Annotated in this window: 100 protein-coding genes and 9 tRNA genes (2 of these 109 only partly in view); 69 read left to right on the top strand and 40 right to left on the bottom strand. The window is 72.3% G+C overall.

What is annotated here, in order from left to right; genetic code table 11:
- Nucleotides 1–617 carry the 3' portion of a DUF6515 family protein gene (locus tag AACH11_RS03625; protein ID WP_341372832.1) on the top strand. It extends 538 nt beyond the left edge of the window, so 617 of the gene's 1,155 nt are visible here — the last part of the coding sequence; its start codon lies beyond the left edge, outside the window; the stop codon is at nt 615–617.
- A 143-nt stretch (nt 618–760) separates the two neighbouring features.
- On the opposite strand, the gene AACH11_RS03620 is transcribed toward AACH11_RS03625, so the two are convergent.
- Entirely contained in the window at nt 761–2,332 is a 1,572-nt protein-coding gene (locus AACH11_RS03620) for a helicase HerA-like domain-containing protein (RefSeq protein ID WP_341372831.1), read from the bottom strand.
- A gap of 205 nt (nt 2,333–2,537) precedes the next feature.
- Between AACH11_RS03620 and AACH11_RS03615 the strand changes: the two genes are divergently transcribed.
- The 8 genes from AACH11_RS03615 to rng all read left to right on the top strand — a co-directional run bounded on the left by AACH11_RS03615 (nt 2,538) and on the right by rng (nt 10,309).
- A complete protein-coding gene (locus AACH11_RS03615; protein WP_341372830.1) occupies nt 2,538–3,266 on the top strand; it encodes a YebC/PmpR family DNA-binding transcriptional regulator in 729 nt (242 codons plus the stop codon).
- Nucleotides 3,263–4,564 (top strand): phosphoribosylamine--glycine ligase, encoded by a 1,302-nt coding sequence (gene purD / locus AACH11_RS03610; protein WP_341372829.1) that lies wholly within the window; start codon nt 3,263–3,265, stop codon nt 4,562–4,564. The genes AACH11_RS03615 and purD overlap by 4 nt, the downstream gene beginning before the upstream one ends.
- A gap of 126 nt (nt 4,565–4,690) precedes the next feature.
- Nucleotides 4,691–5,635: an oxygen-dependent coproporphyrinogen oxidase gene (gene hemF, locus AACH11_RS03605; RefSeq protein WP_341372828.1), complete on the top strand. Its 945-nt coding sequence runs from the start codon at nt 4,691–4,693 to the stop codon at nt 5,633–5,635.
- Nucleotides 5,632–6,327: a nicotinate (nicotinamide) nucleotide adenylyltransferase gene (nadD, locus tag AACH11_RS03600; RefSeq protein WP_341372827.1), complete on the top strand. Its 696-nt coding sequence runs from the start codon at nt 5,632–5,634 to the stop codon at nt 6,325–6,327. The genes hemF and nadD overlap by 4 nt, the downstream gene beginning before the upstream one ends.
- The gene (gene rsfS / locus AACH11_RS03595; protein WP_341372826.1) at nt 6,328–7,332 is read left to right on the top strand and encodes a ribosome silencing factor; all 1,005 of its coding nucleotides are present in this window, start codon (nt 6,328–6,330) and stop codon (nt 7,330–7,332) included.
- A gap of 194 nt (nt 7,333–7,526) precedes the next feature.
- Complete coding sequence (rlmH, locus tag AACH11_RS03590) at nt 7,527–7,997, top strand: 23S rRNA (pseudouridine(1915)-N(3))-methyltransferase RlmH (protein ID WP_341372825.1); 471 nt, start codon at nt 7,527–7,529, stop codon at nt 7,995–7,997.
- Nucleotides 7,998–8,116: 119 nt separating this feature from the next.
- Nucleotides 8,117–8,722, top strand: coding sequence for a Maf family protein (locus tag AACH11_RS03585; protein WP_341372824.1), 606 nt, complete (start codon nt 8,117–8,119; stop codon nt 8,720–8,722).
- Between the two features lie 105 nt (nt 8,723–8,827).
- Complete coding sequence (gene rng, locus AACH11_RS03580; RefSeq protein ID WP_341372823.1) at nt 8,828–10,309, top strand: ribonuclease G; 1,482 nt, start codon at nt 8,828–8,830, stop codon at nt 10,307–10,309.
- Nucleotides 10,310–10,348: 39 nt separating this feature from the next.
- Here rng and AACH11_RS03575 read toward each other — a convergent pair whose 3' ends face one another.
- From AACH11_RS03575 to AACH11_RS03565, 3 genes are all read right to left on the bottom strand, one after another.
- Nucleotides 10,349–14,101 (bottom strand): ATP-binding protein, encoded by a 3,753-nt coding sequence (locus AACH11_RS03575; protein ID WP_341372822.1) that lies wholly within the window; start codon nt 14,099–14,101, stop codon nt 10,349–10,351.
- Between the two features lie 11 nt (nt 14,102–14,112).
- Nucleotides 14,113–15,375, bottom strand: a complete 1,263-nt coding sequence (locus AACH11_RS03570; RefSeq protein WP_341372821.1) for a metallophosphoesterase family protein — start codon at nt 15,373–15,375, stop codon at nt 14,113–14,115.
- Nucleotides 15,376–15,496: 121 nt separating this feature from the next.
- On the bottom strand, nt 15,497–16,993 hold the full coding sequence (locus AACH11_RS03565; RefSeq protein ID WP_341372820.1) for an esterase-like activity of phytase family protein: 1,497 nt from the start codon (nt 16,991–16,993) through the stop codon (nt 15,497–15,499).
- Nucleotides 16,994–17,159: 166 nt separating this feature from the next.
- Between AACH11_RS03565 and AACH11_RS03560 the strand changes: the two genes are divergently transcribed.
- The 3 genes from AACH11_RS03560 to AACH11_RS03550 all read left to right on the top strand — a co-directional run bounded on the left by AACH11_RS03560 (nt 17,160) and on the right by AACH11_RS03550 (nt 23,387).
- On the top strand, nt 17,160–18,494 hold the full coding sequence (locus tag AACH11_RS03560) for an efflux RND transporter periplasmic adaptor subunit (RefSeq protein WP_341372819.1): 1,335 nt from the start codon (nt 17,160–17,162) through the stop codon (nt 18,492–18,494).
- Between the two features lies 1 nt (nt 18,495).
- On the top strand, nt 18,496–21,687 hold the full coding sequence (locus AACH11_RS03555; RefSeq protein WP_341372818.1) for an efflux RND transporter permease subunit: 3,192 nt from the start codon (nt 18,496–18,498) through the stop codon (nt 21,685–21,687).
- A gap of 74 nt (nt 21,688–21,761) precedes the next feature.
- Entirely contained in the window at nt 21,762–23,387 is a 1,626-nt protein-coding gene (locus AACH11_RS03550) for an efflux transporter outer membrane subunit (protein ID WP_341372817.1), read from the top strand.
- Here the strand turns inward: AACH11_RS03550 and AACH11_RS03545 are convergent.
- Entirely contained in the window at nt 23,374–24,108 is a 735-nt protein-coding gene (locus AACH11_RS03545; protein WP_341372816.1) for a siderophore-interacting protein, read from the bottom strand. The two genes, AACH11_RS03550 and AACH11_RS03545, sit on opposite strands and share 14 nt — an antisense overlap.
- A 54-nt stretch (nt 24,109–24,162) precedes the next feature.
- Here AACH11_RS03545 and AACH11_RS03540 point away from each other — a divergent pair, with 54 nt between their 5' ends.
- The 3 genes from AACH11_RS03540 to AACH11_RS03530 all read left to right on the top strand — a co-directional run bounded on the left by AACH11_RS03540 (nt 24,163) and on the right by AACH11_RS03530 (nt 25,642).
- Nucleotides 24,163–24,765 (top strand): MarR family winged helix-turn-helix transcriptional regulator, encoded by a 603-nt coding sequence (locus tag AACH11_RS03540; protein WP_341372815.1) that lies wholly within the window; start codon nt 24,163–24,165, stop codon nt 24,763–24,765.
- A 210-nt stretch (nt 24,766–24,975) separates the two neighbouring features.
- The gene (gene rraA, locus AACH11_RS03535; RefSeq protein ID WP_341372814.1) at nt 24,976–25,509 is read left to right on the top strand and encodes a ribonuclease E activity regulator RraA; all 534 of its coding nucleotides are present in this window, start codon (nt 24,976–24,978) and stop codon (nt 25,507–25,509) included.
- Between the two features lie 56 nt (nt 25,510–25,565).
- Nucleotides 25,566–25,642 (top strand) — tRNA-Pro (locus tag AACH11_RS03530).
- A gap of 72 nt (nt 25,643–25,714) precedes the next feature.
- Here the strand turns inward: AACH11_RS03530 and AACH11_RS03525 are convergent.
- The 9 genes from AACH11_RS03525 to AACH11_RS03485 form a co-directional block, all read right to left on the bottom strand.
- Nucleotides 25,715–27,763, bottom strand: coding sequence for an AAA family ATPase (locus AACH11_RS03525; protein ID WP_341372813.1), 2,049 nt, complete (start codon nt 27,761–27,763; stop codon nt 25,715–25,717).
- An 8-nt stretch (nt 27,764–27,771) separates the two neighbouring features.
- A complete protein-coding gene (locus tag AACH11_RS03520; protein WP_341372812.1) occupies nt 27,772–28,815 on the bottom strand; it encodes a recombinase RecT in 1,044 nt (347 codons plus the stop codon).
- Between the two features lie 17 nt (nt 28,816–28,832).
- On the bottom strand, nt 28,833–29,642 hold the full coding sequence (locus AACH11_RS03515; RefSeq protein WP_341372811.1) for a RecB family exonuclease: 810 nt from the start codon (nt 29,640–29,642) through the stop codon (nt 28,833–28,835).
- Nucleotides 29,643–29,862: 220 nt separating this feature from the next.
- A complete protein-coding gene (locus AACH11_RS03510) occupies nt 29,863–30,198 on the bottom strand; it encodes a hypothetical protein (protein ID WP_341372810.1) in 336 nt (111 codons plus the stop codon).
- Complete coding sequence (locus AACH11_RS03505) at nt 30,195–30,605, bottom strand: hypothetical protein (protein WP_341372809.1); 411 nt, start codon at nt 30,603–30,605, stop codon at nt 30,195–30,197. The genes AACH11_RS03510 and AACH11_RS03505 overlap by 4 nt, the downstream gene beginning before the upstream one ends.
- A gap of 267 nt (nt 30,606–30,872) precedes the next feature.
- On the bottom strand, nt 30,873–31,127 hold the full coding sequence (locus AACH11_RS03500; protein ID WP_341372808.1) for a hypothetical protein: 255 nt from the start codon (nt 31,125–31,127) through the stop codon (nt 30,873–30,875).
- Between the two features lie 6 nt (nt 31,128–31,133).
- Complete coding sequence (locus tag AACH11_RS03495) at nt 31,134–31,262, bottom strand: YHYH domain-containing protein (RefSeq protein ID WP_341372807.1); 129 nt, start codon at nt 31,260–31,262, stop codon at nt 31,134–31,136.
- Nucleotides 31,263–31,492: 230 nt separating this feature from the next.
- Nucleotides 31,493–31,867 carry a hypothetical protein gene (locus AACH11_RS03490; RefSeq protein ID WP_341372806.1) on the bottom strand — a complete coding sequence of 125 codons (375 nt, stop codon included), beginning with the start codon at nt 31,865–31,867 and terminating at the stop codon, nt 31,493–31,495.
- 838 nt (nt 31,868–32,705) lie between these two features.
- Complete coding sequence (locus AACH11_RS03485) at nt 32,706–33,128, bottom strand: helix-turn-helix domain-containing protein (RefSeq protein ID WP_341372805.1); 423 nt, start codon at nt 33,126–33,128, stop codon at nt 32,706–32,708.
- Between the two features lie 104 nt (nt 33,129–33,232).
- Between AACH11_RS03485 and AACH11_RS03480 the strand changes: the two genes are divergently transcribed.
- Nucleotides 33,233–33,502, top strand: coding sequence for a transcriptional regulator (locus tag AACH11_RS03480; RefSeq protein WP_341372804.1), 270 nt, complete (start codon nt 33,233–33,235; stop codon nt 33,500–33,502).
- Nucleotides 33,503–33,615: 113 nt separating this feature from the next.
- On the opposite strand, the gene AACH11_RS03475 is transcribed toward AACH11_RS03480, so the two are convergent.
- Nucleotides 33,616–33,867, bottom strand: a complete 252-nt coding sequence (locus AACH11_RS03475; protein WP_341372803.1) for a hypothetical protein — start codon at nt 33,865–33,867, stop codon at nt 33,616–33,618.
- Nucleotides 33,868–33,964: 97 nt separating this feature from the next.
- On the opposite strand from AACH11_RS03475, the gene AACH11_RS03470 reads away from it, so the two are divergent.
- From AACH11_RS03470 to AACH11_RS03365, 22 genes are all read left to right on the top strand, one after another.
- A complete protein-coding gene (locus AACH11_RS03470; protein WP_341372802.1) occupies nt 33,965–34,651 on the top strand; it encodes a hypothetical protein in 687 nt (228 codons plus the stop codon).
- A complete protein-coding gene (locus tag AACH11_RS03465) occupies nt 34,651–34,851 on the top strand; it encodes a hypothetical protein (protein WP_341372801.1) in 201 nt (66 codons plus the stop codon). Before AACH11_RS03470 ends, AACH11_RS03465 begins: the two co-directional genes overlap by 1 nt.
- Nucleotides 34,848–35,600 (top strand): SU10 major capsid protein, encoded by a 753-nt coding sequence (locus AACH11_RS03460; RefSeq protein WP_341372800.1) that lies wholly within the window; start codon nt 34,848–34,850, stop codon nt 35,598–35,600. Before AACH11_RS03465 ends, AACH11_RS03460 begins: the two co-directional genes overlap by 4 nt.
- Before the next feature lie 26 nt (nt 35,601–35,626).
- Complete coding sequence (locus tag AACH11_RS03455) at nt 35,627–35,914, top strand: hypothetical protein (RefSeq protein ID WP_341372799.1); 288 nt, start codon at nt 35,627–35,629, stop codon at nt 35,912–35,914.
- Entirely contained in the window at nt 35,914–36,201 is a 288-nt protein-coding gene (locus AACH11_RS03450) for a hypothetical protein (RefSeq protein ID WP_341372798.1), read from the top strand. Before AACH11_RS03455 ends, AACH11_RS03450 begins: the two co-directional genes overlap by 1 nt.
- Nucleotides 36,201–37,739, top strand: a complete 1,539-nt coding sequence (locus tag AACH11_RS03445) for an SGNH/GDSL hydrolase family protein (protein ID WP_341372797.1) — start codon at nt 36,201–36,203, stop codon at nt 37,737–37,739. Before AACH11_RS03450 ends, AACH11_RS03445 begins: the two co-directional genes overlap by 1 nt.
- 13 nt (nt 37,740–37,752) lie before the next feature.
- A complete protein-coding gene (locus tag AACH11_RS03440) occupies nt 37,753–38,298 on the top strand; it encodes a hypothetical protein (RefSeq protein WP_341372796.1) in 546 nt (181 codons plus the stop codon).
- On the top strand, nt 38,295–38,918 hold the full coding sequence (locus tag AACH11_RS03435; protein WP_341372795.1) for a phage adaptor protein: 624 nt from the start codon (nt 38,295–38,297) through the stop codon (nt 38,916–38,918). Before AACH11_RS03440 ends, AACH11_RS03435 begins: the two co-directional genes overlap by 4 nt.
- Nucleotides 38,918–40,369, top strand: a complete 1,452-nt coding sequence (locus AACH11_RS03430) for a hypothetical protein (RefSeq protein WP_341372794.1) — start codon at nt 38,918–38,920, stop codon at nt 40,367–40,369. Before AACH11_RS03435 ends, AACH11_RS03430 begins: the two co-directional genes overlap by 1 nt.
- Before the next feature lie 5 nt (nt 40,370–40,374).
- On the top strand, nt 40,375–40,722 hold the full coding sequence (locus tag AACH11_RS03425; RefSeq protein WP_341372793.1) for a hypothetical protein: 348 nt from the start codon (nt 40,375–40,377) through the stop codon (nt 40,720–40,722).
- A gap of 2 nt (nt 40,723–40,724) precedes the next feature.
- On the top strand, nt 40,725–41,666 hold the full coding sequence (locus tag AACH11_RS03420) for a hypothetical protein (protein WP_341372792.1): 942 nt from the start codon (nt 40,725–40,727) through the stop codon (nt 41,664–41,666).
- Between the two features lie 3 nt (nt 41,667–41,669).
- A complete protein-coding gene (locus tag AACH11_RS03415; RefSeq protein ID WP_341372791.1) occupies nt 41,670–42,917 on the top strand; it encodes a CFI-box-CTERM domain-containing protein in 1,248 nt (415 codons plus the stop codon).
- A 26-nt stretch (nt 42,918–42,943) separates the two neighbouring features.
- A complete protein-coding gene (locus AACH11_RS03410; protein WP_341372790.1) occupies nt 42,944–44,203 on the top strand; it encodes a hypothetical protein in 1,260 nt (419 codons plus the stop codon).
- A 4-nt stretch (nt 44,204–44,207) separates the two neighbouring features.
- The gene (locus AACH11_RS03405) at nt 44,208–46,655 is read left to right on the top strand and encodes a ubiquitin family protein (protein WP_341372789.1); all 2,448 of its coding nucleotides are present in this window, start codon (nt 44,208–44,210) and stop codon (nt 46,653–46,655) included.
- Between the two features lie 176 nt (nt 46,656–46,831).
- Nucleotides 46,832–47,764 carry a hypothetical protein gene (locus AACH11_RS03400; protein ID WP_341372788.1) on the top strand — a complete coding sequence of 311 codons (933 nt, stop codon included), beginning with the start codon at nt 46,832–46,834 and terminating at the stop codon, nt 47,762–47,764.
- A gap of 7 nt (nt 47,765–47,771) precedes the next feature.
- Nucleotides 47,772–48,047, top strand: coding sequence for a hypothetical protein (locus tag AACH11_RS03395; protein WP_341372787.1), 276 nt, complete (start codon nt 47,772–47,774; stop codon nt 48,045–48,047).
- Nucleotides 48,044–48,415: a hypothetical protein gene (locus tag AACH11_RS03390; protein WP_341372786.1), complete on the top strand. Its 372-nt coding sequence runs from the start codon at nt 48,044–48,046 to the stop codon at nt 48,413–48,415. Before AACH11_RS03395 ends, AACH11_RS03390 begins: the two co-directional genes overlap by 4 nt.
- A complete protein-coding gene (locus AACH11_RS03385; protein WP_341372785.1) occupies nt 48,412–48,693 on the top strand; it encodes a hypothetical protein in 282 nt (93 codons plus the stop codon). The genes AACH11_RS03390 and AACH11_RS03385 overlap by 4 nt, the downstream gene beginning before the upstream one ends.
- On the top strand, nt 48,690–49,091 hold the full coding sequence (locus AACH11_RS03380) for a hypothetical protein (RefSeq protein WP_341372784.1): 402 nt from the start codon (nt 48,690–48,692) through the stop codon (nt 49,089–49,091). Before AACH11_RS03385 ends, AACH11_RS03380 begins: the two co-directional genes overlap by 4 nt.
- Nucleotides 49,092–49,093: 2 nt before the next feature.
- Nucleotides 49,094–49,561, top strand: coding sequence for a D-Ala-D-Ala carboxypeptidase family metallohydrolase (locus AACH11_RS03375; protein ID WP_341372783.1), 468 nt, complete (start codon nt 49,094–49,096; stop codon nt 49,559–49,561).
- Nucleotides 49,562–49,599: 38 nt separating this feature from the next.
- A complete protein-coding gene (locus AACH11_RS03370) occupies nt 49,600–50,010 on the top strand; it encodes a hypothetical protein (protein ID WP_341372782.1) in 411 nt (136 codons plus the stop codon).
- On the top strand, nt 50,000–50,179 hold the full coding sequence (locus AACH11_RS03365) for a hypothetical protein (RefSeq protein ID WP_341372781.1): 180 nt from the start codon (nt 50,000–50,002) through the stop codon (nt 50,177–50,179). Before AACH11_RS03370 ends, AACH11_RS03365 begins: the two co-directional genes overlap by 11 nt.
- Before the next feature lie 309 nt (nt 50,180–50,488).
- Here the strand turns inward: AACH11_RS03365 and AACH11_RS03360 are convergent, their stop codons facing one another.
- Entirely contained in the window at nt 50,489–51,034 is a 546-nt protein-coding gene (locus AACH11_RS03360) for an NUDIX hydrolase (RefSeq protein WP_341372780.1), read from the bottom strand.
- A 193-nt stretch (nt 51,035–51,227) separates the two neighbouring features.
- On the opposite strand from AACH11_RS03360, the gene AACH11_RS03355 reads away from it, so the two are divergent.
- The 3 genes from AACH11_RS03355 (at nt 51,228) to pgeF (ending at nt 53,479) form a co-directional block, all read left to right on the top strand.
- Nucleotides 51,228–51,938 (top strand): fumarylacetoacetate hydrolase family protein, encoded by a 711-nt coding sequence (locus AACH11_RS03355; protein ID WP_341372779.1) that lies wholly within the window; start codon nt 51,228–51,230, stop codon nt 51,936–51,938.
- A gap of 66 nt (nt 51,939–52,004) precedes the next feature.
- On the top strand, nt 52,005–52,640 hold the full coding sequence (gene maiA / locus AACH11_RS03350; RefSeq protein WP_341372778.1) for a maleylacetoacetate isomerase: 636 nt from the start codon (nt 52,005–52,007) through the stop codon (nt 52,638–52,640).
- Complete coding sequence (pgeF, locus tag AACH11_RS03345) at nt 52,640–53,479, top strand: peptidoglycan editing factor PgeF (protein ID WP_341372777.1); 840 nt, start codon at nt 52,640–52,642, stop codon at nt 53,477–53,479. Before maiA ends, pgeF begins: the two co-directional genes overlap by 1 nt.
- 201 nt (nt 53,480–53,680) lie before the next feature.
- Here pgeF and AACH11_RS03340 read toward each other — a convergent pair whose 3' ends face one another.
- Complete coding sequence (locus AACH11_RS03340; RefSeq protein WP_423228685.1) at nt 53,681–53,971, bottom strand: hypothetical protein; 291 nt, start codon at nt 53,969–53,971, stop codon at nt 53,681–53,683.
- 242 nt (nt 53,972–54,213) lie between these two features.
- On the opposite strand from AACH11_RS03340, the gene phaC reads away from it, so the two are divergent.
- The 4 genes from phaC to AACH11_RS03320 all read left to right on the top strand — a co-directional run bounded on the left by phaC (nt 54,214) and on the right by AACH11_RS03320 (nt 58,898).
- Nucleotides 54,214–55,851, top strand: coding sequence for a class I poly(R)-hydroxyalkanoic acid synthase (gene phaC, locus AACH11_RS03335; protein ID WP_341372990.1), 1,638 nt, complete (start codon nt 54,214–54,216; stop codon nt 55,849–55,851).
- Nucleotides 55,852–56,124: 273 nt separating this feature from the next.
- Nucleotides 56,125–57,303: an acetyl-CoA C-acetyltransferase gene (locus AACH11_RS03330; protein ID WP_341372776.1), complete on the top strand. Its 1,179-nt coding sequence runs from the start codon at nt 56,125–56,127 to the stop codon at nt 57,301–57,303.
- A gap of 104 nt (nt 57,304–57,407) precedes the next feature.
- The gene (phbB, locus tag AACH11_RS03325; RefSeq protein WP_341372775.1) at nt 57,408–58,145 is read left to right on the top strand and encodes an acetoacetyl-CoA reductase; all 738 of its coding nucleotides are present in this window, start codon (nt 57,408–57,410) and stop codon (nt 58,143–58,145) included.
- A gap of 246 nt (nt 58,146–58,391) precedes the next feature.
- Nucleotides 58,392–58,898: a hypothetical protein gene (locus AACH11_RS03320; RefSeq protein WP_341372774.1), complete on the top strand. Its 507-nt coding sequence runs from the start codon at nt 58,392–58,394 to the stop codon at nt 58,896–58,898.
- 303 nt (nt 58,899–59,201) lie between these two features.
- Here the strand turns inward: AACH11_RS03320 and AACH11_RS03315 are convergent, their stop codons facing one another.
- Complete coding sequence (locus AACH11_RS03315; RefSeq protein ID WP_341372773.1) at nt 59,202–59,456, bottom strand: DUF6538 domain-containing protein; 255 nt, start codon at nt 59,454–59,456, stop codon at nt 59,202–59,204.
- Between the two features lie 150 nt (nt 59,457–59,606).
- Nucleotides 59,607–59,682 (bottom strand) — tRNA-Ala (locus AACH11_RS03310).
- A 435-nt stretch (nt 59,683–60,117) separates the two neighbouring features.
- On the opposite strand from AACH11_RS03310, the gene AACH11_RS03305 reads away from it, so the two are divergent.
- Complete coding sequence (locus tag AACH11_RS03305) at nt 60,118–60,990, top strand: alpha/beta hydrolase (RefSeq protein WP_341372772.1); 873 nt, start codon at nt 60,118–60,120, stop codon at nt 60,988–60,990.
- Nucleotides 60,991–61,043: 53 nt separating this feature from the next.
- Here AACH11_RS03305 and AACH11_RS03300 read toward each other — a convergent pair whose 3' ends face one another.
- Together AACH11_RS03300 and AACH11_RS03295 are read right to left on the bottom strand one after the other, a co-directional pair.
- Entirely contained in the window at nt 61,044–61,883 is an 840-nt protein-coding gene (locus AACH11_RS03300) for a pseudouridine synthase (protein ID WP_341372771.1), read from the bottom strand.
- A gap of 7 nt (nt 61,884–61,890) precedes the next feature.
- Entirely contained in the window at nt 61,891–62,340 is a 450-nt protein-coding gene (locus tag AACH11_RS03295) for a YchJ family protein (protein WP_341372770.1), read from the bottom strand.
- Nucleotides 62,341–62,480: 140 nt separating this feature from the next.
- Between AACH11_RS03295 and tolB the strand changes: the two genes are divergently transcribed.
- The 9 genes from tolB (at nt 62,481) to AACH11_RS03250 (ending at nt 68,251) form a co-directional block, all read left to right on the top strand.
- On the top strand, nt 62,481–63,809 hold the full coding sequence (gene tolB, locus AACH11_RS03290) for a Tol-Pal system beta propeller repeat protein TolB (RefSeq protein ID WP_423228691.1): 1,329 nt from the start codon (nt 62,481–62,483) through the stop codon (nt 63,807–63,809).
- Between the two features lie 91 nt (nt 63,810–63,900).
- A complete protein-coding gene (locus AACH11_RS03285; protein ID WP_341372768.1) occupies nt 63,901–64,602 on the top strand; it encodes an OmpA family protein in 702 nt (233 codons plus the stop codon).
- Between the two features lie 71 nt (nt 64,603–64,673).
- The gene (gene ybgF, locus AACH11_RS03280; RefSeq protein WP_341372767.1) at nt 64,674–65,534 is read left to right on the top strand and encodes a tol-pal system protein YbgF; all 861 of its coding nucleotides are present in this window, start codon (nt 64,674–64,676) and stop codon (nt 65,532–65,534) included.
- A complete protein-coding gene (locus AACH11_RS03275; RefSeq protein ID WP_423228684.1) occupies nt 65,534–66,340 on the top strand; it encodes a tRNA threonylcarbamoyladenosine dehydratase in 807 nt (268 codons plus the stop codon). Before ybgF ends, AACH11_RS03275 begins: the two co-directional genes overlap by 1 nt.
- A 75-nt stretch (nt 66,341–66,415) precedes the next feature.
- Nucleotides 66,416–66,491 (top strand) — tRNA-Lys (locus AACH11_RS03270).
- Nucleotides 66,492–66,532: 41 nt separating this feature from the next.
- A tRNA-Lys gene (locus AACH11_RS03265) sits at nt 66,533–66,608 on the top strand.
- Nucleotides 66,609–66,666: 58 nt separating this feature from the next.
- Nucleotides 66,667–66,742 (top strand) — tRNA-Lys (locus AACH11_RS03260).
- A gap of 59 nt (nt 66,743–66,801) precedes the next feature.
- Nucleotides 66,802–66,877, top strand: a tRNA-Lys gene (locus AACH11_RS03255).
- A 249-nt stretch (nt 66,878–67,126) separates the two neighbouring features.
- Entirely contained in the window at nt 67,127–68,251 is a 1,125-nt protein-coding gene (locus tag AACH11_RS03250; RefSeq protein WP_341372765.1) for an aminotransferase class V-fold PLP-dependent enzyme, read from the top strand.
- Between the two features lie 29 nt (nt 68,252–68,280).
- On the opposite strand, the gene AACH11_RS03245 is transcribed toward AACH11_RS03250, so the two are convergent.
- From AACH11_RS03245 to AACH11_RS03230, 4 genes are all read right to left on the bottom strand, one after another.
- Nucleotides 68,281–69,558, bottom strand: a complete 1,278-nt coding sequence (locus tag AACH11_RS03245; protein WP_341372764.1) for a putative Na+/H+ antiporter — start codon at nt 69,556–69,558, stop codon at nt 68,281–68,283.
- Between the two features lie 276 nt (nt 69,559–69,834).
- Nucleotides 69,835–71,385 (bottom strand): efflux transporter outer membrane subunit, encoded by a 1,551-nt coding sequence (locus AACH11_RS03240; protein ID WP_341372763.1) that lies wholly within the window; start codon nt 71,383–71,385, stop codon nt 69,835–69,837.
- A 16-nt stretch (nt 71,386–71,401) separates the two neighbouring features.
- A complete protein-coding gene (locus AACH11_RS03235; protein ID WP_341372762.1) occupies nt 71,402–74,590 on the bottom strand; it encodes an efflux RND transporter permease subunit in 3,189 nt (1,062 codons plus the stop codon).
- Nucleotides 74,591–74,619: 29 nt separating this feature from the next.
- Nucleotides 74,620–75,981, bottom strand: coding sequence for an efflux RND transporter periplasmic adaptor subunit (locus AACH11_RS03230; RefSeq protein ID WP_341372761.1), 1,362 nt, complete (start codon nt 75,979–75,981; stop codon nt 74,620–74,622).
- Between the two features lie 253 nt (nt 75,982–76,234).
- Between AACH11_RS03230 and AACH11_RS03225 the strand changes: the two genes are divergently transcribed.
- On the top strand, nt 76,235–76,945 hold the full coding sequence (locus tag AACH11_RS03225) for a TetR family transcriptional regulator (RefSeq protein WP_341372760.1): 711 nt from the start codon (nt 76,235–76,237) through the stop codon (nt 76,943–76,945).
- Nucleotides 76,946–77,068: 123 nt separating this feature from the next.
- Here the strand turns inward: AACH11_RS03225 and AACH11_RS03220 are convergent, their stop codons facing one another.
- Nucleotides 77,069–78,058 carry a tripartite tricarboxylate transporter substrate binding protein gene (locus AACH11_RS03220; RefSeq protein ID WP_341372759.1) on the bottom strand — a complete coding sequence of 330 codons (990 nt, stop codon included), beginning with the start codon at nt 78,056–78,058 and terminating at the stop codon, nt 77,069–77,071.
- Nucleotides 78,059–78,267: 209 nt separating this feature from the next.
- Nucleotides 78,268–78,588 (bottom strand): DUF2322 family protein, encoded by a 321-nt coding sequence (locus AACH11_RS03215; protein ID WP_341372758.1) that lies wholly within the window; start codon nt 78,586–78,588, stop codon nt 78,268–78,270.
- A gap of 165 nt (nt 78,589–78,753) precedes the next feature.
- Between AACH11_RS03215 and AACH11_RS03210 the strand changes: the two genes are divergently transcribed.
- Nucleotides 78,754–79,107 carry an antibiotic biosynthesis monooxygenase gene (locus tag AACH11_RS03210; RefSeq protein ID WP_341372757.1) on the top strand — a complete coding sequence of 118 codons (354 nt, stop codon included), beginning with the start codon at nt 78,754–78,756 and terminating at the stop codon, nt 79,105–79,107.
- Nucleotides 79,104–79,892, top strand: a complete 789-nt coding sequence (locus AACH11_RS03205; RefSeq protein ID WP_341372756.1) for a sulfite exporter TauE/SafE family protein — start codon at nt 79,104–79,106, stop codon at nt 79,890–79,892. Before AACH11_RS03210 ends, AACH11_RS03205 begins: the two co-directional genes overlap by 4 nt.
- 15 nt (nt 79,893–79,907) lie before the next feature.
- Here AACH11_RS03205 and AACH11_RS03200 read toward each other — a convergent pair whose 3' ends face one another.
- The 6 genes from AACH11_RS03200 to prfB form a co-directional block, all read right to left on the bottom strand.
- Nucleotides 79,908–81,602 carry a hypothetical protein gene (locus tag AACH11_RS03200; RefSeq protein ID WP_341372755.1) on the bottom strand — a complete coding sequence of 565 codons (1,695 nt, stop codon included), beginning with the start codon at nt 81,600–81,602 and terminating at the stop codon, nt 79,908–79,910.
- A 277-nt stretch (nt 81,603–81,879) separates the two neighbouring features.
- Nucleotides 81,880–81,955: transfer RNA gene (locus tag AACH11_RS03195), tRNA-Thr, on the bottom strand.
- An 84-nt stretch (nt 81,956–82,039) separates the two neighbouring features.
- Nucleotides 82,040–83,056 carry a class 1 fructose-bisphosphatase gene (locus AACH11_RS03190; protein WP_341372754.1) on the bottom strand — a complete coding sequence of 339 codons (1,017 nt, stop codon included), beginning with the start codon at nt 83,054–83,056 and terminating at the stop codon, nt 82,040–82,042.
- Nucleotides 83,057–83,203: 147 nt separating this feature from the next.
- Nucleotides 83,204–85,915 carry an aminopeptidase N gene (pepN, locus tag AACH11_RS03185; protein WP_423228690.1) on the bottom strand — a complete coding sequence of 904 codons (2,712 nt, stop codon included), beginning with the start codon at nt 85,913–85,915 and terminating at the stop codon, nt 83,204–83,206.
- Between the two features lie 145 nt (nt 85,916–86,060).
- A complete protein-coding gene (locus AACH11_RS03180; protein WP_341372752.1) occupies nt 86,061–86,747 on the bottom strand; it encodes an HAD family hydrolase in 687 nt (228 codons plus the stop codon).
- A gap of 11 nt (nt 86,748–86,758) precedes the next feature.
- A protein-coding gene (gene prfB, locus AACH11_RS03175) for a peptide chain release factor 2 (protein ID WP_341372751.1) occupies nt 86,759–87,863 on the bottom strand; the annotation gives its coding sequence in 2 pieces (ribosomal slippage) (nt 86,759–87,781 and nt 87,783–87,863; 1,104 coding nt in all).
- A gap of 213 nt (nt 87,864–88,076) precedes the next feature.
- On the opposite strand from prfB, the gene AACH11_RS03170 reads away from it, so the two are divergent.
- Nucleotides 88,077–88,337 carry a DUF4212 domain-containing protein gene (locus AACH11_RS03170; protein WP_341372750.1) on the top strand — a complete coding sequence of 87 codons (261 nt, stop codon included), beginning with the start codon at nt 88,077–88,079 and terminating at the stop codon, nt 88,335–88,337.
- Nucleotides 88,338–88,383: 46 nt separating this feature from the next.
- On the opposite strand, the gene mfd is transcribed toward AACH11_RS03170, so the two are convergent.
- Entirely contained in the window at nt 88,384–91,866 is a 3,483-nt protein-coding gene (gene mfd / locus AACH11_RS03165) for a transcription-repair coupling factor (protein WP_341372749.1), read from the bottom strand.
- Nucleotides 91,867–92,049: 183 nt separating this feature from the next.
- On the opposite strand from mfd, the gene ispD reads away from it, so the two are divergent.
- Together ispD and ispF are read left to right on the top strand one after the other, a co-directional pair.
- Entirely contained in the window at nt 92,050–93,270 is a 1,221-nt protein-coding gene (ispD, locus tag AACH11_RS03160) for a 2-C-methyl-D-erythritol 4-phosphate cytidylyltransferase (RefSeq protein WP_341372748.1), read from the top strand.
- A gap of 5 nt (nt 93,271–93,275) precedes the next feature.
- A complete protein-coding gene (gene ispF, locus AACH11_RS03155; protein ID WP_341372747.1) occupies nt 93,276–93,833 on the top strand; it encodes a 2-C-methyl-D-erythritol 2,4-cyclodiphosphate synthase in 558 nt (185 codons plus the stop codon).
- A 189-nt stretch (nt 93,834–94,022) separates the two neighbouring features.
- Here ispF and AACH11_RS03150 read toward each other — a convergent pair whose 3' ends face one another.
- On the bottom strand, nt 94,023–96,647 hold the full coding sequence (locus AACH11_RS03150; RefSeq protein WP_341372746.1) for an efflux RND transporter periplasmic adaptor subunit: 2,625 nt from the start codon (nt 96,645–96,647) through the stop codon (nt 94,023–94,025).
- The gene (locus AACH11_RS03145) at nt 96,644–98,218 is read right to left on the bottom strand and encodes a TolC family protein (RefSeq protein WP_341372745.1); all 1,575 of its coding nucleotides are present in this window, start codon (nt 98,216–98,218) and stop codon (nt 96,644–96,646) included. The genes AACH11_RS03150 and AACH11_RS03145 overlap by 4 nt, the downstream gene beginning before the upstream one ends.
- A gap of 844 nt (nt 98,219–99,062) precedes the next feature.
- Here AACH11_RS03145 and AACH11_RS03140 point away from each other — a divergent pair.
- On the top strand, nt 99,063–100,544 hold the full coding sequence (locus AACH11_RS03140; protein WP_341372744.1) for an MATE family efflux transporter: 1,482 nt from the start codon (nt 99,063–99,065) through the stop codon (nt 100,542–100,544).
- Between the two features lie 33 nt (nt 100,545–100,577).
- Here AACH11_RS03140 and AACH11_RS03135 read toward each other — a convergent pair whose 3' ends face one another.
- The 3 genes from AACH11_RS03135 to ompR are packed head-to-tail and all read right to left on the bottom strand — an operon-like array spanning nt 100,578 to nt 103,680.
- Entirely contained in the window at nt 100,578–101,483 is a 906-nt protein-coding gene (locus tag AACH11_RS03135; protein ID WP_341372743.1) for a 4'-phosphopantetheinyl transferase family protein, read from the bottom strand.
- Between the two features lie 20 nt (nt 101,484–101,503).
- On the bottom strand, nt 101,504–102,949 hold the full coding sequence (locus AACH11_RS03130; protein WP_341372742.1) for an ATP-binding protein: 1,446 nt from the start codon (nt 102,947–102,949) through the stop codon (nt 101,504–101,506).
- Nucleotides 102,946–103,680 (bottom strand): osmolarity response regulator transcription factor OmpR, encoded by a 735-nt coding sequence (gene ompR / locus AACH11_RS03125; RefSeq protein ID WP_341372741.1) that lies wholly within the window; start codon nt 103,678–103,680, stop codon nt 102,946–102,948. The genes AACH11_RS03130 and ompR overlap by 4 nt, the downstream gene beginning before the upstream one ends.
- A 325-nt stretch (nt 103,681–104,005) precedes the next feature.
- On the opposite strand from ompR, the gene AACH11_RS03120 reads away from it, so the two are divergent.
- A complete protein-coding gene (locus AACH11_RS03120; RefSeq protein WP_341372740.1) occupies nt 104,006–104,776 on the top strand; it encodes an SIMPL domain-containing protein in 771 nt (256 codons plus the stop codon).
- A 102-nt stretch (nt 104,777–104,878) separates the two neighbouring features.
- Here the strand turns inward: AACH11_RS03120 and AACH11_RS03115 are convergent, their stop codons facing one another.
- Nucleotides 104,879–105,655, bottom strand: coding sequence for a 3-hydroxybutyrate dehydrogenase (locus AACH11_RS03115; RefSeq protein WP_341372739.1), 777 nt, complete (start codon nt 105,653–105,655; stop codon nt 104,879–104,881).
- Between the two features lie 96 nt (nt 105,656–105,751).
- Between AACH11_RS03115 and AACH11_RS03110 the strand changes: the two genes are divergently transcribed.
- From AACH11_RS03110 to AACH11_RS03085, 6 genes are all read left to right on the top strand, one after another.
- On the top strand, nt 105,752–106,618 hold the full coding sequence (locus tag AACH11_RS03110; RefSeq protein ID WP_341372738.1) for an alpha/beta fold hydrolase: 867 nt from the start codon (nt 105,752–105,754) through the stop codon (nt 106,616–106,618).
- Complete coding sequence (locus AACH11_RS03105; RefSeq protein WP_341372737.1) at nt 106,615–109,134, top strand: RelA/SpoT family protein; 2,520 nt, start codon at nt 106,615–106,617, stop codon at nt 109,132–109,134. Before AACH11_RS03110 ends, AACH11_RS03105 begins: the two co-directional genes overlap by 4 nt.
- 74 nt (nt 109,135–109,208) lie before the next feature.
- A tRNA-Val gene (locus AACH11_RS03100) sits at nt 109,209–109,285 on the top strand.
- Between the two features lie 279 nt (nt 109,286–109,564).
- Nucleotides 109,565–109,641, top strand: a tRNA-Val gene (locus tag AACH11_RS03095).
- Between the two features lie 337 nt (nt 109,642–109,978).
- The gene (msrA, locus tag AACH11_RS03090) at nt 109,979–110,575 is read left to right on the top strand and encodes a peptide-methionine (S)-S-oxide reductase MsrA (protein WP_341372736.1); all 597 of its coding nucleotides are present in this window, start codon (nt 109,979–109,981) and stop codon (nt 110,573–110,575) included.
- Nucleotides 110,572–110,810, top strand: the start of a protein-coding gene (locus AACH11_RS03085; protein WP_341372735.1) for a protein adenylyltransferase SelO. Its footprint extends 1,420 nt past the window's final position; 239 of the gene's 1,659 nt are visible here — the first part of the coding sequence; the start codon lies at nt 110,572–110,574; its stop codon lies beyond the right edge, outside the window. The genes msrA and AACH11_RS03085 overlap by 4 nt, the downstream gene beginning before the upstream one ends.

Genomic DNA, 110,810 nt, shown 5'->3' with positions numbered 1-110,810 from the left:
GCGCCTGGCCGCCCGCGCCGGTGGTCGTCTCGCCGGCACCGCTCTGGCGGGTGGGGCCGCCGGTCGACCTGCGCTGGGGCGAGCGGCGCTGGCTGCCGCCGCAGGCGCGCCACATCCCCTGGCAGGGCGAACGCCTGGCGTTCTGGAACGGCGGCTGGTGGCGTCCGGCCCCGCACGGGGGCCATGTGCACATCCGGCCGCCGGTGGGCCTGCGCATCGATGCACTGCCCGACTGGCGCAGCGTGGTGGTGATCGGCGGGGTGACCTATTTCCTGCTGGATGGCGTGCACTACCGGGCGGTGCCCGAGGGCTACGAGGTCGTGGCGCCGGTCAGCGCGCCCGACGATGACGGCACGCCGGCCTGGCCTGCCGCGGCGGCCAGGCCCCCGCGCCAGTACGTCTATCCGGGTCAGGGCCAGAGCGCGCAGCAGCAGGCCGATGACGAGTACGCCTGCCATGGCTGGGCGGTCGGCCGCAGCGGCCATGATCCGGTGGCGGCCGGTGTCGGGCGCCCGGCCCTGTCGGCGGCCCAGGCCGAGGCGGACACCCGCGCCGTCGACGACTATCTGCGCGCCCGCGCAGCGTGCCTGGAGGGGCGCGGCTACACGGTGCGCTGAGGCGGCGGTCCGCGCCCCTGGCGCGGGGGCGGCGGCCGGCGCGCCGGGGGGCGCCGGGGGGGCGCAGGCCGTTCGCCGGCGTCCGGCGCCGCGCGGTGTCGGCGCGGTGTCGATCGGCGTGGCCCGGCGCCGCTCGGTGTGGCTCAGCGACGGCGGCTGCCGCCGCCACCCAGGATCGAGCCGAGCACGCCGCGGATGATCTCGCGGCCCACGGCCGAGCCGATCGAGCGCATGGCCGAGCCGGCCGCCGTCTCGACCAGGCCCGGGCGACGGCCGCCACGCGGGCCGGTCGAGCCGAACAGCACGTCCTTGACGCCATCCATCAGCGTGCTGCCCGCCCCGTCGGCCTCGGCCTCGGCCGCGGCCGTGCCCGCCTCGCGGGTACCCTCGCGCGCCGGCTGGCCCGTACCACCCGCCGTGCCGCGCTCCAGCGCCTGTCCGGCGCGGCCGCGCAGGATCTCGTAGGCCGATTCGCGGTCCACCGCCTGCTCGTAGACGCCGGCCACCAGCGAGCCCTGCAGCAGGGCCTGGCGCTGTTCGGCCGTGATCGGGCCGATCTGGCTGCCCGGCGGCAGCACGTAGACGCGTTGCGTGATGCCCGGGCGGCCCTTCTCGTCGAGCAGGCTGACCAGCGCCTCGCCGACGCCCAGCTCGGTGATGGCGGCCGGCAGGTCGGGCAGGGCGGGGTTGGGCCGCATCGTCTCGGCCGCGGCCTTGACCGCCTTCTGGTCGCGCGGCGAGAACGCGCGCAGTGCGTGCTGCACCCGGTTGCCGAGCTGGCCCAGCACGGTGTCGGGCACGTCCATCGGGTTCTGCGTCACGAAATAGACGCCCACGCCCTTCGAGCGCACCAGGCGCACCACCAGCTCGATGCGCTCGACCAGCGCCGTCGGTGCGTCCTTGAACAGCAGGTGGGCCTCGTCGAAGAAGAACACCAGCTTGGGCTTGTCCAGGTCGCCGACCTCGGGCAGCTGCTCGAACAGCTCCGACAGCAGCCACAGCAGGAAGGTCGCGTACAGGCGCGGCGCGGCCAGCAGCTGGTCGGCGGCCAGGATGTTGACCACGCCGCGGCCCTCGACCGTCTGCATGAAGTCGGCGATGTCGAGCATGGGCTCGCCGAAGAAGCGCTCGCCGCCCTGCTGCTCGATCTGCAGCAGGCCACGCTGGATGGCGCCGATCGAGGCCTTGGAGACGTTGCCGTAGGCGGTGGTGAACTCGCTGGCGTTGTCGCCCACGTGCTGCAGCATCGCGCTCAGGTCCTTCAGGTCCAGCAGCAGCAGGCCCTGGTCGTCGGCGATCTTGAACACCAGGTTGAGCACGCCGGCCTGGGTCTCGTTGAGCGCCAGCATGCGGGCCAGCAGCAGCGGGCCGAGGTCGCTGACGGTGGCGCGCACCGGGTGGCCCTGCTCGCCGAAGACATCCCACAGCGTGGCCGGGCAGGCCAGCGGCTGCGGCGCGTCCAGGCCGCGTTCGGCCAGCACCTTGGCCAGCTTGTCGCCGATGCGTCCGGGCTGGGCGATGCCGGTCAGGTCGCCCTTGACGTCGGCCATGAACACCGGCACGCCGATGGCCGAGAAGCCCTCGGCCAGCGTCTGCAGCGTGATGGTCTTGCCGGTGCCGGTGGCCCCGGTGATCAGCCCGTGGCGGTTGGCCAGCGCGGGCAGCAGATGGCATTCGGTCTGGCCGTGGCGGGCCAGCAAGATGGGGTCGGTCATGGCAGCGGCGTCCTTCGGATGCGGGCCGGCCGCCCGGGGCGGCCGCAGGCCCATGGGGCGGAGTTTAGGCGGCCGCGACAGGGGCTCCGGCGGCAGCCGAGGGGGGGCCGGCCGGCGATCGGCCGCGGGCCGCCTAGAATCGCGGGTTTGCTGAACACTGCAAGCCGTGGCGCGTCCTGCGCCCGCGGCCGACGAGAGGACCCCCATGGCCGGACATTCCAAATGGGCCAACATCCAGCACCGCAAGGGTCGCCAGGATGAGAAGCGCGGCAAGATCTGGACGCGCCTGACCCGCGAAATCATCGTCTCCGCCCGCCAGGGCGGTGGCGACATCGCGATGAACCCGCGCCTGCGTCTGGCCATCGACAAGGCCAAGGCGGCCAACATGCCGGCCGACAACATCAAGCGCAACGTCGACAAGGCCACCGGCAACCTCGACGGCGTGACCTACGAGGAAATCCGCTACGAGGGCTACGGCATCGGCGGCGCGGCGGTCATCGTCGACTGCATGACCGACAACCGGGTGCGCACGGTGGCCGAGGTGCGTCACGCCTTCAGCAAGTACGGCGGCAACCTGGGCACCGAAGGCTCGGTGGCCTTCCAGTTCAAGCACGTCGGCCAGTTCTTCCACGCCCCCGGCGTCGGCGAGGACCGGTTGATGGAGGTGGCCCTGGAGGCCGGCGCCGACGACGTGGTCACCCACGAAGACGGCTCCTTCGAGGTGCTGTGTGCGCCGGCCGTCTTCGAGGCGGTGCAGCAGGCGCTGGACGCCGCGGGCCTGAAGCCCGAGATGGCCGAGGTCACGATGCGTGCCGACAACGCCATCGCGTTGACCGGTGACGACGCCCAGCGCATGCAGAAGCTGCTGGACGTGCTGGAAGACCTCGACGACACCCAGGCGGTGTTCCACAACGCGGAGATCGACGCAGCATGAAGGTCCTGGTGATCGGCTCGGGCGGCCGCGAACATGCCCTGGCCTGGAAGCTGGCCGCGAGTCCCAAGGTGCAGCAGGTCTTCGTGGCGCCGGGCAACGGCGGCACGGCCCGCGACACGCGCCTGAAGAACGTGCCGATCACCGACCCGTCGGCGCTGGCGGACTTCGCCGCGGCCGAGAAGGTCGGCCTGACGGTGGTCGGCCCCGAGGCCCCGCTGTCGCAGGGCGTGGTCGACATCTTCCGTGCCCGCGGTCTGCGCATCTTCGGCCCGACCAAGGCCGCCGCGCAGCTGGAGTCGTCCAAGGCCTTCGCCAAGGACTTCATGAAGCGCCACGGCATCCCGACCGCGGCCTACGACACCTTCACCGACCCGGCCGCCGCCCACGCCTACGTGGACCAGCTGGGCGCGCCCATCGTCATCAAGGCCGACGGCCTGGCGGCGGGCAAGGGCGTGGTGGTGGCGATGACGCTGCAGGAAGCCCATGAGGCGGTCGACTTCATGCTGGTCGACAACACCCTCGGCGTGCAGCACAACGCCGGCGGCGCCCGCGTCGTCATCGAGGAGTTCCTCGCCGGCGAGGAAGCCAGCTTCATCGTGCTGGTCGACGGCAAGCACGTGCTGGCCCTGGCCTCCAGCCAGGACCACAAGCGGCTGAAGGACGGCGACCAGGGCCCGAACACCGGCGGCATGGGCGCCTACAGCCCGGCGCCGGTGGTCACGCCCGACGTCCACGCCCGCGCGATGCGCGAGATCATCCTGCCCACCGTGCAGGGCATGGCCAAGGACGGCATCCCGTTCACCGGTTTCCTGTACGCCGGCCTGATGATCGACGGCCAGGGCCGGCCGAAGACGCTGGAGTTCAACACCCGCATGGGGGACCCCGAGACCCAGCCCATCCTGATGCGCCTGAAGAGCGACCTGGTCGACGTGCTGATGCACGGCACCGACGGCACGCTCGACCAGGTCGAGCTGGACTGGGACCGGCGCGTGGCGCTGGGCGTGGTCATGGCCGCGGCCGGCTATCCGATGGACCCGCGCAAGGGTGACGTGATCACCGGCCTGCCGGCGGATGCCCGCGGCACGGCCGACACCGTCGTCTTCCATGCCGGCACCGCGCAGGAGGCCGATGGCAGCGTGCGCGTGACCGGCGGCCGCGTGCTGTGCGTGACGGCGCTCGGCGATTCGACCAAGCTGGCGGCGCAGGCCGCCTATGACGTGTTGCGCGGCATCCAGTTCGACGGCGCGCAGTTCCGCAACGACATCGGCCATCGCGCGATGGCGCCGAAGAAGGGCTGATCGGCCCGTCGTCCACGCCCGCCGGGCCGGCCGTGACGGCCGCCCGGCCGACGGCCGCGCCGTGTGCGCGGCCGTCGCCGTTTCCGGCCTTCCTGTCACCGTGCGCGCCACCGCGCTGTCCACGCCATGGATTTCCAGCCCGTCCGCTCCTATCTGCTCGGTCTGCAGGACCGCATCATCGCCGCGCTCGAAGCCGCCGACGGTCAGCCCTTCCTGACCGACGCCTGGACGCGTCCGGACGGCGAGCGGCTGCAGGGCGACGGCCGCACGCGGCTGATCGAGCAGGGCGGCCTGTTCGAGCGCGGCGGCTGCAACTTCAGCCATGTGCGTGGTGCGGCCATGCCGCCGAGCGCCACCGCCCACCGGCCCGAGCTGGCGGGCGCGCCCTTCGAGGCCATGGGCGTCAGCCTGGTGCTGCACCCGCGCAACCCGCACGTGCCCACCGTGCACATGAACGTGCGCATGTTCGCCGCGCTGCCGGCCGGACGCGATCCGGTGGTGTGGTTCGGCGGCGGCATGGACCTGACGCCTTATTACGGCGTCGAGGCCGACGCGGTGCATTTCCACCGGACCTGCCGCGACGCGCTGGCCCCCTTCGAGCCGGCCGCCGGTGCCGAGCTGCATCCGCGCTTCAAGCGCTGGTGCGACGACTACTTCTTCCTCAAGCACCGCGCCGAGCCGCGCGGCATCGGCGGCATCTTCTTCGACGACTTCTGCCTGCCGGCCGAAGAGGGCGGCTTCGAGCGCAGCTTCGCGCTGCTGCGCGCCGTCGGCGATGCCTTCGTGCCGGCCTATCTGCCGATCGTCGAGCGCCGCCGCGACACGCCCTACGGCGAGCGCGAGCGCGACTTCCAGGCCTACCGCCGCGGCCGCTATGTCGAGTTCAACCTGGTGTTCGACCGCGGCACGCTGTTCGGCCTGCAGTCGGGCGGCCGTACCGAGAGCATCCTGATGTCGATGCCGCCGCTCGTCACCTGGCGCTACGACTGGCAGCCCGAGGCGGGCACGCCCGAGGCGCGCCTCTACACCGATTTCCTGCGCCCGCGCGCGTGGGCCGACGAGGGCACGTGAGTCAGCCTGCGGATCTCCGGTCCGCCGACGGCGCCGTGCGCCGCATCGGCCTGCTCGGCGGCAGCTTCGATCCGCCGCATCTGGCGCACCGCGCGCTCGGCCGGCTGGCGCAGCAGGCGCTGGCGCTGGACGAACTGCGCTGGCTGCCCGCCGGCCAGCCCTGGCAGAAGGCCGGCCAGCGCCTGGCCGCGCCCGCGCACCGCCTGGCCATGCTGCAGGCGCTGCTCGACGAGGCGCCGGGCGCCGGCGCCGAAGGCATCGACCCGCGCGAACTGCAGCGCCAGGGCCCGAGCTACACCATCGACACCGTGCTCGAACTGCGCGCCGAGGCCGCTGCCGCGGGCCGCGCGGTCGAGCTCTTCCTGATCATCGGCCAGGACCAGTACGGCCGCATCGACACCTGGCAGCGCTGGCCCGAGCTGCTGGAACTGGTGAGGCTGGCCGTGGCCGCGCGCGAGGGCAAGATGCCCTGTGCGCCGGCTGCGCTGGCCGAGCGACCGGGCCACCATGACCCCTCCCGAGTGCATGTGCTGCCGCTGCCGCGGCTGGACATCGCCGCCCGCGACATCCGTCGCCGTCTGGCCGCAGGCCAGGCGGTCGATGCGCTGGTCGGCCCTGCGGTGGCAGGCTATATTGCCCGCCACGGCTTGTACCGGGATCCTTCCGACAACGACAGCCCAGGCACCCGCTGAATGGACATCCGCACCCTCCAACAGGCCATCGTCGATGGCCTTGAAGACGTCAAGGCCCAGAACATCCAGGTCTTCGACACCGAGCACCTCTCACCGCTGTTCGAGCGCGTGATCGTCGCCTCCGGCACCAGCAACCGCCAGACCAAGGCGCTGGCGGCCAGCGTGCGCGACGCGGTGAAGTCCGCCGGCGGCGAGATCCTGGCCACCGAGGGCCAGGACAACGGCGAGTGGATCATCGTCGACTGCGGCTCGGCCGTCGTCCACATCATGCAGCCGGGCATCCGCGACTACTACCGCCTCGAGGAGATCTGGGGCGAGAAGGCGGTCAAGCTGAAGACGGCGCCCGCCCGCCGCAAGGGTCTGGTCAAGGCCTCCGAGGGCCCGGACGACGAGGTGCCGGCCGCCGCGAAGAAGGCCGCGCCGAAGAAGGCCCGGGCGGCCAAGGTCGCCGTCGAGGCGGTGGACGAGCCGGTGAAGAAGGCGGCTCCGGCGCGCAAGCCGGCCCGCAAGACCGCGGCCGCTCCGGCCCCGGCCGCGAAGAAGGCACCGGCGGCCAAGAAGGTCGCCCGCAAGACCGCGCGCGGCGCCATGCCGGTGGCCACCGAGAAGCTGGTCGTCAACAAGCCGGCGAAGAAGACCACGGCCAAGCCGGTCCCCAAGGCAGCACCGAAGGCCGCCGCCGCACCGGTCGACAAGGCCCCGGCCCGCCGCACCGCGACCGCCGCGGCGCCTGCCGCGCCGGCACGCAAGACGGCCACCAAGCCCCTGGCCAAGCCCCTGGCCAAGCCCGTGGCCAAGCCGGTTGCCGCCAAGAAGGCCGTCAGCCGCAGCGTCGCCGCTGCGCCCAAGGCGGTCGTCGCGCCGAAGGCCGTGGCCCCGAAGGCCGCTCCGAAGGCCGCAGCCCCCAAGGCCGCTGCCGCCGGCAAGCCGGCCGCCACGAAAGTGCCGGCCAAGAAGGCGCCGGCCAAGAAGGCCGCGGCCCGCAAGTCCGCCAAGGCGGGCTGAGCCATGCTGCTGCGCCAGCGGCCGCTGCCGTGCGGTGGGCGTCGCCGGGTGGACCGTCGTGACACGGGCGGGCGGCTGCGGCCGCCGGCGGGCCTGCGGTCTCGGTGGTCGGCGGTCGTCCGGCTGGCGGTCGTCCGGCTGGCATGTGGCGTGCCCTCCGCGGCGACCGGGATGCCCTCCGTGGCCGCCGGCCGATGAAGCTCTGTCTGGCCGCGGTCGGCCAGCGCCAGCCGGCCTGGACCGAGACCGCCTACGAGGACTTCGCCAAGCGCTTTCCGCCGGATCTGCGGCTGGAGCTCAAGGCCGTCAAGGCCGAGCCGCGCACCACCGGCAAGACCGCCGCGCAGATGATGGCCGCCGAGGCCCAGCGTCTGGAGGCGGCCTGTCCCAAGGGCGCGCGCCGCGTCGTGCTCGACGAGCGCGGCACCCGTCACACCACGGTCGCGCTCGCCGAGCGCCTGCAGGCCTGGCAGCACGATGGCCGTGACGTGGTCTTCCTCGTCGGTGGCCCGGACGGACTGGATCCGGCCCTCAAGGCCACGGCGGACGAGACCTGGCGGCTGTCGGACCTGACGCTGCCGCATGCCTTCGTGCGCGTGCTGCTGGCCGAGGCGCTCTACCGCGCCTGGAGCGTCAGCGTCGGCCATCCCTACCATCGGGAGTGAGGTGCGCGCCGTGCGGCCTGCGGTCGCGCGGCGTCACGCGGCCGGGTCGGGGCGGCTGGTCCGGCATGTCCACCAGGCCCGGCTGGCGCAAGGCCTGCGCACCGTTACCATCGCCGCCCATGGCCGCCGACTTCATCTACCTCGCCTCCCAGAGCCCGCGTCGCCGTCAGCTGCTCGACCAGCTGGGCGTGCGCCACGAACTGCTGTTGCCCGACGCGGACGAGGACGCCGAGGCGCTGGAGGACGTGCTGCCCGGCGAGGCCCCGCGCGACTATGTGCAGCGGGTGACCGCGCTCAAGCTGAAGGCCGCGCTGCGGCGCCTGAAGCGCCGAGGTCTTCCGGCCGCGCCGGTGCTGTGCGCCGACACCACCGTCGCGCTGGGCCGGCGCATCCTGGGCAAGCCGGCCGATGGCGAGGACGCTGCCCGGATGCTGGGCGGTCTGTCAGGCCGCGCCCACCGTGTCCACACCGCGGTGGCGCTCGGCTGGGGCCGGCGCCAGGCGGCCGCGCTGAGCGATTCACGGGTCTGGATGGACACGCTGGCGCCGGCCGTGATCGCCCGCTACATCGCCGGCGGCGAGCCCTTCGGCAAGGCGGGTGCCTATGCCATCCAGGGCGCGTTGGCCGGGCGCATCGCCCGGATCGACGGCAGCTACACCGGTATCATGGGCCTGCCCCTGTTCGAAACGGCCGGACTGCTGAGACAAGCCGGGCTGACGGTCTGAGCCTGCCGCGCCACCTGCGGAGCCGGCGCCGCACGCCGGCCACCGGCCCGCATCCGATCCCGACACCCTGACCCGCCCGGGCCGCACCCGGGCGACGAGCACCGCATGCACGACATCCTGATCAACTGGTCTCCGCAGGAGACCCGCGTCGCGCTGATCGAGAACGGCGCCGTCCAGGAGCTGCACATCGAGCGCACGCTCGAGCGCGGGCTGGTCGGCAACGTCTACCTCGGCAAGGTGGCCCGCGTGCTGCCGGGCATGCAGAGCGCCTTCATCGAGATCGGCCTGGAGCGGGCGGCCTTCCTGCACGTGGCCGATCTGCACACCGGCCACGGTCCGCACCACCATCACCGGGGCGACACCAACGCGCCGGTGCCCATCGAGCGCCAGGTCTTCGAGGGCCAGACGCTGATGGTGCAGGTCATCAAGGATCCGATCGGCACCAAGGGCGCCCGCCTGTCGACGCAGATCTCGGTGGCCGGCCGCATGCTGGTCTTCCTGCCGCAGGACAACCACCTCGGCATCAGCCAGAAGATCGGCTCGCACGAGCAGCGCGAGCAGCTGCGCGCCCGCATGCAGGCCCTGACGGCCACCACCGACGGCAGCCCCACCGGCGGCTTCATCCTGCGCACCAATGCCGAGGATGCCAGCGACGAGGACCTCGGCGACGACATCGCCTACCTGCGCAAGACCTGGGCCACGATCAAGCAGCGCGGCACTGCCCAGCCCGCCGGCACGCTGCTGCATCAGGACCTGAACCTGACCCAGCGCGTGCTGCGCGATCTGGCCAATGACGCCACCCACGTCATCCGCATCGACTCCAAGCTGCAGCACGATGCGCTGAAGGCCTTCGGCGAGGCCTACACGCCGGGTTCAGCGGCCAAGCTGGAGCTCTACAAGGGCGAGCGCCCGATCTTCGACCTCTACAACGTCGAGGAGGAGATCGCCCGTGCGCTGGCGCGCCGCGTCGAGCTCAAGAGCGGCGGCTACCTGATCATCGACCAGACCGAGGCGCTGACGACGATCGACGTCAACACCGGCGGCTTCGTCGGTGCACGCAATTTCGACGACACGATCTTCAAGACCAATCTGGAAGCCGCCGGGGCCATGGCCCGCCAGCTGCGTCTGCGCAACCTGGGCGGCATCATCATCCTCGACTTCATCGACATGCTGCGCGAGGACCACCAGCAGGCCGTGCTGGCCGAGCTGCGCAAGCAGCTCAGCCGCGACCGCACCAAGGTCACCGTCAGCGGCTTCACCCAGCTGGGTCTGGTCGAGATGACGCGCAAGCGCACGCGCGAGAGCCTGGCCCACATGCTGTGCCAGCCCTGCCCGATCTGCGAAGGGCGCGGCCAGGTCAAGACCGCGCGCAGCGTCTGCTACGACATCCTGCGCGAGATCCTGCGCGAGGCGCGCCAGTTCAACCCGCGCGAGTTCCGCGTGGTGGCCAGCGCGGCGGTGGTCGAGATGCTGCTCGACGAGGAAAGCCAGCACCTGGCCGGCCTGTCGGACTTCATCGGCAAGCCGATCTCGATGAGCAGCGAGCCCAGCTTCAGCCCCGAGCAGTACGACATCGTGCTGCTCTGAGCCTGAGCCTTCACGGGCCAGGGCCGGCCACGGTCGCCCTCAGCGCGACTCCAGCCGCACCACGTTGATCGCCGCACCGACCGCCTCGCGGGCGACGTCGATCAGGTGCTCGTGGTGGGTCAGGAAGATGACCTGGGTGCGGCGCGAGAGCTCGCCCAGCACGGCCAGGCCGGCGCGTGAGCGGGCGTCGTGGAAGTTGACGAACAGGTCGTCGGCGATGAAGGGCAGCGGGCGGTCGCTGGCGATCTGCAGCTCGAGCGCGGCCAGGCGCAGGGCCAGGAAGAGCTGGTCGCGCGTGCCCTCGCTCAGGCCCTCGACGCCGACGCGCTCGCCGCTGTCGCGCACGGCCAGCAGGCGCGGCGGCTGCTGCTCGACGTCGGTGGCCAGGCGGGCGTGGCGGCCGAGCGTGAGCTGCGTGAACAGCGTGCTGGCGCGCGCCAGCAAGGGGCCCTGGCGGCGCTCGCGGTAGCGGTCGATCGCCCAGCGCAGCAGGCGCGAGGCGGTGGCCACGTGGATGTAGCGCTCGGCCGCCTCGCCCATCTGGGCCAGGGCCTCCAGACGCCGGCCTTCGGCCAGCGCGGCGGCGTCACCGCCCTCGGTGCGCGCCAGTTCGGCCCGGGCCTGGGCCAGCGCGGCGCTCAGCCGGCCGCGCTGCTCGACGGCCTCGGCCAGCGCCTGGTCGATGGCCTCCAGCGCGGGCTTCAGGCCGCTGGCCGGGTGGGCCCGGGCTTCGGCCTGCAGGGCGGCCAGATCCAGCCCGTCGCCGGCCTCCAGCAGGCCGTGCTGCTGGGCGGTGACCTCGGTCTGCAGCGTGCGCAGGCGGTCGCTGGCCTCGATGCGCTGGCGCAGCACGGCCAGATCACGGGTGCCGGCCTGCTCGAACAGGGCCTGCAGCGTGGCCTCGGTGGCGGCGATGGCGAGTGTGGCGGCCTCCAGCGCCTGCGCGTGGCGGGCCAGCTCGTCGAGCGCATGGTCGCGCGCCTGCTGCAGGCGCCGGGCCTGCTGCAGGGCCTGCTGGGCGGCATCAGCCCGCTGGCGGGCGGCCTGCAGGCGCAGGTGGTCGTCGGCCGGGTCGTGTGGCGTCGCGGCGGGGGCTGGCGAGGCTGGCCGGGCCGGGGCGTGGGCGTGGGCGTGGGCGTGCGCCGCCGTGCCGGGCAGCGGGCCCCTCAGGTCGTCGGCCAGCGCGATGCAGGCCGCGATGTCCTGCTGCAGCGTGCGCATGCGGCGGGTGCGCAGGGTGTCGATCTCGTCGCAGCGCGCGTGCAGCGCCCGGGCCTGCTCGATGGCGGCTTCCGCGGCCTCGGGGCCGTGCCAGGCCTCGTCCAGGCCGGCGGCGCTGACGGCGGCCTGCCAGCGTGTCTGCCAGTCGCGCAGCGCCTCGTCGGTGGCCGCGGCCTGCAGCGTGGCCTGGGCCAGCTCGGCCTGGGCATCGGCCCACTGGCGCTGGTGGGCGGCGGCACCGGCCAGCGCGGCCTGGTGCTGCTGCAGGCAGGCCTCGGCGGCGGCGCAGAGTTCGGCCAGATCGGGCGTGGCGGCGGCGGCAGCAGCGGGTGTGGCCATGCCGGCCTTCCGCGGCGGCGCGTCGGCGGCCGGCGGCACGCCACTGTCCGCCAGTGCCTGCTGCAGGCGCTGCGCGGTGGTGACGATCGCCTGCTGCTCGGCGGCCTGGTCGGCGCGGGCGGCCTGCAGCGCGGACGCGGCGGCCAGCACCTCGCGGCGGGCGGCCAGCCAGTCGGCGGCGTCCAGCAGCGCCAGGTCGGGCAGGCCGCAGGCCGCGCGCCGCTGCGCCCAGCGGGCCTCGACGGCCTCCAGCGCCTGCTGCGCGGCGGTGTGGCGCGCCTGGGCGGACTCGGCCTGTGCCTGCTCGCGCGCGGCGGCGTCGCGCAGGCTCTGCAGCTGGGCGGCCTCGGTGGCCTGGGCCTGCTGGCGGTCGGCCAGCTCGTCGGCGCGGCCGATGGCCTGCTCCAGCGGCACGGCCACCTCGGCCAGCGGCCGGGCGCCGTCGCGCAGGCCGGCCCACAGGCCGTCGCGCTGGCCGCGCGCCGCGCGCACGTCGGTGGCCGTGATGACGGCGCTGCCGGCACTCGACTGCGCCAGGGCCAGCGCCGCCCGCCGGGCACGTTCAGCGGCCTCGTCGGCCTCGCGCTCGGCGCTGTGGCGGGCGGCCAGGCGCTCGGCGCGCTCGGCCTTGAGGGCGTTCAGGTGCTCGTCGCTGGGGGGCGTCAAGGCGGCCAGGCGGTCGAGGGCGGCGGCGTCCCGGGCCTCGGTGGTGTTGCAGGTGTCGCGGGTGTCGCGGGTGTCGCCGGTGACGCCGGTCTCGCTGGCCGCCCCGATCTCTGCCGTGACGGCCGTGACGGCCGCCCCGTGCGGGCCGACCGGCGCTGCCGGGCCGAGCGCCACCCACGCCGCCTGCAGCCGCAGGCCGGCCTGGGTGAGCGCGGCGCTCTGCTGGCGGCGGCGCAGCACGCCGCTGCGCAGGCTCTGGGCGTCCTGCAGGGCGGCGGCCAGATCGGCTGCGGGCAGGCTCTGGGTGGCGGCCGGCCGCACGGCCTCGTCCAGCCGCTCGCACTGCTGCTGCGCCCGCTGCAGCGCCATCTGCGCGGTGTGGCGGGACTGGCGCAGCGTGGCGGCCTGGCGTTGCAGCTGCTCCAGCGCCTTGAGCTGGGCGGCGGCGGGCAGCACGGCGCGCAGCCGCGCCTCGTCGCCCGGCCAGCCGAGCGCCTGGGCACCGGACTGCAGCGCCTGCAGCAGGCTCTGCAGCTCGTCGGCGCAGCGTTCGAGCTCGCGCTGCTGGCGCAGGGCGGTCGGCAGCTGGACGGCCAGGGTCTCGATGGCGGCGGCCTGCGCCAGCACCGCGGCCTCGGGGTTCAGCCCCTCCAGGCGGACGCGGCCTTCGACCACGGCCCGCTCGTGCAGGGTGTGGGCGGCGCGCTGGTGGGCCAGGGCCCGTTCGGCTTCGTCCAGGCGGTGGGCGGCATCGGCCGGCAGCGTGCGCAGCTCGGGCTCAGCTTCCAGCGCGGCCCGTGCCTCGACCGCGGCCTGCCACTGTGCCAGGCGCGGGGCGACGCGGCGCACCCGCTCCAGCGTCACGCGTTGGGCGCTCAGCTGCTGCCAGTGCGTGCCGGCCTGGGCCAGCTCGGCCTCCAGCCGTGTGACCTCGGCCGCCGCCGCGCTCCAGGCGCGGGTGTTGACGGTGGCCGCGCGCAGGCTCTGCCGCGCGCCGTCATGCAGATCGAGGGCCGCGTAGAAGGCGCGGCTGCCGGACTTGCGCGGCGCGTACAGCGCATCGGCCTCGGCCGCCAGCGCGTCGCGCAGCGTGCCCAGGCCGCCCAGACCCGCGGCCGACTGGAACAGCAGCTGACCGACATCGTCAGCGGCATCGAGGATGCTGCGTCCGCCCTCGATCAGGCCGTTCAGGTCGAGGCAGAACATGCGCCGGTACAGCAGCTCGGTGGCCGCACCCAGGTGCGGCCGCAGCGCGTCGTCGGGCAGCGGGGTGTCGTCGGCGGCGCGGCGCAGTGGCTTGCGGCCGCGGGCCCGTTGCACGGCCAGCGTGCCGGCCTCCGACGTGATCTGCGCGCCCAGGCGCAGCTCGGCCAGCGGGTGCAGGAAGTCCATGTCGCTGCGCAGGGGCATGCCGAACAGCAGCTCGGCCACCGCGCGGCGCAGCGTGGACTTGCCGGCCTCGTTGGGGCCGACGACGAGGTGGAAATCCTGCGGCGCCGCGGGCAGGTCCAGCCGCTGGTCGGTGAACTTGCCGAAGCGGATCAGTTCCAGGTGATCGAATCGCATCGCGGGCTCCTTCAGGCCGCGCTCGCCAGGCGGGCGATCAGCCCCGGCAGCACCTGGTCGAACACGGCGTCGAGCTCGCCATCGCGCACCTGGCGCAGCAGCGGCAGCTCGGTGGCCAGATCGGGCGCCTTGCCCAGCAGCTGGGCGAAGTCGGTGCGCAGGGCCTCGCGCAGGACCGCGTCGTCGCGCGCCTCCTGCAGCAGGGCGGCCAGATCGGCCAGCGCGTCGGCGCCCAGCGGGCCGTCGTCGGTGGCCGGGCCCTGGTCGGGCTGTGTCTCCAGCCGCAGCTTCTCCAGCCACAGCCGCTCGGGGCCGATGGCGGCGATCTCGGCCAGCACCTGCGCGCGCAGCTCGGTGGCGCGGGCGAACAGCGCGCCGTGGGCCGCGGTGCGGCCGTGCAGCGTCAGGCGCACGGCCCGCGGCACCTGGCCGTCGACATCGAGCAGCCGGCCCAGCGCGCGGCCGCTGGCGAGACCGACGGCGGCCAGATCGGCGCAGCCGCTGACGTCGAGCCTGAGGTGCTCCCAGCGCAGCACATCGATCGTCAGGCGCTCGACCCGGGCCTGGGCGCCGGGGCCGTCGATCTCGACCAGCACGGCGCCGCGCGGCCCGCACTCGCGCACGCTGCGGCCCTGCAGGTTGCCGGGAAAGCAGATGGTGCTCGGGCCCGGCCACAGCGCGTGCTCGTGCACATGGCCGAGCGCCCAGTACTCGTAGCCCTTGGCCTGCAGCTCGGCCAGGGTGCAGGGCGCGTAGCGGGGGTGCTCGGCATGGCCTTCGAGCGCGGTGTGCAGCACGCCGATGTTGACGTGGTCGCGCAGCGGCGCCGCATAGCCGGTCACCAGGTTGTCGGTGGTGGCGGCCTGGCGGAAGCTGCGGCCGTGCAGCGCCACGCGCAGCGGCTCGATGACGTGGGTCTGGCAGGCGTTGGCGGCGAAGACCCGCACGTTGTCGGGCAGGCGCAGCGCGCGCGTCATCTGGCTCTCGGCATCGTGGTTGCCGTGGAGCACGAAGGCCGGGATGCCGGCGCGCTGCAGCCGGCCCATCTCGGCGCAGAAGTACAGGCCGGTGTTGAAGTCGGGCCAGTCACCGTCGTAGAGGTCGCCGGCGATGACGATGAAGTCGACCCGCTCGTCGATGGCCCGCGTCACCAGCGCGCTGAAGGCCTCGCGGCTGGCGCCGCGCAGGCGCTCGGCCGGGGCGTCCTGGTAGGCGGACAGGCCGCGCAGCGGGCTGTCGAGGTGGATGTCGGCGGTGTGGATGAAGCGCGGCACGGGTCGGGGGCGGCAGGCGGCGGGCGGGGGCGTGAGCATAGGCCACGCCGTGGCCGCCGCCCTGCGCCGTGCCGTGCTGCCGAGCTGAGCCCGGCCCGGCCCGGCGCAACGGCCCGGCGCCTCAGCCCCGGCGGCGGGCGCGCCAGCCGACCAGGCCCAGGCCGCCGGCCATCAGCGCCCAGGTCGAGGGCTCGGGCACCGGCGCCACGTAACCGCTGACATCGGCCGCATAGGCGTGCAGCACGCCCGGCAGCAGGCTGTAGTGCTGGGTGTCGAGCGCGGTCGAGGCGCCGCTGGCGGTCAGCGTGCAGCCCACCGTCTGGCCGACCGGGCACTGGATGGAGGCGGCATACGGATCGGCCTGGCTGAAGTCGAACCAGACGTCGAACTGCGTGCCGGTGCCGTTCTGCGTCACGCTGTAGTCGTTGTCGGTGCCGGCCAGGATCAGGTACTGGCCGTTGTCCAGCCGCGGGCCGACGGCCAGACCTTCCCACTTCTCGGGCGAGCGGTTGCCGAGCGCGGCCAGCGTGGCGGCGTCCAGGTCGATCACCTTGGCTTCCTTGCTCACGGCCACCACGCCCGAGGGCAGGGCGCCGCTGGTCGGCAGCTCGATCGCGCTGACGTCGGTGGCACCGCTCAGGTCGATCGTGTAGACGCTCTTGTCGGCCGTGGCCAGCTCGGCGCCGACGCCCACGCCGCGGTTGTTGCGCTCCAGCACCATGAAGCGCTCGTTGCCGAGGGCGACGATGGCCGAGATGCCCTGACCCTGGCCGTTGCGGTCCAGCTTGTACGCGTACTGGCCGACCGCCTCGCCGGTGGTGGTGTCGTACTTGACGATGCGGGTGTAGAGGCTGCGCGTCAGCGAGGTGCCGGCGGCGTTGAGCTGGCCGTCGACGACGGTGCCGTCCTGCAGCATCGCGTAGGCGTAGCGGCCGTCCGGGCTGATGGCCAGGCCTTCCAGGCCGCGGTTGCCCTCGCGGCCGGAGACCAGCGCGGTGGCCGCGGCGTTGTGGTCGACGCCGGCCGCCGTCGTCGGCACCAGATTGGCCGGCGTCGCGTAGGTGCGCAGCAGCTGGCCGTTGCGGTCGAACTCGCGGACCGAGGGGCCGTATTCGTCGGAGACCAGGAAGTGGCCGTTGACCGGGTTGACCACCAGCCCCTCGGGATCGAAGCTGCGGCCCAGCACCGAGGCCACCGACGGCGCCTTGCCGTTGAGCGCCTGGCCGGCATCGGTGAACAGCACCGTCTGCACGATCTGGAAGTTGCTGATGGCGCCGGTCGAGCGGTCCACGTCGAGCGTGAAGCGCTGCAGGCGGGTCGCGTAGTCCAGCGTGCCGCCGCCGGGGCCGCGGTCCGACAGGCCCCACCACTCGTTGCGGCCGGCGTCGTAGTACAGGTCGGAGAAATAGCCGACGCGGGCGTCGAACGTGCCCTGGCCGCTGAGGTCGGTCATCGCGCCCGACAGCGTCAGGCCGTTGACGAAACGGGCGTTGCTGACGGTCTGCGCCTGGGCCGGCGCCAGGGTGCCCAGGCCGGCGGCCAGCAGCAGGCTGGCGCACAGCGGACGCAGCCGATGGGCGAAGGCCGTGCGCGCGAAGGAGGAGGACTGCAGGGACATGGTGGACGACGTCTGTAGGAGGACATGCAGCGGCCTGCGGGCCGCCGCTTCACGAGCCAGCAACAGTACGGAGCGCCGATGACGGGGGCATGACAGCGGGTTCTCCCCAGTTGCTGCACATTTGCTGCCGAGCATCGCGGCACCTCGACGTTCTGAGTCCTGCCGCATGTCCGATCCGTCCTTGTCCCTCCTGTCCGTTCCATCCGCGTCGCGGGACCGTCCTCCGCCGGTGCGGCGGGCCGAGGGGAGGGGCGCCGCCCGGTCCGCCGGCCTGCTCGCCCTGGCGGCGACCGCGCTGCTGGCGGCCTGCGGTGCCGATGGTGGCACGACGCCAGGTCCGGGCCTGGCGGGGGCTTCGTCGGCATCCGCCGCCGGCCCGGCGCAGGCCGCGGCGCCTGCCGGCACGGCCAGCCCGGCGGGCGGGCGCAAGGGCGTCGGCGTGGTCACCGCCCGCACCGAGTCCCTGCAGCTGACAACCGAACTGAACGGCCGCGTGGCCGCTGCCGAGGTGGCCGAGATCCGGCCCCAGGTCGCCGGCGTGATCCAGGCCGTGCGCTTCGCCGAGGGCGCGCGGGTGCGCGCCGGCCAGGTGCTCTACGAGATCGATCCGGCCAGCTACCGTGCCGCGCTGGCCAGCGCCCAGGCCGCGGCCCAGCGCGCCGAGGCCGCGACCGAGGCGGCGAAGCTCAACGCCCAGCGCCAGGCCGATCTGTTCAAGGCCGAGGCCACCAGCGCCCAGCTGCTGCAGGACGCCCGCATCACGCTGCGCCAGGCCGAGGCCGATCTGGCCGCCGCCCGCGCGGCGGTCGACACCGCGCGGCTGAACCTGCAGCGCGCCAGCGTGGTCTCGCCGATCGATGGCGTGGCCGATCTGTCGACGGTGCGCGTGGGCGCGCTGGTCTCGGCCGCCCAGACCACGGCGCTGACGACGGTGCGCCAGCTCGACCCGGTGCTGGTCGACGTCAGCCAGTCGGCCACCGAGCTGCTGCAGCTGCGCCGCGAAGCGGCCGGCCGAGGCCAGGATCTGGCCCGCGGCGAGGCCCGTGCGCCGGTGCGCCTGCAGCTGGAGGACGGCACGGTCTACGGCCAGACCGGCCAGCTCGGCTTCTCCGGCGTGGCGGTCAACACCACCACCGGTGGCGTCACGCTGCGGGCGCGCTTTCCCAACCCGCAAGGGGTGCTGATGCCGGGCATGTACGTGCGGGCCCGGGTGCAGACGGCCGAGATCCCCGACGCGCTGCTGCTGCCGCAGCAGGCGGTGCGCCGGCAGGGCGCGGGCGGCTCGGCCCTGGTGGTCGAGGCCGGCGGCACGGTGGTGCGGCGCACGCTGCAGCTGGGCCGCGTGGTCGACGACCGGGTGCTGGTGCTGGCCGGCGTGCAGCCGGGCGAGCAGGTGATCGTCGAAGGCTCGCAGAAGGTCAAGCCGGGTGAGGTGGTGCAGGTCTGGCCGGTCGATCCGGTGGCAGTCAAGGGCCGTCCGGTCCTGGGCGGAGGCGCCTGACATGGCACGTTTCTTCATCGACCGGCCGGTGTTCGCCTGGGTGCTGGCCATCCTGGTCATGCTGGCCGGCGCACTGGCCGTCTGGCGCCTGCCGCTGGAGCAGTATCCCGACATCGCGCCGCCGCGCATCACGATCAACGCGACCTACACCGGCGCCTCGGCCAAGACGGTCGAGGACTCGGTCACCCAGGTCATCGAGCAGCGCATGAAGGGCCTGGACGGGCTGCTGGCCATGTCCTCCGGCAGCACCTCGGCCGGCAGCGCCAACGTGACGCTGAGCTTCGTCTCCGGCACCAATGCCGACATCGCCCAGATGCAGGTGCAGAACAAGCTGCAGCAGGCGATGACCCAGCTGCCGCAGGCGGTGCAGAGCCAGGGCGTGACGGTGACCAAGACCGGCACCGACTTCCTGCTCATCATGTCGCTGGTCTCGCCCGACGACGCGGTCACCGGCATCCAGATCGGCGACTACATCAATTCCAGCCTCGCCGACGTCATCAGCCGCATCGACGGTGTCGGTGAGGTGCAGACGCTGGGCACCGGCCACGCGATGCGCATCTGGCTGGATCCGGTCAAGCTGGCCGCTCGCGCGCTGATGCCGTCGGACATCAGCGGCGCGATCACGGCGCAGAACGCGCAGGTCTCGGCCGGCCAGGTCGCCGGTCTGCCGGCGGTGCCGGGCCAGCAGCTCAACGTCACCATCACCGCGCGCAGCAAGCTGCAGAGCCCGCAGCAGTTCCGCGACATCGTGCTCAAGACCGCCAGCGACGGCTCGCAGGTGCGGCTGTCGGACGTCGCCCGCGTCGAGCTCGGCGGCGAGAGCTACACCATCAACGCCCGCTACAAGGGCCGTCCGGCGGCCTCGCTCGGCGTGCGGCTGGCCGCCGGCGGCAATGCGGTGCAGGTGGCCGAGGCGGTGAAGGCGAAGTTCGCCGAGCTGCGGCCGGGCTTCCCGTACCAGCTGGAGCCGGTGCTCAGCTACGACACCACGCCCTTCGTGCGCCTGTCGATCGAGGAGGTGGTCAAGACGCTGCTGGAGGCGGTGGCCCTCGTCGTGCTGATCATGTACGTGTTCCTGCAGAGCTGGCGCGCGACGCTGATCCCGGCCATCACCGTGCCGGTGGTGCTGCTGGGCACCTTCGGCGTGCTGGCGGCCTTCGGCTACTCGATCAACAGCCTGACGCTGTTCGGCATGGTGCTGGCCATCGGCCTGCTGGTCGACGACGCGATCGTGGTGGTCGAGAACGTCGAGCGGGTGATGGCCGAACGGGGCCTGGGCCCGCGCGAGGCCACGCGCGAATCGATGCGCGAGATCACCGGCGCGCTGGTGGGCATCGCGCTGGTGCTGTCGGCCGTCTTCGTGCCGATGGCCTTCTTCGACGGCTCGACCGGCGTCATCTACCGCCAGTTCTCGATCACCGTGGTCTCGGCCATGCTGCTGTCGGTGCTGGCCGCGCTGACGCTGACGCCCGCGCTGTGCGCGACCGTGCTGCGCGGCCTGCCGCCGGGCGCCACCCATGCCGCCCATGCCGGCTGGGTCGGGCGTTTCTTCGGTGGCTTCAACCGCGGCTTCGCGCGCGGCACCGAGGGCACGGTGCGGCTGGGGGGCGTGCTGGTGCGCCGTGCGGCACGCACGATGCTGGTCTATGCGCTGCTGGTGGCGGCCACCGTGGCCCTCTACCGGGGCATGCCCACCAGCTTCCTGCCCGAGGAGGACCAGGGCGTGCTGATGGCCGAGGTGCGCCTGCCCTCGGGCGCGACGGCCGAGCGGCTGCAGCGCTCGCAGCAGCTGTTCGAGCAGTGGCTGTCGCGCCAGAGCGACGTGGCCGGCTACACGATGATCAGCGGCCTGGGCGGCGACCAGGCCACCGGCCGCGCCTTCATCCGCCTGAACGACTGGAGCCAGCGCGGCGGCCCGGGCCAGGCCGCGGCCGACATCGCCCGCCGCGCCAACCAGGAGCTGGCCAGGCTGCGCGATGCGCGCGTGTTCGTGATGGCGCCGCCGACCATCCGCGGTCTGGGCTCGTCCGGCGGCTTCACGCTGCAGCTGCAGGACCGTGCCGGTGCCGGCCATGCCGCGCTGGTGCAGGCCCGTGACGCGCTGATCAGCGCCGCCCAGCAGCGGCCCGAACTGGCCCAGGTGCGCTTCAGCGGCCTCGACGATGCCCCTCAACTCGGCATCGAGATCGACGACCGCAAGGCCGGCGCGCTGGGGCTGTCGACCTCGGACGTCAACAGCACGCTGTCGGTGGCCCTCGGCGGCAGCTACGTCAACGACTTCATCGACCAGGGCCGGGTCAAGAAGGTCTACCTGCAGGGCGACGCGCCCTGGCGCATGGCGCCCGAGGCCATCATGGCCTGGCAGGTGCGCAACGGCAGTGGCGAGATGGTGCCGTTCTCGGCCTTCGCCCGCGTGGCCTGGACGGCCGGCGCGCCCAAGCTGGAGCGCTACAACGGCTTCGGCGCCTTCGAGATCGTCGGCGAGGCGGCCAAGGGCGTCAGCTCGGGCCGTGCGATGGCGGTGATGGAGGCGCTGGCCGCCACGCTGCCCGAGGGCTTCGGCATCGAATGGGCCGGCCAGAGCTGGCAGGAGCGGCTGTCGGGCTCGCAGGCGCCGGCGCTCTACGCGCTGTCGGTAATGTTCGTCTTCCTGTGCCTGGCCGCGCTCTACGAGAGCTGGTCGATCCCGCTGTCGGTGATGCTGGTGGTGCCGCTGGGCGTCATCGGTGCGCTCGGCCTGAGCACGCTGGCCGGGCTCAACAACGACGTGTACTTCCAGGTCGGCCTGCTGACCACCGTCGGCCTGGCGGCCAAGAACGCGATCCTGATCGTGGAGTTCGCGCAGAGCCTGCGCCAGCAGGGCCTGGATCTGGTGGAGGCCACGCTGCAGGCGCTGCGCCAGCGTCTGCGGCCGATCCTGATGACCTCCCTGGCCTTCATCTTCGGCGTCCTGCCGCTGGCGCTGGCCCGTGGCGCGGGCGCCGGCAGCCAGCGCGCGATCGGCACCGGCGTGCTCGGCGGCATGCTGAGCGCCACGGTGCTGGGCGTGCTGTTCGTGCCGGTGTTCTTCGTGCTGGTGCGCGGCTGGGTCGAGCGCCGCGCGGCGCGGCGGGCCGCGCGCTCCGGCGGTGCGCCCGCCGGTGCCCATCCGGTGGCCGCCGCGCCGCTGGACGGCCGCACGGAGGGCCTGTGATGCGTGCCGCACCGATGAAATCCCCCGTGGTGGCGGCCCGCACGCCGCAGCCGTCGATCGCCCGGAGAGGCCCGATGTCCGATGCCCAGACGGCCGAGCCGTCGACCCCGTTCCTGGACCCCGCGGCGGCACGGCCGTGGCCCGCCCTGCAGCCGCCGTGTGCCGCCCGCTGGCCGGTGGCGCTGGGGATTGCCGGCGCGCTGCTGCTGTCGGCCTGCGCCAGTCCGGGCCCGGGCCCGGTCCGCACACCGGCGCCACCGGCGGGCCCGGCGGCCGTCATCGCATCCGCCGTGCCGGCGCAGTGGCGCGCGCTGCAGACCACCGCAGCGGACGCGGGCGCCACGCCCGTGGAGGCCGGCCTGGCGGTGCCGGCGGCGAGTGCGGCCGACACCGAAGCCGAGGCCGACATCGCCATGGACTGGCCCGCGCTGGTCCGCGATGCCCGCCTGCACGCGGTGCTGACCCGGGCGATGGCCGACAGCCGCGACCTGCGCGTCAGCGCGCTGACGCTGGCCAAGGCGCGGGCCACGCTCGGCGTGACCGAGGCCAATGCCTGGCCGGTCATCAGCGCCAGCACCGGCCTGAGCAGCGCGCGCACGCCGGCCGAGGCCAACACCTCGGGCCAGGTCAGCCATGCCCGGACCTTCAGCGCGGCGCTCGGTGTCTCGGCCTGGGAGCTGGACTTCTTCGGCCGCCTGGCCAGCCTGCGCGACAGCGCGCTGCAGACCTGGCTGGCCAGCGCCCAGACCCAGCGCACCACGCGCCTGACCCTGGTGGCTGATCTGTGCACCGCCTGGCTGAACGTGGGCGCGGCCCAGCAGGGCCGGGCGCTGGCGCAGCGCACGCTCGACAGCCAGCAGCAGACGCTGGCGCGTGGCCGTCAGCGGGTGGTGCTCGGCGCCGACAGCCCGCTGGCGCTGGTCAGCACCGAGGTGGCGGTGGAGACCGCGCGCCGCGATCTGGCGGCCTGGGACACCACGCTGCAGCAGGCCCGCAACGCGCTCGACCTGCTGGCCGGCGCGCCGGTGCCCGAGGCCCTGCTGCCGGGCACGGACGGGCCGCAGGACGCGCCGCTGCTGCTGGCCAGCCTGCCGGCGGACCTGCCGTCCAGCCTGCTGCTGCGTCGGCCCGACGTGCAGGCGGCCGAGTTCCAGCTGCGCGCGGCCCATGCCGACATCGCCGCGGCACGTGCCGCGCTGTGGCCCAGCATCAGCCTGACCGCCTCGGCCGGCACCGCCAGCCGCAGCCTGGGTGAGCTGTTCCGTGGCGGGGCCTGGAGCTTCGCGCCCACGGTCAAGCTGCCGATCTTCGATGGTGGCGCGGCCCGCGCGACGCTGCGTGCCGGCGAGCTCGCCGCCGAGCTGCAGCTGGCCAGCTACGAGAAGACGGTGCAGACCGCCTTCCGCGAGGTGGCTGACGCGCTGGCCGTGCGCGCGACGCTGGCGCCCCGTCTGCAGGCCCAGCAGACGCTGGTGACGCGTTATCAGAGGGCCCTTGAACTGACCCGGGCGCGGGTCGAGGCCGGCGCCGACAGCCCGCTGCTGCAGCTGGAGGCCGAGCGCAGCCTGCAGACGGCGCAGCAGGCGCTGGTCACGCTGCGGCAGGCCGAGCTGGCCAACCGGGTGACGCTGTTCAAGGTGCTGGGCGGCGGCTGGGCGCCGCGGCGCGAGGTGCCGTTGGCCGCGCTCAGTGCTCGTTGAAGTCGCTGACGCCGCGCTTCCAGTAGCTCGAGACCTTGAGGTCGGCGCTGTCGATGCCCAGCTCGCCGGCCAGCAGCTCACGCACCTGGGCCATCAGACGGTGTTCGCCGGCGGCCCACACGAAGTGGCTGCCCGCGGGCTTGCCATGGGCGCGCAGGGCCGCCAGCAAGGCCGCATCGTCGTGCAGCCAGTGCACCCGGGCGTCGGCCGGGCTGCTGACCGCGCGGGCGTCGGCCGCGTCGTCCAGCCGCACGAAGGCCTGCACCCGACGGCCGGCGGGCAGCTCCTCCAGGCGCCTGAGGATGGCGGGCAGGGCGCTGGCGTCGCCGATCAGCAGCTGCCAGTCGTCGTCGGCGGGAATCAGCATCGAGCCGCGCGGCCCGCCGATCTCGGCCACGGTGCCGACATCGGCCTGACGGGCCCAGTCGCTGGCCGGGCCGTGGGCATGCAGCGCGAATTCGATCGTCAGCGTGCCGGCGACGGTGTCGAAGGCGCGGGGCGTGTAGTCGCGCTTGACCAGGCTGCCGTCGGGCTGCGGCAGCAGCAGCTTGACGTGGTCGTCGAAGCCGTCGGAGCGGAAGTCGTGCAGGGAGGCGTCCGCGAAGGTCAGGCAGACGAAGCCCGGGCTGGGCGTTTCACGGCGGATGACGCGCAGCGTGCGGCGCCGGAGTTCGTGGCGCACCCGTTGCACGCGGCTGCGACCGAGGAGCGAGGACAGCATGGTCAGCGAAGGGCGGCGCGATGGCCGTGGCCTTGTTGGTTGATAATGTCATCCATGATGCGCAAGAAAATTGACCATGTCAACCAATCGGGTGCGCCCGGGGGGGCGATCCCGACGGCGGTGGCCACCGACTCCGGGGACGCGGCGCCCACCGTCGCGGGCGTGCCGGTCATGCCCGCCACGCCCGCCACGCCCGCGGCGTCCGCGGCGTCCGCGGCGTCCGGCGAGGACGCGGACGTCTTCGATGCGGTCCACGGCCTGATGCACGCCCTGCGCGCCCGCCTGCACGCCGACCTGCGGACCTCGGCGGACGAGGGCGGCCTGACCCCGATGGAAGGCAAGACGCTGGGCTTCTTCGCCCGCCATCCGGGCGCCACCCAGCGGGAGCTGGCCGAGCACGCGGGCCGCGACAAGGCCCAGATCGCCCGCCTGGTCGCGGCCTTGCGCGATCGGGGGCTGTTGCGCGCCGAGACCGATGCGCAGGACCGCCGCCAGGTCCGGCTCTACCTCAGCGGTGACGCGGCCCGGCATCATGCGGCCCTGCAGCAACGCCGCCGGGCCCTGGCCGCGCGCGCCGTGCGCGGATTCAGCGCCGCCGAGCGCGCGGCCCTGCTGCAGGCGCTGGCGCGCATGCGCGGCAATCTGGACGAGGACTGATGCGCGGCGGCGGCCCCGTGGGCCCGGACCGATCCGGTGCTGCCCTGCGGTACAGCCGCAGCGGCTCAGGACGGAACGACGCTGTCGCGGGATGCCACAGCCAGCCTGCCGTCAGGCCGGGTGGGCCACACTGGCGGTCCGGTGGCCGCGCCGGTGCCGGCCATGCACGACGTGCCCGCATCGCCGGTCCCGCCGAGTCCCGATTCCACGATGCTGATCACCACCATGCGCACCGAAAACCCGTCCCACGAGCCCACCTGCGACATCTGTGACCGCCTGAAGGACCGCGCCGAGCAGGGCGATGCCCTGCGTGTGCTGCCGCCGGTCTTCCGCCATTTCGGCGGTCGCACCGCGTTTGCCGGTCCGGTGGTCACCGTGCGATGCCACGAGGACAACACCTCGGTCAAGGCCTTGCTGGAAGGCCCGGGCCTGGGCCGGGTGCTGGTGGTCGACGGCGGCGGCTCGCTGCGCCGGGCGCTGGTCGGCGGCAACATCGCGGCCGCAGCGGCCCGCAACGGCTGGGCTGGCGTGGTCGTGGACGGCTGCGTGCGCGACGTGGCGGAACTGGCCGCGGCCGATGTCGGCCTGTGTGCGCTGGCACCGATGCCCCTGCCGACCGAGCGACGGATCGCCGGCCAGATCGACGTCCCGGTGCGCATCCAGGGCGTCACGGTCCGGCCCGGCGAATGGCTGTGCGCGGATGCCGATGGCATCGTCGTGTTGCCGCAGGCGCCCGGGAACTGAAATACCCGGCTAGAATGGCAGGCTCGATCGGCGGCAAGCGCAGCCGGTCGGACCGTCGGGGTGTAGCGCAGTCTGGTAGCGCATCTGCTTTGGGAGCAGAGGGTCGGATGTTCGAATCATCTCACCCCGACCATATAAATCAACGACTTAGCGCAGTTCAGAGGCTGCAGCGGCTTCTAACTTTTCCGGGGTCTTCTAACCTCGGTCACTTCGTCGCCTTAGTTCGCACGGTAGATCGGCGCCTGATGTAGTCGGCCGTCTGCCCCTGCGTCGTGTGGTCCAGCATCTCGCGCGCGGCCTCGATGCCCTCGGCTGCGGCTTTGTCCGTGGCCGCCTTGGCCCGCAGGTCGCGGAACATGCACGGCGCCACACCGGAGCGGCGCACCGCGCGCTGCCACGCGGCGGCCAGCGCCTCATAGGTCAGCGGCGTCCGGTCGACGCTTTCGAACAGGTAGGCGTGCAGGCCCCGCTTCACCCCCTGCAGGCGCTTGACCACGGCGCGCAGCCGCGGTGTCCACTCGACCAGCACCGGCCGGCTCGTCGTCGTCTTCGTCCGGCGCAGCATCAGTCCGTCGGCGCAGACGTGCGGCGCATCCGGCTGCGCCGGGTCGCGCCGGATCCGCAGGTCCAGCAGCACCGACACGTCGGCCGCGGTCAGCATGGCCAGCTCGATCGCGGCGGCTGTCGTGAGACCGCTGCGGTTGCGCCGGCCGTCGTCGCCGCGGAGCGCGCCGACCTTGATCCGTCGGACCTCGCTGTCCGTCAGGCTGCGGGCGCGCGCGACCTCGGTCATGGTGCGGATCGCTGTCACCGGGTTGGCCGACTGCGCCAGGCGCTCGCGGATCGGGCCCAGCGCCTGGGCCAGCATCTCGGCCGGGATGCCGTCCGGGCCGAGCCGGTCGGCGATGGCCGTCCAGCTCTCGACGGCGGCGTGCGCCGCGGCGGCCTTGGCGGTGGTTTGGTCGGCGCTGGTGGCTGCCGCGGCCTGGGCCTGCAGCCGGTCGCGCACACGCTCGGCCGCCAGGCTCTGCGACTGCAGGTCGGCCAGGTCGGCGCGCAGCTGGGCGTCGTCGATGGTGGTGTAGGCGGCCAGCTCAGCGCGGCGGGCCGTCAGCTGGTCGCGGGCGGACGTCGATGCGTCGGCGTCGCGCTGGCTGGCGGCGACGGCGCGCTCCATCATCTCGACGGCCTGCCGCTTGGCGGGCACGGCGGCGCTGGCTTCGGCGTCACCGCTGGCGCCAGCGTTGACCGCACCATGCTCCGCGACATAGGCCTGCAGGGTGCGCGATGCCTCGCGGCCGACGACGCTGTCGTGATCGACGCCGCCCAGCACGTAGAGCGCGTTCAGCGAGCGCGCCAGGTCGTGCACCAGGCCGGCCCGCGGCGCGATGCCGGCGGCATCCTCCAGGCGCGCCAGCTCAGCGCGCTGGCTGGCCAGCAGCTCGCGGTCACCGGACAGCTTCGCGGCGCGCCGGGCCAGCAGGCCGGCCGCCTCCTCCAGCCGCGCGATCGACGCGGCCAGCTGCTGCCGGCCGTCGTTCTGCGCGGCGGCCGCGCCCAGCTGCTGCTGCAGCTCACCGAGGCGGGCCCGCATGTCGGCGACCCGCTGCGCAGCAGCATCGATCTCCGCGCGGTCGACGGCCGGCGATGGCGCCTTCCAGGTCTTGGCCTTCTCGCCGCCGAAGTTCTCGCCGGTCAGCTCGCGCCATGCGCCCTTGGCGGCCGTGGCTTGGGTCTTGGCTTCCTCGGCCGCAGCCGGGAAGCCCGAGCGCAGCAGGGGCAGCACGCGATCCACGCGGGCAGCGTCGCAGCCGCTGGCGATCAGGCTGGCCCGCACGGTCGCGCTGTCGGCGCGGATGCCGGCCAGGCCGAACAGGAACGCGCGCCGGTCGGTCGACGACATGCCGGCCAGACGCTGGCCGCCCAGCACGTAGGGCAGCACCGGGTCGGGCTCGCGGCCCTTCTGGCCGTCGGCGATCTTGCCGCCGGCGGTGATGGTGACGTGCCACGCGACGCCGTCGCCGTCGACCACCTCGCACAAAGCGTGATCGGCGCCGGCGTGCACCAGCTGCGCGGCCTCCTTCTTCAGGCCCACGCGACCCAGGTCGGCCGTCAGCGCCAGCGCGATCGCGTCGCGGATGCTCGACTTGCCGGCGCCGTTGCGGCCGGCGATCAGCTGCACCCGCTCGGGCATGGCCAGCTCGATGTCGCGCGCGCCGAGGAAGCCGCGCACGGTCAGCTTGTTGATCTGCATGCCGGGCCTCACTCGATGACGGTCTGACCAGCCGAGCCGGCGCCGCGGCGGGCCACGCGGGCGGCAGGCGAGGCGGCGGGCGGCTGGGTCGGGGCGGGTGCCGGGGTCGGCGCCGGGGCGCTGGCCAGCTGGCGGTCGCGCTGGATCAGGGCCTGCATCGCGCGGTCGCGGTCGGGGCCGTCGGGCAGCTCCTCGGCCTCGTCGCTCAGCACCTGCAGCGTCTCCAGGTCGGTGCAGGCGGCGATGCGGCGGCAGAAGGTGTCGATGTCGAAGGCGGGGGGCTGACTGGCCTGCTGCTGCGCCTGCTGCGGCTGCTCGTCCACGAAGCGCACCAGGTCGCCATCCAGCACCACGCCCTGGCCGGTGTCGGCCTTGTCCGCCAGCTCGGTCGCGGTGGCCAGCTCGACGCTCTGCGGCATGTACTTCAGCACCTGCAGCAGCGCCACCTTGCGGCCGTACATCTCGAAGTTGTTCTCGCCCTGCTTGGCGTAGTGGCGGCCACCGACCTTGTTGTACTCGGCCAGGTGGCGCTCGACCTTGCCGCGGGTCCAGACCTCGATGATGGGCATCTGCGCATCGCGGACGCGGCCAATGGCGTAGACGTGGGTCCAGCGCCCGGACACCTCGTCACCCGGCTTGTGCCGGCAGAACGGCGCATCACCGAGCTGATAGTCGAACTCGTCGCCGGGCATCACGACGCCGGTCCAGACGGTTGCGCGGCCGGCGCGAGCCACCAGGTCAACCAGGCCCTTCCAACCCGGGACGAAGGTGCAGGTGCCCTTGTAGGGGATCAGGTAGCCTTGGCCGTTGACGCCCGGCTCCAGACCCAGCTGGCCGGCGATCATGAGCGAGGCAGCGATGCTGCGCATGTCGCAGCGCTGCAGATCCTGGCTGGAGCTGAACGCCGTCAGCACCAGGCGCGCCATGCGGTCGGCGTTCATGTGCTTGGGCAGCGCCAGGGCCAGCTGACCCTTCATGCGGTCGAGCTGGCTGCGCAGCTGGGTGATGGGGGAGGCGTCGCGCTTCTGCAGATCAGCGATGTCGGTTGCCATGATGTCGTCTCTGTCGATCACTCGTGGTAAGGGCAGCTGTTCCAGCGGGCGCAGTAGCGCTCGCTGCACAGCACGGATTGCGTGTTGGGTGGGAACAGGCCGGTGCGGAACATGGCCGCGGCGTGCTGGATCAGGCCCGGCGCTTCGCCGGTGCCGACCATCACCCGCCGGGCGTCGATGACGCGCGAGGCCGCACCGGCGGGGCGGCTCGACGTCTGCAGGGCGATCACCTGGGCGCCCGACGTGAGCTCGCCCGTGGTGGCCTCGTACATCAGCTGGTAGGTGCCCAGCTGCGGCGCGCGGCCGCGGACCTGGGCGACCCCGTCGACGATCACGCGCGAACCGGTCTTGATGTCCGGGATGACGGTCCCGCCGTCGGTGCGGGCAACGCGAGCCCGGTCCATCGTGCCGGTCAGGCGCACGACGATCCCGCCGCCGCAGTCGATGTCCAGCGGCTCCAGCTCAGCCTCAACGGCCACGAACTCGAAGCGGGGGGCCAGCTCGGTGCAGTAGATGCCCACCAGCGCCAGGCCGATCCGCTCAGCCTGCGACAACGACAGCTCGTCGCCGCTGAAGTCAACCTCGCGCTCCGGCTTGCGCAGCGCGTCAACGAACACGCCGGCCGCGGCATCAACCTCGATCGGCTCGGCACCCGGCAGGCGGGCCGCATCGAATGCCGCGGTTGCGGCATGCACCGACGTGCCCAGGTGGGCCCGCATGCCCGACGGCTTGCGGATGCTCAGCAGGTGCTCGCCCTCCCATCTGAACGCGCAGTCGAACAGGCTCCCCCAGCTCGATGCGCGGACGCGGTAGACGCTCGGCGTCATCACGATCAATCCTCCACCGGCGCGCGGCCGGCATGCTCGTGGCAGTGGGAATAGCCGCTGTCGCCAGGGCCGAATCGGCGCCCGCAGTGCGAGCACCCAACGTTCAAAAACCGGAGCCCGGGCCGAGGGATGGCGGGTGCAACGCGAGCCCACAGGGCGGCGATCTCGGCGCGGCGCCGGATCGCCTCCCAGGTCTCGGGGGCAAGGCTGACGGCAGCCATCACGCGCCCCGCGCCAGCCAGGCCAGGGCCGCCACAACCGCGGCCGCCGCAACGCCGCAGGTGGTCACCACCCAGCTGCGCGGCGCGCCGGCCTGCTCGGCCATGTCGGCGCCGATCTCGGTGCAGGCCTCCGCGGCCATGGCCGGCCAGCGGCTGGCGTCCTCGGCATCCAGGCCGCGGGCGGCCATCGTCAGCTCTGCGCGCATGGGCGCCTCCTCGGTCGTGGTGGTGATCGGGTCGATGAGCGCGACCGGCAGGGCGATCGCGGCGGCCATCAGCAGGGCACCGGTGATGCCCTCGATGCGCTCGCGCATCAGGCTCTTGCGCGGGCTCACGGGCCCACCTCTTCGCCCAGGTCATCGGCCAGGTCGGCCGTGGTGAACAGGCCCACGTTGTCGGCGGCGTACTCGGCCGCCATCAGCAGCGCCGCCTGCTGCAGCGCGGCCACCGCGCCGGCCGGGCTCGGTGCGTCACCGAGGGCGCAGCGCAGGGCCAGCGCCAGGGCCTCACCGATGCCGCGCGAGTCGACGAAGTAGCTGACCGCGGTCGGGATGCTGATCGGGCTGCCGCCGTCGATGGCCAGCTGCGTGCCGGCGGCGAAGGCCGCCAGCGCGGCGTCCTGCGCCAGCTCCAGTGGGTCGACGTGACCCTCGTCGTCGAAGTTGCGCGGGTCGGCCGCGTGGCTGGTGTTGGTGCCGTAGTGGTCCAGGTCGGACCCGGCGGTGATCGTGGCGTGTGCCATCTGTGCCCCCTGCAGCTCTGTGCTGCGATGGGAGTACGATAGGCGCACCTTACATCGGTGTCAATAGGTGTGCCTATCAAATTGAGAGGCATCCCCAGAACAGGTGACGCCGAACGCGACAGCGCGCGACGCCGGACGCATCGCCACGCGCCCGGATGCACACCGAAACGCGACACGGCGCGACGCCGGACGCAAAAAAGCCCGCACGGGGCGGGCTTCGGTGGGGGGCGAGCGGGCCGAACTTGCGACCCTGCCGGCGTCAGAACGTCACCAGGCGGGATCCTTCGTGCCGTCCTTGCCCGTGTGCGGGTTGGTGTTCGGCTTGCTCGTCCAGTTGTCTCGCTGCGTGTCGTTGCGGTTCGTCCTGTTGTGCGGCGCCACGTACGTGCCGTCCTTCTTGGTGTAGCCGGACACGCTGTGCTCGCCGCCCGGCAGCTTGTAGCCGCCATGGCCTCGGGCATGGGCGACGCCGGCCGACATCAGCAGGACGCAGGCCGCCGCAGCGGCGGTGAAGGTCTTCATCATGGTTCAGTGGCAGTGGTAGCCGCCGTGCTTGTGGTCGTTGTGGCAGCCGTTGCGGTCCGTGCCGCCACCGTGGGCCCAGGCCTGGCCGATGCACAGCAGAGCGGCCATGGCGGCCGCGGCGATCTTCTTCATGTGGGAGCTCCCGTTGTGTGCCAGCGAGCGGCTGGCGACGCACTACGGGGCGGGAGTGTCCGCATTGCGTCTGCCTGACGCATCCGCTCGACCGGGTGGACGTGAAAATTCACGACCGCAGGGGTCGGTGTCGTTCAATGGTAGGACGACAGCCGGGTGTCGAGCGGGCGTGAAAAAGCCCGCTCTGGGCGGGCTTCTGGCGCAGAGGGCGCCGACGGCTGGCGACCTTGTCAGCGCGTCGGGCGCAACAGGGCGGTCGCAAGGCCGACCGCGGCCGTTGTGCCGATCGCCACCGCCGGCCACTCGTGACCGCTCATGGCGAGCCGGTAGGCGATGTAGACGCAGAACGCGCTGATCGCGACCACGCAGATCTTGCCGAACATCCGCTCGGCCAGAATCATATAGTCGACGCGCTTATCTCGCGCGCGCCTTTCCGCGGCTTCTATTTCTGTTTGCCGAGCAACCCAATCCACGAGATCAGGCCGAAATGCATGTAGCCTTTCCAGTTGCGCAACCGGGACAATCGGCGCATCGGACTCGTGCTGCGTGAGTGCGACGTGGCTATCGCCCTTGCGGCTTTCCACGCGCGTCTGCTTGTTGGCCATGCGCGCCCCTTTCAGCTGATTCCAGCTTCAAGGCTGCATGCATGTCTTGGCCGACACGATTCCAGTCGCCGCGCAGGCTCATGGCATCGTCCATGAAACTGCTGTGCTCCGGATATGCCCGCGGCCGAAAAGCCGAAAGCAGGCTTGCGGCACCTTCCAATAGTATCTGAATGTGTCTCATGCTTGCCCCTGTTCTTCCCTGGATCGGACTGTGCCACGTTGTTGTTTCCCCTGTTGCCCAGAGGTGGACTACCGATCCACCTCAACTGTAAGTCAATCCCGCATCTGATGTGCGTAGGACGGCGCCGCGCCATGCGGCGTCCCGCGTCGTTGTGCATGACATCCGCGTCGCAGTCGCGGGACACCTCTGTCAGCGGCGTGGCGATGGACTTGCCGCGAAAGACGGCAGCCCAGGGCGCTGGGTGCGGGTTGCAATCTAAATTAATATAATTGCCTACGAGAATGGAGTGATTCAATGTATCTTTCCACTCCATCAATTCGGTCATGCAGTCGATCGACTGATTTATTCTTCTCGGCTTCTATCGTTGATAGTTTGTGCTCAAGTTGCTTTATTTCCGATTTTAATCCATCAAGAATTGGCCATATCACAATATAGAGAAAGGACGAAATACCCAAAGCAATTTGCCCATAATCAAACCAATTTAGGGCTATAAGCACTACGATTGATCCGGTGATCAATTCATATAGAAGTCTCTTCAAAATATTCCCCAATCCCTGTCTATTCCCTCAACCTTGGCCCCCGTGGCCACGCGGGGCAGGTGAGGACCACACACCGGCGGCCGCCTACGGGGCGGCAGTCTGTAGACCTGGGCCACGCTCAGGCTGCGCGCTGGCGTTTGACGGGCTCGGCGCCGCCGGCAGCGCCGGCCTGCAGCAGCTGCAGCACCAGGCCGGTCCACGGCCCCTGACCGCCGGCGCGCGCCAGCCCCGCCAGGTTGGCGGCGGCCGCTTCGCGCATGTCCGGCGGCGCTGCGGCGAGGGCGATGCCCAGCACCTCCAGTGCCTCGCCCAACGTCGGGGCAGTCGGCGCCGGGGCGGCCGGCGCGCCTTGGTCGCGCATTGGCCCCACGCCATCCAGCAGCCAGCGCGGGCGGACGCCAAGGTACTCGGCCGCCAGGATGAGCGTTGCGGCCTTCAGGGTCTTGGTCTCTCCGCGGAACCAGTCCGACACAGACGGGCGCGCGACGCCGCAGTAGCGCGCCAGATCCGCCTGCAATCCCCCGCCCGGGCGCTCATCCATCGCGCGCGTGAATCGTTCAGCAAGCGTATTCATTAGGGCAGCCTATCTAGCCGCACGAAGGCGCACCTTGCGTGTAACGATAGGTGCGCCTATCATCAGACCGCATGACGAACCTGATCGATGACCTGGGGGGCGTCGCCGCGGTCGCGCGCATGGCCGGCGTGCGAATGCCGACGGTGAGCGGGTGGCGCGGCCGCATTCCTGCGCTGCGCTGTCCAGCGATCGAGCGCGAGAGCGGCACCCCCGTCGAAGAGCTCCGCCCCGACGTCACCTGGGCCCGCATCCCCGACCCCACCTGGCCGCACCCCGACGGCCGGCCGTGCATCGACGTGGCCGGCCCGCCGGCTCAACTGGAGAGCAGCAATGCGAAGTGAAGCCGACGTGGCAACCGAGGCGACCGCTGCGGGGCCCTCTGCCCCGAAAGAGCGCCTCAGCGCATCTGATCTGGCGACGACCGGAGCCCTCCTGGAGGCGCTTGGCGTTCGGTTCAGCCCGGCGCCGGCAGCTGATCCTGGGCCATCTGCTCCCACGGGGCCAGGCTGGCTTCGAGCGACCGCACGAAAGCTTCTGGCATGGGTGAGTTCAGCGCGCTCACGGTGAAGCGCTCGGCCTGCTCGCGCAGCAGGTCCGCGAAGGCCTGCCGCGCTTCTGGCGGCACGCATTGGACCAGCGCTGTGACGACAAAGGTCTGCGCCGTCAGTGACGCGCGCAACCGCTCGATTTCTCGTTCGATTTCCATGGGTGCCCCTGCCGTGGCAGGTGAAGTGGTTGAGGGACCTCGATCCTCCCACCGCAAGGGGCGCCCGCCCATCCATAGGCCACAGGAGGCCTGACCCATGCCCACCCCCACCAGCCGCGGCCAGCACCGCGGCGCGCCCGGTGACCTGCCGGGCTACGCGAGCGGCAGCGATGAGCGAGGCCGGCGTGATCGTCATATCGGCCAGTCTGCCGACCCCCTGAATGCGGGGCAACCCGCGGTCAGTGCGCGCCTACACACGCCGGTGGATGTCGCCAGCCTCGTCGTCGGCCGGCCGCGCACCGGCTCGCGCACCTACATCGCGCTGCAGCTGTCAGCGCGGCCCGAGGGCGTCACGTCGCTGCAGCTGAGCGTCGTGCTCGCCTGCACCGTCCAGCACGCCTGCGAAGCCCTGCAGCGCGTGATCCGCGACTGCGGCATCCCGCTGCAGCGCATCCACACCGAGCCCGTAGCAGGCCAGCGCGGTCGGCCCGAGATCCGATTCCGCCTGCCCGACGAACTGCTGGTGCATCCGACCATCGCCGATGTGCTGGCCGGATTCGAGGGCGCCCGCCGGCCCGATTTCCAGATCAGCGCGCGCCGGCCGGTGCAGGCCGAGCCGGTCGCAGCGCCTGCCGCGCTCCCGCCTGCCGCGACCGTCATCCCGCGCCGGCTCGATCGCCACGAGATCGACCCGAGCGCGCCGCTGCAGGGCGCAGGGTTCGCGGCGCTGGCCATCGGCAGCTACCCGGCGCCGCTGCGCCCGTGGACGGAGAGGACCAACTGATGCGCGCACCGCACATCCCATGGGAGCGCGACCGCTGCGCCGACCCACGCGCCAAGACCACCAAGGGCAGCGGCCGGCGCGAGGGCCAGACCTGCAACGCCATCGCCGAGCAGATCCGCCGCGAGGCCGCCGAGCGTGCGCGGACGGATCAGCCGGCGCCGGTGGTGATCGGGGCGAGGCCCGAGGAGCGCGCTCGATGACGAAGCGCTCCGACACCTGGATGCCGCTCTACATCGGCGACTACCTGGCCGACACGTCGCGCCTGACGACCGAGCAGCACGGCGCCTACCTGCTGCTGCTGATGGACTACTGGCGCAACGGCCCGCCGCCGGACGACGAGGACACGCTGGCGGCCATCGCCAAGCTGCCCGTGTCGGCCTGGCGCAAGTGCGCACCGCGTCTGCAGCCCTTCTTCAGCGTCGAGGATGGCCAGTGGCGCCAGAAACGCATGGACGCCGAGCGCGAGAAGGCGGCCGGAATCGGTGGCAAACGCAAGGCCGCAGGAGCCGCCGGAGCTGCCAAACGATGGGGCAAAGGTGATGGCAAGCTGTGCGAGGCGCTGGGCTTCAAGCAGCCGGAGCTCTTCTTCCCCAACCCCGAGCAGACGCCGGCACAGCCGCCTGCGCCGGATCCCAAGCTGGTCGAGGCGCAGAACCGCCACCAGGTCGAGATGCTGCGACTGCAGATCGAGCGGGAGAAGGCGCAGGCGGACACCGTCGACGTCTACATCAGCGACTTCGGTACGGTGAAAGCCGTGCCCAACCGCTTCCAGCGTCCGCGCACCGCTTTCGCGATCCAGTCCGACATGTGGGCCGTTGCGGTGCTGCGTCCGATGTCGACCACGCCGCTGGCCAAGACTGGCGACTCCGATCGGCGCCAGCTGCTGACCGAGTTCACGCTCGAGGCGCGCCAGGAGAAGTCCAGCGGCGCCGTGCGAGATCTGCTGTAACACGCGGGTCAAGCAAAGGAGAAGGCATGGCGCTGTCCATCTTCAACACCGGGGTGGCCATCGCCTTCAACGGCACGTCATCCGCGGCGGCGATTCCCAAGGTCTCCGGCGTGTCGGTCAAGCGGGTTCGCTTGGTGGCCACCCAGCCCTGTTGGGTGAGGCTCGGCGTGGTGGGCGTGGTCGCCGCCCCCGGCGACATCCTGGTGCAGCCGGCCGACTCGATCGAGGTTTTCATCAGCGGCAACACGCACATCGCGGTGGTGGCGCTCAGCACCGGCGGCACGCTCGGCGTCAGTCCCGTGGAGGACTGCTGATGGAGGGGGTTGCCACTCGCTACCACGCTGCCGACGGTGTGGTGGCCATCGAGCGTGCGCAGGACTGCACCCCGATCGCCGAGCACTGCGCAGCGCTGCGCCAGGCGGGCGCCACCGGCGGCGCCGACATGCGGCATGCCGCCTCGCTCCCGGCGGTCGTCGTCGAGCGCTACATCAACGACAAGGGCATCACGTTCGCCGAGTTCCTGCGGGACCCGGAGCACGCGCGGACGATGCTCAATGACCCGGCCCTGGCGGCCTTTCGGGTCTGGGAAGGAAAGGCCTGATGGACATCGTCAAGTACATCGGACTGGAGTCCCCGTGGGCCGACACCCTGACGGGGTCCGGCCTGACCTGGGTGACATCCATGTCCGCACAGGTCTCCGACGAGGTCGGCGCGATCGCGCGCGGCTACCCGGGGCTCTTCAGCCTGGTCAGCGACGGCGATGACCTCTCCAGCGCGCGTGCCGCGCAGCGCGCCGCGAACCGCCGCACCAGCGGCGCGACGCGGATCATCGGATCCCAGGGCGTCACCGTCACCAGCAGCTCGAGCACCAACACCCACTTCTACGGGATCGAGGCCGAGGCGCCGTTCTCGGCCGTCCGGCTGTGGCTGTTCTCGCGTGAGATGCAGCAGGTCTCGCGGGACTGGGAGTTCTGCGTCGCCGCGACCGAGGCCGTCGGCTACGACACGCCGACCAACGCCTTTGTGCCGCAGGTCACGCCGCCGGCGGGCTACCCGCAAGCCGGCGCTCGCCGACAGTTCAACAGCTACGTCGCGCACGCCGACGCGAACATCTACGGCTGGCGTCGCGGCACCTGGGGTGGCGCAACCAAGAGCCCCATCCTGCCGCCCGGCACCGACTGCGCCCCGTTCGCTGGCGCCGGCACGGGCCTGCTGACCGTGTGTCCAGGCATCCTGGTGAGCGACTGGATCGACTGCCGGTCCGTCCCGCCCGAGTCAGGCGCCCGCCCGCATCTGTTGATGCGGCTGCGGCGCAGCGCGGCAGCTGGGGACACCCACAGCTGGCTCAACACGTTCAACACCGACGCCGCCGGGCAGTACTACCTCTACGGCTGGGACAGGGCGCGGCAGGCCGGCCTGCCCTGGGGGCGACGCTACTACGCGCAGGACGGTGGCGCCGCGGATGGTGTGGGCACGCTCGGCAACATGCCCGGCAGCGCGCTGTCGTTCGCCGCCAACAACAACGCGAACATGGGCAGCCACGTGTTCATGGTCGAGTTCCAGTACGACCGCCCGGTCAACAGCGTCCTGGGCCTGGGCGACAGCGTCATGGAGTCGGGCGGCTACCAGATCTACGGCATGGACTCGTGGCTCACGCGCGCGGTGCTCAGCAAGTCCACGCCTCAGGAGCCCTGGACCGTCATCAACGGCGGTGCCAGCACGTGCAACGGGCCACAGTTCATGCCGCAGCTCGACGCACTCGTGCAGGCCGGGTACAGGCCGACCCATGTCGTCATGCCCAACATGTCGACCAACAACCTGGTCGCCTACGGCAACCAGACCATGCGCGTCGTGGACTTGGCCAAGCTCGACCTGCTGCACGCGCTGCGCGTGTGCGATGCCATCGGCGCGCAGCCGGTCATCTACAACAGCATCTACCAACCCGGGATCGGGGCCGGTGGCTCGAAGCAGATCTACGACGCGCTCGATGCGTTCACGAACGAGTTGTGCGGCAAGGGCGCGGCGCGGCTCGCGGACTTCCGGTCCGGCTGGCGGCCGTCCTACCTCGGTCCCGACGGCTACCACCCGTCGAGCTCCGGTATCGAGTACATGCAGGCCGTGATGGCCGCAGCCCTGTGAGGGAGCGCCAGCCATGGCAGCAGTGATCAAGGCAACCGGCGCCGCATCCGCGGTGCCACTGGTCGCATCGACGTCGACCGGCACCATCGAGACCGACGCCACCGCGCTCTCGTCCACCACCGTGTCCCTGACCGCTGGCGCGGATACCTCGACGGCCATCGGCAGCACCGCAGGCTTGCTGGTCGGCACCTATGTCGACATCGCAGGCGCCGGCGCCAGCGGAGCGAGCATGCGCGCACTGCTGCGCGGCGTGACCGCGGGCGTCAGCGTGCGCCTGGCCGCCAACCCCTCGACGACGGTGGCGGGCGCTGCGCTGGTGCCCGCCGTCAACGTGCCGTGCGACGGCCGCCCCCGCTACATCTGTCTGCTCAACCGGACGAGCCTGGAACGGCACGAGTGGTTCGAGGGCATGGACTACAACACGGCCATCAAGACCAGTCCGGCCGGGGATGTCTCGCTGGTCGCTGCTGCCGCCATCACGCCGCACGCCCTCGGCTTCTGGGTGTCGGGCGCCATGCTCCCCGTCTCCAGCAAGTTCAGCTGGTTGGCCGAGCTGTGAACTGGGCTGCGCTGAAGGCCGCGGTGACGGCCTACGCCAATCGCAGCGACCTGGTCGGGCAGATGCCGACATTCCTGGCGATGGCCGAGCAGCGCATCTATGCCGGAAGCGTCGAGCTCGGCGTGGGCCAGATGCTGCTGTCGCGCATGCTCGTCGTCGTCCCGAGCTTCGATGGCGCGATCCCGGCCGACAGCGTGCAGCTCGATCGCCTGACGGCCGTGGCCGGTGGGCGCCGCCAGCAACTGGAGTTCCGGCCGCTGGGAGAGATCACGGCGTTGCAGGCTGTGACCGGCCAGCCGGCGCACTACAGCCTGCAGGGGGCGTCGGTCGTCTACGGGCCCGCCCTGGGCTCTGGCGTCACGGTCGAGCTGCTGTACTTCGCGCGACTGCCGACACCCGTCGCCGATGCCGACGAGAACTGGCTGATGGCCGGCGCGCCGGCCGTCTACCTGCACGCGATGCTGGCCGAGGTCGGTCAGTACCTGCGTGATGCCGAGCTGAGAGACAGCGAGCTCAAGCTCTGGTCCGAGGCCCAGCGCGCGGTCATGGCCCAGGACGACCAGGACGTGCACAGCGGGAGCCAGCTGCGGATCGTCAACACCGGCATGAGGCGCTGGTGATGGGTGCGGCCGTTCCCTTCATCGGCTATGCGCCGGACGCCGATCCAACGGCAGCGGGCGTCATCGTCGACTGCTCGGCACTCATCCCCGGGCGCCGCGGCATGGTGGCGGCACCGGCGCCCGTGCCTGTGGCGGGCGCGCTGGCCTTGCCCAGCGACGCGCGCGGCGCGGCGGTTGCCGTCGACACCGCGGGCAACCGGCGCACGATCGTCGGCACCCAGCCCCGCCTGTGGCTGCTGGGCGCTGGCGGATGGTCCGATGTGTCCCGCCCGGGCGGGTACGCGGGCAGCGCCGAGGGGCGCTGGTCGTTCGCCCAGTTCGGCAATGCGGTTGTCGCGTCCAACCGGGTGGACGGCATGCAGGCCAGCGTGTCCGGCGCGTTCTCGGACATCGCGGGAGCGCCACGTGCACGGGTCGTGATCGGCGCCCCGAACTTCGTGCTCGCGCTTGCGACCTCGGATGCCACCTATGGCGATCAGCCCGATCGCTGGTGGTGCAGCGCCTTCCAGACGCACACCGACTGGACGCCGTCCGTCAGCACCCAGTGCACCACGGGGCGCCTGATCGGCGGAGGTGGCGAGCTAACTGCAGGTCTGATGCTCGGGCAGCAGCCGGTGGCCTACAAGGCCGGCAGCATGTTCGTCGGCAACTACGTCGGCGCGCCGGTGGTCTGGCAGTGGGAGCAGATCCCCGGCGATGTGGGCTGCGTCGGACCGGAGGCCGTGTGCGACATCGGTGGCGCGCACTTCTTCGTCGGCGAGTCGGACCTGTGGCTGTTCGACGGGACGCGGCCGGTACCGGTGGGTCGTGGGGCGGTGCGCGACTGGTTCTTCTCCGCCAGCAGCCCAGTGTTCCGCCATCGCACCATGCTGTTGGCCGACAGGCAGCATGAGCGGGTCTGGATCTTCTTCCCGTCGGCGGCCAGCACCACGGGCGCCTGCGACATGTGCTTGGTTTACCACGTCGCTCGCCAGGCGTGGGGCCGCGCGGACACGGTCGCGCAGGCCGTGCTGAATGCCGTCTCCCCGGCGACCTCGTTTGATGCTGCCCCGGCCACCTTCGACGCTGCGCCGGCCACGTTCGATTCGCAGCTCTGGGCGCCGGGCGGGCGGCTGCCGGCGATTGTCGGTGCCTCCCGCATGCTTCAGACGCTCAGCGGCGCCGCGGGCGCGTCCAGGCTCGTCACCGGTGACCTGGGCGACGACTTCGGCGCCTCGTTTCTGCGGCGCGTTCGCCTGCGCTTCCTCACCGAGCCGCAGTCCGCATCGGTGCAGGGGCTGGTGCGTTCCGGGCCCGGTCGCCCCCAGCTGGCAGGCGGCACCGCGGTGCTTAACGATGCCGGCTTCGACATCCGCCAGTCCGGGCGCTGGCACCGCCTCGCCTTCGATTTCTCCGGCCCCATGGAGCTCGATGCGATCGCCATCGACACCGCGGCTGCCGGCACGCGCTGAACCTCATGGCCACCGATCTGCCGCCCACCCTTCTTGTGCCCGAGGCGCCCTCACTGCCCGCCGCGCTGGCCGCGCCGGCAGATGGCCAGCGCCTGCTGGCGGTGCTGGGGCCCTGGATGCGCGCATCAGCGCGAAAGCTCAACGCCCTGGCACGGGGCAGCGCCACCGCCCGCGACGGCCTGGCCGCATCAGCGCCCACCGCCGGCGCGTGGGCCAGAGGCGACGTCGTGACCAACAGCGCACCGGCCGAGCTGGGCAGCACCGGCGCCAAGTACGTCATCCAGGGCTGGATCTGCACAGCCTCCGGCACGCCCGGCACCTGGGTGCAGCAGCGAACCCTCACTGGAAACTGATCATGGGACTCTTCGACGGCAGCAGCAGCACCAGCACCAGCACCAGCTCCACCAGCGTGCCGGACTGGGCCAAGCAGTACTACCAGGCCTACCTGGGGCAGGCCCAGGACGTGGCGTCCACGCCCTACCAGGCCTACACGGGCCAGAAGGTGGCCGGCCTGAACGACACGCAGATGCAGGCGCTCAACGCGGTGCAGCAGCGGGCGACGCAGGGGAACGAGCTGCTCAACTCGTCGAGCCAGGGGCTGCAGAGCACTGCGCAGGGGCAGTATCTCGGCACCCAGGCCGCAGCCAACCCGTCGGCCAACGCCACCAACCCCTACGCGCAGGCGGACAACCCGTACCTGCAGCAGTCCATCGACGCCGCGTCGCAGGACGTCACCCGCAACTACAACCTCTCGGTGCGGCCGCAGATGGATCAGCTGGCCGCCGCCAGCGGCAGCTTCGGCAACTCGGGTGTGCAGCAGATGCAGGTTGAGCAGCAGCGCCAGCTCGGCTCGACGCTCGGCAACTTGTCGAACAGCATGCGCAGCGCCGACTACAACCAGCGCGCACAGCTGGCCGAGAACGCCACCAACCGCCAGTTCCAGGCCGGCCAGTCGCTGGCCAGCGCGCAGAACTCGCTCTACGACAGCGAGCGCAGCCGACAGATGCAGGCTGCTCAGATGGCGCCGACCTACGCCGCCCAGGACTACACCGACGCCAGCAACCTGATGTCGGCCGGCACCACGCTGCAGAACGCCCAGCAGCAGGGCCTGGACTGGCAGTACCAGCAGTACCAGAACGCGCTGAACTACCCGACGCAGCAGCTGCAGACCTTCGGGCAGGCGCTGGGCGTGAACACCGGAAACACGACGACCACGACCACGAATCCTGGCAGCGCCTCGGCTGCGTCGCAGCTGCTGGCCGGCGGGTTGCTGGGCTACTCGCTGTTCGGGGGCTGATCGATGTTCGGCACCAACAACGGGATCGACTTGAATGCCCTGCTGAGCCAAGGGGCCGTCGGCCTGCTCGGCGGCGGGCCGCAGGCCGCTGCGGCCACCACCCCAATGTCTGGCCTGCTGGGGGCAGCCCAGTCCCAGCAGGCGCGGTCGGTCGGCCTGGGGCGCTTCGGCGCCTCCGGCAGTCCACTCGTCGCGCCGACGGCTCAGGCCCAGACCTACGCTCCTCGGCAGCTGCCGACGATCGCTGATCGAGTGGCGAGCATCAACCAGGCCAACGCCGCCCAGGCTGCAGCTGCAGCCGCGGCCGCGGCGTCTGCGAGCGCCGCGGCCGGGGATGCCGGCTCTGGCGGGCAAGATGCCGGCGGCGCCTCGTCGGGCAGCACGGCATCGGGGGGTGCCTCGTTGAGCAGCCCCTGGGGCACATCCATCGGAGCAGACGGCCGCGCCGTGGCCAACACCGTATCTGACCAGAGGGCATCCACGTTCGGCGGCCTGCTGGGCGCCGTGTTCGGCGCTGCGCCACTTGGGTCGCTGGCGGGCGTGGCGCTCAACACGGCGCTCAACTCATCCGCCAAGGGGGCGGCCGACGTCGAGAACCTCGACATCGACTCTCTGCGCGATGCCCAGAAGGCCTACGAGGCTCAGCCTGACGACGCAGCGCAGCAGGCGGCCGTCGAGGCTGCCGCCGCAGCAGATGTCGCAACAGGCGGCGGGCAGGGCGCAGACCCCGGCGGCATGCTCGGTGGCACTCTGGGCGACTTCGGGGACCTTGGCAGCCAGCTCGGCTCCAGCCTGGGAGGGCTGGGCGACATCGGCAACCTGGGCGACACCAGCGGGCTCGGCGGCGCGGCCGATCTCGGGCAGTACGGCTCGGAGTCGGGTGGGGGCTCCAGCAGTTCCGGCGAGAGCAGCTGCTTTCTCACAACGGCTGCCGTGCACTGCCTCGGGCTGCCCGACAACTGCGACGAGCTGCAGACCCTGCGCGCCTTCCGTGATCGCGTCATGTGCGCCACCCCAGAAGGCGCGGCCGATGTCGCGACCTACTACGCCACCGCGCCCGGCGTGGTGCGCGCCGTGGACGCCCGGCAGGACGCTGCGCTCGTCTGGCGGCGGATGTGGGCGGCCTACATCGTCCCGGCGGTGGCCGCGATCCGGGCCGGGGACGATGCGGGCGCCTACCGGATCTACCGGCGGTGCGCCGCGTGGGCGGCTCGACAGGCTTTCCCGTCTGGCGATTCGCAGACATCCTGACGCCCATCCGGCTCCGAGTGCTGACCATGAACTTGATGGGACTGCTGTCCAACAACCTCGACCTGAGCAGTCCCGATCCCGCGGCCGCCAACAAGGCGGCCCAGACGCAGGGACTGCTCACCCTGGCCGCCGGCCTGCTGCAGCCGGGCAGTCTGTCGTCTGCAGCGGCCAGCGCGCTGCCTCAGGCCCTGCAGGCCTACAACGGGGCGCAGCAGCAGATCCGCGGCCGCCAGCTCGATGCGCTGCAGATGCAGCAAGCCAGGGTCGGCCTCGAAAAGTCGCAGCTCGATCTTGCGGATGCACAGCGCTCCCGCGAGCGCCTGAAGCAGGTCGACGCCCTTGCATCGCAGTTCGTACGCAGCCCCCAGCAGCAGGCGATGGCCGCCAGCGGCGGACCGACGGCGGCCGCGGCGCAGGCGTCATCCACGGCTGCGCCCGGCTACGACTTCCAGGGCTACGCTCAGGCGCTGGCCGGCCTGGACCCCGCGAAGGCGCTGGCCCTGCAGCAGTCGCTGGCCAAAGACGACACCCCTGTCGCGCTCGGCGATGGCGGCATGCTGGTCACGCGCACGGGGCGTGTCCTGGCCCAGAACCCGAAGGATGGCGCTGCGAAGGTCTCAGATCTGGGCAGGCTCATCCAGGAGATGCAGGCCCTGTCGCCGGATAGCCCCATGCGCCCGGCCTACCTGGATGCCATCCGCAAGGCTTCCACCCACCAGCCGGCAGCCAGCCAGAGCGTCACCGTCTCCGGCGACAAATCGTTCGCCGAGGTCTTCGCCAAGAATGCGGCCACGCGCCTGGCCGACAGTGCCGAGGCGGCGCGCGCTGCGGCGTCGTCAGTTCAGACCATCGATCGAGCCATCGGCGTGCTGGACGGCGGGCGCGTGTTGACCGGCCCGGGCTCGACGGCTGTCACCGTGCTGGCGCAGCTGGGGCAGCAGATGGGCGTCACCGGCAAGGACACGGCCGACGTCCTCAGTCGCACGCGGCAGTTGATGCAGACCTCGGCGTCCCTGGCTGTCGACGGCGCGAAGGCCCTGGCCGGCCAAGGCCAGATCACCGACGCGGAGCGCTCCCTGATCTCACGGGTCTCCGGCGGGGAAATTGATCGCCTGACGGCACCCGAGATCCGCGCCGTGCTGGGCGCGCTGCGCAAGGTCAACGTGGCGAAGGTGCAGGCCCACCAGCAGGAGCTGGCCAAGGTGCCGCAGCAGTTCCGAGAGTTTGCGCCCATCTACCGGGTGGACATGCCGGCCGGCGCGCCCCCATCGATCAGCAACTGGTGACGCCATGCCTCGCGACATCACCGTGACCTTCGAGGATGGGTCCACGCACGTCTACCGCGGAGCGCCTGATGGCGTCACGCCGGAGCAGGTCGCTGGGCGCGCATCCAAGGACTTCGGCAAGGCGGTGGCCGGGCTCGACGGTGGGCGCCCGGCGGCTTCAGCCCCGTCGGGGCCCGGTCAGGGCTCACGCGCGCGGGCCCAGCAGGCATCGGCCAACATCCTCGGCGACACAGCCAGCAACCTGGTGCGCGGGACACTGCGCGGCGCGAAGGACGTGATCGACACCGGCGCCGAGGCGCTGGCCGGCGGCTGGGACAGCCTGACCGGCGGGAACGAGGGAGCGCGGGTTCGCGCGATGAATGCGGACGGGCGAGCCCAGTACGCGCAGTCCCTGTCTGGCAGCGGCATCGGAGGTGGCGCGGGTCGCCTCATCGGCCAGACGGTGGCCACGCTTCCGATTGGCGGCGCCGTGGCTGCACCGCTGAAGCTGGCGGCGCGCGCCGGCGTGGCGCCGTCCGTGCTCGCCCCCGTGGCCGAGGCCGTCGGCTCAGCAGGCATGCGCACGGGCCTCACGCCGACCACCCTGGCGGGGCGCGCCGGCAACATGGCCGCGCGGATGGCGGGGGGCGCGATCAATGGTGGCGCATCCGCGGCGATGGTGGATCCGCAAAGCGCAGGCGCAGGCGCCGCCGTGGGGGCCGCGCTGCCGCCCGTCCTCAAGGGGGCCGGCTTGGCGGCGCGTGTCGGCGTCGGTGTGGCGCGAGGCGCGCGCGATGCGATGAGCCCGACCCAGGTCACCGCTGCGCGTGAGCTGGCGGACGCACTGGGCGTGTCCGTGGACGAGTTGCCGGCCACCATCGCGCAACTGAGGGCCGCGCAGACGCTGGTGCCAGGCGCCAAGCCCACGGTGGCCCAGGCACTGCCGACGCCGCAATCCGCCATCCTGTCGCGCGTGGTGCATGACAGCCCGGGTGGCCGGGTGCTGCAGCAGACGCTGATCGATCAGGAAGCCGCACGGGGGGCTGCGCTCGGTCGCGTGCAGCCGACGGCGGCAGGCAAGACCGCTGGCGAAGCGGCCGAAAGCCTGGGGCGCACCGCGGCCGACGAGGCGGGCGCTTGGCGCGACATGCTCAAGCAGGCCGCCCGCGACCAGTACAACAGCCCTGCGCTGCAAGGTGTGCAGCTGGCCTTGCCCGACAAGGCGGCGGTGGCCGATGCGGTGGGCAAGTTCTTTCCTGGCCAGGCCTTCGCCCATGCCCCGGGTGACCTGCGCTCTCTGGTGGGGCGCCTGCAGGCGGAAGAACCGGTCTCGATCCAGGAGTTCGATGCGCTGCGCAAGCTGGCGGGCAACCGCGCGCGCGACCTGGCCGACAGCGACCGCACGGCCTCGGCGGCCTGGGGGGCGGTACGCGGCCTGTTCGACGATGCTGAGCGGGCGGCCATCGCCAAGTCGAGCGCGCCGAAGCCGGGCGGCGCCACTCTGGAGGCCGGCCGAACTGCGAGCGCGGCCGATGGCGCGGCCGCGCGGCCGCCATCCGGAGATCCAGCGGCGGAGGTCGGCGTGCCGGATCTCGAGGCCTCATTTCGGGCCTTTGATCGAAGTCTGAACCCGCGACGCTACGTCGACCCCCTGGCGGGCGCCATGCCCGCCGATGCAGGCCAGGCGCTGGCCAGCGGCCGAGCCTTGCACGCAGAGAAGGTGCGCCGCTTCGAGCAGGGTCCCTTTTCCTACGCGTGGCGCACCGGCGGCGACGGCCTTCCCATGGCGCAGGGTGCGGAGCTGGGCAAGCGCCTGGTCAACGGTGGCAGCAGCCAGGTGGCCGACGCGCAGGCACTGAAGGGCGCGGTACTTGAGCGCGGACCGACCATGCAGGCAGCGCGCGACTACGCGCTGGCCGACCTGATCGAGCGCAGCACCAATCGCGACACCGGCAAGGTGCTGTCGAGCCGGTTGCGCGCCAACATCGACGCACGAGCCGGCATGCTCAAGGAACTGCTGACGCCCCAGCAGTGGCAGGCGCTCAACGCGCTGGCGGACGATGCGTCGCGTGCCACGGAGGCCGCAGGGCGGGCCGTGTCCGGCTCGAAGACGTACCAGAGCAGCGCGAATGCCCTGCGGGTGGGTCTGCTCGGCTCGCCGGCCTTGCAATCAGGACTGGAGCGCCTGCCGGGCGGCCGCTACTTGGCGGCCGGCGCTGCAGCGATGGCCAGGGGGGCCAGCGAACAGAAGGCCGAGCGGCTGGCCGGCCTGCTGGCTGATCCCGCGGCGGCTGCCGAGGCCCTGCAGCGGCTGCAGCCGAGCCCAGCCGGCCGAGCGGTGCGCGGCCTGCTCGACATGGGGGACAACGCCTGGAGCGATCCGCTCCCGCTGATCGACATCAGTCTCGGCGATCTGATGCGCCGCGGCGGCTATCGGGCGGCTCCTCTTCTCCCGGCAGGGGGCGACCGGTGATGCCGCAGTACACGCCTTGCGCGATTGCGAAGGCCAGCATGACGCCGGCCTTCAACAGCACGTGCTTGGCCGTCAGCAGCCACGCCCAGAGGTCCGACAGGTGTTGTGTGAGCCAGCTCATGGAACAAGCCTAGCACTCAAGATCAGCGAGCGAATCCACCCGAGAGCAGACCCAGATGTCCATCCCGACCGCCATCAGCGACCTGTCCACGTCCGTCGCGCTGAACCCGCCCGACGGCGCCGATCAACTGAACACCGTTGACGACCACCTGCGCGCCCATGCCGCGTTCATCGCGCAGCTGTGGGCGCTGGTGGGATCGGCCTCGGGGCCGCTGAACAGCACCGCGTTTGGCACCGGGAGCCTGACCTACAACGGCACGCTGACCGGTGGCACCGGCGTGATCAACATCGGTGCTGGGCAGATCTACAAGGATGCCGCCGGCTCGGTGGGCATCGGTGGCGGTGCGCCAGCTGCGGGCTATCGACTGGACGTCGCGGGGGGACAGCGGCTGAACGCGGCGGCCGGCGGCTTCCTGGATCTGGCGCTGGGCGGCGCCCTCAGAGGCAACTTGGTGGCCGCGTCCTACGGCCTGCTGATCAACAGCCAGACCACGACGACGGCGATCAACCCGAACGGCGGCAACGTCAGCATCGGCATCGGTCAAGACCGCGGCGTCACGCTGCACGTCAACGGCACGATCGGCCTGCCAGACGCCGTCACCGGCATCAGCGGCATCGTGGGGCTCGGCAACCCGGGAGACACCTTCGTGGTCGACACCAACAAGGTGATCAACCACTACGGCTTGTGCTGGAAGAACTTCACGGACGGCGCCGGGTCGGCGGCGCTCTCGGGCTACGGCGGGGTCCGGATTTACACCGGTGGCGCCGAGCGCATGCGCGTGGCCAGCACAGGCGCTGTCGGCCTCGGGACGTCATCCCCGACCGCTCGACTGGACATCAACGACGACACGGTGCGCCTGCGATCCGCGCGCACCCCGGCATCCGCGACCGCAGCCGGAAACCAGGGCGACATCTGCTGGGACGCCAGCTACGTCTACGTCTGCGTGGCCGCGAACCTGTGGCGCCGCTCGGCGCTCTCGGCGTGGTGAGGCGCTGATGCTGCCCATCATCCCTGTCGACAAGGCCAACCACATGGTCTACGGCGGCGTCGCCGGCTTGCTGGGCGCCGCCCTCGGGGGCGCCGCGGGCGCCCTGGTGGCGGGTGCGGTTGTCGCGGCCGGAAAGGAGTTGGTCGACCTGGCCGGCAACCGGCGCGCCCTTGCGCGTGGCGCACCCCCTCCGCATGGCGTCGAGTGGCTCGACGGTGCGGCAACCCTGGCTGGTGCAGCGGTTCCGGCACTGGCCATCCTGCTGAAAGGAACCATCACGTGACAGAGTCTCCTGCGCTTCCGCTGGCCGCAGCCGCCGGGCTGGCCTCGGCAGCACTCGCCGCGGCAGGGCTGACGTGGCCGCAGCTTCTCTTTGCTGCATGTGGCGCCTTCATCGGCGCCGGGGGCACGCGCCAGCGCGGCCCCCTGCGTGCGGTCGGCGCATTCGCTGCAACCGTCGTTCTGGCGGCCAAGGCGGGTGGCGCTGGCGCCGCCTATCTGGTGCACGCCGGCGGGCTGACCGGAGAGCCGCTTGCTCAGGCCCTGGCCGCCGCGATCGGGCTGTTCTTCCACCCGCTGGCCAGCGCCTGCGCTGCACGCATCCAGGCCGGCGCGCCGGCCGGCCACACAGACACCGAGGCCGCACGATGATCGCTGTACTGCTCGCCCTATCCATCGCCCTGGCGGTGGCATGCGTCTGCCGCATCGCGCCACTGACCTGGCGCAGCGCCCCCTTTGTGATGGGTGGCCACGTGGTCGCAGGTGCTGCAGCGATGTGGGCGGCAGCCCAGGCCGGGCAGGGCGCGGCCTCAGGCGACGCTGTGGCAGCGGCGCTTGCGTCGGCAGCATGGCTGTTGGCCCCCATGTCGTGGTCGCGCCGCGACATCGTCGAGATCGCGCGCGAGGCGCGGCAGGAGCTGTCGCCTTGAGCGCGCACCGTCAGCGGCGCCCGCACGTCGAGGAAGAGCACGGCCCGGGCGGCACCCGCGTGATCATCCAGGACGCGCCGGGCCGAATCTGGGGCCCGCGCGCCCGCACCTACAGCCCGACCATCATCTCGGCTCACACCCTGGCCGACCTGGCTGCGCGCGAGCGCATCGCCTCGACCACGATGCCGCCGGACGAGGGCACTCTGCCGCCGCTGCCGGCGCTGCCGGCGCTGCACGACGACATCGATCCGCCGGCGCCGCCTCGGCGGTCATCTCCGCGGCAGCCGCTGCGCCGTCGCGACAGCTGGGCGCGCCTCGCGCTCGTCGTGCTGCCCATCCTCACCCCGGCCCTGGTCGGCGCCGGCCTGGCGCTGCTGGCGGCCGCCCACTGGAGCTGATCGTGACCGAGAACTTCTCGCTGTCCGAGTTCACCCGCTCGACGACCGCCGCGCGTCGGGGGCTGCCCAACACCCTCCCAGGCGAGCTGATGCCCGCCGCGCTGCAGACGCTGGCCATGCTGGAGCGCATCCGGGCGCACCTTTCTGCCGCGGCCGGCCGCGACATCCCCGTGCAGATCCTGAGCGGCTACCGCGCGCCCGCCGTCAACACGGCGGTGGGCGGCTCCGCCAACAGCGACCACATGCGCGCATCGGCCGCCGACATCATCGCGCCGGCCTTCGGGCCCGCCATCGACGTCGCGCGCGAGCTGGCCGCGCACGTCGGCGACCTGCGCATTGGCCAGCTGATCAACGAGTTCCCGGGGGCCTCCGGCTGGGTCCACGTCAGCACGCGCGCGCCGCTCGCTGTCGTCAACCGCGTCATCACGATCACCGCCGCCGGCCCCCGCGCTGGCATCGTGAGCGCCTGATGCCGTCTCTGGCACCCCTGCGCCTCGCCGTGCCCGTCGTGCTGCTGCTGGCCGGGATCGCTGCCGGCTGGAGTGCTCGTGCCGTGCTGGCCGACCGCGACACCACCCGCACCGCCCTGGCCACCGCCACCGCCGACACCGCCCGCCGCGACGACCAGGCCGAGGCCCAGCGCCTGCAGCGCCGCACAGCCGACACCGCGGCCACCGACCTCGACACCACCCGCCGGCAGCTGGACGACGTCCGCCGCCGACTCACTGCCCGGGAGCTCGCCCGACATGCTGACCCCGACCCGACCCGCGCGGCTGATCGCGCGCGTGCTGACGCTGCTGTGTGCATCGACGCTGACGGCCTGCGCGACATCGCCGAGGCCGTCGGCGCCGGCGGCGATCTGGCCCGAGATCCCGGCCGCGCTGCGGGCGCCGTGCCGGACGCCGACGGTGCTCGCTGACGGCGCGGCCGCCGCGGTGCGGGCGTGGGCGGTGCAGACGGTGCTCGATGCGCGCGAGTGCGCGGCGCGGCATCAGGCACTGGCCCGCGCGCTGCATCCGCCGGCCGGCAGCGGGCACCCGTCCGGGGGCGCTGCTGCTGCTGCCGAACATGGCGCCAACTCCTTCTAACTTGCCATCCTCCACCCAGTAGGGTATTCTGGATTGCGAAGCCATACGGGTTAGAAGAAAATCAATCTAAGTTGTTGATTTTTATGGGAATCCCGCACTGCTTTGGGAGCAGAGGGTCGGATGTTCGAATCATCTCACCCCGACCATATAAATCAACGATTTGGCGCAGTTCAGAGGCTGCAGCGGCTTCTGACTTTTCCGGGGTCTTCTAACCTCGGTCACCTCGTCGCTTCAGGTCCTGCACCCGTTCGGGTGGGTGCATGCTGGCGACGCCCCGGGCTGATCCGGCGTTGATCCGGCTCCGGGCCTTCAGGTGATGTCCGCGCAGTGCAGCGTGTACTGGCCGCTGCGGCGGCAGTCGAAGTAGTGCTGCAGCGTCTGGCGCACCGTGCGGAAGGCGATCTGCTCCCACGGGATCTCGTCCTCGCGGAACAGCCGGGCCTCCAGCGTCTCCGGCCCCGGATCCAGCGTCTCGTCGAGCATGCGCGCGCGGTAGAAGAAGTGGACCTGGCCGGCCGGCACCACGTTCATCACCGCGAACAGCCCGTCGAGCGCGATGCGCGCGCCGGCTTCCTCGGTGGTCTCGCGCACGGCGCCTTCGGCCACCGTCTCACCGAGCTCCATGAAGCCCGCCGGCAGCGTCCACAGGCCGCGCCGCGGCTCGATCGCGCGTCGGCACAGCAGCACCTGCTCGCCCCAGACGGGCAAGGTGCCGACGACGTTCAACGGGTTTTCGTAGTGGATCTCGCCACAGGCCGGGCAGACCGCGCGTGCGCGGTTGTCCTCGGGCGGGACGCGGTAGTCCACGGCGGTGCCGCAGCGCCGGCAGTGCTTGATCGGGCGGGACTGGAGCATGGCCCGGCAGTGTAGCCGCGTGCCCATGGCCTGTCGGCCCGCGGTGGATGCGTGCTCGTGCATGCATCCGCGTCCTGCACCGAACCGCGGCGCCAGGCGCCGGCCGGCGTCGACCCTGATGGCATCATCGTCGGCAGCCCGGGCGCGATTCTTGCCCGTCCCGACTTCCCTGACCGGTGCCACGCCCGCTGCCATGACCGAGACCGCCGAGACCGTGATCCCCGCTCCTGCCCTCGTCACCGTGCCCGTGACCGGTGGCGGTCTGTTCCCGGTGCACCGCATCTACTGCGTTGGCCGCAACTACGCCGAGCACGCGCAGGAGATGGGCCACAGCGGCCGCGAGGCGCCGTTCTTCTTCATGAAGCCGGCCGACGCCGTGCTGCCGGTGCCCGACGGCGCCTGCGGCCGCATGGCGATGCCGCCGCTGACGCAGGACCTGCACCACGAGGTCGAACTGGTGGCCGCGCTCGGCCGTGGCGGGCGTGACATCCCGGTCGAGCAGGCGCTCGACCATGTCTGGGGCTGGGCCATCGGCCTGGACATGACCCGGCGTGACCTGCAGGCCGACGCCAAGCGCCAGGGCCGGCCCTGGTGCATCGCCAAGGGCTTCGACCAGTCGGCGCCGATCGGCCCGCTGCACCCGCGTCAGCGCGTCGGCGACCTCACGCGCGGCGCGATCGGCCTGAGCGTCGATGGCCAGCCGCGGCAGTCGGGCGACCTGGCGCAGATGATCTGGAGCGTGGCCGAGACCATCGCCGCGCTGTCGCGGGCCTGGACCCTGCAGCCGGGCGATCTGATCATGACCGGCACGCCCGCCGGCGTCGGTGCGGTGCGTGCGGGACAGCGCATGCAGGCGGCCATCGCCGGGCTGGGCACGCTGGACGTCGAGGTGGTCGAGGCCTGAAGCCCCGACCGTCACCGCCGCGTGGCCGTCCGCCGGCCGCCGCGACGATCACAAGGAGACTGCCTGATGCAGCTGTACAACTACTTCCGATCCTCCGCGTCCTACCGCGTGCGCATCGCGCTCGCGCTCAAGGGGCTGGACTACGACTACCTGCCGGTGCACCTGGTGCGCAACGAGCAGCAGGGCGAGGCCTACACCGCGCTCAACACGGCGGCACTGGTGCCCACGCTGGTCGATGGCGAGCAGACGGTCAGCCAGTCCCTGGCCATCATCGAGTACCTTGACGAGACGCACCCGCAGCCACCGCTGCTGCCCGCCGATGCGGCGGGCCGCGCCCGCGTGCGGGCACTGGCGCTCGACATCGCCTGCGAGATCCATCCGCTGAACAATCTGCGGGTGCTGCGTTTCCTGACGCGCGACATGCGGATCTCCGAGGACGACAAGAACCGCTGGTACCGCCACTGGGTCGAGACCGGGCTGAGCGCGGTCGAGCAGCGGCTGCAGGCCGCGCCGTCGCGCTTCTGCCATGGCGAGCAGCCGACGCTGGCCGACTGCGTGCTGGTGCCGCAGATCTTCAACGCGCAGCGCTTCGACTGCCGGCTCGACCACGTGCCCCAGATCATGCGGGTGTTCGACGCCTGCATGGCGCTGCCGGCCTTCAGCGGTACCCAACCCTCGGCCTGCCCGGACGCGGAGGCCTGATGGTGGATTCGTTGCCGGCCGACTGGCCTGGGGCCTGGTCGCCGGACTGGGCGGCCCCGCCGCAGGTCGTCGCCCGCATGAGCACGCGCCTGGGCGGCCACAGTGCGCCGCCCTGCGACAGCCTGAACTTCAAGCGCTCGCCCGGCCTCGTGCCCGCGCAGGCCGCGGCCGAGACGCTGGCCGTGCAGGCCAACCGGGCCCGCTGGGCGCAGGCCCTCGGCGCGCAGCCGGTGTGGCTGGACCAGGTCCACGGCATCGTCGTGCAGCGGCTCGACGGCCGGCTGCTGCAGGCGCTGGCGGCCGGTGCGGCGGCACCGGTGGCCGATGCCGCGATCACGACCGAGCCCGGCATCGCCTGCACGGTGATGGTGGCCGACTGTCTGCCGGTGCTGCTGTGCACGCGCGATGGCCGGGCCGTCGGCGCGGCCCATGCCGGCTGGCGCGGCCTGGCCGGTGGCGTGCTGGAGGCCACCGCCACCGCCCTGTGCGAGGCCGCCGACGTCGGTCCGGACCAACTGCTGGCCTGGCTGGGCCCGTGCATCGGGCCGCAGGCCTTCGAGGTCGGGCCCGAGGTGCTGCAGGCCTTCGGTGCCGAGCCGCTCGAGGTCTGCACCGATCCTGCCTTCGTGGCCCGGCGTGATGGCCAGGGGCGGCTGCGCTGGTTGGCCGACCTGCCGGCGCTGGCGCGTCGGCGCCTGCAGGCGGCCGGGCTGGGCGCGGTCGATGGCGGGCGCTGGTGCACCGTCAGCGACCCGCGGCGCTGGCATTCCTATCGCCGGGATCACGCGGCCGGGCCGACCGGCCGGCTGGCGGCGTCGATCGCGATCCGGCCGCTTTGAGCGGCCGCGCTGAAGGTCTGTGTTGATCCCCCGGCGCTGAACCGCCGGCGCTGGGCGGCCACCCGGCATGGCCGTTTCCGGTGGCCGGCCACCCGCGACGGCCGCAGGATGCGACGCCTGCCGCTATCCCGCCACGCCGCCGCGCCAGGAGCCCGGTGCATCGGACCTGCCGTGCGCGCCGCGTGCGGGATCACGCCTGGCTCAGGCGTCCGGCTGCGCCCCGCTGCGGTGGGCCGGCGCGTCGGCCTGCGCGGTACCCGACTCGGCACCCGGCGCTGCACCCACCGATTCAGCCATCTGCTCTCGTGCGCGCCGCAGCGCGCGTCGCGCCGGCGTGCCCAGGATGTAGAGCACCGGCACCAACGGCAGCGCCCCGTAGAGCAGCAGCGTGAAGAAGGCGCCGAGCAGGCTGCCCTGGGGCGACAGCGCCTCGGCTGCGGCCATCAGGACGACGACGAAGATCCAGCCGATGGCGACGATGGGGATGACCATTATTTTCACATTGCAATATACGACACCACAGCTTGAAAAATGGCGTCATGCTGCGGTAAGCTATCGTGCGTACAAAGTCTCAAGGTCGCAAGGCAGTCGACGACCGGAGGCCTTGTCCATCATGCACTTCGGTCGCGGCCTCCAGCCTGCGGCGCCTGCGGAGGAGACTCTTGATGCAATCGATGTTCCGCCCCATCCCGGACGCGTCCGCGGTGGACAACGCGCAGGCCTTCGGCCATGCGATGGTCGAGACGGCACGGTCCATGGGCGGCGCCCACGTACCCCTGGAGGCGATGAGTCGCCTGCAGGCCGACTACCTCGCGCAGGCCGCCGCGCTGTGGAACGAGTCGCTGACGCAGTGGAGCCGCAGCGGCACGCTGCCCGCGCCCGCCGGTGACCGCCGCTTCGCGGCCGAGGCCTGGTCGCGCAACCCGGTGGCCGCCGCCGCGGCCCAGGCCTATCTGCTGAACGCGCGCACGATGCTGCAGATGGCCGACGCGGTGCAGGCGGATGCCAAGACCAAGGCGCGCATCCGCTTCGCCGTCCAGCAGTGGGTCGATGCGGCCAGCCCGGCCAACTGCCTGGTCACCAATGCCGAGGCGCTGGACAAGGCGGTGCAGACCCAGGGCGAGAGCCTGGCGCAGGGCCTGCAGCTGCTGGCCCATGATCTGGCGCAAGGCCACGTCTCGCAGACCGACGAGAGCGTCTTCGAGGTCGGCCGCAACGTGGCCACCACCGAAGGTGCGGTGGTCTACGAGAACGCGCTGTTCCAGCTGATCGAGTACAAGCCGCTGACGCCCAAGGTGCATGCACGGCCGATGCTGTTCGTGCCGCCGTGCATCAACAAGTACTACATCCTCGACCTGCAGCCGGACAATTCGCTGATCCGCTACACGGTCGAGCAGGGGCACCGCCTGTTCGTCGTCAGCTGGCGCAACGCCGATGCCTCGCTGGCCGCCACCACCTGGGACGACTACATCGCCGACGGCCCGATCCAGGCCATCGAGGTGGTGCGCGAGATCAGCGGCCAGGACCAGATCAACCTGCTGGGCTTCTGCGTCGGCGGCACGCTGCTGAGCACGGCACTGGCTGTGCTGGCCGCCCGCGGCCAGCAGCCGGCGGCCTCGGTCACGCTGCTGACCACGCTGCTGGACTTCAGCGACACCGGCATCCTCGACGTCTTCATCGACGAGGCCGCGGTGCAGCTGCGCGAGATGACCCTCGGCGAGCAGGCGCCGGGCGGCCCCGGCCTGCTCAAGGGCAGCGAGCTGGCCACGACCTTCAGCTTCCTGCGCCCGAACGACCTGGTGTGGAACTACGTCGTCGGCAATTACCTCAAGGGTGAGGCGCCTCCGGCCTTCGACCTGCTGTACTGGAACGGCGACTCGACCAATCTGCCGGGCCCGATGTACTGCTGGTACCTGCGCCACACCTACCTCGACAACGCGCTGCGCGAACCCGGCGCGCTGACCGTCTGCGGCGAGAAGATCGACCTCGGCCGCATCGAGGCGCCGTTCTTCATCTATGGCTCGCGCGAGGACCACATCGTGCCCTGGGCCTCGGCCTATGCCTCGGTGCCGCTGCTGTCCGGCGCGCAGGACCGGACCTTCGTGCTGGGGGCTTCGGGTCACATCGCCGGCGTGATCAACCCGGCGAAGAAGAACAAGCGCAGCCACTGGATCGGTGCGCACCTGCCCGACAGCGCCGAGGACTGGCTGGACAGCGCCACCGAGCGCCCGGGCAGCTGGTGGCCGGTGTGGGCCGAATGGCTCGCCGGCCATGGTGGCGCGCAGGTCGCCGCGCCCAAGGCCTATGGCCGCAAGGGCGCTTACGCCGAGATCGAGCCTGCTCCGGGCCGCTACGTCCAGGCCAAGGCCTGACCTCGACACCGCGGTGTGACCTCCGCCGTGGCCGGCTTCCGCGTGATGCGTGTGTGCCGCAGGCCGTCGTCCACCGTGCCCTTTTCCCGGCCCCGCGCCATCCGGTCATGCCCCCCACGCGGGGGCGGGCCGGGCTGCGCGCGGAGCCCTGCACCGTGCTGTCCGACGGTGCGTCGCGAGGGTAGGGACCCAGGGCCTTACCCCAGGCTTGCGCGGCCTGCCGCGCGGCTACATTCCGTCTGTGTGTGATCCTTTTTCCGTTGGAGCAAGACCGTGACCGATATCGTGATCGTCGCCGCCGCCCGCACCGCCGTGGGCAAGTTCGGCGGCACGCTGGCCAAGACCCCCGCAGCCGAGCTCGGTGCCACTGTCCTGAAGGCGCTGCTCGAGCGCAGCGGTGTCGCCGCTGAACAGGTCGGCGAGGTGATCCTGGGGCAGGTGCTGACCGCAGGCTGCGGCCAGAACCCGGCGCGCCAGTCGGTCATCAAGGCCGGCATGCCCGAAGGCGTGCCCGCGATGACCATCAACAAGGTCTGCGGCTCGGGCCTGAAGGCCGTGATGCTGGGTGCCCAGGCCATCCGCGACGGTGACAGCGAGATCATCATCGCCGGCGGCCAGGAGAGCATGAGCCTGTCGCCCCACGTGCTGCCGGCCAGCCGCGACGGCCAGCGCATGGGCAACTGGTCGCTGGTCGACACCATGGTCAACGACGGCCTGTGGGATGTCTACAACCAGTACCACATGGGCATCACGGCCGAGAACGTGGCCAAGGCCTACGGCATCAGCCGTGAGGAGCAGGACGCGCTGGCCCTGGCCAGCCAGCTCAAGGCCGCCGCCGCCCAGGAAGCCGGCCGCTTCAACGACGAGATCGTCCCCGTCACGATCCCGCAGCGCAAGGGTGATCCGCTGGTCTTCGCCGCCGACGAGTTCATCAACAAGAAGACCAGCGCCGAGGCCCTGGCCGGCCTGCGTCCGGCCTTCGACAAGGCCGGCTCGGTGACCGCCGGCAACGCCTCGGGCCTCAACGACGGCGCCGCCGCCGTGATGCTGATGTCGGCCGCCAAGGCGCAGGCCCTGGGTCTGAAGCCGATGGCCCGCATCGCCAGCTACGCCTCGGCCGGCCTGGATCCCAAGATCATGGGCATGGGCCCGGTGCCGGCCGCCCGCAAGGCGCTGCAGCGCGCCGGCTGGTCGGCCGCCGATCTCGATCTGCTCGAGATCAACGAGGCCTTCGCCGCCCAGGCCTGTGCCGTGCACAAGGAAATGGGCTGGGACACCAGCAAGGTCAACGTCAACGGCGGGGCGATCGCCATCGGCCACCCGATCGGCGCCTCCGGCTGCCGCGTGCTGGTCACGCTGCTGCACGAGATGGTCAAGCGCGATGCCAAGAAGGGCATCGCCAGCCTGTGCATCGGTGGCGGCATGGGCGTGGCCCTGACCGTCGAGCGCTGAGCCGACCTCCCCCCGGTCGGGCAGGTGCCCGGCCGGACCCGTTCCGACAGAGCCGGCGCATGGTGCGACCGGCCCCCAACTGACACACACCCGAGGAGCACTCCATGACCCAGAAAGTTGCCTACGTCACCGGCGGCATGGGCGGTATCGGTACCGCGATCTGCCAGCGCCTGGCCAAGGATGGTTTCAAGGTCATCGCCGGCTGCGGCCCGAGCCGTGACGCCCAGAAGTGGCTCGACGAGCAGAAGGCGCTCGGCTACACCTTCCACGCCTCGGTCGGCAACGTCGCCGACTGGGATTCGACGGTCGCGGCCTTCAGCAAGTCCATCGCCGAGCACGGCCAGATCGACGTGCTGGTCAACAACGCCGGCATCACGCGCGACCGCATGTTCCTGAAGATGACGCCCGAGGACTGGAAGGCCGTCATCGACACCAACCTGAACTCCATGTTCAACGTGACCAAGCAGGTCGTGCCGGGCATGGTCGAGCGGGGCTGGGGCCGCATCGTCCAGATCTCGTCGGTCAACGGCGAGAAGGGCCAGGCGGGCCAGACCAACTACTCGGCCGCCAAGGCCGGCATGCACGGCTTCACGATGGCCCTGGCCCAGGAACTGGCCGCCAAGGGCGTGACGGTCAACACCGTCAGCCCGGGCTACATCGGCACCGACATGGTCCGCGCGATCAAGCCCGAGATCCTGGACAAGATCGTCGGCACCATCCCGGTCAAGCGCCTGGGCACGCCCGACGAGATCGGCTCGATCGTCGCCTGGCTGTCGGGCCCGGATTCGGGTTTCACCACCGGCGCCGACTTCAGCGTCAACGGCGGCCTGCACATGGGCTGATCGTCCCCGCACCGGCCCGTCCGCGCAGGCGGATGGGCGATGCGCGAGAAGGCCGCGCTCCGCAAGGGGCGTGGCCTTTTTTCATCGGCCATCGCCGTCGCGTGGGGCCTTGCCGACGACAAGGCCCGGGTGCGGACGTCGTCATGATCTGTCCGCGTCCTGTCGTCCGGCGGCTCAAGTCCGCGGGCCTTCCGTCCGAAAGAAAGGGGGCGGCAATCGGCCGTGACACCCGACGGGAGCGTGCACATGGGGCCGCTTTGCCTGCGGGGTCTCGCGGCTGTCGGGCTGTTCTGCGCGCTGACCCCTCTTGAGCCGGCCCTGGCGGCCGGAACCGACGATGCCGGACACGGTGCGCTGTGGCTCACCAGCGGCTTCCTCTCGCATCACACCCGCCATGCCGACCGCTACAACGAGCGCAACGACGGGTTGGGCCTGGAGTGGCGCTTGAACGATGACTGGCAGGTCAACCTGGGGCACTACCGGAACTCGGTCAGGCACGGCAGCAGCTACCTGCAACTGGCCTGGACGCCCTGGCAGATCGGCGATGGTGAGGGGCCGCGGTTGCGGCTCGGCGGCAGCGTCGGCCTGGTCAACGGCTATCCGACGCTGGCCGGTGGTCGCTGGTATCCGACGCTGATGCCGATGGCTGGCGCCGAATGGGGCCGCGTCGGCCTGAATCTGGTCTACATCCCGACGGTCGACCGCCGGGTGGACGGCGCGTTCGCGCTGCAGGCGCGCATCCGGGTCTGGTGATCGCGACGCGTGCACGCCGGGGCGCTGGTGGACGCCGGGACAACGGGTCACTTGGGCGTCTTGCACATGGTGACGTCACACAGTCGGCTTGACGGGCCCGTCTCTGGCGGTTCCAGGGCGTTCCGGGCCCAGCATGTCGGCTCAGCTTCTGAGCGGCGGCTTCCTGGGTCTTCAGGGTCTTGGTCGATCGTGCCGCGCCCGTGGGGCCTGCCGGTTCCCAGGCCCGGCAAGCGTCCATTGGCGTGTCGCGAGTCGTGGCGCTCCCGGGCCTGGGCAGCGGCAGGGTAGCGGCGCGCCATGGCGTCAACGGGCCTGTGTCATGTCGATGCTGGCGGTCGATGCGGCCTCGTTCTCGCTGCGCATGGCGGAGAACTTGAAGTCCCAGGCGGCGGCGCGTCGCTTGGCTTCGGAGTTCGCCGAGCGCAGGTCGCGGACCTTCAGGGAGGACCGCTCCGCCCACTTGGACGGGAACCTGGGTTGGAGGTCGGCCGGGACCGCTTGACAGAACCACCAGTAGCTGGTGCCGGGGCGCTGGTGGACGCCAGGATAACGGGTCACTTGGGTGTCTTGCACACAGTGACTTCACACAGTCCGCTTGGCGGGCCCGCTCCTGGCCGTTCCGGGCCATCCGTCCAGACCCCGGCCATGCCAGAAAGTCCAGAAAGAACAAAGGGTTGCGGCCTTTCGGTGCAACCCTTCGCAGGTGTGTGGTGGAGACGAGGAGGATCGAACTCCTGACCTTCGCATTGCGAACGCGACGCTCTCCCAGCTGAGCTACGCCCCCACATGAGCTTCGTAGTATAGCGGCCTTTCCCATGATGGCGTCAAGTGGTTTTGCGCCTGATCCGGTGGCTGCGTGCGTCCCGGTGGGTTCAGGCGGGCGGCCATCGCCTGAACCCGGTGTCGTCAGCTGCCGCGCGGCGCGGCCTGTTTCTGTGGCCCGTCCGCGGTGGGCGCCGGGCCGTGGCCAGGTCCGGATCCGGTCAGTGGCTGGCGCGAGGGGCGGCGCGTGGGCCGTCGGGCCGGCCGCTCCGACGTGCGCTGTCCGTTGCCTTCCAGCGAGGTGGCCGTGACAGCTCGCACTGTCCGTACCCCCGTGCCGGGGTCGAGGTGGGCGCCAAATGCGGTCGGGCTGCTATCGTGTCGGGTTTTGATGGACGCCAACCGGACGCTGCCGATGCCCACCCGCACACGCCGATCACCCGAGACTGCCGCCACCGTGCCCGATACCGGTGCCGGCCGGGACGCGGCCTGGCTGCAGGCGCAGTACGACCACCGTGCCCGCGTGCCGGGCGCCCAGGCGCTGATGGCGCGGTGGGCCCAGGCCTCGGCGCTGTCGCGTGCGCGCATGACCTGTGAGCTCGACCTGCGCTATGGCGAGGCCGACGCGATGACGCTGGATGTCTTCCCGGCCCGCCGGTCGGGCGCGCCGGTGCTGATCTTCATCCACGGCGGTTGGTGGCGCTCCAAGGACAAGTCCGACATGTCCTTCGTCGCGCCCGCCTTCGTGCAGGCCGGCGCGATGGTCGTGGTGCCGAACTACACGCTGGCGCCGCAGGCCTCGATCGCCGACATCGCGCTGCAACTGACCCAGGCCGTGGCCTGGACCTTCCGCCACGCACGCCATTACGGCGGCGATCCGATGCAGATCGCCGTGGCCGGGCATTCGGCCGGTGGCCATCTGGCGGCCATGCTGGCCTGCTGTGACTGGACCCAGGTGGCCGATGATCTGCCGCCCGAGGTCGTGACCGGTGCGCTCGGGGTGTCCGGGGTCTATGACCTGGCACCGATCCGCGAGGTGCCGTTCCTGCGCGACGATCTGCGTCTGCAGGCGGCCGATGTGGCGCGTCTGTCGCCGGCGGCCTTCCCGGCCCCGCCGGTGCCGGTGCTGTCGCTGGTCGGCGCCGATGAAAGCCCGGCGCAGATCGCCCAGCAGCGCGCGCTGAAGGCGGCCTGGGGGCCGGCCCTGACCGTGGCCGAAGAGCTCCCCGGCCGCGACCATTTCACCGTCATGCACGATCTGGTCGAGCGCGGCACGGTCGCGCATGGCTGCGCACTCGGCCTGTTGGGCCTGCGGCCGCAGATGGACTGATGCCCGGACGGGCGCGCGTGCGTCCGGCGCGCGCGGGCCCGGGTTCTCCGGCGTCAGCCGATGTCCGGTCGGTGCGCCGGATTCGATGGTCCGGCTGATCCGGCCGGTCCGTCCGGGTGGGTCCAGCGCTCCCAGTCCGCCCATTCCGGCCCGGGTGGCGCCTCCAGGCGCAGCCGTCGTGCGGCGTCGTCGGGGTGGGGCACGTCCAGCAGGGCGGCATGCAGCCACAGACGGTTCAGGCCGTACCAGGTGGCCAGCGTGCGGTTCAGCGGGCCCTTGCCGTGCGTGCTGTCGCCGATCAGTGGATGGCCGATGTGCTTGGCATGGCGGCGGATCTGGTGGCGGCGGCCTTGCCGAGGGCTGAGCGCCAGCAGGGCCAGGCGGGTGCGCTCGTGTGTGCTGGATGTGCGCAGGGGCACCTCCAGGCAGGCCAGCCGCTGCCACGAGGTACAGGCTTCGAGCTGGGGCTGGCCGGCCGACGGGCGCTCCGGATCGCGGGCCAGGGGATGGGTGCACAGGCCGTGCTCGGCCGGCCAGCCGCGCACCAGGGCCCGATAACGCTTGTGCGTGCGCCCGCCGGCGAAGGCCGCGCCCAGCCGGCGTGCGGCGTCGACATCGCGGGCGAAGAGCAGCACGCCCGAGGTGCCCTTGTCCAGCCGGTGGACCGGCCACAGCGGCAGGTCCAGGCGTTCCCGCAGCAGGGTGAGTGCGTCGTGCTCGGCGTGGGCGTCGAGCGCGCTGCGGTGGACGAGCAGGCCGGCCGGCTTGTGCACGGCGATCAACCGCGCGTCGCGGTGCAGCAGCGGCAGTGGCCAGCGGTCGGCGTCGGAGGCCGGACCGGCTGTGCCCGAGGCATCGGCCGTGGCGATCTCATCGGAGGGGTCGGCCGGCACGGGGCGTTCAACCGCCGGCATGCAGCGTACCGTCCACGTACCACCAGCGCACGCCGGTACCGTCGGCGTCCTCGGACACGAAGCGGCTGGTCTCGTGCAGGCGGTGGCCGCGTCCGCCCAGGCGCGACCGCGCGACGAACTCGACCTCGGCCCGGCCGGGCTCCGGTGTGCGTGCGCTGCGCACCTGCAGGCCCAGCCAACGCACCGCCGGGTCGGTGTCCAGCTCGGCCGGGCAGGTCGATGGATGCCAGGTGCGCCTCAGGTAGTCGGTCAGACCGAGCACGTAGGCGCTGTAGCGCGAGCGCATCAGCTGGGCCGCATCGGGGGCCTGCAGGTGCAGCGGCCCTTCATGCCAGCGGCCGCAGCAGGCCGCCAGGGGTCGCGCGCTGCCACAAGGACAGGCGCTGTGCGCGAGGGCGCGGGCAGCGGCGAAGGCAGGGGCGGGAGGGCGGGCCATGGGCGCGGATTGTCGCTGCGGCGGCGCCCGGGCCCTGCCTACAATCCACGCCTTGCGCCGTCCCGCACCCTTGCGTGGTACGGGCCGCACGCGGCGTATCCGGGGGGAACCGCCGCTGCTCCTGACACTCCATGCCTGAGATGACCGATCGTCGAAGTTTCCATCGCGCGTTGCTGGGCAGCGCGCTCGGCCTGACGGCCGGTGCCGGTGCCGGCCTGGGCGGCGCCCTGTGGCCGTCGGCCGTCCGTGCGCAGTACCGTGTCGAGATCGCCGGCATCGGCGCCAACCAGCTGCCGGTGGCCGTGGTCGCCTTCCGTGGCGAGGAGCAGCTGGCCCAGCCGGTGGCCCCGGTGCTGCGGGCCGATCTGGTGCGATCGGGCGTCTTCCGCCTGATCGAGGCGCCCGGGGTGATGGACGAGAGCAGCCAGCCGGTGATCGCCGACTGGCGCGGCCGCGGCGCCGACGCGCTGGTGCTGGGCTCGGCCACGCGCCTGGCCGATGGCCGCATCGACGTGCGCTACAAGTTGTGGGACGTGGTCAAGGGCGAGGATCTGGGCGGCCAGAGCGTGGTCGTGCCGGCGGCCGATCTGCGGCTGGCCGCGCACCGCATCGCCGATCTGCTGCAGAAGCGCCTGACCGGCGAAGCGGGTGTCAACGCCACGCGCATCGCCTACGTCACCAAGGGCGGCGGCCGCTACCAGCTGCACATCGCCGACGCCGACGGCCTGGGCGACCAGGTCGGCCTGACCAGCCCGCAGCCCATCATTTCGCCGTCCTGGTCGCCCGATGGCCGCCGGTTGGCCTACGTGTCCTTCGAGCGCGGCAAGGCCGTGGTGATGGTGCAGAACGTGGCCGACGGTCAGCGCCGGTCGGTGGCGGCCTGGCGCGGCAGCAACAGTGCCCCGACCTGGTCGCCGGATGGCAAGCGGCTGGTGGTCACCCTCTCGCGTGACGGTCCGTCCCAGCTGTACATGCTGGATCTGGACACCGATGGCGTGCGCCGCTTCAGCTTCAGCAACGCCATCGACACCGAGGCCACGTTCTCGCCCGACGGCCGCTGGGTCTACTTCGTCAGCGACCGCAGCGGTGGTCCGCAGATCTACCGCAAGCGGGCCGACGATTTCTCCGCCGAAGGGGCGCAAGCCGAGCGCGTGACCTTCAGTGGCAGCTACAACATCAGCCCGTCCATCAGCCCGGACGGTCGCTGGCTCGCCTATGTCAACCGCAACGGGGGCTTTCGCACGATGCTGATGCCGCTGGACGGCGGAGGCGCGGCCCAGCCAGTCGGTGACAGCACCGATGACGAGAGCCCGAGCTTCGCGCCCAACAGCCGTCTGTTGCTCTACGCGACCCGCGCCAAGGGCCGCGACGTGCTGATGACCAGCACGCTCGACGGCAGTGTGCGCACGCCGCTGCTGATCACCGGCGCCGACGTGCGCGAGCCGGCCTGGGGACCCTACACGCCGTGATGAGGGGTGCCGGCCCGCCTCGCGCCGGCATGCCCCCGACGCCGCCACACCGGCGTCCCGTTTCCTCCATCGCCTCCTGCCGAGTCCATCGATGAGCCACGAACACCGCCTTTCGCCGCCCCGATCATCCGGTGCGTCCGCGCCTCGAGCCGGCCGTTGGCCGCTGCTGGCCCTGACCGCCCTGTCGGTGCTGGCTGCCGGCTGCAGCACGCCGATCAAGCTCGACGACACGCCGGTGGAGTCGCGCGACATCGGCGGGGCGGCTGCCGCGTCAGCGCCTGCGTCGGCCGCGGTCGCGCCGGTCCGCACGCAGCCGGTGGAGGATCCGCTGGTGGCCACCACCCGTGTGCTGCCGCAGTCGCGCGTGGCCAGTGTGGAGCTGGTGCCGCGCGGCGCCGGTGCCGGCGGGGCCGTCACCGGTGAGGGGTCGGCGGCCGGCACGGCCGTCGACGCCACCCCGGTCGGCGACGGACGCACCGTGTTCTTCGACTACGACAGTGACGTCGTGCAGCCCCAGTACCAGGGCGTGGTCGATGCGCAGGCCCGGCGGCTGGCCGCCGCCAGATCCCTGCGGCTGACCGTCGAAGGCCATACCGATGCCCGCGGCGGCTCGGAGTACAACCTGGCGCTCGGTCAGAAGCGGGCCGAGGCCGTGGTGCGGGCGCTGCAGCTGCTGGGCGCCGATCCTGCGCGGCTCGATGCCGTGAGCTACGGCAAGGAGCGGCCGCTCGCCAACGGTCAGGACGAGGTGTCCTTCGCCCGCAACCGGCGCGCCGAGCTGCGCGACCGCTGAACCGCCGCACGGCCCGGACTCCGGCTGCCGCCGCCGACCGGCCTTCGACCGAGCGATCTGAATCGACCATGATGCCCCGCCTGCTCCGCCCGTTTTCTCCTTCCGCCACCGGCCTGCGCCTGGGGGCGCTGACCCTTGCCTTGCTGCTGGCGCCGTCCGCTCGCGCCGGCCTGTTCGACGACGAGGAGGCCCGGCGCGCGATCCTGGATCTGCGCACCCGCATCACCACCAACGATGACGCGGCCAAGGCCCGTTCGGCCGAGCTCGCGCAGGCCAACGCCCAGTTGCTCGAACAGCTGCAGCAGCTGCGCCGCGGCTTGCTGGAGCTCAGCACCCAGCTCGACGCGATGAAGGCCGACAACGCCCGGTTGCGGGGCAGCAACGAGCAGCTGCAGCGCGATCAGCAGAAGGCCCAGCAGGACCAGCAGGCGCTGGCCACCAGCGTCGCCGAGCTGCAGCGTCAGCTCAAGGACCAGCTGGCCTCGGTGCAGGACCGCCTGAAGAAGGTCGAACCGGTCAAGGTCAGTGTCGACGGCCGTGACTTCCTCGCCGACCCGGACGAGAAGCGCGGCTACGACGCGGCACTGGCCGCGTTGCGCACGGGCGATTTCGACAAGGGGGCGGCCGCCCTGACCGGCTTCCTGAGGCGCTGGCCCGAGAGCGGCTACGGGGACAGCGCGCGCTTCTGGCTGGCCAACGCGCTGTACGGACAGAAGAACTACAAGGATGCGATCGCCACCTTCCGCAGCGTGGTCAGCAACGCGCCCGAGCATCCGCGTGCGCCGGAGGCCCTGCTGAGCATCGCCAGCTGCCAGGTCGAGATGAAGGACACGAAGACGGCCCGCAAGACGATCGAGGAGCTGATCAAGGCCTACCCGCAGAGCGAGGCAGCCAACGCCGGACGTGAGCGGCTGGCCGGGCTCAAGGGCTGATGGCCGGCATCGAGCCGGGCATGCCGGAGGCATTGCCCGCGGTCGCTGACCCGGACCTGGAGCGGCGCTTCGGTGGCCTGCGACGGCTGTGGGGGGAGACGGCCTATGCGCGGCTGCGCGGCCTGCGCTGCGCGGTCGTCGGTCTCGGCGGCGTCGGCAGCTGGGCGGCCGAGGCGCTGGCCCGCAGCGGGGTGGCCGAACTGGTGCTGATCGATCTGGATCAGGTCGCCGAGTCCAACATCAATCGTCAGGTGCAGGCGGTGGGCCGCAGCGTCGGCCAGGCCAAGGTCGATGCACTGGCCGAGCGCATCGCCGACATCCATCCCGGCTGTCGCGTGCACCGCGTCGAGGAGTTCGCCAGCGCGGACAACTGGCCGGCCTTGCTGCCGGTGGCCGTCGACGGTGTGATCGATGCCTGTGACCAGAGCCAGGCCAAGCTGGCGCTGGCGGCCTGGGCCTTGCGTGAGCGGCAGCTGCTGGTGTGTGTCGGCGCCGCCGGCGGCAAGCTGCAGGCCCAGGCGGTGGAGGTGGCCGATCTGGCCGACACCACGCATGACCCGCTGCTGGCCGGTCTGCGCCAGCGCCTGCGCAAGCAGGCCGGCGCTGCGCGCCAGGGCCGCATCGGCCTGAGCTGCGTGTTCTCCCGCGAGGCGGTGCGGCCGCCGCAGGACGCGGCCTGCGACAGCGGCACGGCCGGCGGCGACGGCAGCCTGAACTGTCACGGCTATGGCTCGACGGTCACGGTGACGGCCACCTTCGGCCTGGTGGCTGCCGGTGAACTGCTGCGGCGGGCGACCGGGCGTTGAGCCGACTGCGGCGAAAAATGATGACAAGCTCAGAAATGACGTGCTAGAATCATTGTCTTCGCTGATTGATGCGGCGGGTCGTTAGCTCAGCCGGTAGAGCAGCGGACTTTTAATCCGTTGGTCGCAGGTTCGAATCCTGCACGACCCACCAGACGCGTCGATCGCGTGAAGTGCCGGAGCAATCCGGACCGGGGGCTCTTAGCTCAGTTGGTAGAGCAGCGGACTCTTAATCCGTTGGTCGAGTGTTCGAGTCACTCAGGGCCCACCAACGTTTCTTTTCGTCTTGCGTCGCGTGCGCCGGCTCTGTCGGTGCAGGTGACACGGACGGGCTCTTAGCTCAGTTGGTAGAGCAGCGGACTCTTAATCCGTAGGTCGAGTGTTCGAGTCACTCAGGGCCCACCACAGTTTCTTTATCGTCTTGCGTCGCGTGCGCCGGTTCTGCCGGTGCAGGTGACACGGACGGGCTCTTAGCTCAGTTGGTAGAGCAGCGGACTCTTAATCCGTAGGTCGAGTGTTCGAGTCACTCAGGGCCCACCAGCATCACCGGCGCGCAGGCGCCGGGCAAGAAGGACTTGGCGGAAACGTCAGGTCCTTTTTTGTTTTGGGCTGACTTGCTGCGGGCTGGCCGGTCCGGATCCGCCGGGACCCGGGTGATGCCCACCGCGCGGGTGGTAATCTGTCCGGCGACGAGCCGTCGCACGAGGTGCCGGCTGCAGGCCTCGGGCGCAGGTGGCGCGCTGGCTGCGGTACGGTCCGTGAAGACGGTCGCGCTGCTGGAGACTGCACATGCCCGCCCTTCGCCCTGACGTCGATCCTGATGGTCTGCTCGAGTACTCGGTCGTCTACACCGATCGTGCGCTGAACCACATGTCCGCCCGCTTCCAGGGCGTGATGCGGGATTTCTCCGACCTGCTGTGCCGGGTCTACCAGGCCGATCAGGCCGTCGTGGTGCCGGGCAGCGGGACCTTCGGCATGGAGGCGGTGGCGCGCCAGTTCGCCAGCGGGCGGCCTGCACTGGTCGTGCGCAATGGTTGGTTCAGCTACCGCTGGAGCCAGATCTTCGACATGGGGAGCATCCCGTCGGTGCACGAGGTCTGCAAGGCGCGGCGCACGGGGGCCGGTCCCCAGGCACCGTTCGAGCCGGCACCGCTGGACGAGGTGATCGCCGCGATCGAGCGCCTGCGTCCGGCCGTGGTCTGTGCGCCGCATGTCGAGACGGCCAGCGGCCTGTTGCTGGGCGACGACTACCTGCGGCGCCTGGCCGAGGCCACGCATGCGGTCGGCGGCCTGCTGGTGCTGGACTGCATCGCCTCGGGCTGCCTGTGGGTCGACATGAGGGCCCTGGGCGTGGATGTGCTGGTCACGGCGCCGCAGAAGGGATGGAGTGGCTCGCCCGGCTGTGCCTTCGTGATGTTGTCCGCCCGTGCGATCGAGGCCATGGCGGGCACCACCAGCAGCAGCTTCGCCTGTGATCTGAAGAAGTGGTCGCAGATCATGGAGGCCTACCGGGCCGGGGGGCATGCCTACCACGCGACCATGCCCACGGACAGTCTCGCCCACAACCGTGACGTGATGCGCGAGTGCGAGGTCATCGGCTTCGAGCGCCTGCAGGACGCCCAACGCACGCTCGGCCGGGCGGTGCGCACGCTGCTGGTCGAGCGTGGTTTCCCGAGCGTGGCGGCGGCGGGCTGGCAGGCGCCCGGGGTCGTCGTCAGCTACACCCAGGATCCGGAGATCCAGTCCGCACGCGCCTTTGCACCCCTGGGCCTGCAGACGGCGGCCGGTGTGCCGCTGCAGTGCGACGAGGGGCCCGACTTCCGCACCTTCCGCCTCGGGCTGTTCGGGCTCGACAAGCTGCGGGATGTCGACGGCACGGTCGGCCGCCTGCGCGCGGCGCTCGACCGGCTCTGACGGGAGGGGCCCCGGCGCCTGCGCCGCGTTCAGCCGAGCAGCAGCAGGGCGCTGGCGGCCACCGCCGTCGGTGCCAGTGCGCCGGCCAGCAGGCCCAGCAGGTTGATCGATCCGCCGGTGAAGCCGGCGCGCAGCAGGGCGGCACCCGCGGGGTTCGGTGCATTGGCGATCACCGTCAGGCCGCCGCCGGCCACCGCACCGGCCACCAGCATGTGGCGGGCGGTCTCCGACAGCCCGTCGATCTGCGTGCCCAGATAGGTCAGCGCCGCGTTGTCGGTGATGGCCGTCAGGCCGAGCGCGCCGAAGAACAGCGCCAGCGGCTCCAGGCCCGAGACCACCGGCTGCAGCCACCAGCGCTGCAGGCCGCCCAGCACCACCAGTCCGGCCAGGAAGAAGGCCACCAGCAGTGCCTCCTTCAGCAGCAGCGGAGTCTGGTGGCGGGCATAGGCCGTGGTGTAGCCCATGAACAGCAGGAACAGGCCGATGAAGGCCACCGGATGGTGGGCCAGCGCCACCACACCGGCCAGCAGCAGCGCGTGGATGAGCGTGACCATCGGCGGTACCGGCCGCTGTGCCTGCGGATCGACCGATCGCGGCAGCGGGGCCGGCCGCAGATGACGGCGCAGGGCCAGCACCGCCAGCGTGGCATTGGCCAGCACCGCCAGCGCCGACTTCCAGCCGAAGTGCTGCAGCATGTAGGCGCTGTCCCAGCCCCAGGGGCCGGCGACCATCAGCACCGGCGGTGCCGCATAGGCGGTCAGCGTGCCGCCGATCGACACGTTGACGAACAGCACGCCTAGCGCCAGGTACTTCAGCCGCTCGGGCAGGTCGGTCATGAACACCAGCGGCGCCAGCAGCAGGGCGGCGATGGTCATGGCCGCCGGCTCGGTGATCAGCGAGCCCAGCAGCGGCACGCCGGCCAGACCCAGCCAGACGGCGCTCAGGTGGGCGATGCCGCCGGTCAGGCCGCTCAACTGGCGCACCAGCGCGAACACCGCGTCGAGGATCGGCCGTGAGCCGGCGATCACCATGACGACGAAGACGAATAGCGGCTCGGTGTAGTTGCGGGTCTCGATGTAGTCCAGCGACTGGGCGGGACCGACCACCAGCGCCAGCAGCAGGGTCAGCACGATGGCCCAGAAGCCGAACACCACCTCGACCTCGCCGAGCAGGTGCAGCAGGCCGGCATGGCGCGGCAGGCGCGTGGCCAGGCGCTCGAACAGATGGGCGCAGAAGGTGTGCAGCAGGGCCAGCGCGAAGACGCCGGTGGCGATCGCCTGCAGGGTGTCGGGGGTGGGCAAGGGCATCGGGGCTCCGGTCGGCCGGGCCGTTGCGCTGATCCGGGCCCGGTGTGCGCAGACCTCCGCAGGAGGGCTGTCGGCGCACCGTGGCCCGGCCGCAGGCGGCCCGAGGTCCACGCGGCGGCCCGACCGGCGTGCGATGCCTGCAGGCCCCTGGATGCGCGGCGTCGGGCGACGCTGCATCAGGTGGGCCTGCACCCTTGGGCCGGATTCTAGAGGCCCGTGTCGGGCCGCAGGGACCGGATGCGGCGGCCGCCGGCAGGGCGGACCGCCGCGTGCGCGTCAGCGCCGGGGCGCGGCCGCGACGGTGGTGGGGCTGTCCACCGTGCCGGCGGCGGCCACCGTCGCCATCCCGGCCTGCGCAGCGGCCGTGGCGGGGGCCTCGGCGGTGCGCGTCTCGTCACCGCCGAGCGCCTTGTAGAGCGCCACCCGGTTGAGCGCGTCGGCCAGCCGCACCTGGACCACGGCCTGGCGGGCGGAGGTCAGCGAGCGTTCGGCATCCAGCCAGTCGACCTGGCTGATCGCGCCGGCGTCGTACTTCAGGCGCGACAGGCGGTGGCGGTCGGCTTCGGCCTGCAGCTGCGCGCGCTGGGCGTCCAGCTGGGTCTGCCAGCTGCTGAAGCCGGCCAGTGCGTCGGCGGTCTCGCGGAAGGCGGTCTGCACCGTCTTCTGGTACTGGGCCACGGCGCTGTCGCGGGCGATCTGCGAGACCTGCACATTGGCCTTGTTGCGGCCGTGATCGAAGATCGCCACCGCGGCCGAGCTGGCCAGGCTCCAGGCGAAGTGGCCGCCTTCGAACAGCTGCGAGAGCTGGCTGCCGACCTGGCCGGCGCTGGCGCTCAGCGTGATGCGCGGCCACATCGCGGCGCGGGCGGCGCCGATGTCGGCCTGGGCGGCGCGCAGGGTCTGCTCGGCCTGGATCACGTCGGGGCGGCGCAGCAGCACGTCGGAGTCGAGGGCCGGTGACAGCGGTGCCAGCGCGTCGACCGCGGCCAGCGCGCCGATGGCCGGTGCCGGCAGCAGCGCGGCCGGCACCGGTGCGCCGACGAGCGCGTGCAGCGCGTGCTCGTCGAGCGCGCGCTGGCGGCGGGCCTGCGCCACGCCCGCGCGGGCGGCCTCGGTCAGGGCCTGCACGCCGCGCAGGTCGCCGTCGGCCAGGGCGCCGACGCGGTGGCGCAGCAGCGCCAGGCGTTCGGTTTCCTGGCGGTCGCGCAGCGTCTGCTCGGCCAGCGCCTGCAGCTCGCCATCGGCCGCCAGCGTCAGCCAGGCCGACAGCGTCTGCGTGACCAGCGCCAGGCGGGCCGCGCGCTGGGCGGCCTCGGTGGCCATCAGCGTGGCCTGGGCCGAGGTGCTGAGGTTGGCCAGGCGGCCCATCAGATCCAGTTCCCAGGCGGTGATCTGCAGCCCGGCCTGCAGCGTGTTCGTCTGCACGCCCTGGCTGTTGGGCGCGCGCTGGGCGCTGACGGCGGCATTGACGGTCGGCCAGCGGTCGGCGTCGGTCAGGCGCAGCGCGGCGCGGCTGCGCTCGACGTTGAGCAGGGCCAGCCGCAGATCGGTGTTGTGCTGCAGCGCCAGCTCGATGACCTGGCGGGCGCGGGGCTCGCGCACCAGGTCCTGCCAGGCCGGCAGCGGGGCCGGCGCGTTGGCGGCGGCCGATGCCGCGCCTTCGGCCGCCGCGGCCGACAGCGCCGGCAGCGTGACCGTCGGGCGCTCGTGGACCGGCGCCAGGTTGCCGCAGGCCGCCAGCAGGGCGGCCGCGGCGAGGGCCGCCAGCCGTGCGGGCAGGGCCGACGGCTGCGCACGCGGGGCTTCCGGGGCGGGGTGGTGCGTCATGTGGTGTGTCATCGCGTCAACCCTCCTTCTTCGGTTCCAGATGCAGGGCCTCGGCGGCGGCGGCGTCGGCCGCGGGCGAGGCGATGGAGGTGCCGTGCGGGGCTTCGTGGCCGGTGGCCGGGAACAGCCGCCGGATGACGACGAAGAACACCGGCACCAGGAAGACCGCCAGCACGGTGGCCGTGATCATGCCGCCCATCACGCCGGTGCCGATCGCCCGCTGGCTGGCCGAGCCCGCGCCGCTCGCGATGGCCAGCGGCAGCACGCCCAGGATGAAGGCGAAGGACGTCATGATGATCGGACGGAAGCGCAGGTGGCAGGCCTCCAGTGTCGCCTCGATCAGGCCCTTGCCCTCGGCCATCAGGTCCTTGGCGAACTCGATGATCAGGATCGCGTTCTTCGCCGACAGGCCGATGATGGTGATCAGGCCGACCTTGAAGTAGACGTCGTTGGGCATGTCGCGCATCCACACGCCGGCCAGCGAGCCGAGGATGCCCAGCGGCACCACCAGCAGCACGGCCACCGGAATGCTCCAGCTCTCGTAGAGCGCGGCCAGGCACAGGAAGACCGCCAGCATCGAGAAGGCCAGCAGGATGGTGGCCTGCGAGCCGGAGAGCTTCTCCTCGCGCGACTGGCCGGTCCATTCGAAGCCGAAGCCTTGCGGCAGCTGGGCGGCCAGACGCTCCATCTCGGCCATCGCCTCGCCGGTCGAGTGGCCGGGCGCGGCATCACCGGCGATCTTCATCGCCGGGTAGCCGTTGTAGCGCACGGTCTGCACCGGGCCGGTCACCCAGCGCGTGCTGGCGAAGGCCGACAGCGGCACCAGCTGGCCGCGGGTGTTGGGCACCTGCAGCTTGAGCACGTCCTCGGGCTGCATGCGCGCCTTGGCCTCGGCCTGCACGATCACCCGCTGCAGCCGGCCGGCGTTCGGGAAGTCGTTGATGTAGGACGAGCCGAGCGCGGTGGCCAGGGTCGAGCCGATGGTGTCGAAGCTCACGCCCATGGCGGCGGCGCGCTCGCGGTCGATGTCCAGCTGCAGCTGGGGCGCGTCTTCCAGGCCGTCGGGGCGCAGGCCCTGCAGCACCTTGCTCTGCATCGCCATGCCCAGCAGCTGGTTGCGCGCGGCCAGCAGGGCGTCGTGGCCCTGGCCGGCGCGGTCCTGCAGGCGGAAGCTGAAGCCGGTGGCGTTGCCCAGCTCCGGGATCGGCGGCGGCGACAGCGGGAAGATGAACGCATCGCGGATGCCCATCAGCGCGCCGAAGGCGCGGCCGGCGACGGCCTGTGCGCTGTGCTGCTCGCCGGCGCGCTCCTCCCAGGGCTTGAGCGGCACGAAGGCGAGTGCCGCGTTCTGGCCCGAGCCCGCGAAGCTGAAGCCCAGCACGCCGACGACCTGGTCGACCTCGCTCTGACCCATGAAGTACTGCTCGACCTGGCCCATCACCTGCTCGGTGCGGGCCATCGAGGCGCCCGGCGGCAGCTGCACGTTGACCATCAGGTAGCCCTGGTCCTCGTTGGGCAGGAAGGAGCTGGGCAGCTGGCGGTACATCAGGCCCACGGCCGCCAGGATGGCCGCGTAGATCACCAGGTAGCGGCCGGCGCGCGGCAGGATGCGGGCGATCACGCCCTCGTAGCCGTGGGTGGTGCGCTTGAAGCCGCGGTTGAACCAGCCGAAGAAGCCGCGCTTCTCGTGGTGGCCGGGGTCGATCGGCTTGAGCAGCGTCGCGCACAGCGCCGGCGTGAGCGTCAGCGCCATCAGCGCCGAGAACACCATCGAGGCCACCATCGCCAGCGAGAACTGGCGGTAGATGTTGCCCACCGAGCCGCTGAAGAAGGCCATCGGCACGAACACCGAGATCAGCACCACGGTGATGCCGATGATGGCGCCGGTGATCTGGCCCATCGCCTTGACCGTGGCCTGGCGCGGGCTCAAGCCCTCCTCGGCCATGATGCGCTCGACGTTCTCGACCACCACGATGGCGTCATCGACCAGGATGCCGATGGCCAGCACCATGCCGAACAGCGTCAGCACGTTGATCGAGAAGCCCATGGCCAGCATCACGCCGAAGGTGCCCAGCAGGGCCACCGGCACGACGATGGTCGGGATCAGCGTGTAGCGGATGTTCTGCAGGAACAGCAGCATCACGATGAAGACCAGGAAGATGGCCTCGGCCAGCGTCTTGACCACCTCGTGGATCGAGATGCGCACGAACTTCGAGCTGTCGTACGGCACGCCGAAGCTCACCCCTTCCGGGAAGAACTTCTGCAGCTCGGCCATGCGCTCGCGCACGCCGTCGGCCGCGGCCAGCGCGTTGCCGGTGGGCGCGAGCTGGATGCCCAGGCCGGTGGCGGCCTTGCCGTTCAGGCGGGCCGACGAGACATAGGCCTGACCGCCGATCTCGATGCGCGCGACGTCCTTCAGGCGCACGCTGGAGCCGTCGGCATTGGCGCGCAGCAGGATCTGGCCGAACTGCTCGATGGTGTTGAGCTGGCCGTTGACCTTGATGGTGGCGAACTGCGTCTGGCCCTGCGCGCTCGGCAGGCCGCCGATGGCGCCGGCCGAGATCTGCAGGTTCTGGCGCGAGATCGCCGCGTTGACCTCGGCCGTGCTCAGGCCGTAGCTGACCAGCTTCTGCGGATCGATCCAGACCCGCATCGCCTTCTCGGTGCCGAACAGCTGCACCTGCCCGACGCCGGCCACGCGCAGCAGCTCGGGCTGGACGTTGCGGGCCGCGTAGTCGCCGAGGGCCACCGGGTCGTAGGCCGGGTTGGTCGACGTCAGCATCACGAACATCAGGAAGTTCGAGCGGTTCTTGTCGACCCGCACCCCCTGCTGCGTGACGGCCGAGGGCAGGCGCGGCGTCGCGCGCGACAGCCGGTTCTGCACCTCGATCTGGGCGATGGAGACATCGGTGCCCGGCTCGAAGGTGACGGTCAGCGAGCCCTGGCCGGTGGCGTCGGCCGAGGACTCCATGTAGATCAGGCCCGGCGCGCCATTGAGCTCCTGCTCGATGACGGCCAGCACGCTGTCCTCCATCACCTGCGCCGAAGCGCCGGGATAAGCGGCGTTGATGACGATCGACGGCGGGGCCACCGTCGGGTATTGCGCGACCGGCAGCCGGGTGATCGCCGCCGTGCCGAGCACGACGACGAACAGGGCCAGGACCCAGGCGAAGATGGGCCGGTCGATGAAGAACCGTGCGTTCATGGTGTGGGACTCCGCAGGCTCATCGGGCGTCAGCGGCTGGCGCCGGCGGTGGCCGGGGCGGTGGAGGCGGCCGGCGCGCTGGCCGGGCCGGCGGCGCCTTGCGGGCCGGCGGCCGCGCCGCCCGGCTGGGCGGTGCCCGAGGTCGGCGACCAGGGCAGGGGGCTCACCGGGGCCTTGGGCCGGATCTTCTGGAAGCCGTCGACGACGACCTTCTCGCCGGCCTGCAGGCCGCCGAGCACGACCCATTGCGGGCCGGTCGCGCCGTCATGGGCGCCGCCGAGCTGGATCTGGCGCGGCGCCACCTGGTTGTCGGCGCCGACCACCAGCACCGTGTCGCCGGCGGTGCCGCGGGTGACGGCCTGCTGCGGCAGCAAGATGGCCTGGTCGCTGCGCGCCTGCTCGACGCGCACCTTGACGAACAGGCCCGGCAGCAGCTCGCCCTGCGGGTTGGGCACCTCGGCGCGCAGCGTCACCTGGCCGGTGGTGGCGTCGACCGTGATGTCGGAGAACAGCAGGCGGCCGGCGTGGCCGTAGACCCGTCCGTCGTCGAGCACCAGGCGCACCTGGGCCGAACCCGAGGCCTGCAGCTTGCCGCCGCTGATCGCCTGGCGCAGGCGCATGGCCTCGGCCGCCGACTGGGTGAAGTTCACCATCATCGTGTCGGTCTGCTGGATGGTGGCCATCAGCGTGGCCTCGGCCGCGCTGACCAGCGCGCCCTCGGTCACCAGCGAACGGCCGATGCGGCCGCTGATCGGCGCGGTGACGGCCGCGTAGTCCAGGTTCAGGCGCGTGCTCTGCACCTGGGCCTTGGCGGCGGCCACGTCGGCCACCGCGGCCTTGTGCGCGGCCTGGGTGGCGACCCAGTCCTGCGGGCTGATCGCCTTGGCCTCGGCCAGCGGGCGGTTGCGCTCCAGCGTGGCCTGGGCCTGGGCCAGCGCGGCCTCGGCCTTGGCCTGGGTGGCGAGCGCGGCGTCGAGCGCGGCGCGGTAGGGCGCGGCGTCGACCTGGTAGAGGCTCTGGCCGGCCTTGACCAGCCCGCCTTCGGTGTAGAGGCGCTTGAGCACCACGCCGGTGGCGCGGGCCCGGACCTGCGCGGTGCGCAGCGGCTCCAGGCGGCCCGGCAGCTCCAGCGTCAGGCCGACGGCGCCGGGTTGGGCGGTCACCACGCCGACGGCCGGCGGCGGCATCTGGCCCATGCCGCCGTGGCCGGCATCACCGCCGCCCTTGCCGCAGGCGGCCAGCGTGGCGATGGCCAGCGCCAGCGCGCCGGCCGAGCCCAGGCGCCAGGCCGGATGAACGGTGCGACGGGTCGACACAGGGCGGGCAGGCCGCCCGGCGGGCACGGGGCCGGCGGCGGAGCGGGACGAGGTGGACAGTGGCGCGTCGGACATGGAGCGTTCCTGCAAATCGGATCGGACCGGGGGGGTCGGGAATGCGGGGCGCGGCGGCGCGACTCGCGCCACCTTGACCAGGATCAGGGAAGAAACGCGGCAGTATACATACAAGCACGAATGTATGTCCTGTGCGACCGCGTGGCAGACTGCGCGTCACGCGCGGTCCGCACCGCCGCACAATCGCGCCCTCCGGCGGGGTCTGTCCGTTCGTTCCCCCACCCGCCGGGCGTTTCCGCCAGAACCAGCCGACATGGCCCGCAAGACCAAAGCCGAGGCGCTCGAGACGCGCCACCAGATCCTCGACGCTGCCGAGCAGGTCTTCCTGCGCCAGGGGGTCGCCCGCACCTCGCTGCAGCAGATCGCCGAGGCCGCCGGCGTCACCCGGGGCGCCGTCTACTGGCATTTCGAGAACAAGTCGGCGCTGTTCCACGCGATGATGGAGCGGGTGCTGCTGCCCTGCGAATGCGCACTCGAGACCGCCGAGCGGGCCACCGCCGAGAACCTGCTGCAGGCCCTCGTCGCGATGGCGCTGATGCCGCTGCGCGAGCTGGCGCAGCGGCCGCACGTGCAGCGGGTGTTCACCATCGCGATGCACCTGACCGAGTACAACGACGAACTGCAGGAGGCGCTGCAGCGCCAGCGCGAGGGCATCGCCGAGTACGTCGAGGCGCTGCACGACACGATCGCACGCGCCCAGGCCGCCGGCCTGATCTCGGCCGAGCAGCCGCCCGCGGTGGCCGCGCGCGGCCTGTTCGCCCTGATCGACGGCCTGATGCACCACTGGACCCAGGTGCCCGAGCAGTTCGACCTGATGGCGGTGGGCCGCGCCGGCGTCGTCAACTGGCTGCGCGGGCAGGGGGCGCAGGCGCCGGAGGCGGTGATGGCCGCGCTGGACGCTCTGGCCGCGCTGCAGGCCGGTCAGCCGGTCCGCGGGGCCTGCGCCGCGGCGTCGGCCGCGTGAGCCGCGGCACCCGGCCGGCCGGGGATCCCGGCGGCTGATCTCGACCGGCGTTCGGCCGCGCGACGGGGTGGGCCACCGCCGCAGCGGGCCTTCAGCCGCTCCGGCCGGTGCGCGGCCCCGCGCTCATTCCGGCTCGATGCCGGCGCGGCGGATCACGTCCCCCCAGCGCCGGATCTCGCGGGCGAGCAGGGCCTGGGTCTCGGCCGGGCCGGCGGACTCCACCCGCACCCCCTGGCTCACCAGGCGCTCGCGCAGCGCCGGCTGGGCCAGGGCCTCGCGCAGGGCCTGGGCCAGCCGGGCCTGGATGTCCGCTGGTGTGGCGGCCGGCACGGCCAGTGCGTTCCAGCTCGCCACGTCGTAGCCCGCCAGCCCGGCCTCGATGGCCGTGGGCACCTCGGGCAGCACCGGGTTGCGGTGGCCCGAGGTGACGGCCAGCGCGCGGATCGCCCCGGACTTGAGCTGGCCCAGCCAGGGGCCGGTGATCTCGATGGCGGCGTCGATCTCGCCGCTGCGCAGTGCGGTCAGCACGGCCGGGCTGGCCTTGTAGGGGATCAGGTTGAAGTCGACGCCGGCCTGGGTCTCGAACAGCTTGGCCGCCAGCTGCTGTGTGCTGCCCTGGATGATGGTGCCCACCGTCAGCCGGCCGGGGGTGGCGCGCGCGGCGGCGATCAGCTCGCGCAGCTGGCGCAGCGGCGAGCCCGGGGCGACGAAGACGCCGAGGTCGAACCAGCCCATCAGGCCGATCGGCGCGAAGTCCTTCTGCACGTCGTAGGGCAGGCGACGGTACAGGCCGGTGGACACGGCATGGCCGTTGCTGACCAGCAGCAGGGTGTGGCCGTCGGGTCGTGCCGCGGCCACCGTCTGGCTGGCGACCACGGCGCCGGCGCCGGGCCGGTTGTCGACCACCACTGCCTGGCCCAGGCCGCGGGCCAGCTGCTCGGCCACGGCGCGGGCGGTCAGGTCGGCCACGCCGCCGGGGGCGAAGGGCAGGACCAGGGTCAGCGGACGATCGGGAAAGCGGGCCGGATTCGCCCGTGTGGACGACGGGCGCAGGCTGGTGGCCAGCAGGCCGAGGGCGGCCAGTTGGCCGAGGGTATGGCGACGGTGAGGCATGGGCGCGGTCCTGGGAGGGTGCACGCCGGCCATTGCGCCAGCCCGGCACCTGCCGCGCATGATGAGCGTCAGCCGGCATCCCGCCGCTACGTAGTCGCCACAACCCGGGAAGGTCCGGGGCGCGTCGCGCGCCGGGGCGTCCATGGGCGCCCGGGTGCTCTGCCGCGGGGCCCCGGTCTTCTCGTGTCGCCCGCCGCGCGGGGATGTCCTCAGGCGGCCGGCACCAGGCGCACGGCGTGGGACTGCGTGCCTTCGGCCCAGGCCAGCAGGCGGTCGATGTTCGGGTGCTTGGCCGGATGGGCGCGCGCGTCGGCCGTGTGCTCGGCGTACAGCGCCAGGCCGTCACGGGCGGCCTGCGGCGTGATGCTGCCGCCGTGGCGGGCGGCCAGCGCGGCGTAGACGGCCACCGAGCCGGCCTGGCCCGGCCGGTTCTCGATGCGGGCCAGCACCTGGCCGTCGGCATCCAGCAGTTCGAGCGCGGCCAGATGGGCGATGGCGGGCAGGGTCTTGAGGGTGTCTGCGAAGTTCATCCCGGGATCATCGCTCAGGTCGTGGCGGGGTCTGCGGCGTTGCAGTGGCGGTGGGGGCTGCGGCATCGGCGCAGAGGTGGCGCGGCATGCGCATCGGCGACACTGGTGGACTTTGCCCCGTGGCGCCGTCCTCGCGCGCCGCGCCTGCCGCCCGCCTCGACGACCATGTACAGCGCCACCTTCCTCTACGATCCCGCCCGCCTGCCGGCCGCCCATGCCGGCCTGGCCGATGCCCTCAGCGCCGTCGCCCGCCAGAGCGTCGGCTTCCTGGGCGAGGAGCGCTGGCAGGACGCCGCGCGGGGCCGCGAGGCGCGGTGCTGCTACTGGGCCGACGAGTCCGGCCTGCGGGCGGTGCTGGCACACCCCGCCCATCTGGCCGCCAAGACCCAGGCCACGGCCACCGAGCCGGAACGCTGGATCCCGGGCCTGCAGGTGGTGCTGCAGAAGGTGCTGCGGGCCTATGGCGACGAGGCGGTCGCCCACCCGTCGAACCGCGGACTCGACGGTCAGCCGCTGTGAGCGCGGCCGTGCTGGAGCCGGGGCTGGCCGCGCTGGCGGTGTCGGCGGTGGCCTCGTTGTTGGCGGGGCTGGTCGATGCGATCGTCGGGGGCGGGGGGCTGGTGCTGCTGCCGGCCTTGTTCGCCACCTTCCCGCAGGCGCCGCCGGCCACGCTGTTCGGCACCAACAAGAGCGCCTCGGTCTGGGGCACCTCGTTCGCCGCCGCGCAGTACCTGAAGCGGGTCAGCCTGCCCTGGGATCAGGTGCTGCCCGCCGTGGCCTGCGCGGGCGTCGGCGCGCTGGCCGGGGCCTGGATGGTCACGCTGGTCGACGGCAGCGCGCTGCGCAAGGTGCTGCCGCTGATCCTGGGCGCGGTGCTGGTCTACACCGTGCTGCGCAAGGATCTGGGCACGGCCCATGCGCCGCGCCATGAGGCCCGGCAGGCGCGGCGCATCGCGGCGCTGATCGGTCTGCTGGTGGGCTGGTACGACGGCTTCTTCGGCCCGGGTACCGGCAGCTTCTTCATCTTCGCCCTGGTCCGGCTGCTGGGCTGGGACTTCCTGCATGCGTCGGCCGGCGCCAAGCTGATGAATGTGGCCACCAATCTGGCGGCCCTCGCGCTGTTCGCGGCCAAGGGCCATGTGGTGTGGGCGCTGGGCTTGACGATGGCCGTGGCCAACGTGGCCGGCAGCCTGATCGGCGCGCGGCTGGCGCTGCGCCACGGCGCCGGCTTCGTGCGCGGGGTGTTCATCGCCGTCGTGAGCCTGCTGATCGTGCGCACGGCCTGGGATGCCTGGTTGCGCTGAGGGCGCCGTCGTGCGTCACGGTCGGGGCTGGTGGCGGTCCGCCGGCCTGCTCTGGCGCAGGCGCAGCGCGGCGACCATCAGGTTGCGCAGCGTGCGCAACTGGCCCAGCGTCGGTTCGTCCACCATCAGGCGGTGGCTCAGGGGCACGTCGCCGTACAGCAGTCCCATCGGCTGACCCTGCCAGGCCAGCGGCAGGGCGACGAAGCCGGCGGCCCCTGCATGGTCGTGGAACCAGGCCGGCAGGCGGGCGGTGCGTCCGGTGCGCAGCGCATCGGCCACCACGCTGTCCTGCTGTTCACGCAGCAGCAGGCCGAACAGGTCGGTGGGCGGCCGCCAGGCGATGCGCACCTGCGGCAGCAGCACGCGCAGGCGCTCGCCGACGGCATGGCGCACCACCAGCGGCCCGTCCGGCTGATCCGGCAGACACAACATCAGGCGTTGCCACTGCAGGGCCTGCAGCACGGCCAGCAGTGCCGGCTCGACCAGGTCCGCCAGCGGCGCGTCGCCCAGCAGGCCCCGGCTGAAATCCTCGATGCCGCGGATCAGTGCGGGTGCGGCCGACAGCGGCGGCCGGGCCGTCGGGCGAACCAGGGGCGGGTGGGGCGCCGGAGCCTCGCCCGGTCCCGCCGCGGCGGTGTCGCTCCCGACGGCCTTCGGTGCGGCCGAGGTGGCGGCGCCGTTGTCGGTGGCCGGCCGCTGCGGCTCGTGGGGGGCCGGCGCGGGCACCGGCTCCGGTGCCGCCAGCACATCGGCGGGCAAGGCCGGCAGGTCCAGGCGCTGCGCCAGGGTGGTCCAGGTCGACAGGGCCCGCTCGAACAGCGCGCACCAGCCTTCGGCGTCGACCGGCTCGCCGGTCCGGTCCTCGGCCGCCTCGGCGTCCTGACGGGCGGCCAGCGTGCGGGCCAGCGCGGCGCGTGAGGTGGCCGTGCTGCGCAGGAGCAGCGGCGCCGATGTCCGGGCGATCTGCATCCGCCGGGCCAGGCGGTGATCCGCGGTACCGGGCGGCGTCCGGGCGGCTGTCGTGGCCATCGGCTCTGCTGACGATGGGTCGTCATCCAGCGCCTGCAGGGCGGCGCACAGTGCCGGCGGCCAGTCCCAGGCCTGCGCCAGCCGTGCCGTCGTCGGGATGGGGGCCGCCATCAGGCCCGGCACGCCGTGCAGCACCGCGGGCAGGTCGTGCAGCAGCGCCAGCAGCCAGGGGCGCTGACCCTGGCTGGGGCCCGGATGCAGCGCGTGCGCCAGCAGTGCCGCCATCAGCGCGTCGCGCCAGGCGGCCAGCGCGTCCAGGGTCGCGCGGCTCACGGCCACGGCTGGGGTGCGGCCTGGTGTGCGGGCGGCGGCTGGTTCGGCCGCCGAGGCGTCCTGCTGCAGTCCCTGCAGCAGCATCAGCAGGGTGGTGAGCATGCCCACCGTGCCGAAGCCCAGCAGGGAGACGGCATGTGCGGTGCCCTGCAGCGCCAGCGGCCCCTGCGCCGACGAGGCCAGGCAGGGCAGCGCGTCGAGCAGCCGGCGCTCCAGCCCACGGTCGGTCGCCAGCAGACCGGTCAGCGCCCGCAGGTGCAGCTGGTCGGCCCGGCCCATGTCCCGCAGGGCGACCAGGGTGGCGCGCCAGTCCGCCGGGATGGCCGGGGCGTGGCCGATGTCCCGCCAGAACGCCGGTGTGACGGCACCCGGGGGCCACTCGGCGGCAGGGGAGGCGGGAGCGTTCATCGGTGCGGAGGGGCGGAGCGGTGGCCCATCGGCGTCATCCGGGATGGCGCCTGTGCGGCCGCGTGGGCGGATCGACTCGGTCCGCACCTCCCGTGCGCCGACGATGGGCACGCGCACATCGGACCTTGGGTCCGATTGTCCCGCCGTGGACGCCGCCGTGACCCGCCGAACAGGTCCGGAATCGTCACGCGTTCCGTGCCGCGGAAAAGAAAAACGCCCCGACAAGCGGGGCGTCTGAAGTGAGTGCCAGGTGGTTGCTCCGCCTGGATATTGTGTGTGGTGCCGGTGAAGAGAGTCGAACTCCCGACCTTCGCATTACGAATGCGCTGCTCTACCAACTGAGCTACACCGGCTTTTGTCCTGTCGCCATCTGCTTCCGCCGCGTTTTGCGCTGCGTTTGCGTCAGTGCGTCAAGAGCCCACGACTATAGCACAAGCTCACTTGGTGTTGTCAAGCTCGTGGTGATAACTGGTCACGCGCTCGACTTCGTTGCGCGAACCCAGCACCACCGCGACGCGCTCGTGCAGCTTTTCCGGCGGCAGGTCGAGGATGCGCTGGCGGCCGTTGGTGGCGGCGCCGCCGGCCTGCTCGACCAGGAAGGCCATCGGGTTGGCCTCGTACATCAGGCGCAGCTTGCCGGCCTTGTTCGGCTCGCGCTTGTCCCAGGGGTACATGAAGATGCCGCCGCGGGTCAGGATGCGGTGCACGTCGGCCACCATCGAGGCGATCCAGCGCATGTTGAAGTCCTTGCCGCGCGGACCTTCCTTGCCGGCCAGGCACTCGTCGATGTAGCGCTTGACCGGGGCATCCCAGTGGCGCATGTTCGACATGTTGATCGCGAATTCCTTGGTGTCGGCGGGGATCTTGACCTCGTCCTCGGTCAGCACCCAGCTGCCGGTCTCGCGGTCGAGGGTGAACATCACCACGCCGTCGCCCACGGTCAGCACCAGCGTGCTCTGCGGGCCGTAGACGCAGTAGCCGGCCGCCGCCTGCTGCCGGCCGGGCTGCATGAAGTCGCTCTCGTCGACGCCGCGGTGGTTGGTGACCTTGCGCAGCACGCTGAAGATGGTGCCGATCGAGACGTTGACGTCGATGTTCGACGAGCCGTCCAGCGGATCGAACAGCAGCAGGTATTCGCCCTGGGGGTAGCGGTCGGGCACCAGCGAGATGGTGTCCATCTCCTCGCTGGCCATGGCCGCCAGATGGCCGCCCCAGACGTTGGCCTCGATCAGCACCTCGTTGGCGATCACGTCGAGCTTCTTCTGCACCTCGCCCTGCACGTTCTCGGTGTCGGCCGAGCCCAGCACGTCGCCGAGGGCGCCCTTGTTGACGGCGATGGCGATGCGCTTGCAGGCGCGGGCCACGGTCTCGATGAGCAGGCGCAGCTGCGGCGGGATCTGGCCGCGATCGCGTTGCTGCTCGACCAGGTACTGGGTGAGGCTGATGCGTTTCATGTCGATTGGATGAAAGACAGTCGGGGAAGGGGAACCGGTCACGGGCGGGTGCGGCTCTCGGCGCGCGCCCGCCCGGGCTGAAAGCGGCGCGGCGGCGCGACCCTGGGTCAGGATCGGCCGCCGCAGCGGGTTACACCGGAGTTTCGCTCACGCGTCGAGGGCCTTGCCGACGATCTCGCGCACGTCGGCACTCAAACGTGGGTGGCCGGCGACGCGGGCCACGGCTTCGCGCGCGGCGCTGCGCCAGGGTTCGGCCAGCACGCGCCAGCGCTCCAGGTGGCGGGCGATGCGCGCGGCGATCTGCGGGTTGAAGGCGTCGAGCGCCAGCACCACGTCGGCCCACAGCACATAGCCACCGGCGTCGGCGCGGTGGAAGGCGGCCGGGTTGTCGCGGCAGAAGGTGCTGATCAGGTTGCGCACCCGGTTCGGGTTCTTCAGCGAGAAGTCCGGATGCTGCAGCAGCGCGCGGATGCGCGGCGCGACGCTGCCGGGCGCGCCCAGCGGCTCGGTGGCGGCCGCCTGGATCGCGAACCACTTGTCCAGCACCAGATCGTCGCCGCGGGCGTCGGCATGGAAGCGCTCCAGCGCGGCACCGGCCAGCGCCGAGCCGCCATGCACCAGCGCCAGCAGGGCGCCCAGGCGCTCGGTCATGCAGCCGCCGTCCTTCACGCGCTGGTAGGCGCGGCCCGGCCAGACCTCGTCACCGTGGGCCACGGCGTGCAGCACCAGCATCTGCAGCGCCAGATTGGCCAGCGCGCGGCAGCCGCTCTGGTGGGCGTCGGGGCGGTAGCCCTCGCGCAGCTGGTGGGCATCCCAGGCCCAGGCCCAGTCGGCGTGCAGGCGCTCGGCCAGCTGCGCGCGCAGCTGCTCGCGCAGGCGGTGGATGCGCTGCGGATCGACGGCCTCGACCTGCTCGGCGATCACGCTCTCGATCGGCGGCGTCAGCGCCAGCTCCTTGAAGGCGGCGTCCAGGCCGTCCTCGCGCAGCACCGCGCGCAGGGCTTCGACCAGCGCCTCGTCGAGCGCCGGCAGATCGCCGTCGCCGGGCAGGGCTGCCAGCAGCAGCTCCTGCAGCAGGCGCTGGGCGGCTTCCCAGCGGTTGAAGGCGTCGGCGTCGTGACGCAGCAGCAGCAGGCGTTCGGCGCTGTCCAGGCCGTCGTCGAGCACCACCGGCGCCGAGAAGCCGCGCAGCAGCGAGGGCACCGGGCCGGCCTCACCGGCATCGCCCAGGCCGACGAAGTCGAAGCTCTGCTCGGTCGCGCTCAGCACCAGCACGCGCTCGGTGCCGGCGGGCGCGGCCTCGCCGTCGAGCTGCAGCGGCAGGGCGCGGCCGTCGCGCGCCAGCAGGCCCAGACGCACCGGGATCACGAAGGCCTGCTTGTCGGCCTGGCCGGGTGAGGGCAGGGCGCTCTGCGTCAGGGTCAGGCGCAGGCGGCCGGCCGTCGCGTCCCACCGGGTGCGGGCGCTCAGGCGCGGCGTGCCGGCCTGGGCATACCAGTGCTTGAACTGCGCCAGGTTCGCCGCCAGCGGGCTGTCGGGGTTGGCATCGGCGATGGCCTGGGCGAAGTCGTCGCAGGTCACGGCCTGGCCGTCATGGCGTTGGAAGTACAGGTCCATGCCACGGCGGAAGCCCGCGCGGCCGACCAGCGTGTCCTGCATGCGCACCACCTCCGCGCCCTTCTCGTAGACGGTGGTGGTGTAGAAGTTGTTGATCTCGACGTAGCTGTCGGGACGCACCGGGTGGGCCATGGGCCCGGAGTCCTCGGGGAACTGGAACTCGCGCAGGCGCTTGACGTCGCCGATGCGCTGCACGGCCGCGGCCGACGCGCTGCCGGCCATGTCCATCGAGAACTCCTGGTCGCGGTAGACCGTCAGGCCTTCCTTCAACGACAGCTGGAACCAGTCGCGGCAGGTGATGCGGTTGCCGGTCCAGTTGTGGAAGTACTCGTGGCCGACCACGCTCTCGATGCCGGCGAAGTCGGCGTCGGTGGCGGTGGCGGGGCTGGCCAGCACGTACTTGGTGTTGAAGATGTTCAGGCCCTTGTTCTCCATCGCGCCCATGTTGAAGTCGCTGACGGCGACGATCATGAAGCGTTCGAGATCCAGGCTCAGGCCGAAGCGGGCCTCGTCCCAGGCCACCGAGGCGATCAGCGAGGCCATCGCGTGCTCGGTCTTGCCCAGGTCACCGCGGCGCACGTAGACCTGCAGCAGGTGCTCCTTGCCGGCGCGGCTGGTGATCTTCTGCTCGCGGCAGACCAGGTCGGCGGCCACCAGCGCGAACAGGTAGGCGGGCTTGGGGAACGGGTCGTGCCACTTCGCGTAGTGGCGGCCGTTGTCGAGGCTGCCCTGCTCGACCAAGTTGCCGTTGGACAGCAGCACCGGGTACTTCGCCTTGTCGGCGCGCAGCGTCACGCTGTAGACGGCCATCACGTCCGGCCGGTCCAGGAAGTAGGTGATGCGGCGGAAGCCCTCGGCCTCGCACTGGGTGAAGAAGCCGCCGCCGGAGGTGTACAGGCCGCTGAGCTCGAGGTTCTTCTCGGGCGCGCAGGTGTTGCGGATCTCGAGCGTGAAGGTCTCGGCCGCCGGCGGGTTGTCGATGATCAGCGCGCCGCCTTCCTCGTGGCGGAAGCTCAGGCTCTCGCCGTCGCCCAGGCAGCGCAGCAGGCTCAGGCCCTCGCCGTCCAGGCGCAGCGGCGTGCCGGCCGGGGTGGCCGCATCGCGGGTGATGCGCAGCTTGCTGCCGACCAGGGTCTTGGCCGGGTCGAGGTCGAACGTCAGGTCGACGCTCAGGATCCGGTAGGCCGGGGCGCTGTAGTCCTCACGCCGGATGAGGCCGGTCGGGGCCTGTCCTTCTCGCAACATGTTCAGGGCCTGTCAGGGTGGGGCAGGGCACGCGCGAGGCGGCGTCCGGGCGGCGGGGCGGGATCCGGGCGTGCGGGTCGCGGCGTGGCGTCTGCCGGGTGGGACGGATCTGGCGGTGCGGTCGATGCGGTCGGCCACCGGCTCAGGCCGGCCGCCGTGCGCCGAGCACGTCCAGGTCGAAGCCGGCCAGATCGGGCACGGCGGTGATCAGGTTCGGGAAGGCGGTGAAGGCGGCGGCCGGCAGCGAGCTGCAGACGGCCACCGCGCGCATGCCGGCGCGGCGCGCGGCCTCGATGCCCAGCGGCGCGTCCTCGAACACCACGCACTGCGCGGGCGCGACGCCCAGCCGGCGCGCGGCCTCCAGGAAGAGGTCCGGATGCGGCTTGCCGCGGAAGCCCTGGTCGGGGTTGACCATCGCGCCGATGTCGGCGTCGAAGCCGAAGCGCTGGTAGGCGACCTCGACATTGGGCGTCGGCCCGGCGGTGCAGATCGCCTGGCGCAGGCCGGCGGCGCGGCCGGCCTTCAGCAGCGCGGGCGCACCGGCGATCGGTTGCAGCTCCTGCCGCGCGATGTCGCGGTAGAGCGCCTCCTTCTCGTCGCACAGGGCGGCGATCCCGGCGCTGTCGCGGCCCGGGAACAGCTCGGCCACGATCTCGGGGCCGCTGCGCCCGGCCGTGGCCGCGAAGAAGCGCTCGAGGTCGAAGGGCAGGCCGTGCCGTGCGTGCCACTGCGCCCAGGTCAGGTCGTGCAGCCGCATGCTGTCGATCAGCGTGCCGTCCAGGTCGTACAGCAGGGCCTGGACCGGCAGTGCGTCCGGATCGTGGTGCACGGCCGCCGTCATCACAGGCCCTGCTTGAGGCTGGCCGAGATGAACTCGTCGAGATCGCCGTCGAGCACCTTCTGGGTGTTCGAGATCTCGACGCTGGTGCGCAGATCCTTGATGCGGCTCTGGTCGAGCACATAACTGCGGATCTGGTGGCCCCAGCCGACGTCGGTCTTGGTGTCCTCGAGCTTCTGCTGCTCTTCCAGGCGCTTGCGCATCTCGTGGTCGTACAGCCGCGAACGCAGACGCCGCCAGGCGACGTCACGGTTGCTGTGCTGCGAACGGCCGTCCTGGCACTGCACGACGATGCCCGTCGGGATGTGCGTCAGGCGCACCGCCGAGTCGGTCTTGTTGATGTGCTGGCCGCCCGCGCCGGAGGCCCGGTAGGTGTCGGTGCGCACGTCGGACGGGTTGATCTCGATCTCGATCGAGTCATCGACTTCCGGATAGACGAACAGCGAGGCGAAGGACGTGTGGCGGCCGCCGGCCGAGTCGAACGGGCTCTTGCGCACCAGGCGGTGCACGCCGGTCTCGGTGCGCAGGTGGCCGAACGCGTACTCGCCCTCGACCTTGATGGTGGCGCTCTTGATGCCGGCGATTTCGCCCGGCGTCTCGTCTTCCATCGTCGCCTTGAAGCCCTTGCGTTCGCAGTACTTCAGGTACTGGCGCAGCAGCATGCCGGCCCAGTCGCAGGCCTCGGTGCCACCGGCGCCGGCCTGGATGTCGACGAAGCAGTTGCTCGGGTCGGCCGGGTTGCTGAACATGCGGCGGAACTCGAGCTGCTCGACGAGCGCCTCGAGCTTCTTCGCATCGTCCTCGATGGCGGCGATGTCGTCCCAGGCCTCGTCGGCCTTGGACATCTCGTAGAGCTCGCCGTTGTCGGCCAGATTCGACGTCAGGTGGTCGATCGTGCCGACGACCTCGTCGAGCTGCTTCTTTTCCTTGCCGAGTTCCTGGGCCCGCTTGGGCTCGTTCCAGACGCTCGGGTTCTCCAGCGCGGCATTGACTTCATTCAATCGCAGGGATTTGCGATCGTAGTCAAAGATACCCCCGGAGCTGCTGGGTGCGGGCGCTCAGATCGGCGAGCAGCGAGCCGATGGCGTTGACGTGTTCGATGTCCATGGTGGATCTGCGGACGGGGCGCCGGCCACCGGTGGGTGGCGCGCCCCGCGTGGGGTCGATGGGCAGGGTTCGAAGTCGACGATTCTCGCATGAGGTCCACCCGCGTTCCGGGCCCGCCGGCCGGTGGCGCGGCCGTGCGCCCGGGGTCCGGCCCGGCCTCGCTCGGGGTCAGTCCGGATCGAGTGGCCGCCGACCGCCGGCTAGCATCGGACGATGACCGACCGCGCCGGCTCCCTGCGTCTGTACTGGCACCGCACGCTGCTGGTGACCTGCGTGCTGGTCGGGCTGTGGCTGACGCTGACCGCCGCCGTCGGCCTGTGGGCGCCCGACCAGCAGTTCAGCTTCTTCGGCTGGCCTTTCGGCTACTGGGCCGCGGCCCAGGGGGCGATGGTCGCCTACTGCGCGATCGTCTGGGCCTACGCGCTGCTGATGGAGCGCATCGAGGCCGCCCACGCCGATCCGTCGCTGGATTGAGCCGGCTCGGACCGGGCTCTCGGTCAGCCGTTGGCCCCGTCCGTGATCAGGCCAGCGGCTGACCGAGGGCGCGCAACACGTCGCGCACGAACTGCGCCCGGTCCTTCGGATCGTCGATCGCCCGGTCCACGCGCAGCTTGTCGTTGCCGGCCAGCTTGATCGTCTTGTTCTTCTGCACCAGCTCGATGATGCGCATCGGCTCGATCGGCGGGTTGGGCCGGAAGACGATGTTCATCAGCTTCGGGTTGGCGTCGATCTTGATCACGCCGTAGGGCTTGGCCAGCACGCGCAGGCGGTGGGTGTCGAACAGGGTCTGGCCCTGGGGGGGCAGCTTGCCGAAGCGGTCGGTGACCTCCTCCAGCAGGCGCTCCAGCGTCTCGGGCTTGTCGGCGGTGGCCAGGCGCTTGTAGAGGCTCAGGCGCACGTGGACATCGCCGCAGTAGCTGTCGGGCAGCAGGGCCGGCGCATGCAGGTTGACGTCGGTGGTGGCGCCGAAGATGCCGGTGGGCGACAGCAGGTCCGGCTCCTCGCCCTTGCGCAGCGCACGCACCGCCTCGCTGAGCATGTCGTTGTAGAGCTGGAAGCCGACCTCCATCATGTTGCCGCTCTGGTGCTCGCCCAGCACCTCGCCGGCGCCGCGGATCTCCAGGTCGTGCATCGCCAGGTAGAAGCCGGAACCCAGCTCCTCCATGCTCTGGATCGCGTCCAGCCGTGCCTGCGCCTGCTTGGTCAGCGATTCGGTGTCGGGCACCAGCAGGTAGGCATAGGCCTGGTGGTGGCTGCGGCCGACCCGTCCGCGCAGCTGGTGCAGCTGGGCGAGGCCGAACTTGTCGGCGCGGCTGATGACGATGGTGTTGGCGCTCGGCACGTCGATGCCGGTCTCGATGATGGTCGAGCACAGCAGCAGGTTGTGCTTCTGCGCGGTGAACTCGCGCATCACCGCCTCCAGCTGGCGCTCGGGCATCTGGCCGTGGGCGACCGCGATGCGGGCCTCGGGCAGCAGCTTTTCCAGCGCCTGGCGGCGGTTCTCGATCGTCTCGACCTCGTTGTGCAGGAAGTAGACCTGGCCGCCGCGCATCAGCTCGCGCAGCACCGCCTCGCGGATGATGGACTGGCCCTCGCTGCGCACGAAGGTCTTGATCGCCAGCCGGCGCTGCGGCGCGGTGGCGATCACCGACAGGTCGCGCAGGCCTTCGAGCGCCATGCCGAGGGTGCGCGGGATCGGCGTGGCGGTCAGCGTCAGCACGTCGACCTCGGCGCGCATGGCCTTGATCGCCTCCTTGTGGCGCACGCCGAAGCGGTGCTCCTCGTCGATGATCAACAGGCCCAGGCGCTTGTAGGCCACGTCCGGGCTCAGCAGCTTGTGGGTGCCGACGACGATGTCGATGGTGCCCGCGGCCAGGCCGTCGAGCGCGGCCCGGACCTCCTTGGGCGAGCGGAAGCGCGACATCTCGGCCACCTTGACCGGCCACTTGCCGAAGCGGTCGACGATGGTCTGGTAGTGCTGCTCGGCCAGCAGCGTGGTGGGCGCCAGCAGCGCCACCTGCTTGCCGCCCATCACCGCGACGAAGGCCGCGCGCAGCGCGACCTCGGTCTTGCCGAAGCCCACGTCGCCGCAGACCAGGCGGTCCATCGGCTTCGGTGAGATCAGGTCCTGCACCACGGCGTGGATGGCCGCGCGCTGGTCGGGCGTCTCCTCGAAGCCGAAGCTGGCGGCGAAGGCCTCGTAGTCGTGGGCCGAGTAGCGGTGGGCATGGCCCTCGCGGGCGGCGCGGCGGGCATAGAGGTTGAGCAGCTCGGCGGCGGCGTCGCGCACCTGCTCGGCCGCCTTGCGCCTGGCCTTGTCCCACTGGCCCGAGCCGAGCTTGTGCAGCGGCGCCTCGTCCGGGCTGACGCCGGTGTAGCGGCTGATCAGGTGCAGCTGGGCCACGGGCACGTAGAGCGTGGCCTTGTCGGCGTACTCCAGGTGCAGGAACTCGCTCGGTCCCTCGCCGAGGTCGATGTTGAGCAGGCCCTGGTAGCGGCCGATGCCGTGGCTGGCATGCACGACCGGATCGCCCACCTTCAGCTCCGACAGGTCCTTGATCAGCGCGTCGACGTTGCTGACCTGCTCCTGCTTGCGCCGGCGGCGGGCCTGCGGCGTGCTGGCGAAGAGCTCCGTCTCGGTGATGAACTGGATCGAGATGGCCGGCGGCTGGCCCTCGGGCGCGTCGGCCAGGGTCTCGAACCAGTGGAAGCCGGCGGCCAGCGGCGCGGCGGTGATGGCCACGCGCACGCTGCCGGCCTCGAAGGCGGCCAGGGTGTCGACCGACGGCGGCTCGATGCGGTGGTCGCGCAGCAGCTCCAGCAGGCTCTCGCGCCGGCCCTCGCTCTCGGCGACGATCAGCACCCGCGCGGCCGTGCCGTCCAGGTGCTGGCCGAGGGCGGCCAGCGGCTCGGTGCTGGTGCGCTCGGCGGCCACGTCGGGCAGCGGGCGGGCCCAGGGCGTCTCGCCGCTGCCGCGCAGCGCCAGCGTCGCATGCCGGTTGGCGTTGGCGTAGAACTCCTCGGCGCGCTGGAACAGCGCCTCGGGCGGCAGCACCGGCCGGTCCGGGTCGGCGTTGACGAAGCGGTGGCGCTCGCGGGTGTCGGTCCAGAAGCGGTCGAGCGCGCCGTCGACCTCGCCGTGCAGCACCAGCGCGGCCTGCTCGCCGAGGTAGTCGAAGATCGTCGCCGTCTGGTCGAAGAACAGCGGCAGGTAGTACTCGATGCCGGCCACCGCAATGCCCTGCGCGATGTCCTTGTAGATGCGGCAGCGGGTCGGATCGCCCTCCAGGCGCTCGCGCCAGCGCTGGCGGAAGGCGGTGCGGGCGGCCTCGTCCATCGGGAACTCGCGCCCGGGCAGCAGCCGCACCTCGGGCACCGGGTAGAGGCTGCGCTGGCTGTCGGGGTCGAAGACGCGGATCGAGTCGACCTCGTCGTCGAACAGATCGACCCGGTAGGGCACGGGCGAGCCCATCGGGTAGAGGTCGATCAGGCCGCCGCGCACCGCGTACTCGCCGGGCGAGACGACCTGGCTGACGTGGTTGTAGCCGGCCAGCGTCAGCTGGGCCTTGAGCGCGGCCTCGTCCAGCCGCTGCTTCTGGCGGAACAGGAAGGTGGTGCCGGCCAGGAAGGACGTCGGTGCCAGCCGCGTCAGCGCGGTGGTGGCCGGCAGCAGCACCACGTCGCAGCCGTCATCGCCGGGCTGGCGGCGGTGGATGCGCCACAGCGTGGCCAGGCGCTCGCTGATCAGGTCCTGGTGCGGGCTGAAGCTGTCGTAGGGCAGGGTTTCCCAGTCGGGGAAGACCGTCACCCGCAGGCCAGGGGCGAAGAAGGGCAGCTCGCCGGCCAGGCGCTGGGCGTCGGCCGGATCGGCGGTGACGATGGCCGTCAGCCGCCCGGCGGCGGCCTGGGCCTGCGCGTGGCGCGCCAGCAGCAGCGCGTCGGCGGAGCCGATGGGCCGGGGCAGCGTGTAGCGTTTGCCGGGGGCGATGACGGGCAGGTGCATGTCGGCTCGGGTCGGAGATCGGGGTGCTCGCGCGGAGCGCGCGTGCGGGGCGGTGCCGGATCGGCCGGGTGGGGCGCGGCGGGGGCAGGGCGGTGCGCCGTGCCCGGCAACGACGACACGCCCCGGAGCGGGGGGCTCGGGGGCGTGATCGGCGATCTGGCGCGTGAATTCTAGAATCCGCCGATGACCCCACCGAACGACCGAGCCGCCGACGCCGCGGCCTCCGACGGCCCCGCGCCGACGGCCCTGCCGCTGCCGACCTTCCCGATCGGCGCCCTGCCGCGCTGCTTCGCGCTGGTGCCGTGCGCCGGCTCGGGCAGCCGCTCGGGCTCCTTCGTGCCCAAGCAGTACGCGCCGCTGGGCGGCGATCCGCTGGTCGCCTACACGCTGGACGCGCTGGCCGAGGTCGAGCGCATCGAGGCCACGCTGGTGGTGCTGGCGCCCGACGACGACGTGTTCGACGACGAGCTGCCCGGCTTCCAGGGCGAGCGCGGCTGGACCGCCCGCGTCGGCGGCGCGAGCCGCGCCGAGACGGTGCTCAACGGCCTGCAGGTGCTGCGCGAGCGCGGCGTGCAGCCGCACGACTGGGTGCTGGTGCACGACGCCGCGCGCTGCCTGGTGCGCCCGGCCTGGATCGAGCGCCTGATCGACGCCTGTGCGGACGACGAGGTCGGCGGCCTGCTGGCGCTGCCGGTGCCCGACACGCTGAAGGCCGGCGATGCCGACCTGCCGCCGCCGGTGGCCGGCGGTGCGCCCGCGCCGGCCGGCGAGGTGCGCGTGGCCCGCACCGTCGCGCGCGACCGCATGTGGGCGGCGCAGACGCCGCAGATGTTCCGCCTCGGCCTGCTGGAGCCGGCGCTGCGCAGGGCGCTGGCCGCCGATCCGGCCGGCGTCACCGACGAGGCCTCGGCCGTCGAGGCCGCCGGTCACGCGCCGCGCCTGGTGCGTGGTGAGGCCGAGAACCTGAAGGTCACCTACCGCGAGGACTTCGCCTTCGCCGAGCGCCTGCTGGCCACCAGCCGTCGCGCGGCCGAGCTGCGCCCGGTGCTGCCGGTGGCCGACCTGGCGTTGGCCGAGCTGTTCTACACCGACATGGGCTTCCAGAAGGAGTTCAGCCGCGGCGGCATCGCCGGCTTCAAGCTCGGCCAGACGCAGATCCTGCTGCGCGCGGTCGATGCCGCGGCCACGCCGACGGCCCTCGGCGGCGAGCCGCTGACGATCCATCTGACGCTCGGCGACCTGGACCGCTTCTGGACCCGCATCGACCGCGAAGGCCTGGCCCAGCGCTATGTCGTCGCCTGCGAGCCGCCGGTGCTGCGTGCCTGGGGCCTGAAGGAAATGCTGTTGCACGACCCGAGCGGCAACCGCTGGCGCATCAGCGAGCGGCTGCGGCTGCCGGAGTGATGGCCATGAACGAACGCGACACGAGCGCCCATCCCGCGGCCGCCGCGGCGGCGACCCCGTCGACCCCCTCGACCCCGGCCTGGCCGGCCCTGCGCATCGGCGAGGGCTGGGACGTGCACCAGATGGTCGCCGGCCGGCCGCTGGTGCTCGGCGGCATCACCATCGCGCACAGCCACGGCCTGCTCGGCCACAGCGACGCCGACGCGCTGCTGCACGCGCTGACCGACGCGCTGTTCGGCGCGGCCGCGCTCGGCGACATCGGCCGCCACTTTCCCGACACCGACCCGGCCTTCAAGGGCGCGGACTCGGGCGTGCTGCTGGCCGAGTGCGGACGCCGCGTGCGCTCGGCCGGCTGGCGCATCGTCAACGTCGACACCACCATCGTCGCCCAGGCGCCGAAGATGGCGCCGCACATCCCGGCCATGGTCGCGCGCATCGCCGAGCTGCTGGAGATCACGCCGGCGCAGGTCAACGTCAAGGCCAAGACGGCCGAGAAGCTGGGCCCGGTGGGCGAGGGCCTGGCGATCGAGGCCAACGCGATCGCGCTGCTGATGGCGGCGTGAGGGCCGCGCCGGAGTGGCCGCGGCTGTCGCCGCCGGGTACTTCGGCGGTCCTCGGGCTGCCCTTGGGTGGGGCCTCGTCGGGGCTTCGGTGCGGCTTCGGTGAGCTTTCGGCGGGCGCCTTCGCCGGGCGCCTTCCGCGGGCCTCGGCAGGCGCTGCGCGGGCCGTCCCGAACGCCGTCCGGCGCGCCGTCAGCGGCCGGCCACCGGGGCGGTGGCCGGGGCCGCCGTGACGGGCGCCTGCAGCTCGCCGCGGGCCAGCAGGCCGGGGCGCAGCTGCAGCACCGGTGTCTCGCCGGGCTTGACCGGGGCGCCGGCCGGCAGCTCGACATGGACGATGCCGGTGCGCGTGCGGGGATCGACCTGCGGGTCGACCAGCCGCACCTGGCCCTGCACGACGCGGCCGTCGGGCAGGCTGAGCCGGGCCGGCGTGCCGGGGGGCAGGGCGGCCAGTTCGGCGGCGGGCAGTTCGGCCCGCCACTCCAGGCGGCCATCGCGCAGCAGGCGGTAGAGCTCGGCACCGGGCGCCGGCACCGCACCGACGGTGGCCGGGCGCTGCAGCACCAGGCCGTCGAAGGGCGCGCGCACCTGGGCCTGTTCCAGTCGCAGCTTCTGCGCCTGGCTGCCGGCCTGGGCGGCCCGCAGTCGGGCCTTGGCCGTCTGTTCGGCCGTCAGCATCTGGTTGACCGCCTGGGCGCTGAGGGCTCCGCTGCCCTGCACCTGCCGCGCCCGCTGGGCATCGGCCTGGGCCGCCAGCAGCGCGGCCTCGGCCTCCGCGAGCCGCGCATCGGCCTGGGCCAGGTCCGCCCGCGCCGTCTCGGCGGCAAAGGACGCCAGCAGCTGTCCACGCCGCACCCACTGACCGACTTGCGCATGCAGCTCGGTCAGCCGGCCGATCGGCTGCTCGGCCGCGACCACGACCTCCTGCCAGGCCACGATGTGGCCGCTGGCCGGCACGCTCCGCGTGCGGCCGGTGGTCGGGGTGGCGCTGGGTGTGGCGGTCGGCGATGGGGTGGCCTGGGATGGGGCGCGGGGGGTGGCTGGTCCGGGGAGGGCGGGGGGCTGGGCGGCGGTCCGGGCGATGGCCGGGTTCGCGGCCGGGGCCGTTGTCTGGGCGGCTGCCTGGGCCACGGTCTGGGCCACGGTCTGGGGCGCCACACCGCCGCGGGGGGCGTTCGTGCCGGGCACGGGCAGGCCTGCGGTGGGGGCTGGCGAGGGCTCGGGTGAGGCCGTGGGTGACGTGGCTGGCGCGAGGGCCGGCACGAGGGCCGGGGAGGGCGGCTTGACGCCGGACGGCCCCTCACGGCCCGTGGGCGCGGTGGGTGCCGTGGCCGACGCGGTGGTCACAGAGGCGGGCACGGGGGCTGCCGCTGGGCCGGTCGCACTGGCCGCACTGGCCGCGCTCACCACGGGAACACCCGCCGAGCTCGCCGCCGTCGTGACGGCCGCCGCCGCCGAAGCGCTCGCGTCCGCCGCGACGGGCATCCCGTCCCCCAACGGGCGCGCTGGCGCGCTGGCCACCCGGCGCAGCGGCAAGGGGCTGGCCGGGGCAGGGGCCGGTGGCGGGGTGTGTTCGACCAGCTGCTGGTAGCCCCAGCCGATGGCACCGATGGCGGCCAGGGCCATCGCGGCCGGGCCCAGCCACGGCACGGCGCGGGCCATCGGCGAGGCCTGCGCGGCGTCACCGGTGTCGCCGAAGCCGGTGGATGCCGGCGCGATCGGCTCCGGGCCGCGTCCCGGGCCCTGTGGGCGCGCCTGTGGCGTGATGATCTCGACCTCGCCCGCGGGCGGCCGCTCCGCCCTGGCGGCGGGGTGTGCGGCGGCGTGTGCGGCGGCGCTCCGCGGCGGCAGACCGGTGCTGCCGCGGCGCGGGGGGCGGGCGATGGCGGCGGGGGCCGGGGCTGCGGCCCCCATCGGATGCAGGGCCTCGTGCGCGGCGGTGGCCCTGCTGTCGTGTCCGGTGTCGTGTCCGGCCGGGGCGCCGGCGGCCGGCAGGCCCGTCGCGGCTGGCACCGGGTTGCCCGGCGTGCGCTGGCTGCGGCGATAGGCGGCCTCGCGGGATTCGTAGGGGCTGACGGGATGGCGCAGCGGTCGGCCGAAGGCCCGTTCCGCCGCCGCCACCGCATCGGAGCCCAGGGCCTCCGGTCCGGCCGCTGGAGCGCCCGCGTCGTCCGGCTCAGGCACGGCCGTCGCGGCGATCCTTGGGGGGGTGATGGGTGCAGCGACCGGCGCGTGGATCGGCACGGCGACCGGGCTCCCCTCGGCGCCGCTGGTGGCGACCGGGGCGGGCGCGGCCGGCGGCTGCGCGGCCACGGGGCCGGGGCCGGGCCGCGCCCGGGTGGGCTGAGGGGGCTGCGCGGGCTGCGACGCCGGCGTGGAGGCCACCGGGCGGGCCGCTGGAGACGGCGGGCGGGCGGCGGGCGGCTCGTCGTCCACGATGTCGAGCATCGAGTCTTCGTCGAAGACCGGCACCTGGCGGCGTGCGGTGCGTGAGGGGGCGCCGCCCCGCCGTGCCGCGGCTGCACCCGGTGCACGGGTTTCCTGAGCCGCCTGGACCTCCTGGCTCTCCAGGCGCCGCGCCTGCGCGCTGCGGCCGACCGGTGCGGCGTCCGGGAACATCTCGGAGGCCGCGCCCACGCCGAGGCCCGGCGCCGACGGCATGGCCCAGACCGAGTCGCTGTCGGCGGCCGGCGGTGTGCTGACACCGCGCCAGTCGGTGACCAGCGTGGGCTGGAAGACCGACAGGTCGTCGTAGGCCGAATCGCGCGGGCGACCCAGGCGCTGACGCAGGCTGTGCCAGAGGCGGAAACGGCTCATCGGGGAACTCCAGGGGATGAGGGATCAATCAGGGATGGGCGGAACGCGTTGCCGCGGGCCGGCGCCGGGGTCGGGGCTGGATCGGGCGCCCCGCCGAGGGCGTGGTGCAGCGCGATCCAGGCCTGCAGCCGTTGCAACTGGCAGGCGATCAGGGTCTGTTGTGCGGTCAGCGCGTCGCGTCGGGCAGCCTCGGTCTGCAGCCGGTCGCCGAGTCCGGCGGACTCGCGCCGGCGCGCCGCCTCGTGGGCCCGGCCGAGCGCGTCGGCGGCCTGCCACAGCGGCGTGAGGCGACGGCCGGCGTCGGCCAGATCGGCCTGCGCCTGCTGCACCTCCTGCAGCGCGCGGCGCAGCGTGCCCAGCAGGGCGGCGCGGGCGGCGTCGTAGCGGGCGCGGGCCGCGGCCGTGCGTGCGCCGGCGGCCCCGCCGTCGAGCAGCGGCAGGGTGATCTGCAGGGGCCCCAGGCTCCAGATGGCCCCGCTGTCGCTGCCGGTGAGCGCGCTGTCGTGGCGGCCGACGCCGATCAGCCCCGACAGGCTGACCCGCGGCCAGCGGGCACTGGCGGCCAGATCCTGACGTGCCGCGGCCTGCCGCAGGCGGGCGATGGCCTGGCGCAGATCCGGGCGGGCGGCCAGCAGTCCGGCCGGTAGCGTGCCGGCGTCCCCGGCGGGCGCCACCGGCAGGCGGCCGGGCTGCTCGGCCAGCCAGCGGCCCAGGGTGTCGGGGGGCAGGCCGGTCAGGCGTTCGAGCGGCAGCAGCAGGCGGTCGCACCGGGCCTCGACCGCCAGCACGCGGGCCTCGGCGCTGGCGACGGCGGCGCTCGCGCGTGCGCGGAGCGCGTCGGCCAGCAGGCCGGCGTCCGCCAGCCGTCCCTGGTCCTCGGCGCTGCGCTGCCAGGAGCGCAGCAAGGCCCGCTCCAGCAGGGCCAGCGCCTCGCAGCCGCGCCGTGCGACATAGGTCTCGGCCGTCTCGACCGCCAGCGCGGCGGCCGTGGCCGCATGGCCCGCGCCCGCCTCCTCCAGCGCGGCCTCGCTCTGCGCGCGGGTGGCCGCGCCGCGGCCGGACAGGTCGGGTTCCCAGCGCCCCTGCAGGGCCAGGGAGGCCGCGTCGTGCAGCGCCTTGTCGCGGTCGGGTCGCCCGCGGCGCACGCCGCCGGTCAGCTCGATCTGTCCGGCATCGACGGCTGCGGCCACGCGACGTTCCGCGCGCGCGGCCTCCAGCAAGGCCTGCGAGACCGCCAGATCGGCGCTGCGCTGACGGGCGATGCTCAGCAACTGGGCCAGCAGCGGGTCATCCCAGCCGGCCCAGCCCACGGCCGCATCGTCGGACCCGCGGGCCGCGGCCCAGGCCTCCAGGGCATCGCCTTCGGCCGCGGCCGTCCAGCGGGCGGGCAACTGGGCGCGCATGGCCTGCAGATCCTCGTCCGGGCGGGCAGGCTCGGGAACGCCCTGGCGTGGCCCTGCGCAGGCCACGCAGGCCAGGGCCAGCACGCCGATCATCCAGCGCGCGCGCCGCAGCCGCCCGTGGCCGGGGGCGGCGGACGACAGTGGCGATGAGAGGACGGACGCGGGCATGGTGACGGCAGGCGGTGCCACGTTCCGTGCGGGCGGACGGCGGACCCAGTAGACGCAGATCTGGCGTCAGGCTCATGGCATGAACCCACGCGGCGGCCGCATGATCACTGAAGCACGGCCTCGTCCGGCGGACGAGGACCCCCGTCCGCAGGGGGGGCGGGCGGCAACAGTTCACGAACCGGGCCGGACCGTGGCGGACCCGGATGACCGCGAGCGGCGTGGACAAGTTCGCATGTTCGGGGGGGCGCTGCGGGCCGCCAGGAAACCGGATGAAGCTTCTGTCAGCAGTTGCAAGCAAAGCGTATCCGGAGGTATCCGTGGTGATCGTCCGCCGTCGTGCCCGGGTGGCTCACCGATCGATCCAGTGCGGAGGCGCCGCCGGGTGTGGGTGAGGTCGTCATGCGGCACGGGGCCGGTGATCCCGCCGCCACGCGCCGGACTTGCGCGACAGGTGTCACACCGGCCGGTCCGTCGATCGCGGGTCGGAGCCCTGCGCAGCCTGTGGCGGATGCTTCCGGATCGCCGCGGGCGCGTGGGTCGCACGCCGCCGTGACGGACCACCCGGACGCAGGGGGCGTCCCGTGGGGCGAGCACTTGTTAACAGCAGGTCTGCGGACCCTGGTGCATGCTGCGGCCCGCCGTGGGCGGTCGTCCGGACCAGCCCCGTGTCCGCTGGCAGGCCGGTCCTGCCCGAGCCGAGAGGTCGTTCTGGAGCTGTTCAACGTGTACCCATCCGCCACCCTGAGGGTCGGCCCGTCCGGCCGGCATGCGCCCGTGGCCGTCCAGTCGCCTGCCGCGACCTTGACCTTCGGTGCGTTGGCGTCCGGCCCTCTGCGGGGTGCCCATGTTTGATCGCCATGGCATTCCGCAGGAGCGCTCGCGTCTCGAGAGCTTCGGGCGCGAGGCGCAGCAGTTCTTCGCCCTCGGCCTGCCGATGGTCGTCTCGCGGCTCGGTCTGGCGGCCATGGCCATCACCGATGGCGTGATGCTGGCCCACCACAGCAGCCGCCAGCTGGCCGTGCATGGTCTGGCCGATGCGGTGATGGGCCGCTGGCTCGAGGTCGGCATGGCCTTCGTGATGGCCGGTCTGACGCTGGCCGCCCAGGCCGCCGCCGGCAACAGCGGTGAGCGCCAGCTGGTGGGCCGGACCTGGCATCAGGCGCTGCTGCTGGCCTTCATGGCCGGGCTGCTGGGCATGGCGCTCGGCGCCTTCGCGCCGACGCTGTTCGCATGGACCGGGCAGGAGGCGGTGCTGGCGGCCGATGCCGGTCTGGTGCTGGCGGTGCTCGGCCTGGGCATGCTGCCGGCGATGGTGGCCATGGCCACCGCGGGCGTGCTCGAGGCCGTCGGCCACGCCTCGGTTGTCGCGTTGGCCGTGGTGATGGCCAATCTGCTGAACTTCTGGCTCAACGGCCTGTGGATCGACGGCTCGGGCACGGTGCCGGCGCTCGGTGCGGTCGGCGCGGCCTGGGCCACCACGGTGGTGCGCGGGGTGCTGGCCGTGGTGCTGCTGGCGGCCGCCTGGTGGTTGCCCCAGCGCCATGAGTTCGGTCTGCGCCGGCGCTTCCGGCCGGCCGACTGGCGCGCCAGCCAGGAGCAGCGCGGACGCGGCTGGAACGCCGCCCTGAGCACCGGTCTGCTGGCCCTGCTGGCCTGCGGTCTGCCGGTGATCGCCGGCTGGTTGGGCGAGCGGCCGCTGGCGGCGATGACCGCGCTGTTCGTGCTTCTGGCGCCGTTGATGGTCATGGCCTGGGGCCTGGCCGACGCGGCGGGCCTGCAGGTCGCCGGCGTGATGGGCATGGAGCGCCGCCGTCCCGGCATGATGTTGCGCACCGGCGACCGCTGTGCGCTGCTGCAGGCCCTGGTGGTCGCCGGTTTCGCCCTGTTGATGCTGGCGCTGGCGCCGCCCCTGCTGGCGCTGGTCGCGCCCGATCCGGCCCTGGCGCGCCTGGTGCGTCCGCTGCTGCCGCTGGGCATCGTGGTGGTGCTGGCCGAGGGCCTGGCCTTCCTCTATGCGGCGCAGCTGCGCAGCATCGGCGAGTTGCGCCGGCCCTTGCTGATCCAGGCCGTGGCCGGCCTGCTGCTGCTGCCCCTGGCCTGGGTGCTGGCCTTTCAGTTCAAGGCCGGCCTGGGCGGGCTGCTGGCGGCCCAGGGCATCGCCGCGGCGCTGCGCGCCTTCGCGCTCGCCACGCTCTACCGGCAGGTCGGCATGGGTCTGGACAAGGCCAGTGCCGAGGAACTGCGGCGGCGCGCCCAGGCCAGTGCCCGGGCCTGGGCCGACACCGTGCTGATCCGGCCGGTGGCCCGCACCCAGGTCGCCGCCTGAGCGTCGGGGGTGGGTCGGGGCGGATGCCCTGCCTCAGGCGCCCGTCCGTGCGGCCCGATGCACCAGGGCCACACAGCGGCGGGCGTTCCAGGCGAGCCGTCCGGCCAGGGGCTGGCCGCTCGCCGTCGCCGGCAGCCGGGCGATGAACGTTCCGGCCGAGGTCTGCGGCCACTGGCACAGCTCGATGTCCCGCGGCTCCAGCCATCGGCCGGTGGCGGGGTGCCAGGCCTTGAACACCGCTTCCTTGGCGCACCAGGTCTGCAGCAGGCGCAGGGCCCGTGCCGCCGGCTCCGCCAGCGCGTCATGCGCCAGGCGCTCCGACGGCGTCAGGATCAGGGCGGACAGCCGGTCCGGGTCGAGCAGCCGGTCCCGCCGTTCGACATCGACGCCCAGGGCCGCACAGCCGCGCGCATCGGCCACCACGGCCAGGGCCAGCCCGGCATCGTGGGCGATGCTGCCGCGGCAGCCGGCGGGCCACAGGGGCTGGCGATCGGCGGCCGCCGGCAGGTCGGTGACCGAGCGCCACTGGCGGGCCCAGGCCGCGCCCTCGTCGTCGCGAACGGCGCTCGGCGGTCTGCTCCGGTGGGGGGTGTCGGCGCTGCCGGCGGACGGGCCGGGTGGAGCGACGGGCGAGCCGTCCGGTGCCGGTGGGTCCAGCCGGTCGGCCAGCGCGTGCAGCGCCTGCCGTGCGCACCATCGGCCGGCCGCATGTTCGGCGCGCCGGGCCGGCGTGGCCCGGGCCATGCGGATCCGCTCGGCCTCGCACTGGCCGGGCCAGTCGGTCCGGTCGTCGATCCAGGCCTGCGCCGCGAGCACCTGGGCCGGCAGCAGCGACTGCAGCAGCGTCAGATCCTCATTCCGGGCCTGTGCCCTTGCCAGTGCCAGCCCTTCCGGAGGCCGGGCCCACGGCGGCGTGGGTGCCGCAGCGGTCGGTGCCATCGCCGGCCGCCGGCCGCCCCTCACTTCGCGTACTTCAGGCGCAGGTGCACCATCAGCCCGCCGTCCGGGGCGTTGACGAACTCGACCTGTCCTCCCATGCGCACCATCGACTTCTCGACGATGGCCAGGCCCAGGCCGGCGCCGGTGGCCGCCGTGCGTGCCGTGTCGCCGCGGAAGAACGGCGTGGTCAGCTTGCGCAGCTTTTCCTCGGGCACGCCCGAGCCGGTGTCGCGCACGGTGCAGATCACCCAGCTGCCGGTGCGCACGTAGCTGACCGAGACCTGCGCGATGCCGGTCTCCGGATGACGTCCGTAGCGCCGCGCGTTCTCGAACAGGTTCTGCAGCACGCGACCCAGCTCGACCTCGTCGGCATAGACCTTGACGTCGATGGCCACGCGCGAACTGATCTGGATCTCGCTCGGATCGCGGAAGGACGAGGCTTCCTTGTCGACCAGGCGGCCCAGCAGCACCGGCTTGAGATGCGTCTCGCCGGGCCGTGCGTAGTCCATGAACTTGTCGATGATGGCGTCGAGCTGGTCGATGTCACTGGCCATGTTGTAGAGCGCCTCGTCATCGGTGACGCTCATTTCGGCCTCCAGGCGCAGTCGGGCCAGCGGGGTGCGCAGATCGTGGCTGATGCCGGCCAGCATCACCGCCCGGTCCTCCTCGACCTTGGCCAGCTCGCGTGCCATGCGGTTGAAGCCCATGTTGACCTCGCGGATCTCGCTGGTCACGTGGGTCTCGTCCAGGCGCGAGTCGTACTCGCCGCCGCGGATCCTGCTGGCCGCGAAGGAGAGGTCGCGCAGCGGGCGGTTGATGCGGTGGGCGACCAGGGCCGAGCCCAGCAGCGTCAGCGCCGCGACCACGCCCAGCCATGGCAGCTGGTCGAGTGCCCAGCCGTTGCGCCAGGAGACGGCCGGCACGGCGATGCCGGTGCTCAGCCACCAGGGTTCGCCCTCGACCAGCAGGCCCAGCCACAGCCCCGCCTGCCCGTTGACCTGAGCGGCCAGCTGCAGCTGCGCCGGCCCGTCGCCGAGCTCGCGGCGCAGCATCTGCTCGAGCTCCCGCGCCCAGCGGCTGTCCGGCAGGGCCTGCCATTGGTCGTTGGCCAGCCGCGGCTGCAGCCGCATGCCCTGGCCCGTGTCATGGCCCGGGCGGGCCTCGCCACGCAGCCCCAGCAACCAGGCGGGCCGTGAGGCGGGATCCATGCGCGCGACCGATCCGCGCAACAGGTGCACGGTGCCGGCCAGCGCGCAGGCGGTGTCGGCCGCACGCTCGTCGTTGCCGTCGACCCGGTGCAGCGCCCACATCCAGGCGCTGAGCACGATCGACATCAGCAGCAGCAGCAGGAAGAACGTCCGCCAGAACAGGCTCAGGCCGACCTGTTTGCGCGAGGCCGCACGTGCCGCAGGCTCGATGTCGAGCGGAGCCGGGCGGCGCTTGACGGACAGCGCGGCGCGGTTCAACTGGCGCCGTCCGGCACGAAGACATAGCCCACGCCCCAGACGGTCTGGATGTAGCGCGGTTGCGACGGATCAGGCTCGATCATCTTGCGCAGGCGTGAGACCTGCACGTCCAGGCTGCGGTCGAAGGGCTCGAACTCGCGGCCGCGGGCCAGCTGCGCGAGCTTGTCCCGCGACAGCGGCTGGCGCGGATGGCGCACCAGGGCCTTGAGCATCGAGAACTCGCCGGTGGTCAGCGCCACCACCTCGCCGCTCTTGGTCAGGCGCCGCAGCGAGAGATCGAACTCGAACGGTCCGAAGCTCACCACCTGAGGCTCCTTGCTGGGCGCTCCCGGTGCCTCGGGCGGCGGGCGGCGACGCAGCACGGCATGGATGCGCGCCAGCAGCTCGCGCGGGTTGAACGGCTTGGGCAGATAGTCGTCGGCGCCGACCTCGAGACCCACGATGCGGTCCACGTCCTCGACCTTGGCCGTGAGCATGATGATGGGCGTCATGTCGTTGGCCGCGCGCAGGCGGCGGCAGATCGACAGACCGTCCTCGCCGGGCAGCATCAGGTCCAGCACGATGAGATCGAGGTTCTCGCGCGTCAGCAGCCGGTTCAGGGACTTGCCGTCCTCGGCCAGAAGGACCTCGAAGCCCTCCTGCGTCAGGTAGCGGCGCAGCAGGTCGCGGATGCGCGCGTCGTCATCGACGACGGCGATGCGGTCCGGCCGCGGGTTGGTGGGCGCGTTCATCGCGGGACTTCCTCCTGCCTTGAAATTTGTAACTGCGGACCGATTGTGCAGGGCCGCAACAGGGCCTCATGGCACGATTTGACGGCCTGTTACAACTGAATCCGCCCGTCTGACGACGGCTGTGAACTCGGACACATCCCGCCGACCCGATCCTCTGACATGCCGCGCCCGGGCCTGCCGTCGATCACGTCATGATCCTCGACATGTCCGTCGTGATTTCCTGACAGGAGCTCCCTTGATCCCCTCGATTCCCTCGACCGCATCGATTGCAAGCATCTGCAAACCGCAGCCGGAAATGGTGTCTCGTTACCCAGCGCACAGGCTCATGGGACGAGCCCGTGCCGGTCTCCGGCCGGCTGGCGCGGCCCTCGTGCTGGCCGTCGGTGCGGCCTTGTCCGCGCTGGCGCCGGCCGTCCAGGCGCAGACGTCCGTCGTCGTCACCGCGCCGCAGGACGTGGTGCATCTGTCGGCCCAGGCGGCCATCGAGGTGCCGCAGGACCAGCTGACGATCGTGGTGCAGGCCCTGCGTGAGGGGGCGGATGCCGCGGGCGTCCAGCAGCAGCTGCGCCAGCAGGTCGATGCCGCGCTGACCGAGGCCCGTCGCCAGCAGCGCCCGGGTGAGCTGGAGGTGCGCAGCGGCGGCTTCTCGCTGTCGCCGCGCTACGTCAACCGGCCGGAGGGCGGCAGCCGCATCAACGGCTGGCAGGGGCAGGCCGAGCTGGTCATCGAGGGGCGGGACATGGCCGCCATCAGCGCGCTGGCGGGCCGCCTGTCGGCGGTGGCCGGCATGAGCGTGCAGCGGGTGCAGACCGGCCTGTCGCGCGCGGCGCGCGAACGGGTGGCCGCGGAGGTGCAGTCCCAGGCCCTCGGCGCCTTCCGCGCCCGCGCCTCGGCCATCGCCCGGGACCTGGGTTTCGCCAGCTACAGCCTGCGCGAGCTGACGGTCGGCGAGGCCGAGGCCGCTCAGCCGCCGGGCGTGCCGATGTTGCGCATGGCCGTCCGCGCCGAGATGGCCGACGCCGCGCCACCGGTGGCACCGGGCCAGGCCACGGTGTCGGTGCAGGTCAACGGCAGCGTGCAGTTGTCACCGCGCTGAGCGCGCGGATGCGGCCGTGCGGCCCGCGTCAGCCGCGGCTGGCCGGGCCTTGACGGGGGCGGCCGCAGGCCGGTGCGGCGCAGGACGGCGCCCGGCCGGTGCTCACTGGGCGACCCAGCCGCCGTCCACGTTCCAGGCCACGCCGCGGATGTTGTCGCCGGCCGGGCTGCACAGGAAAAGGGCCAGCTCGCCCAACTGCTCGGGCGTGGTGAACTGCAGCGAGGGCTGCTTCTCGCCCAGCAGCGCCTTGCGTGCCTCGGGCTCGCTGATGCCGCCGGCCGCGGCACGGGCGTCGACCTGTTTCTGCACCAGCGGGGTCAGCACCCAGCCCGGACAGATCGCGTTGACGGTCACGCCGGTGGTCGCGCATTCCAGCGCCACCGACTTGGTGAAGCCGACCACGCCGTGCTTGGCCGCCACATAGGCCGACTTCTGCGCCGAGGCCACCAGGCCGTGCACCGAGGCCACGTTGATGATCCGGCCCCAGCCGCGCTGCTTCATGCCCGGCAGCGCGGCGCGGCTGGCATGGAAGACGCTGGACAGGTTGATCGCGATGATCGCGTCCCAGCGCTCGACCGGGAATTCCTCGACCGGCGCCACATGCTGGATGCCGGCGTTGTTGACCAGCACGTCGAGTGCGCCGAACTCGGCCTCGCAGGCGCGCACCATGGCCTCGATCTGGTCGGCCCGGCTCATGTCGGCACCGTGGTAGCCGACGCGCCCGCCGCGGGCGGCGGCCTGGACCTCGGCCTTGGCCGCCTCGGCATCACCGAAGCCGTTGAGCATCACGTTGGCGCCGGCCTTGGCCAGCGTGATCGCCATTCCGAGCCCGATGCCGCTGGTCGAACCGGTGACCAGGGCCGTCTTTCCTGTGAGCATGGGAGCATCTCCTTGCGAGGGTCAGGGGAGGGTGGCCGGTGCAAACCGGGCCGCTTTGCGGCGATGATAGGGGGCTGACACTGGTTGCCACCTGACATGAACGAACCGCGCCTGAAGCATGTGCAGTGCCTGGATGCCCGCGGCCTGCACCGCATGGCCTACCACGAGTGGGGCGACCCCGCCAACGCGCGGGTGGTCGTCTGCGTCCACGGCCTGACCCGCCAGGGGCGGGACTTCGACGCGCTGGCGCAGCGCCTGAGTGCGGATTTCCGCGTCGTCTGTCCCGACGTGGTCGGCCGCGGCCACAGCGACTGGCTGGCCGATCCGTCCGGCTACGCGATCCCGCAGTACGTGGCCGACATGGTCACGCTGATCGCCCGCCTGGAGGCGGCCGAGCTGCACTGGGTCGGCACCTCGATGGGCGGGCTGATCGGCCTGGGCGTGGCCGCGCTGGCCGGCGCGCCGCTGCGCTCGCTGGTGCTCAACGATGTCGGCCCGGCGCTGGAGTGGGGCGCGCTGCAGCGCATCGGCCAGTTCGTCGGCCTGCCGGTGCGCTGGCCGGATGAGCAGACGGCCATCGACGCGCTGTGGTCGGTCAGCCAGGGCTTCGGCCCGCACACGCCCGAGCAGTGGCGCGCGCTGTGCCGCCCGCAGCTGCGCCAGGGCGACGACGGCTGGCGCAGCCACTACGACCCGGCCATCGGCCTGGCCTTCCGCGCGCTGACGCCCGAGCTGGCCGCCGCCGGCGAGGCCGCCTTGTGGGCCGCCTGGGACCGCATCACCTGCCCGGTGCTGCTGCTGCGCGGCGCCGCCTCCGACCTGCTGAGCGCGGCCACCGCCCAGGCCATGGGCGAACGCGGCCCGCGCGCCCGGCGGGTGGAGTTCGACGGCGTCGGCCATGCGCCCACGCTGGTGCAGCCGGATCAACAGGAGCCGGTGCTGGCTTTCCTCGCCCAGGCATGAAGACCGGATCGACGACGCTGGGCGGCCATCCGGCCGCCATCGTGCAGGCCGTCGGCGTGCGCCTGCCGGCCACACCGGCCCACGGCCACGGGCCGGCCGGCGGGCCCACCACGCCAGCCGGCGCCACTTCCGACAGCCCGGTGCCGGACGCCGGCCCTCTGCCGGCGGGCGCGCCATCGGCCGGCGCCAGCGCGGACGACGAGGGCATCCGCCTGCTGTCGCGCGCCCAGGCCTTCGCGCTGCCCTTGCTGCAGGGCCAGCCGCTGGACACCGGCGAGGACGCGGCCGAGCACGCCGCCGGCGTGGCCGCCATCCTGCTGGGCATCGGTGCGGCCCCGGACATGGCCGCCGCGGCCTGGCTGGTCTATGCCGGTGACCATCTGCACAAGCCCGAGGAGGTGATCGCACGCGCCTTCGGCGAGGGTTATGCGGGGCTGGTCAGCCACACCCGCAAGCTGGTGCAGATCCAGCGCGCCGCACGCGAGGCCCGGCTGGAGGCCGAGGCCCGGGCCCAGCAGGTCGAGCGGGTGCGCAAGATGCTGCTGGCCTTCAGCCGCGACCTGCGCGTGGTGCTGCTGCGCCTGGCCAGCCGGCTGCAGACGCTGCGCTGGTACGCGGCCAGCAAGACCCCGTGCCCGCTGCTGCTGGCGCGCGAGACGCAGGAGGTGTTCGCGCCGCTGGCCAACCGCCTGGGCATCTGGCAGATCAAGTGGGAGCTGGAGGACCTCGCCTTCCGCTTCCTGCAGCCCGACGACTACAAGGCCGTGGCCCGCGCGCTGGCCGAGCGCCGCATCGAGCGCGAGAGCGGCATCGAGTCCACCCGCGCCGCGCTGGCCGCGCTGCTGGCCGAGGCCGACATCCCGGCCGAGGTGCAGGGCCGGCCCAAGCACCTCTACAGCATCTGGAAGAAGATGCGGGGCAAGAACCTGGGGCTGGAGCGCATCTTCGACGTGCGCGCCCTGCGCGTGATCGTCGCCGACGTGCCGGCCTGCTACGGCGTGCTGGCCACGCTGCACAGCCACTGGAACCCGCTGCCCGGCGAGTACGACGACTACATCGCCCGTCCCAAGCCCAACGGCTACCAGAGCCTGCACAGCGTGGTGGCCGGCCCCGACGGACGCCCGGTCGAGGTGCAGATCCGCACCGCCGCCATGCACGACCATGCCGAGCACGGCGTGGCCGCCCACTGGGCCTACAAGGAGGCGGGCACCCGTGGCTATGCCGGCGTCAGCGCCGCCGGCGAGTTCGAGGAGCGCGTGGCCGAGGCCCGCAAGGCCGTGCTGCGCCAGCTGCTGGCCTGGGAGCGGGACTATGTGCGCAGCGCCCGTGCCGGCGCGGGCACGGCCGAGGCCCCCGTGGCGGACGACGCGCCCGGTGGCGCGCCGTCGCCGGCGGCGTCCGTCGGTGCGCCCGGCGAGAGCGCGCCGCCGCGCCGTGCCGCAGCGGCCGCCGAGGATCCGCTCGGCACCTTCGACGACCGCATCTACGTCTTCACCCCGCAGTCCACCGTCATCGACCTGGTGGTCGACGCCACGCCGGTGGATTTCGCCTATGCGGTGCACACCGATCTGGGTCACCGCTGCCGCGGCGCCCGGATCGACGGCCAGATGGTGCCGCTCAACACGGTTCTGGCCAACGGCCAGACGGTGGAGATCATCAGCGTGCGCGAGGGCGGCCCCTCGCTGGACTGGCTCAACACCGAGCTCGGCTACCTGAACAGCCCGCGCGCACGGGCCAAGGTGCGCGCCTGGTTCAACGCCCGCGCCCAGCAGGCGACGATCGCCCGTGGCCGCGAGGCGGTGGAGAAGGTGCTGCAGCGCGAGGGCCGCACCGCCATGCGGCTGGAGGACCTGGCCGCGCAGCTGGGCTTCCGCAGTGCCGACGCGCTGTTCGAGATCGTCGGCAAGGACGAGTACCCGCTGCGCCCGATCGAGCTGCTGCTGCGTCCGCCCGCCGCGCCGGTCGCCGAGCCCGGCGATGTGGCCGGTGCCGACAGTCTGGCCGGCCGCGAGGCCGCGGCGATGGCGCTCAAGCGCGCGCGGGCCGGCGATGGCCGTGGCGGCGTGCTGGTGGTCGGTGTCGACTCGCTGCTGACGCAGCTGGCGCGCTGCTGCCGTCCGGCGCCGCCGGACGCCATCGGCGGCTATGTCACCCGCGGCAAGGGCGTGGCCGTGCACCGCTGCAACTGCCCGAACTTCGTCCACATGAGCTCCCAGCAGCCCGACCGCGTGATCGACGTGGCCTGGGGCGAGCGGCCCGCCGACCGTGACGCGGTCTATCCGGTGGACGTGCTGGTCGAGGCGGGCGACCGCACGGGCCTGCTGCGCGACATCAGCGAGCTGTTCAGCAAGGAGCGCATGAACGTCATCGCCGTGCACACCCAGTCGCTGCGCAGCGCCACCGGCCGCACCGCCTTCATGACCTTCACCGTCGAGCTCGCCGATGCGGCCCGGCTGCCGGCCGTGCTGCGCCATGTGCAGTCGGTGCCCGGCGTGCGCCAGGTGCGGCGCCGCTGAACCGGAGTCCCTGTTGATTTCTCGACGGGGACTGTTGCGTTCTTCAAAACACATGCTATAGTGCAAGGCTTCCCAGGCGCGTAGCTCAGCTGGTTAGAGCACCACCTTGACATGGTGGGGGTCGTTGGTTCGAGTCCAATCGCGCCTACCAAGCACCGCAGGACCCCGGTCCTGCCGTTCTGGATCCTGGGAAGGATCTCCGCAAGGAGATCATGAAGCTGGAGGCTGCATCGCGGGAGGGCAACACCCCGGGATGTCCGTCACGGGAGCATGACCAGTCCCCGTGTCCGGCAGATCCATCATGCTGCAACCGCAGCAATGAAGGGTTTGTCGATGGCTTGCAGGTTCGGGGCACACGCCGCGGCAGAAAAAATCTTCTGCATGTCGGTGAAGACCCTGAGTTTGCATGTTATAGTCCTGGCTTGACTTCAGGCGCGTAGCTCAGCTGGTTAGAGCACCACCTTGACATGGTGGGGGTCGTTGGTTCGAGTCCAATCGCGCCTACCAACGTAGTGGCGGCAAGCATCTTCAACAGGTGTTTCGTCGGCCCTGGAAATGCCCCGGTTGCGCAAGCGGCCGGGGTTTTTTCTTTTCCGCTTCGCCTTCACGGGGGCGTGATGGCGGGGGATGCGCTGCCGGGTGGGCGCGCGGGCGGTGCGTCTGCCGTGTGTCCGGGCCGATGTCCGCATGCCGTGCGGCCCGGGCGCAGAGTGCGCCCAAGCCCGGGCGTGCCACGGGTGCTTGGTCCTGCAGGCACACTGCGGGCCTTGCTGCGCCGGCTGCGCCCGTCTCGCCCACTGTCGGGCGTCCGGCGCGCAGCGCGCTGATCCAGGAGTTCCGCCCCATGCCGCTTGCGCCCCGTCCTCTGCCTGCCCCGGCCCCCGGCCGCCTCACCCTCGTGCCCGGCGCCGAGACGGCCGTGCTGGCCGGTGGCTGCTTCTGGGGCATGCAGGACCTGCTGCGCCGCCTGCCCGGCGTGCTGGCCACGCGCTGTGGCTACAGCGGTGGCGACGTGCCGCACGCCACCTACCGCCACCATGGGCGTCATGCCGAGGCGGTCGAGATCGTCTTCGATCCGGCGCGTCTGTCCTACCGCCGCCTGCTGGCGTTCTTCTTCCAGATCCACGATCCCAGCACGCCGGACCGCCAGGGCCATGACCGCGGGCCGGCCTACCGCTCGGCCATCTACACGCTCGACGACGCCCAGCGCCAGACGGCCCTGCAGGTGGTCGCCGCGGTCGACGCGTCGGGCCGCTGGCCGGGGCCGGTCGTCACCGAGCTGGCGCCGGCGGGTGATTTCTGGGAGGCCGAGCCCGAGCACCAGGACTATCTGTTGCGCGATCCCGGCGGCTACACCTGCCATTGGGTACGGCCGGACTGGGTGTTGGATGGGTCGGTGGCCGGCGGCTCGGATGTTCATCCCGCCGGTGGCGTCGCATGAGCGACACCGATCGCGTCCCTGATCGCGTCACCGATCGCGCCGCCATTGACGCCATCGCCTTCGAGCACCGCTATGCCGAGGCGCTGGAGGGGGCCTGGATCGCCGTCACGCCCGATGTGCCGCCGGCACCCGTGCTGCTGTGGCTCAACGACGGGCTGGCCGCCGAGCTGGGGCTGGATGCCGCCCTGCTGCGCCGGTCCGAAGGCCTGGCCATGCTGTCGGGGCAGCGTGTGCC

The organism is Pseudaquabacterium rugosum, assembly GCF_038066575.1.
In the GTDB taxonomy this organism is placed as follows: domain Bacteria; phylum Pseudomonadota; class Gammaproteobacteria; order Burkholderiales; family Burkholderiaceae_C; genus Pseudaquabacterium; species Pseudaquabacterium rugosum.
Note: the sequence above shows the minus strand (reverse complement) of the source record. Positions and strands in the feature narration are given on the sequence as shown.

What these genes read in the sequence shown, in the direction of transcription:
- AACH11_RS03620 (WP_341372831.1), bottom strand. Translation starts at nt 2,332, where the DNA reads ATGACCGACCCCATCTTGCTGGCCCGCCACGGCCAGACCGAATGCCAT.
- AACH11_RS03615 (WP_341372830.1), top strand. Translation starts at nt 2,538, where the DNA reads ATGGCCGGACATTCCAAATGGGCCAACATCCAGCACCGCAAGGGTCGC.
- purD (WP_341372829.1), top strand. Translation starts at nt 3,263, where the DNA reads ATGAAGGTCCTGGTGATCGGCTCGGGCGGCCGCGAACATGCCCTGGCC.
- hemF (WP_341372828.1), top strand. Translation starts at nt 4,691, where the DNA reads ATGGATTTCCAGCCCGTCCGCTCCTATCTGCTCGGTCTGCAGGACCGC.
- rsfS (WP_341372826.1), top strand. Translation starts at nt 6,328, where the DNA reads ATGGACATCCGCACCCTCCAACAGGCCATCGTCGATGGCCTTGAAGAC.
- rlmH (WP_341372825.1), top strand. Translation starts at nt 7,527, where the DNA reads ATGAAGCTCTGTCTGGCCGCGGTCGGCCAGCGCCAGCCGGCCTGGACC.
- AACH11_RS03585 (WP_341372824.1), top strand. Translation starts at nt 8,117, where the DNA reads ATGGCCGCCGACTTCATCTACCTCGCCTCCCAGAGCCCGCGTCGCCGT.
- rng (WP_341372823.1), top strand. Translation starts at nt 8,828, where the DNA reads ATGCACGACATCCTGATCAACTGGTCTCCGCAGGAGACCCGCGTCGCG.
- AACH11_RS03575 (WP_341372822.1), bottom strand. Translation starts at nt 14,101, where the DNA reads ATGCGATTCGATCACCTGGAACTGATCCGCTTCGGCAAGTTCACCGAC.
- AACH11_RS03565 (WP_341372820.1), bottom strand. Translation starts at nt 16,993, where the DNA reads ATGTCCCTGCAGTCCTCCTCCTTCGCGCGCACGGCCTTCGCCCATCGG.
- AACH11_RS03560 (WP_341372819.1), top strand. Translation starts at nt 17,160, where the DNA reads ATGTCCGATCCGTCCTTGTCCCTCCTGTCCGTTCCATCCGCGTCGCGG.
- AACH11_RS03555 (WP_341372818.1), top strand. Translation starts at nt 18,496, where the DNA reads ATGGCACGTTTCTTCATCGACCGGCCGGTGTTCGCCTGGGTGCTGGCC.
- AACH11_RS03550 (WP_341372817.1), top strand. Translation starts at nt 21,762, where the DNA reads ATGTCCGATGCCCAGACGGCCGAGCCGTCGACCCCGTTCCTGGACCCC.
- AACH11_RS03545 (WP_341372816.1), bottom strand. Translation starts at nt 24,108, where the DNA reads ATGCTGTCCTCGCTCCTCGGTCGCAGCCGCGTGCAACGGGTGCGCCAC.
- AACH11_RS03540 (WP_341372815.1), top strand. Translation starts at nt 24,163, where the DNA reads ATGATGCGCAAGAAAATTGACCATGTCAACCAATCGGGTGCGCCCGGG.
- rraA (WP_341372814.1), top strand. Translation starts at nt 24,976, where the DNA reads ATGCTGATCACCACCATGCGCACCGAAAACCCGTCCCACGAGCCCACC.
- AACH11_RS03525 (WP_341372813.1), bottom strand. Translation starts at nt 27,763, where the DNA reads ATGCAGATCAACAAGCTGACCGTGCGCGGCTTCCTCGGCGCGCGCGAC.
- AACH11_RS03520 (WP_341372812.1), bottom strand. Translation starts at nt 28,815, where the DNA reads ATGGCAACCGACATCGCTGATCTGCAGAAGCGCGACGCCTCCCCCATC.
- AACH11_RS03515 (WP_341372811.1), bottom strand. Translation starts at nt 29,642, where the DNA reads ATGACGCCGAGCGTCTACCGCGTCCGCGCATCGAGCTGGGGGAGCCTG.
- AACH11_RS03505 (WP_341372809.1), bottom strand. Translation starts at nt 30,605, where the DNA reads ATGGCACACGCCACGATCACCGCCGGGTCCGACCTGGACCACTACGGC.
- AACH11_RS03500 (WP_341372808.1), bottom strand. Translation starts at nt 31,127, where the DNA reads ATGAAGACCTTCACCGCCGCTGCGGCGGCCTGCGTCCTGCTGATGTCG.
- AACH11_RS03495 (WP_341372807.1), bottom strand. Translation starts at nt 31,262, where the DNA reads ATGAAGAAGATCGCCGCGGCCGCCATGGCCGCTCTGCTGTGCATCGGC.
- AACH11_RS03490 (WP_341372806.1), bottom strand. Translation starts at nt 31,867, where the DNA reads ATGGCCAACAAGCAGACGCGCGTGGAAAGCCGCAAGGGCGATAGCCAC.
- AACH11_RS03485 (WP_341372805.1), bottom strand. Translation starts at nt 33,128, where the DNA reads ATGGATGAGCGCCCGGGCGGGGGATTGCAGGCGGATCTGGCGCGCTAC.
- AACH11_RS03480 (WP_341372804.1), top strand. Translation starts at nt 33,233, where the DNA reads ATGACGAACCTGATCGATGACCTGGGGGGCGTCGCCGCGGTCGCGCGC.
- AACH11_RS03475 (WP_341372803.1), bottom strand. Translation starts at nt 33,867, where the DNA reads ATGGAAATCGAACGAGAAATCGAGCGGTTGCGCGCGTCACTGACGGCG.
- AACH11_RS03470 (WP_341372802.1), top strand. Translation starts at nt 33,965, where the DNA reads ATGCCCACCCCCACCAGCCGCGGCCAGCACCGCGGCGCGCCCGGTGAC.
- AACH11_RS03465 (WP_341372801.1), top strand. Translation starts at nt 34,651, where the DNA reads ATGCGCGCACCGCACATCCCATGGGAGCGCGACCGCTGCGCCGACCCA.
- AACH11_RS03460 (WP_341372800.1), top strand. Translation starts at nt 34,848, where the DNA reads ATGACGAAGCGCTCCGACACCTGGATGCCGCTCTACATCGGCGACTAC.
- AACH11_RS03455 (WP_341372799.1), top strand. Translation starts at nt 35,627, where the DNA reads ATGGCGCTGTCCATCTTCAACACCGGGGTGGCCATCGCCTTCAACGGC.
- AACH11_RS03450 (WP_341372798.1), top strand. Translation starts at nt 35,914, where the DNA reads ATGGAGGGGGTTGCCACTCGCTACCACGCTGCCGACGGTGTGGTGGCC.
- AACH11_RS03445 (WP_341372797.1), top strand. Translation starts at nt 36,201, where the DNA reads ATGGACATCGTCAAGTACATCGGACTGGAGTCCCCGTGGGCCGACACC.
- AACH11_RS03440 (WP_341372796.1), top strand. Translation starts at nt 37,753, where the DNA reads ATGGCAGCAGTGATCAAGGCAACCGGCGCCGCATCCGCGGTGCCACTG.
- AACH11_RS03430 (WP_341372794.1), top strand. Translation starts at nt 38,918, where the DNA reads ATGGGTGCGGCCGTTCCCTTCATCGGCTATGCGCCGGACGCCGATCCA.
- AACH11_RS03425 (WP_341372793.1), top strand. Translation starts at nt 40,375, where the DNA reads ATGGCCACCGATCTGCCGCCCACCCTTCTTGTGCCCGAGGCGCCCTCA.
- AACH11_RS03420 (WP_341372792.1), top strand. Translation starts at nt 40,725, where the DNA reads ATGGGACTCTTCGACGGCAGCAGCAGCACCAGCACCAGCACCAGCTCC.
- AACH11_RS03415 (WP_341372791.1), top strand. Translation starts at nt 41,670, where the DNA reads ATGTTCGGCACCAACAACGGGATCGACTTGAATGCCCTGCTGAGCCAA.
- AACH11_RS03410 (WP_341372790.1), top strand. Translation starts at nt 42,944, where the DNA reads ATGAACTTGATGGGACTGCTGTCCAACAACCTCGACCTGAGCAGTCCC.
- AACH11_RS03405 (WP_341372789.1), top strand. Translation starts at nt 44,208, where the DNA reads ATGCCTCGCGACATCACCGTGACCTTCGAGGATGGGTCCACGCACGTC.
- AACH11_RS03400 (WP_341372788.1), top strand. Translation starts at nt 46,832, where the DNA reads ATGTCCATCCCGACCGCCATCAGCGACCTGTCCACGTCCGTCGCGCTG.
- AACH11_RS03395 (WP_341372787.1), top strand. Translation starts at nt 47,772, where the DNA reads ATGCTGCCCATCATCCCTGTCGACAAGGCCAACCACATGGTCTACGGC.
- AACH11_RS03385 (WP_341372785.1), top strand. Translation starts at nt 48,412, where the DNA reads ATGATCGCTGTACTGCTCGCCCTATCCATCGCCCTGGCGGTGGCATGC.
- AACH11_RS03360 (WP_341372780.1), bottom strand. Translation starts at nt 51,034, where the DNA reads ATGCTCCAGTCCCGCCCGATCAAGCACTGCCGGCGCTGCGGCACCGCC.
- AACH11_RS03355 (WP_341372779.1), top strand. Translation starts at nt 51,228, where the DNA reads ATGACCGAGACCGCCGAGACCGTGATCCCCGCTCCTGCCCTCGTCACC.
- maiA (WP_341372778.1), top strand. Translation starts at nt 52,005, where the DNA reads ATGCAGCTGTACAACTACTTCCGATCCTCCGCGTCCTACCGCGTGCGC.
- pgeF (WP_341372777.1), top strand. Translation starts at nt 52,640, where the DNA reads ATGGTGGATTCGTTGCCGGCCGACTGGCCTGGGGCCTGGTCGCCGGAC.
- AACH11_RS03340 (WP_423228685.1), bottom strand. Translation starts at nt 53,971, where the DNA reads ATGGTCATCCCCATCGTCGCCATCGGCTGGATCTTCGTCGTCGTCCTG.
- phaC (WP_341372990.1), top strand. Translation starts at nt 54,214, where the DNA reads ATGGTCGAGACGGCACGGTCCATGGGCGGCGCCCACGTACCCCTGGAG.
- phbB (WP_341372775.1), top strand. Translation starts at nt 57,408, where the DNA reads ATGACCCAGAAAGTTGCCTACGTCACCGGCGGCATGGGCGGTATCGGT.
- AACH11_RS03320 (WP_341372774.1), top strand. Translation starts at nt 58,392, where the DNA reads ATGGGGCCGCTTTGCCTGCGGGGTCTCGCGGCTGTCGGGCTGTTCTGC.
- AACH11_RS03295 (WP_341372770.1), bottom strand. Translation starts at nt 62,340, where the DNA reads ATGGCCCGCCCTCCCGCCCCTGCCTTCGCCGCTGCCCGCGCCCTCGCG.
- tolB (WP_423228691.1), top strand. Translation starts at nt 62,481, where the DNA reads ATGACCGATCGTCGAAGTTTCCATCGCGCGTTGCTGGGCAGCGCGCTC.
- AACH11_RS03285 (WP_341372768.1), top strand. Translation starts at nt 63,901, where the DNA reads ATGAGCCACGAACACCGCCTTTCGCCGCCCCGATCATCCGGTGCGTCC.
- ybgF (WP_341372767.1), top strand. Translation starts at nt 64,674, where the DNA reads ATGCCCCGCCTGCTCCGCCCGTTTTCTCCTTCCGCCACCGGCCTGCGC.
- AACH11_RS03275 (WP_423228684.1), top strand. Translation starts at nt 65,534, where the DNA reads ATGGCCGGCATCGAGCCGGGCATGCCGGAGGCATTGCCCGCGGTCGCT.
- AACH11_RS03250 (WP_341372765.1), top strand. Translation starts at nt 67,127, where the DNA reads ATGCCCGCCCTTCGCCCTGACGTCGATCCTGATGGTCTGCTCGAGTAC.
- AACH11_RS03245 (WP_341372764.1), bottom strand. Translation starts at nt 69,558, where the DNA reads ATGCCCTTGCCCACCCCCGACACCCTGCAGGCGATCGCCACCGGCGTC.
- AACH11_RS03240 (WP_341372763.1), bottom strand. Translation starts at nt 71,385, where the DNA reads ATGACGCACCACCCCGCCCCGGAAGCCCCGCGTGCGCAGCCGTCGGCC.
- AACH11_RS03235 (WP_341372762.1), bottom strand. Translation starts at nt 74,590, where the DNA reads ATGAACGCACGGTTCTTCATCGACCGGCCCATCTTCGCCTGGGTCCTG.
- AACH11_RS03230 (WP_341372761.1), bottom strand. Translation starts at nt 75,981, where the DNA reads ATGTCCGACGCGCCACTGTCCACCTCGTCCCGCTCCGCCGCCGGCCCC.
- AACH11_RS03225 (WP_341372760.1), top strand. Translation starts at nt 76,235, where the DNA reads ATGGCCCGCAAGACCAAAGCCGAGGCGCTCGAGACGCGCCACCAGATC.
- AACH11_RS03220 (WP_341372759.1), bottom strand. Translation starts at nt 78,058, where the DNA reads ATGCCTCACCGTCGCCATACCCTCGGCCAACTGGCCGCCCTCGGCCTG.
- AACH11_RS03215 (WP_341372758.1), bottom strand. Translation starts at nt 78,588, where the DNA reads ATGAACTTCGCAGACACCCTCAAGACCCTGCCCGCCATCGCCCATCTG.
- AACH11_RS03210 (WP_341372757.1), top strand. Translation starts at nt 78,754, where the DNA reads ATGTACAGCGCCACCTTCCTCTACGATCCCGCCCGCCTGCCGGCCGCC.
- AACH11_RS03200 (WP_341372755.1), bottom strand. Translation starts at nt 81,602, where the DNA reads ATGAACGCTCCCGCCTCCCCTGCCGCCGAGTGGCCCCCGGGTGCCGTC.
- AACH11_RS03190 (WP_341372754.1), bottom strand. Translation starts at nt 83,056, where the DNA reads ATGAAACGCATCAGCCTCACCCAGTACCTGGTCGAGCAGCAACGCGAT.
- AACH11_RS03170 (WP_341372750.1), top strand. Translation starts at nt 88,077, where the DNA reads ATGACCGACCGCGCCGGCTCCCTGCGTCTGTACTGGCACCGCACGCTG.
- mfd (WP_341372749.1), bottom strand. Translation starts at nt 91,866, where the DNA reads ATGCACCTGCCCGTCATCGCCCCCGGCAAACGCTACACGCTGCCCCGG.
- ispD (WP_341372748.1), top strand. Translation starts at nt 92,050, where the DNA reads ATGACCCCACCGAACGACCGAGCCGCCGACGCCGCGGCCTCCGACGGC.
- ispF (WP_341372747.1), top strand. Translation starts at nt 93,276, where the DNA reads ATGAACGAACGCGACACGAGCGCCCATCCCGCGGCCGCCGCGGCGGCG.
- AACH11_RS03150 (WP_341372746.1), bottom strand. Translation starts at nt 96,647, where the DNA reads ATGAGCCGTTTCCGCCTCTGGCACAGCCTGCGTCAGCGCCTGGGTCGC.
- AACH11_RS03145 (WP_341372745.1), bottom strand. Translation starts at nt 98,218, where the DNA reads ATGCCCGCGTCCGTCCTCTCATCGCCACTGTCGTCCGCCGCCCCCGGC.
- AACH11_RS03140 (WP_341372744.1), top strand. Translation starts at nt 99,063, where the DNA reads ATGTTTGATCGCCATGGCATTCCGCAGGAGCGCTCGCGTCTCGAGAGC.
- AACH11_RS03135 (WP_341372743.1), bottom strand. Translation starts at nt 101,483, where the DNA reads ATGGCACCGACCGCTGCGGCACCCACGCCGCCGTGGGCCCGGCCTCCG.
- ompR (WP_341372741.1), bottom strand. Translation starts at nt 103,680, where the DNA reads ATGAACGCGCCCACCAACCCGCGGCCGGACCGCATCGCCGTCGTCGAT.
- AACH11_RS03120 (WP_341372740.1), top strand. Translation starts at nt 104,006, where the DNA reads ATGGGACGAGCCCGTGCCGGTCTCCGGCCGGCTGGCGCGGCCCTCGTG.
- AACH11_RS03115 (WP_341372739.1), bottom strand. Translation starts at nt 105,655, where the DNA reads ATGCTCACAGGAAAGACGGCCCTGGTCACCGGTTCGACCAGCGGCATC.
- AACH11_RS03110 (WP_341372738.1), top strand. Translation starts at nt 105,752, where the DNA reads ATGAACGAACCGCGCCTGAAGCATGTGCAGTGCCTGGATGCCCGCGGC.
- AACH11_RS03105 (WP_341372737.1), top strand. Translation starts at nt 106,615, where the DNA reads ATGAAGACCGGATCGACGACGCTGGGCGGCCATCCGGCCGCCATCGTG.
- msrA (WP_341372736.1), top strand. Translation starts at nt 109,979, where the DNA reads ATGCCGCTTGCGCCCCGTCCTCTGCCTGCCCCGGCCCCCGGCCGCCTC.